The 115,343-nt window shown below is 72.1% G+C and carries 105 protein-coding genes, 1 tRNA gene, 3 pseudogenes and 1 riboswitch; of the genes and pseudogenes, 37 read left to right on the forward strand and 72 right to left on the reverse strand.

Annotated elements, in window-relative coordinates; genetic code table 11:
* Positions 1–470: 470 nt before the first annotated feature.
* Positions 471–1,229 carry a hypothetical protein gene (locus tag BLW47_RS21105; RefSeq protein ID WP_139307390.1) on the forward strand — a complete coding sequence of 253 codons (759 nt, stop codon included), beginning with the start codon at positions 471–473 and terminating at the stop codon, positions 1,227–1,229.
* A 40-nt stretch (positions 1,230–1,269) separates the two neighbouring features.
* On the opposite strand, the gene BLW47_RS21110 is transcribed toward BLW47_RS21105, so the two are convergent.
* The gene (locus tag BLW47_RS21110; protein ID WP_091560965.1) at positions 1,270–1,761 is read right to left on the reverse strand and encodes a hemerythrin domain-containing protein; all 492 of its coding nucleotides are present in this window, start codon (positions 1,759–1,761) and stop codon (positions 1,270–1,272) included.
* Positions 1,762–2,414: 653 nt separating this feature from the next.
* Between BLW47_RS21110 and BLW47_RS21115 the strand changes: the two genes are divergently transcribed.
* The 4 genes and pseudogenes from BLW47_RS21115 to BLW47_RS21130 form a co-directional block, all read left to right on the forward strand.
* A complete protein-coding gene (locus tag BLW47_RS21115; RefSeq protein ID WP_091560968.1) occupies positions 2,415–2,759 on the forward strand; it encodes a hypothetical protein in 345 nt (114 codons plus the stop codon).
* Between the two features lie 164 nt (positions 2,760–2,923).
* Positions 2,924–3,268, forward strand: coding sequence for an RNA-binding protein (locus BLW47_RS21120; protein WP_091561337.1), 345 nt, complete (start codon positions 2,924–2,926; stop codon positions 3,266–3,268).
* Between the two features lie 163 nt (positions 3,269–3,431).
* On the forward strand, positions 3,432–3,857 hold the full coding sequence (locus BLW47_RS21125) for a hypothetical protein (RefSeq protein WP_139307391.1): 426 nt from the start codon (positions 3,432–3,434) through the stop codon (positions 3,855–3,857).
* Positions 3,858–4,075: 218 nt separating this feature from the next.
* Positions 4,076–4,393 (forward strand): annotated as a pseudogene (locus BLW47_RS21130) (VOC family protein); the annotation flags it as partial.
* A gap of 657 nt (positions 4,394–5,050) precedes the next feature.
* On the opposite strand, the gene BLW47_RS21140 reads toward BLW47_RS21130, so the two are convergent.
* From BLW47_RS21140 to BLW47_RS21150, 3 genes are all read right to left on the reverse strand, one after another.
* Positions 5,051–5,494: a DUF1707 SHOCT-like domain-containing protein gene (locus BLW47_RS21140; protein WP_245736873.1), complete on the reverse strand. Its 444-nt coding sequence runs from the start codon at positions 5,492–5,494 to the stop codon at positions 5,051–5,053.
* Between the two features lie 551 nt (positions 5,495–6,045).
* A complete protein-coding gene (locus tag BLW47_RS21145; protein ID WP_139307392.1) occupies positions 6,046–7,056 on the reverse strand; it encodes a hypothetical protein in 1,011 nt (336 codons plus the stop codon).
* Positions 7,053–7,568, reverse strand: coding sequence for a SigE family RNA polymerase sigma factor (locus BLW47_RS21150; protein ID WP_245736874.1), 516 nt, complete (start codon positions 7,566–7,568; stop codon positions 7,053–7,055). Before BLW47_RS21150 ends, BLW47_RS21145 begins: the two co-directional genes overlap by 4 nt.
* Before the next feature lie 65 nt (positions 7,569–7,633).
* On the opposite strand from BLW47_RS21150, the gene BLW47_RS25425 reads away from it, so the two are divergent.
* The gene (locus BLW47_RS25425; RefSeq protein ID WP_217634916.1) at positions 7,634–7,855 is read left to right on the forward strand and encodes a hypothetical protein; all 222 of its coding nucleotides are present in this window, start codon (positions 7,634–7,636) and stop codon (positions 7,853–7,855) included.
* Between the two features lie 14 nt (positions 7,856–7,869).
* Here the strand turns inward: BLW47_RS25425 and BLW47_RS21160 are convergent.
* A tRNA-Thr gene (locus tag BLW47_RS21160) sits at positions 7,870–7,946 on the reverse strand.
* Positions 7,947–8,172: 226 nt separating this feature from the next.
* On the opposite strand from BLW47_RS21160, the gene BLW47_RS21165 reads away from it, so the two are divergent.
* On the forward strand, positions 8,173–9,882 hold the full coding sequence (locus BLW47_RS21165) for a metallophosphoesterase family protein (protein ID WP_175543743.1): 1,710 nt from the start codon (positions 8,173–8,175) through the stop codon (positions 9,880–9,882).
* Between the two features lie 15 nt (positions 9,883–9,897).
* Here BLW47_RS21165 and BLW47_RS21170 read toward each other — a convergent pair whose 3' ends face one another.
* Positions 9,898–10,740, reverse strand: a complete 843-nt coding sequence (locus BLW47_RS21170) for a PSP1 domain-containing protein (protein ID WP_091560986.1) — start codon at positions 10,738–10,740, stop codon at positions 9,898–9,900.
* Positions 10,741–10,950: 210 nt separating this feature from the next.
* On the opposite strand from BLW47_RS21170, the gene BLW47_RS21175 reads away from it, so the two are divergent.
* Entirely contained in the window at positions 10,951–12,429 is a 1,479-nt protein-coding gene (locus BLW47_RS21175) for an LPXTG cell wall anchor domain-containing protein (RefSeq protein ID WP_139307393.1), read from the forward strand.
* Positions 12,430–12,668: 239 nt separating this feature from the next.
* On the opposite strand, the gene BLW47_RS21180 is transcribed toward BLW47_RS21175, so the two are convergent.
* From BLW47_RS21180 to tmk, 5 genes are all read right to left on the reverse strand, one after another.
* Positions 12,669–13,331 carry a hypothetical protein gene (locus BLW47_RS21180; protein ID WP_091560994.1) on the reverse strand — a complete coding sequence of 221 codons (663 nt, stop codon included), beginning with the start codon at positions 13,329–13,331 and terminating at the stop codon, positions 12,669–12,671.
* On the reverse strand, positions 13,331–13,636 hold the full coding sequence (locus tag BLW47_RS21185; RefSeq protein ID WP_091560998.1) for a hypothetical protein: 306 nt from the start codon (positions 13,634–13,636) through the stop codon (positions 13,331–13,333). The genes BLW47_RS21180 and BLW47_RS21185 overlap by 1 nt, the downstream gene beginning before the upstream one ends.
* Positions 13,637–13,963 carry a YbaB/EbfC family nucleoid-associated protein gene (locus BLW47_RS21190; protein WP_091561001.1) on the reverse strand — a complete coding sequence of 109 codons (327 nt, stop codon included), beginning with the start codon at positions 13,961–13,963 and terminating at the stop codon, positions 13,637–13,639. It lies immediately after the preceding gene.
* Between the two features lie 133 nt (positions 13,964–14,096).
* Complete coding sequence (locus BLW47_RS21195) at positions 14,097–15,320, reverse strand: DNA polymerase III subunit delta' (RefSeq protein ID WP_091561005.1); 1,224 nt, start codon at positions 15,318–15,320, stop codon at positions 14,097–14,099.
* On the reverse strand, positions 15,320–17,371 hold the full coding sequence (gene tmk, locus BLW47_RS21200; protein ID WP_091561341.1) for a dTMP kinase: 2,052 nt from the start codon (positions 17,369–17,371) through the stop codon (positions 15,320–15,322). Before tmk ends, BLW47_RS21195 begins: the two co-directional genes overlap by 1 nt.
* Before the next feature lie 291 nt (positions 17,372–17,662).
* Between tmk and BLW47_RS21205 the strand changes: the two genes are divergently transcribed.
* Positions 17,663–18,871, forward strand: coding sequence for an amino acid deaminase/aldolase (locus BLW47_RS21205; protein ID WP_091561008.1), 1,209 nt, complete (start codon positions 17,663–17,665; stop codon positions 18,869–18,871).
* A 7-nt stretch (positions 18,872–18,878) separates the two neighbouring features.
* Here the strand turns inward: BLW47_RS21205 and BLW47_RS21210 are convergent, their stop codons facing one another.
* A complete protein-coding gene (locus tag BLW47_RS21210) occupies positions 18,879–19,430 on the reverse strand; it encodes a TetR/AcrR family transcriptional regulator (protein ID WP_425435430.1) in 552 nt (183 codons plus the stop codon).
* Positions 19,431–19,696: 266 nt separating this feature from the next.
* Between BLW47_RS21210 and BLW47_RS21215 the strand changes: the two genes are divergently transcribed.
* Positions 19,697–21,025 (forward strand): D-arabinono-1,4-lactone oxidase, encoded by a 1,329-nt coding sequence (locus BLW47_RS21215; protein ID WP_091561016.1) that lies wholly within the window; start codon positions 19,697–19,699, stop codon positions 21,023–21,025.
* 21 nt (positions 21,026–21,046) lie between these two features.
* Here the strand turns inward: BLW47_RS21215 and topA are convergent, their stop codons facing one another.
* From topA to BLW47_RS21245, 6 genes are all read right to left on the reverse strand, one after another.
* On the reverse strand, positions 21,047–23,860 hold the full coding sequence (topA, locus tag BLW47_RS21220; RefSeq protein ID WP_091561019.1) for a type I DNA topoisomerase: 2,814 nt from the start codon (positions 23,858–23,860) through the stop codon (positions 21,047–21,049).
* 338 nt (positions 23,861–24,198) lie between these two features.
* Positions 24,199–24,831 carry a hypothetical protein gene (locus BLW47_RS21225; RefSeq protein WP_425435426.1) on the reverse strand — a complete coding sequence of 211 codons (633 nt, stop codon included), beginning with the start codon at positions 24,829–24,831 and terminating at the stop codon, positions 24,199–24,201.
* Positions 24,822–25,364: a hypothetical protein gene (locus BLW47_RS21230; protein ID WP_091561022.1), complete on the reverse strand. Its 543-nt coding sequence runs from the start codon at positions 25,362–25,364 to the stop codon at positions 24,822–24,824. Before BLW47_RS21230 ends, BLW47_RS21225 begins: the two co-directional genes overlap by 10 nt.
* A gap of 115 nt (positions 25,365–25,479) precedes the next feature.
* Entirely contained in the window at positions 25,480–27,852 is a 2,373-nt protein-coding gene (locus BLW47_RS21235) for a sodium-translocating pyrophosphatase (protein WP_091561026.1), read from the reverse strand.
* 223 nt (positions 27,853–28,075) lie between these two features.
* Positions 28,076–28,513 (reverse strand): ATP-binding protein, encoded by a 438-nt coding sequence (locus tag BLW47_RS21240; RefSeq protein WP_091561029.1) that lies wholly within the window; start codon positions 28,511–28,513, stop codon positions 28,076–28,078.
* On the reverse strand, positions 28,510–28,866 hold the full coding sequence (locus tag BLW47_RS21245; RefSeq protein WP_091561033.1) for an STAS domain-containing protein: 357 nt from the start codon (positions 28,864–28,866) through the stop codon (positions 28,510–28,512). Before BLW47_RS21245 ends, BLW47_RS21240 begins: the two co-directional genes overlap by 4 nt.
* A gap of 139 nt (positions 28,867–29,005) precedes the next feature.
* Between BLW47_RS21245 and BLW47_RS21250 the strand changes: the two genes are divergently transcribed.
* The 4 genes from BLW47_RS21250 (at position 29,006) to BLW47_RS21270 (ending at position 33,322) form a co-directional block, all read left to right on the forward strand.
* On the forward strand, positions 29,006–31,420 hold the full coding sequence (locus BLW47_RS21250) for a DEAD/DEAH box helicase (protein WP_091561345.1): 2,415 nt from the start codon (positions 29,006–29,008) through the stop codon (positions 31,418–31,420).
* Between the two features lie 65 nt (positions 31,421–31,485).
* Positions 31,486–31,689 (forward strand): hypothetical protein, encoded by a 204-nt coding sequence (locus BLW47_RS21255; RefSeq protein WP_091561036.1) that lies wholly within the window; start codon positions 31,486–31,488, stop codon positions 31,687–31,689.
* A gap of 671 nt (positions 31,690–32,360) precedes the next feature.
* A complete protein-coding gene (locus BLW47_RS21265) occupies positions 32,361–32,576 on the forward strand; it encodes a helix-turn-helix transcriptional regulator (RefSeq protein ID WP_245736875.1) in 216 nt (71 codons plus the stop codon).
* A gap of 173 nt (positions 32,577–32,749) precedes the next feature.
* Positions 32,750–33,322: a GNAT family N-acetyltransferase gene (locus BLW47_RS21270; RefSeq protein WP_175543744.1), complete on the forward strand. Its 573-nt coding sequence runs from the start codon at positions 32,750–32,752 to the stop codon at positions 33,320–33,322.
* Between the two features lie 122 nt (positions 33,323–33,444).
* Here the strand turns inward: BLW47_RS21270 and BLW47_RS21275 are convergent, their stop codons facing one another.
* The 7 genes from BLW47_RS21275 to ssd form a co-directional block, all read right to left on the reverse strand.
* Positions 33,445–33,861 carry an Rv3654c family TadE-like protein gene (locus BLW47_RS21275; RefSeq protein ID WP_091561046.1) on the reverse strand — a complete coding sequence of 139 codons (417 nt, stop codon included), beginning with the start codon at positions 33,859–33,861 and terminating at the stop codon, positions 33,445–33,447.
* Entirely contained in the window at positions 33,858–34,226 is a 369-nt protein-coding gene (locus BLW47_RS21280) for a TadE family type IV pilus minor pilin (protein WP_091561049.1), read from the reverse strand. The genes BLW47_RS21275 and BLW47_RS21280 overlap by 4 nt, the downstream gene beginning before the upstream one ends.
* Complete coding sequence (locus BLW47_RS21285) at positions 34,223–34,390, reverse strand: DUF4244 domain-containing protein (RefSeq protein ID WP_081883916.1); 168 nt, start codon at positions 34,388–34,390, stop codon at positions 34,223–34,225. Before BLW47_RS21285 ends, BLW47_RS21280 begins: the two co-directional genes overlap by 4 nt.
* A gap of 24 nt (positions 34,391–34,414) precedes the next feature.
* On the reverse strand, positions 34,415–35,068 hold the full coding sequence (locus BLW47_RS21290) for a type II secretion system F family protein (RefSeq protein ID WP_425435431.1): 654 nt from the start codon (positions 35,066–35,068) through the stop codon (positions 34,415–34,417).
* 68 nt (positions 35,069–35,136) lie between these two features.
* The gene (locus BLW47_RS21295) at positions 35,137–35,898 is read right to left on the reverse strand and encodes a type II secretion system F family protein (protein ID WP_425435427.1); all 762 of its coding nucleotides are present in this window, start codon (positions 35,896–35,898) and stop codon (positions 35,137–35,139) included.
* Entirely contained in the window at positions 35,895–37,082 is a 1,188-nt protein-coding gene (locus tag BLW47_RS25430) for a TadA family conjugal transfer-associated ATPase (protein WP_091561057.1), read from the reverse strand. The genes BLW47_RS21295 and BLW47_RS25430 overlap by 4 nt, the downstream gene beginning before the upstream one ends.
* Entirely contained in the window at positions 37,079–38,182 is a 1,104-nt protein-coding gene (gene ssd, locus BLW47_RS25435) for a septum site-determining protein Ssd (protein WP_091561355.1), read from the reverse strand. Before ssd ends, BLW47_RS25430 begins: the two co-directional genes overlap by 4 nt.
* 209 nt (positions 38,183–38,391) lie before the next feature.
* On the opposite strand from ssd, the gene BLW47_RS21310 reads away from it, so the two are divergent.
* Positions 38,392–39,576, forward strand: coding sequence for a GNAT family N-acetyltransferase (locus BLW47_RS21310; protein WP_091561059.1), 1,185 nt, complete (start codon positions 38,392–38,394; stop codon positions 39,574–39,576).
* A gap of 113 nt (positions 39,577–39,689) precedes the next feature.
* On the opposite strand, the gene BLW47_RS24875 is transcribed toward BLW47_RS21310, so the two are convergent.
* Positions 39,690–39,872, reverse strand: a complete 183-nt coding sequence (locus BLW47_RS24875) for a hypothetical protein (protein WP_139307396.1) — start codon at positions 39,870–39,872, stop codon at positions 39,690–39,692.
* A gap of 410 nt (positions 39,873–40,282) precedes the next feature.
* On the opposite strand from BLW47_RS24875, the gene BLW47_RS21315 reads away from it, so the two are divergent.
* Positions 40,283–40,777: a hypothetical protein gene (locus BLW47_RS21315; protein ID WP_139307397.1), complete on the forward strand. Its 495-nt coding sequence runs from the start codon at positions 40,283–40,285 to the stop codon at positions 40,775–40,777.
* Between the two features lie 622 nt (positions 40,778–41,399).
* Complete coding sequence (locus BLW47_RS21320) at positions 41,400–42,200, forward strand: HAD family hydrolase (protein ID WP_091561066.1); 801 nt, start codon at positions 41,400–41,402, stop codon at positions 42,198–42,200.
* Positions 42,201–42,561: 361 nt separating this feature from the next.
* Here the strand turns inward: BLW47_RS21320 and BLW47_RS21325 are convergent, their stop codons facing one another.
* On the reverse strand, positions 42,562–43,308 hold the full coding sequence (locus BLW47_RS21325; protein WP_091561070.1) for a Fic family protein: 747 nt from the start codon (positions 43,306–43,308) through the stop codon (positions 42,562–42,564).
* A gap of 287 nt (positions 43,309–43,595) precedes the next feature.
* On the opposite strand from BLW47_RS21325, the gene acs reads away from it, so the two are divergent.
* From acs to BLW47_RS21345, 5 genes are all read left to right on the forward strand, one after another.
* Complete coding sequence (acs, locus tag BLW47_RS21330; RefSeq protein WP_091561073.1) at positions 43,596–45,560, forward strand: acetate--CoA ligase; 1,965 nt, start codon at positions 43,596–43,598, stop codon at positions 45,558–45,560.
* 231 nt (positions 45,561–45,791) lie between these two features.
* A complete protein-coding gene (locus tag BLW47_RS21335; protein ID WP_091561077.1) occupies positions 45,792–48,584 on the forward strand; it encodes an immune inhibitor A domain-containing protein in 2,793 nt (930 codons plus the stop codon).
* A gap of 284 nt (positions 48,585–48,868) precedes the next feature.
* Entirely contained in the window at positions 48,869–49,324 is a 456-nt protein-coding gene (locus BLW47_RS25700) for a hypothetical protein (protein ID WP_245736908.1), read from the forward strand.
* Positions 49,240–51,129: an immune inhibitor A domain-containing protein gene (locus BLW47_RS21340; protein ID WP_245736886.1), complete on the forward strand. Its 1,890-nt coding sequence runs from the start codon at positions 49,240–49,242 to the stop codon at positions 51,127–51,129. Before BLW47_RS25700 ends, BLW47_RS21340 begins: the two co-directional genes overlap by 85 nt.
* Before the next feature lie 175 nt (positions 51,130–51,304).
* Positions 51,305–52,252 carry an alpha/beta fold hydrolase gene (locus tag BLW47_RS21345; RefSeq protein ID WP_091561080.1) on the forward strand — a complete coding sequence of 316 codons (948 nt, stop codon included), beginning with the start codon at positions 51,305–51,307 and terminating at the stop codon, positions 52,250–52,252.
* Positions 52,253–52,262: 10 nt separating this feature from the next.
* Here BLW47_RS21345 and BLW47_RS21350 read toward each other — a convergent pair whose 3' ends face one another.
* Both BLW47_RS21350 and BLW47_RS21355 read right to left on the reverse strand, forming a co-directional pair.
* Complete coding sequence (locus BLW47_RS21350) at positions 52,263–52,628, reverse strand: hypothetical protein (RefSeq protein ID WP_091561357.1); 366 nt, start codon at positions 52,626–52,628, stop codon at positions 52,263–52,265.
* Complete coding sequence (locus BLW47_RS21355; RefSeq protein WP_091561084.1) at positions 52,625–54,997, reverse strand: SseB family protein; 2,373 nt, start codon at positions 54,995–54,997, stop codon at positions 52,625–52,627. The genes BLW47_RS21350 and BLW47_RS21355 overlap by 4 nt, the downstream gene beginning before the upstream one ends.
* A gap of 314 nt (positions 54,998–55,311) precedes the next feature.
* Here BLW47_RS21355 and mycP point away from each other — a divergent pair, with 314 nt between their 5' ends.
* Entirely contained in the window at positions 55,312–56,469 is a 1,158-nt protein-coding gene (gene mycP, locus BLW47_RS21360) for a type VII secretion-associated serine protease mycosin (protein ID WP_091561361.1), read from the forward strand.
* A 148-nt stretch (positions 56,470–56,617) separates the two neighbouring features.
* Here mycP and BLW47_RS21365 read toward each other — a convergent pair whose 3' ends face one another.
* From BLW47_RS21365 to eccB, 3 genes are all read right to left on the reverse strand, one after another.
* Positions 56,618–56,911 carry a WXG100 family type VII secretion target gene (locus tag BLW47_RS21365; protein ID WP_091561086.1) on the reverse strand — a complete coding sequence of 98 codons (294 nt, stop codon included), beginning with the start codon at positions 56,909–56,911 and terminating at the stop codon, positions 56,618–56,620.
* 23 nt (positions 56,912–56,934) lie between these two features.
* Positions 56,935–57,252, reverse strand: coding sequence for a WXG100 family type VII secretion target (locus BLW47_RS21370; protein WP_091561088.1), 318 nt, complete (start codon positions 57,250–57,252; stop codon positions 56,935–56,937).
* Between the two features lie 205 nt (positions 57,253–57,457).
* The gene (eccB, locus tag BLW47_RS21375) at positions 57,458–58,855 is read right to left on the reverse strand and encodes a type VII secretion protein EccB (RefSeq protein ID WP_091561092.1); all 1,398 of its coding nucleotides are present in this window, start codon (positions 58,853–58,855) and stop codon (positions 57,458–57,460) included.
* An 86-nt stretch (positions 58,856–58,941) separates the two neighbouring features.
* Here eccB and eccE point away from each other — a divergent pair, with 86 nt between their 5' ends.
* The 4 genes from eccE to rarD all read left to right on the forward strand — a co-directional run bounded on the left by eccE (position 58,942) and on the right by rarD (position 62,733).
* On the forward strand, positions 58,942–60,807 hold the full coding sequence (eccE, locus tag BLW47_RS21380; RefSeq protein ID WP_091561096.1) for a type VII secretion protein EccE: 1,866 nt from the start codon (positions 58,942–58,944) through the stop codon (positions 60,805–60,807).
* 54 nt (positions 60,808–60,861) lie between these two features.
* Positions 60,862–61,248: a phage holin family protein gene (locus BLW47_RS21385; protein WP_091561100.1), complete on the forward strand. Its 387-nt coding sequence runs from the start codon at positions 60,862–60,864 to the stop codon at positions 61,246–61,248.
* Between the two features lie 70 nt (positions 61,249–61,318).
* Positions 61,319–61,804 (forward strand): GNAT family N-acetyltransferase, encoded by a 486-nt coding sequence (locus BLW47_RS21390; protein ID WP_091561364.1) that lies wholly within the window; start codon positions 61,319–61,321, stop codon positions 61,802–61,804.
* The gene (rarD, locus tag BLW47_RS21395) at positions 61,801–62,733 is read left to right on the forward strand and encodes an EamA family transporter RarD (protein ID WP_091561103.1); all 933 of its coding nucleotides are present in this window, start codon (positions 61,801–61,803) and stop codon (positions 62,731–62,733) included. Before BLW47_RS21390 ends, rarD begins: the two co-directional genes overlap by 4 nt.
* Positions 62,734–62,743: 10 nt before the next feature.
* Here the strand turns inward: rarD and BLW47_RS21400 are convergent, their stop codons facing one another.
* Both BLW47_RS21400 and BLW47_RS21405 read right to left on the reverse strand, forming a co-directional pair.
* On the reverse strand, positions 62,744–63,439 hold the full coding sequence (locus BLW47_RS21400) for an anti-sigma factor family protein (RefSeq protein ID WP_091561106.1): 696 nt from the start codon (positions 63,437–63,439) through the stop codon (positions 62,744–62,746).
* Entirely contained in the window at positions 63,436–63,930 is a 495-nt protein-coding gene (locus BLW47_RS21405) for a sigma-70 family RNA polymerase sigma factor (RefSeq protein WP_245736894.1), read from the reverse strand. Before BLW47_RS21405 ends, BLW47_RS21400 begins: the two co-directional genes overlap by 4 nt.
* A gap of 233 nt (positions 63,931–64,163) precedes the next feature.
* On the opposite strand from BLW47_RS21405, the gene BLW47_RS21410 reads away from it, so the two are divergent.
* Entirely contained in the window at positions 64,164–66,296 is a 2,133-nt protein-coding gene (locus BLW47_RS21410) for a PhoX family protein (protein ID WP_091561114.1), read from the forward strand.
* A gap of 48 nt (positions 66,297–66,344) precedes the next feature.
* On the opposite strand, the gene BLW47_RS21415 is transcribed toward BLW47_RS21410, so the two are convergent.
* Positions 66,345–67,136, reverse strand: a complete 792-nt coding sequence (locus BLW47_RS21415) for an IclR family transcriptional regulator (protein WP_091561367.1) — start codon at positions 67,134–67,136, stop codon at positions 66,345–66,347.
* Positions 67,137–67,289: 153 nt separating this feature from the next.
* Here BLW47_RS21415 and BLW47_RS21420 point away from each other — a divergent pair, with 153 nt between their 5' ends.
* Positions 67,290–68,471: an MFS transporter gene (locus tag BLW47_RS21420; RefSeq protein WP_091561117.1), complete on the forward strand. Its 1,182-nt coding sequence runs from the start codon at positions 67,290–67,292 to the stop codon at positions 68,469–68,471.
* 28 nt (positions 68,472–68,499) lie between these two features.
* Here BLW47_RS21420 and BLW47_RS21425 read toward each other — a convergent pair whose 3' ends face one another.
* The 25 genes and pseudogenes from BLW47_RS21425 to paaA form a co-directional block, all read right to left on the reverse strand.
* On the reverse strand, positions 68,500–69,558 hold the full coding sequence (locus BLW47_RS21425) for a polyprenyl synthetase family protein (RefSeq protein WP_425435432.1): 1,059 nt from the start codon (positions 69,556–69,558) through the stop codon (positions 68,500–68,502).
* Positions 69,559–69,604: 46 nt separating this feature from the next.
* On the reverse strand, positions 69,605–71,170 hold the full coding sequence (gene nuoN / locus BLW47_RS21430) for an NADH-quinone oxidoreductase subunit NuoN (RefSeq protein WP_091561120.1): 1,566 nt from the start codon (positions 71,168–71,170) through the stop codon (positions 69,605–69,607).
* Positions 71,167–72,696 carry an NADH-quinone oxidoreductase subunit M gene (locus BLW47_RS21435; protein WP_091561123.1) on the reverse strand — a complete coding sequence of 510 codons (1,530 nt, stop codon included), beginning with the start codon at positions 72,694–72,696 and terminating at the stop codon, positions 71,167–71,169. The genes nuoN and BLW47_RS21435 overlap by 4 nt, the downstream gene beginning before the upstream one ends.
* Entirely contained in the window at positions 72,693–74,561 is a 1,869-nt protein-coding gene (gene nuoL, locus BLW47_RS21440; protein ID WP_091561370.1) for an NADH-quinone oxidoreductase subunit L, read from the reverse strand. Before nuoL ends, BLW47_RS21435 begins: the two co-directional genes overlap by 4 nt.
* A gap of 60 nt (positions 74,562–74,621) precedes the next feature.
* Entirely contained in the window at positions 74,622–74,921 is a 300-nt protein-coding gene (gene nuoK / locus BLW47_RS21445) for an NADH-quinone oxidoreductase subunit NuoK (RefSeq protein WP_091561127.1), read from the reverse strand.
* Entirely contained in the window at positions 74,918–75,691 is a 774-nt protein-coding gene (locus BLW47_RS21450; RefSeq protein ID WP_091561130.1) for an NADH-quinone oxidoreductase subunit J, read from the reverse strand. Before BLW47_RS21450 ends, nuoK begins: the two co-directional genes overlap by 4 nt.
* Positions 75,688–76,272 (reverse strand): NADH-quinone oxidoreductase subunit NuoI, encoded by a 585-nt coding sequence (gene nuoI, locus BLW47_RS21455; RefSeq protein ID WP_091561134.1) that lies wholly within the window; start codon positions 76,270–76,272, stop codon positions 75,688–75,690. Before nuoI ends, BLW47_RS21450 begins: the two co-directional genes overlap by 4 nt.
* Position 76,273: 1 nt before the next feature.
* Entirely contained in the window at positions 76,274–77,662 is a 1,389-nt protein-coding gene (nuoH, locus tag BLW47_RS21460; RefSeq protein WP_091561138.1) for an NADH-quinone oxidoreductase subunit NuoH, read from the reverse strand.
* A complete protein-coding gene (locus BLW47_RS21465) occupies positions 77,659–80,142 on the reverse strand; it encodes an NADH-quinone oxidoreductase subunit G (RefSeq protein WP_091561141.1) in 2,484 nt (827 codons plus the stop codon). The genes nuoH and BLW47_RS21465 overlap by 4 nt, the downstream gene beginning before the upstream one ends.
* Entirely contained in the window at positions 80,142–81,458 is a 1,317-nt protein-coding gene (gene nuoF, locus BLW47_RS21470; RefSeq protein WP_091561144.1) for an NADH-quinone oxidoreductase subunit NuoF, read from the reverse strand. Before nuoF ends, BLW47_RS21465 begins: the two co-directional genes overlap by 1 nt.
* Positions 81,455–82,276: an NADH-quinone oxidoreductase subunit NuoE gene (gene nuoE, locus BLW47_RS21475; RefSeq protein ID WP_091561148.1), complete on the reverse strand. Its 822-nt coding sequence runs from the start codon at positions 82,274–82,276 to the stop codon at positions 81,455–81,457. The genes nuoF and nuoE overlap by 4 nt, the downstream gene beginning before the upstream one ends.
* Positions 82,273–83,604, reverse strand: a complete 1,332-nt coding sequence (locus tag BLW47_RS21480; protein ID WP_091561151.1) for an NADH-quinone oxidoreductase subunit D — start codon at positions 83,602–83,604, stop codon at positions 82,273–82,275. Before BLW47_RS21480 ends, nuoE begins: the two co-directional genes overlap by 4 nt.
* Positions 83,601–84,329, reverse strand: a complete 729-nt coding sequence (locus BLW47_RS21485; protein WP_091561373.1) for an NADH-quinone oxidoreductase subunit C — start codon at positions 84,327–84,329, stop codon at positions 83,601–83,603. The genes BLW47_RS21480 and BLW47_RS21485 overlap by 4 nt, the downstream gene beginning before the upstream one ends.
* 35 nt (positions 84,330–84,364) lie before the next feature.
* Positions 84,365–85,036, reverse strand: coding sequence for a NuoB/complex I 20 kDa subunit family protein (locus BLW47_RS21490; RefSeq protein WP_091561155.1), 672 nt, complete (start codon positions 85,034–85,036; stop codon positions 84,365–84,367).
* A gap of 9 nt (positions 85,037–85,045) precedes the next feature.
* A complete protein-coding gene (locus BLW47_RS21495) occupies positions 85,046–85,411 on the reverse strand; it encodes an NADH-quinone oxidoreductase subunit A (RefSeq protein ID WP_091561161.1) in 366 nt (121 codons plus the stop codon).
* 77 nt (positions 85,412–85,488) lie between these two features.
* Positions 85,489–86,760, reverse strand: a complete 1,272-nt coding sequence (locus BLW47_RS21500) for a geranylgeranyl reductase family protein (RefSeq protein ID WP_425435429.1) — start codon at positions 86,758–86,760, stop codon at positions 85,489–85,491.
* A gap of 103 nt (positions 86,761–86,863) precedes the next feature.
* A complete protein-coding gene (locus BLW47_RS21505) occupies positions 86,864–87,124 on the reverse strand; it encodes a hypothetical protein (RefSeq protein WP_245736876.1) in 261 nt (86 codons plus the stop codon).
* Between the two features lie 45 nt (positions 87,125–87,169).
* Positions 87,170–87,880 carry a demethylmenaquinone methyltransferase gene (locus BLW47_RS21510; protein WP_091561165.1) on the reverse strand — a complete coding sequence of 237 codons (711 nt, stop codon included), beginning with the start codon at positions 87,878–87,880 and terminating at the stop codon, positions 87,170–87,172.
* A gap of 163 nt (positions 87,881–88,043) precedes the next feature.
* Positions 88,044–88,172, reverse strand: a pseudogene (locus tag BLW47_RS25705) (cell wall anchor protein); the annotation flags it as partial.
* Positions 88,173–88,189: 17 nt separating this feature from the next.
* Positions 88,190–89,380, reverse strand: a complete 1,191-nt coding sequence (mqnC, locus tag BLW47_RS21515; RefSeq protein WP_091561169.1) for a cyclic dehypoxanthinyl futalosine synthase — start codon at positions 89,378–89,380, stop codon at positions 88,190–88,192.
* Positions 89,381–89,567: 187 nt separating this feature from the next.
* Positions 89,568–90,677 carry a 1,2-phenylacetyl-CoA epoxidase subunit PaaE gene (paaE, locus tag BLW47_RS21520; RefSeq protein WP_091561172.1) on the reverse strand — a complete coding sequence of 370 codons (1,110 nt, stop codon included), beginning with the start codon at positions 90,675–90,677 and terminating at the stop codon, positions 89,568–89,570.
* On the reverse strand, positions 90,674–91,150 hold the full coding sequence (paaD, locus tag BLW47_RS21525; protein WP_245736906.1) for a 1,2-phenylacetyl-CoA epoxidase subunit PaaD: 477 nt from the start codon (positions 91,148–91,150) through the stop codon (positions 90,674–90,676). Before paaD ends, paaE begins: the two co-directional genes overlap by 4 nt.
* Positions 91,144–91,869, reverse strand: a complete 726-nt coding sequence (gene paaC, locus BLW47_RS25710) for a 1,2-phenylacetyl-CoA epoxidase subunit PaaC (RefSeq protein ID WP_091561178.1) — start codon at positions 91,867–91,869, stop codon at positions 91,144–91,146. Before paaC ends, paaD begins: the two co-directional genes overlap by 7 nt.
* Positions 91,866–92,153 carry a 1,2-phenylacetyl-CoA epoxidase subunit PaaB gene (gene paaB / locus BLW47_RS21535; RefSeq protein ID WP_091561181.1) on the reverse strand — a complete coding sequence of 96 codons (288 nt, stop codon included), beginning with the start codon at positions 92,151–92,153 and terminating at the stop codon, positions 91,866–91,868. Before paaB ends, paaC begins: the two co-directional genes overlap by 4 nt.
* Complete coding sequence (gene paaA, locus BLW47_RS21540) at positions 92,150–93,214, reverse strand: 1,2-phenylacetyl-CoA epoxidase subunit PaaA (protein ID WP_091561183.1); 1,065 nt, start codon at positions 93,212–93,214, stop codon at positions 92,150–92,152. The genes paaB and paaA overlap by 4 nt, the downstream gene beginning before the upstream one ends.
* Before the next feature lie 426 nt (positions 93,215–93,640).
* Between paaA and BLW47_RS21545 the strand changes: the two genes are divergently transcribed.
* Entirely contained in the window at positions 93,641–94,225 is a 585-nt protein-coding gene (locus BLW47_RS21545) for a hypothetical protein (protein WP_245736877.1), read from the forward strand.
* A gap of 245 nt (positions 94,226–94,470) precedes the next feature.
* Here the strand turns inward: BLW47_RS21545 and BLW47_RS21550 are convergent, their stop codons facing one another.
* On the reverse strand, positions 94,471–95,325 hold the full coding sequence (locus BLW47_RS21550) for a menaquinone biosynthetic enzyme MqnA/MqnD family protein (RefSeq protein WP_091561381.1): 855 nt from the start codon (positions 95,323–95,325) through the stop codon (positions 94,471–94,473).
* A gap of 233 nt (positions 95,326–95,558) precedes the next feature.
* On the opposite strand from BLW47_RS21550, the gene BLW47_RS21555 reads away from it, so the two are divergent.
* Entirely contained in the window at positions 95,559–97,667 is a 2,109-nt protein-coding gene (locus BLW47_RS21555) for a HelD family protein (protein WP_091561185.1), read from the forward strand.
* Positions 97,668–97,680: 13 nt separating this feature from the next.
* Here the strand turns inward: BLW47_RS21555 and BLW47_RS21560 are convergent, their stop codons facing one another.
* A complete protein-coding gene (locus tag BLW47_RS21560; RefSeq protein ID WP_091561188.1) occupies positions 97,681–99,264 on the reverse strand; it encodes an alpha/beta hydrolase fold domain-containing protein in 1,584 nt (527 codons plus the stop codon).
* A 156-nt stretch (positions 99,265–99,420) separates the two neighbouring features.
* On the opposite strand from BLW47_RS21560, the gene BLW47_RS21565 reads away from it, so the two are divergent.
* Entirely contained in the window at positions 99,421–100,191 is a 771-nt protein-coding gene (locus BLW47_RS21565) for a VOC family protein (protein WP_091561190.1), read from the forward strand.
* Here the strand turns inward: BLW47_RS21565 and BLW47_RS21570 are convergent.
* From BLW47_RS21570 to BLW47_RS21585, 4 genes and pseudogenes are all read right to left on the reverse strand, one after another.
* Positions 100,172–100,963, reverse strand: coding sequence for an ABC transporter ATP-binding protein (locus BLW47_RS21570; RefSeq protein ID WP_091561194.1), 792 nt, complete (start codon positions 100,961–100,963; stop codon positions 100,172–100,174). The two genes, BLW47_RS21565 and BLW47_RS21570, sit on opposite strands and share 20 nt — an antisense overlap.
* A 23-nt stretch (positions 100,964–100,986) precedes the next feature.
* Entirely contained in the window at positions 100,987–102,105 is a 1,119-nt protein-coding gene (locus tag BLW47_RS21575; RefSeq protein WP_091561384.1) for a FecCD family ABC transporter permease, read from the reverse strand.
* Complete coding sequence (locus BLW47_RS21580) at positions 102,105–103,037, reverse strand: ABC transporter substrate-binding protein (RefSeq protein ID WP_091561197.1); 933 nt, start codon at positions 103,035–103,037, stop codon at positions 102,105–102,107. The genes BLW47_RS21575 and BLW47_RS21580 overlap by 1 nt, the downstream gene beginning before the upstream one ends.
* 116 nt (positions 103,038–103,153) lie before the next feature.
* Positions 103,154–103,250: riboswitch (cobalamin riboswitch) on the reverse strand.
* A 143-nt stretch (positions 103,251–103,393) separates the two neighbouring features.
* Positions 103,394–104,719, reverse strand: a pseudogene (locus tag BLW47_RS21585) (M14 family metallopeptidase); the annotation flags it as partial.
* A 211-nt stretch (positions 104,720–104,930) separates the two neighbouring features.
* On the opposite strand from BLW47_RS21585, the gene BLW47_RS21590 reads away from it, so the two are divergent.
* Complete coding sequence (locus BLW47_RS21590; protein WP_091561204.1) at positions 104,931–106,292, forward strand: C39 family peptidase; 1,362 nt, start codon at positions 104,931–104,933, stop codon at positions 106,290–106,292.
* 59 nt (positions 106,293–106,351) lie between these two features.
* Here BLW47_RS21590 and BLW47_RS21595 read toward each other — a convergent pair whose 3' ends face one another.
* The 3 genes from BLW47_RS21595 to BLW47_RS21605 are packed head-to-tail and all read right to left on the reverse strand — an operon-like array spanning position 106,352 to position 108,044.
* A complete protein-coding gene (locus BLW47_RS21595; protein ID WP_091561208.1) occupies positions 106,352–107,143 on the reverse strand; it encodes a WXG100 family type VII secretion target in 792 nt (263 codons plus the stop codon).
* Positions 107,140–107,451, reverse strand: a complete 312-nt coding sequence (locus BLW47_RS21600) for a hypothetical protein (RefSeq protein WP_091561212.1) — start codon at positions 107,449–107,451, stop codon at positions 107,140–107,142. Before BLW47_RS21600 ends, BLW47_RS21595 begins: the two co-directional genes overlap by 4 nt.
* A complete protein-coding gene (locus tag BLW47_RS21605; RefSeq protein WP_091561216.1) occupies positions 107,448–108,044 on the reverse strand; it encodes a hypothetical protein in 597 nt (198 codons plus the stop codon). The genes BLW47_RS21600 and BLW47_RS21605 overlap by 4 nt, the downstream gene beginning before the upstream one ends.
* A gap of 77 nt (positions 108,045–108,121) precedes the next feature.
* On the opposite strand from BLW47_RS21605, the gene BLW47_RS21610 reads away from it, so the two are divergent.
* Entirely contained in the window at positions 108,122–108,523 is a 402-nt protein-coding gene (locus BLW47_RS21610) for a YbaB/EbfC family nucleoid-associated protein (RefSeq protein WP_091561219.1), read from the forward strand.
* Positions 108,524–108,530: 7 nt separating this feature from the next.
* On the opposite strand, the gene BLW47_RS21615 is transcribed toward BLW47_RS21610, so the two are convergent.
* The 3 genes from BLW47_RS21615 to mqnE all read right to left on the reverse strand — a co-directional run bounded on the left by BLW47_RS21615 (position 108,531) and on the right by mqnE (position 110,554).
* Positions 108,531–108,824: a DUF4229 domain-containing protein gene (locus tag BLW47_RS21615; RefSeq protein ID WP_091561223.1), complete on the reverse strand. Its 294-nt coding sequence runs from the start codon at positions 108,822–108,824 to the stop codon at positions 108,531–108,533.
* Between the two features lie 54 nt (positions 108,825–108,878).
* The gene (locus BLW47_RS21620) at positions 108,879–109,301 is read right to left on the reverse strand and encodes a hypothetical protein (protein ID WP_091561226.1); all 423 of its coding nucleotides are present in this window, start codon (positions 109,299–109,301) and stop codon (positions 108,879–108,881) included.
* Between the two features lie 83 nt (positions 109,302–109,384).
* Positions 109,385–110,554: an aminofutalosine synthase MqnE gene (mqnE, locus tag BLW47_RS21625; protein ID WP_091561230.1), complete on the reverse strand. Its 1,170-nt coding sequence runs from the start codon at positions 110,552–110,554 to the stop codon at positions 109,385–109,387.
* Between the two features lie 309 nt (positions 110,555–110,863).
* Between mqnE and BLW47_RS21630 the strand changes: the two genes are divergently transcribed.
* The 3 genes from BLW47_RS21630 (at position 110,864) to BLW47_RS21640 (ending at position 115,343) form a co-directional block, all read left to right on the forward strand.
* On the forward strand, positions 110,864–112,312 hold the full coding sequence (locus tag BLW47_RS21630) for a C40 family peptidase (protein ID WP_245736878.1): 1,449 nt from the start codon (positions 110,864–110,866) through the stop codon (positions 112,310–112,312).
* A 148-nt stretch (positions 112,313–112,460) separates the two neighbouring features.
* Positions 112,461–113,348, forward strand: a complete 888-nt coding sequence (locus BLW47_RS25715) for a hypothetical protein (protein WP_091561237.1) — start codon at positions 112,461–112,463, stop codon at positions 113,346–113,348.
* A gap of 216 nt (positions 113,349–113,564) precedes the next feature.
* A complete protein-coding gene (locus tag BLW47_RS21640; protein ID WP_091561387.1) occupies positions 113,565–115,343 on the forward strand; it encodes a DEAD/DEAH box helicase in 1,779 nt (592 codons plus the stop codon).

The raw sequence follows: 115,343 nt of genomic DNA on the forward strand, positions 1-115,343 counted from the left end.
AGCCACGAGCCCAGATCGAGATCAAGCAGATGATGCCGGTGTGGGTGCCCGGCCGGCCTCGACGCGCCAAGGATGCTGCCGACATCGCCCGCCTTGCAGCCGCTTTGGATTGCATGGAGTGATCGTGTGCGGCTACCTGGAGCGCTAGCGGATCTCTGAGGAGGGTCGGGGTTCGGGGCGGAACCCCGAGGTCTTCAAGGTTCTGGTTGTCCCCAAGCGTGGCCGGCCGGCCCGGCCGATACCGGCCGGAGGTCGCCAGCAGGCCGAAGCCGGGCCGGCGCGGCCCGCTTGCGGGCCGCCTTGATCTGATGGAGCAATTCGGCAGTCGTCCGAGATGCAGATTTGTGATGTCCCGGCTGATGCTTTACACCTGCGTCCCACCAGATGCTTGACATGATCGACGCTTCGTTGTTCAGCGTCGACCGATCGGCTAACCGGTCCTGCAACCGCTGGCTCGTATGGTTGCGGGCATGATCGGCAAGGTTTCCGATGCCGTGGTGCAGCATCGGCGCGTCGTCTTGATGCTTGGTCTACTGGTGGCGGGCGTGAACTTCGCGGCCGTCGGGTTCGCGCCGGCCTTGGGTCAGCGCCTGTTCTTCCCGCTGCTCTTCCTTATCGTGGCGGTCCTGGTCCTGGCGCTCATCACCATAGGGATCCGTCCGGCCTACTTCGTGGTGCAGCCGCAGATTCCGGCCTTCGCCACACCCGCGCCAGCGTGGAAGGTGTTCCTTGCCCTGGGCTTCCTCGCGCCTGCATCGTCCAGCATCGGCGCAGTGGTGCGTTCGACCAGGGCAGGCATTGTCTCGACGTTCGACGTGGTTGCCAATATCCCCTATTTTGTGCTGATCGCGCTGTTGCTGGTTGAGGCCTGGCGGGGTTACGGGATACAGCTTCATCCCTACGGGATACGGCAGCGTTCGGCTCTCGGCTCACTCACTGTGCCGTGGGAGGCCCTACCGGCCGCTCAGATCCCCCCAGGTGTCGACCGCCCCTCGCGCCTCCGGATGGCGATCGCGAAACCCCAGTTGGTGCGGCAACGCGGTATTCCGTGGAGTCGGAAGGACCTGCGCACCGACAACATCGACGCCGGGTTTCTGACCGCTGCAATCCGGCACTACGTCTGTCACCCGGAACACCGGGTCGCGATCGGCAGCCAGGCCGAGTACCAACGGCTTCTCGCCGACTTGCCCGACCGGGGCGGCCGGAAGGACGCGGGCGACGATTCCTAGGCCAACGTCAAGCACGTCCTGGGACGGATTCGTCTTCTTGTTAGTGCGCGCCGTCGCGGAACCTGAACACCAGTTCGGACCAGCCCGTGGCAGGTATCCCCCCGTCGAGCGCCGCGCTAATTGTTCGTTCCTCGTAGTTGAAATGCGATTCCATGATCGCCGCCAGTCCGTCAAGCTCACGGCCGATGGCTTCCAACGCCGGACCGCGGGATCTGGCGGCGTGGTCAGCGAGTTCGGCTACTCGCGACAGGATCGATGCGATCATCTCGTGGTCCTGGACGAGTTTGGCGACGGTCCCCGCGAGGTCGGGGTGTTCCCGCAGCAGTTCGGCGAACATCCCCGTGTCCTCGCCCTGGTGATGCGATGTCAACGCGGCACAGAACGCCAGGCAATGGGTTACGAGTACGTGGTCGTCCGGTCGGTGCTGACCCAGGTCAGACTTGAGTTGGTTGATCTGGCGACGCAGTTCTTGATGCGCCTGCGCGAGCTCCAGGCTGAGCGCGGCTGCACGGTCGCGGTCATGGGAAGCCACTGATGGCGGCCCTTCGATTCCGCACCTCCATGCCTGACGCAGTCCGCCACCGGCACGCGATGCTGCCACTATCCGATCATCGGCATGGCGGAGCCGCAAGCCCGACCGGCCGCCGCAGGGCAGCCCGCCGACACGCGCCCCGTTCCGCGCCTGATGTCCCGGCTGGCTCCCAACGTGGCTCCCACGATCAGCCCGGCCGATTCGCCGCGTACGCGGAAAAGCCCCCGACCTCGCCGTTGTGGCTGGCCCGGGGCCTTCCCCTGTTGCGCGCCCGAAGGGACTCGAACCCCTAACCTTCTGATCCGTAGCCTCGGCGGTGCTGTCCCAATCGGTCGGACCGGCCCTTGGCCCCTGGCACAGAGCCTGCTGGCGCCCATGCCCGTGCGTCACTGTCTGAGGCCGTTGCTGTCAATCGCTGCTGGCAAGCCGCCCGGCCTTGCCTCGACCTGGTTGCTGACCAGGTTCCCTGGGTAGAAACAGATCTATGGACCCCCGGGACTTGTTCCAAGTGCTGTTGGGCGTCGGCGGTCACGGTAACGTGCCCCTGCTCAAGCCGTCTGTCACTGTCGATCACGTCGGCATTGGCCGGCGGCCTTGGCTGTACGAATGGCTGTATGGCGGCGGGATGCTGGCCACGGCACGGCGGGAGACGGGTGGCGGTCAACAAGCGGGGCAGTAAGCCGATCGTTGTCGACGGGATCGGCTACCGCTGGCTCGTCCGCAGGAAGCCGACGTACAGCCAGGGCTTGACCTGGTCGCCACTGAGCTTTGCCGTTGAGCGGATGGACCCGCCTGACTGCGCCACCCTCATCGTCCGGCTGGCGTCCCCTCATCCGGGCAACTGGATGAACGTTCCGGCCTCTCCGGTGCTGCCTTCGGCGGTCGCCAGCGCCATACGGCAAGCGCTTGACCGTGGCTGGCAGCCGGATCATCCCGGATCGCCGTTCATGCTGAACCTCGGTGATGAGGACCAACTTTCGCAGCCGACGACGGGCTAGACGTCCGCACCGACTGTCAGCTTGGGAATCAAACAAGATGCGCTCGGATCGCCGCTCTTCGTCGGCTCGACGCGCTCCCCGGTGGCCTGGTTGGCCCCCGGTGCCATCACCTTGTGGCCCATGGATGGCCCGTCGCGCCAGTCCTCATGGGCGAAGATGGCTCCGTGCCAGACACCGTCGTGGAGATTCACGTCCCGCTCGTGGCAACTCCGGGGCTCACAGAGGATCAGTACGCGTTCCCATGGACTGAGGACGTCGAAGACTTCCTCGCCGGCCTGGACGAGCAGGGCGACGTCCAGCAGTACGACGATGGCGAAGAGTGCGGAGAGGCTTACGTCTTCTTCATCACCGGCAGCCGCGAAGAGGCCCTGCTTGCGGTTGCCACTCGGGTGGCAACTCTGGACGGGGTGCCCGCCGGCGCCTTCGCAGTGGTCACCGACGACGAGGCGGAAGAGTTCGGGATGGGACGGCGCGTGGACCTTCCCTTGCCCGCGGGGCAGGACGGCTAGCAGTCTGACGGGCGCTGGCGGGGACCTCTGCGTTGCAAAGATCGAGAACGCTGTCGGTCAGCGTCGGCCGTTGCCGCTGACCTGCTCGACTTGTCGGCTACGGTCGTTTGCTACCTGTGCCCGTCCGCTGGCCTGGCTGTACGGATGGCTGTACAGCCACGTAGTGGAACGCCTGGATGATGACCTGATGGCGGACGACAACCGCGCGGTGATCGCGATCGGCAAGCACGGGCTGACGCTGGGCGTTGACCCCGACGGGCACTGGATAGTCTCGGCAAACGACGGCCGGCACTGGAGACCAGCGGAGAACCCCGTCTCGCTGCTACCACTCTTGGAACGGCGTCACGAGGACGTCACAACCCTCGGCATCGACCAGGCCTTCGATCCGCCTCCTTGGGATGACCTTGTCCGTTTCGCCATGTCCAGCTGGTCCGACTACTGGGCGGGCCTCGCGCTCGGCTGGCTTGAGGACGGCTATCCGGCCGCTCCGTTCCGCGACACGTTGCAGTCCCTGAAAAGTGCGCCTCAACGTACCCAGCCCATTCGGCACCGGGCGCTGCGGCTCTGGCGCGAGTTGCCCACGCCCTGAGCGGAACTATGCCCTACGGCATCGCACCGTCAGTTTTGAAGAAGAACGAAGATCACGGCGCCGAGATGCCTGAAACGCCTGCAGCTGGCGGCCGCTCCGGTTGCGACTCGTGCCCCTTGTGCGCCCCGGCTACTGGCCCACGGATCGCCCGCGCCGCGCCTTTCGGGGTAAAAGAACACCATGGGGATACGTCTCGGTAGTGTCGTGACAATTGTGCCGATCTTGAGACCATGACGAAGTTCTGGGCCGCTGCGCTGGATCTCACTCCCGGTCCCGGCAGCGACGATGGCCGCTTCCGGGTATTGCGTGGGCCTCGGGTCAACGTCTCGTTACAGGTCGCGGCCAGCCCGGTCAGCGCCCGCGATCAAATGCACTTCGATCTCTACAGCGACGACCAAGAGGGTGAGGTGCAACGCCTCGTCGGACTCGGTGCCAGTTACGTACGGCACAACGACGATCCGAGGGACGACTACGTCGTGCTTGCCGACCCCGAAGGCAACGAATTCTGCGTGTGCGCCAGAACAACGCTCGATTGAGGTGGCTTCGCCGTAGGCGGGCAGCGCCTGATCCGATGAGCGGATCTCCTCGTCGGGCAGTCGCCAGACCGTCCAGCCTCCCGGGACGGGCAGCGGATGCTCGGGCACGCCTCGGCGTCGATGACGTTGGACGTGTACGCGGGGCTGTTCGGTGACGACCTGGACGCGGTGGCCGACCGACTGGACGAGGCGTTCACAGCACGGGACAAGGATCATCTAGGGACTGGCACGGCCCACGGCAGTGTGATCGACCTGGGGAAAAGGAGAAGCCCAGGCCGGTGACCTGGGCTTTCCTGTGGAGCCGCCTATCGGAATCGAACCGATGACCTACGCATTACGAGATCAAACTGCCCGTCCCGCCGGCCTGGGACGATGAGGGTCTAGCAGCGGAAATGCCTCGCGACATCTCACACCACTCCCCCGCTGTCGGTCGACCTCTTGCGGACTAGATGCGGACTGCAGGTCAGGCGGCACGGAGCGTCAGTTTGGAAGGGCGTGATCCGCCGTCCGTGATGCCCGGAACGCCTGCTCGTGGTGGCCGTCGAGCTGACCGCTCGTGCCCGCTGGTGACCGCTGGACCTCGCGGCTACTCGTGGAAGGCCCATGAGTCAGGAGACAACTCGCCAGCATGACGATCCCACCGGGATCGCGGGAAGCTCAGCCCTCCACCAGCTGGAAGATGATCCAGACGACTTGCAGAGCAACGCCTACGGAGCCGCCGACAAGTCCCAGGAGTGCCAGCACACGGCAGAGAAGATGCGCGTTTGCACGTAACCCGAGCAAGCCGAACACGACACCAGCGGCTCCCGGAAGGGCACCGAAGTCCAGGTACGGGAACAACGGCATCCAGACCACGCCGCCGGCCAGCGCCAAGAGCGACAGGACCATGCGCCTGTGATCGAGAACCATCGCCTTGTGATCGTGCGCCACCGACGGCAGGTCAGCGACCAAGGCGTCCAGTTCACCGTAGGTCTTCGCCACGTAGGCCTGTCCTGACCGGTCCTCGAACTCCACCAGGGTCAATCGCCCCTCGCCGGCAGCGGCACCGAGCCGAACCACGACTGCCTCTCGGTCACGATCACACACCCGCATGTCGTTCATGGGCAGAGGGTAGCGATAGGCCGTGGTCACGTCGATGGAAAGACATCGAATCTACCAAGCTCGGTATGCGGCGAGGGGCGCCTTGCCGTCTCAGTACAGGCGGGCTGGCGGAGCTGTGAGCGGATCTCCTCGTCGGGCAGTCGTAGACCGTCCAGCCTCCCCGGACGGCCCGGCCGATGCCGGCCGGAGGTCGCCAGCAGGCCGGGGCCGGGCCGGCGCGGCCCGCTTTGCGGGCCGCCTTGATCCTAAAGAGGGGAATTCGGCAGTGCGCGGGCCTCAGCGGTTGTCCTCCGTCGGCTGATGTGCGACACACGTCTGCCAACTGACCTGCGGCATGCGCGCGGATCGCGGCTACCTATTGACTGGTGGTACGACCAGAAGAGGACGTTCAACGCAACGACGGCAAACCCCATCGAGGCCAAGGCGGGGACGTGCCGTCAAGACGTCATGGACGAGCTGCTCGGTGCGAGTCGACCCCTGACCAGCGGAATTAACCTACGGGTCAGGGGCCGATCTTCGAGGTCTCGCGCCGACGGGCGGGAATAGTTCGGTCAATCCTTGGTGGCACGCTCGGTCGCGGCGCGGTCGCTCGCCACGATGAGGTCGAGCAGTTCCTTGCCCAGCCCGGCCGGGACCCGGACGCGACCGCCGCCGGTCGAGATTGCCTGCGGACACGTCGCGTCACCCAGCACCACCGTGACTTCGCCGAGGCTGATTCCGACCGGACCGGGCGTCTGCAGTGTGCATTCCTCACCTGCGGGCACGGGGTCGCGCAGCTCGGCGAGGGTTGTCCGGATCTGGTTCAGCGTCTTGGCGTCCGTCGCGACGACCATGCCGTTGGTGGGCGGCACGTTGGTGGTGGCGTTGGCGATGCGGTCGGGCAACACCAGGCCGCCGGAGGCCGGGGCCGCCGGGCCGGCGGGCCAGGTGACGCGCTTGATCAGCTGCTCGCGGCCCTTCTCGTCCCCGGAGATGAAGGCCGTCGTCGCCTGAATCTCGTCGCTGAAAGCGCGGTAGGTCCACATGGACGGGATCATGTACGGGTCAGGCTGCTCGACTTGGAGCAGCTGCCCGTCCTTGACCACCAGCCGGTCCGGGCCGACGGACGGGGCGACGCCCTTCTGCACGACAGCTATCCACGCCTGCCCTTCAGACTTGCACTTGACGAGTGTGCTCCCTGGCGGGCGCGACCTCGGCCGCGTGGGATACCACCGCGCGGCGAGGTAGACGGTGTGCGGCTCGGCGATGCAGGGGTCGAAGGTCGTGACCTCGCTCGTCCGCCAGCCCTCCGGGACGGCGACCGACAGGCCACCCAAGCTCACCGTGGTCCCGGGCTCCCCGGCGGCCTCGGACCGGTCCGGGGCCGCCATTCGGAGGGGCAGGGCCACGACGGCCGCGAGCACGGCCGCGACGGCGACGGAGCCGGCTGTTTTCCAGGCGCGGCGGCGGCGCTGCACGCTGCGCCGCCCGAGGCTGACCAGCCGGGAGGTGGGATCGCTCTCGGTCGGCGTCACGGAGGCGGCTGCGCGTTCGAGTAGTTCTCTGGCGTGGGTGGGATTCACGGCGTCTCCTTGGAAGATTCGACGAACAGGCCGCTGTCGCGCAACGCTGCCAGGGCTCGGGACGTGCGGCTCTTGACCGTTCCCACCGCGACGCCGAGGGTCTGCGCCACCTCGGCCTCGGAGGCGTCGGCCCAGAACCGCAACACGAGCACCACCCGCTGGTCGGCGGGCAGCCGGCGCAGACTGGCGAGCACCTGCACGCTGAGATCCGACTGATCCGCGAAGCCACGACGGGACGCGTCCGGCAGCTCCTCGGTCGGCACCTCGTCGCGCCAGCGCCGGCGCCTGGCCCGCATCGCGGTACGGACCATCACCTGCCGGACGTATGCCTCCGGTCGCCCGTCCGGCATGCCCAACCGATGCCACGACCGATAGGCAGCGATCAGACCCTCCTGGGCGAGGTCCTCGCCCAGCCGGCCGTCACCGGCCAGCAGCGCGCCGAAGCGAACGATCTCGCGGTACCGGCTGGCGACGAAGTCCTCGTAGCCGGCGGGTTCCGCTCTGCGAAGCAAGCCCATACCTAATTAAGGGACCTGGACCTGGCCGATGGTTCCCCGGTCTGGCCGCCAGTCACCACGTGTCGGCAGGTGCCGACGTCAAGGCCATCCAACGAATGCTCGGGCACGCCTCGGCGTCGATGACGTTGGACGTGTACGCGGGGCTGTTCGGTGACGACCTGGACGCGGTGGCCGACCGCCTGGACGAGGCGTTCACGGCGCGTGATGCGGACTATTTGCGGACCGGGACCGGCGACGGCGCGGTGATCGACCTGGGGAAAAGGAGAAGCCCAGGCCGGTGACCTGGGCTTTCCCGTGGAGCCGCCTATCGGAATCGAACCGATGACCTACGCATTACGAGTGCGTCGCTCTGGCCGACTGAGCTAAGGCGGCAACGTCGGTCAAGTGTACACACTCCCTGAACGATGTCGGCAGGCGCTCCGGTGAACTGCGCCACCGGGGGTGATCCGCGTGATCAGGCAGATCCCCGCACGCCACGCCGGCGACACGCCGGACGTACTCCCTGATCACGCGGATCATGGGGGGCGGGATGGGCGGCGGGGAGGGGGACGATCCGCTAGGGTGCCGGGGCGTGTCGTATGAGGAGTCGGGGGCGTCGATGCCTCCCGTTGAGGCCGAACCGTCGCAGCGGCCCCGCCCCCGCAGCCTCGATCCGCAGGAGCTCGGCTTCACGCCGCGCCCGCCGGTCCCCTGGTTGGCGCCGTTGCTGCTGCTCAGCACCGGTCTGCGCACGCTGCTGGCGATGCTGTTCGGGGCGTACCTCGACAAGCGCGAGCTGCAGAACTCGCTGCCGCGGGAGGTGCACCGGCACGACGGCGCGGACGGCGAGCTGTGGCTGGACTACATCGCCGATCTCGGGGACGGCTTCCCGGCGACGTACTCGATGGCGTACCTCATGGTCCAACCGGAGCTCGAGCTCGACGGGCATCGGCTGCCGCGCGGCCACCTGGTGCTGATGGGCGGCGACCAGGTCTATCCGACGGCGAGCAAGGAGGCGTACGAGGACCGCTGCAAGGGGCCGTACCGGGCCGCACAGCCGGAGGCGCCCGCGGACGGCCCGCAGCCGACGCTCTACGCGGTCCCGGGAAACCACGACTGGTACGACGGCCTGACGGCGTTCCTGCGGCTGTTCGCGCGGCGCCGGGACGCCACGATCGGCGGCTGGCGCACCGAGCAGGCGCGCTCCTACTTCGCCGTGGAGCTGCCGTCGCACTGGTGGCTGTTCGGGCTGGACGCGCAGTTCACGACGTATCTCGACGATCCGCAGCTCAGCTACTTCGAGGAGGCGGCGAAGCGGCTGGGGCCGCAGGACCGGGTGATCATCGCGGTGCCGGAGCCGTCGTGGGTCAAGGCCGCGCACGACCCCCGGGCGTACGACTCGCTCGACTACTTCATCCGGACGATCATCGCACCGACGGGGGCGCAGGTGCGGCTGCTGGTCGCCGGGGACCTGCACCACTACGCGCGCTACGCGGGGCCGGACCGACAGTTGATCACGTGTGGCGGCGGGGGCGCGTACCTGTACCCCACCCACAAGCTGCCGCCCCGGATCACCGTGCCACCCCGGGACACCCTGGTCCGGCGGGCCAGCCGCAGCCGCGACTACGAGCTGGCCGGCCGCTATCCGGAGCCGGCCCGGTCGCGGCGCTATTCGTGGGGGATCTTCGGGCGGCTGCCGCTGCGCAACCCCGGCTTCGCCAGTCTGCTCGGCGGGCTGCACACGCTGCTGCTGATTACGATGGCCGGGGTCGCCACGCAGCGGACGGGCGGCACGGAGCAACGGCTGTTCAGCATCCCGCTCGCGGTGGTCCTGCTGGCGACGGTCGCCGCCGCGGTGCTGTTCGCGAAGCCGCCGAGCGCGAGCGGCAAACGTCATTCGCGGCACTGGCTGCTCGGCCTGACGCACGGGCTGGCCCACATCGGGCTCGCCGCCGCGGGCACGTGGCTGTGGCTGCGGCTGGACTTCGTCGACTGGCCGTACCCGCTGCCGATCGTCGCCGCGCTGGTGATCTACGGTCCGGTGATCGGCCTGCTCGCCAGCCAGGTCACGGCGGCCTATCTGCTGCTGGCCGGCGCGTTCGACGTCAACCTCAACGAGCTCTTCGCCGGGCAGGGCATCGACGACGCGAAGATCTTCCTGCGGATGCACATCGCGGCGGACGGCGCGCTGACCGTCTACCCGGTGGCGCTCGACCGGATCGGCCGCAAGTGGCGGGCCAACCCGGACGGGGCGCCGGACGCGCCGTGGATCGAGCCGCTCACGCCGCTGCGGCCGCGGCTCGCGGAGCCCCCCTTCACCCTGCGCTGACGGCGCGCGGCGGGGTCAGTTGTAGCGGTCGTCGTGGGCCTTGCGGGGGCCGCAGACGGACGCCCGGCTGCACGAGCAGCGGGAACCGTCGGCGTCCATCCGCACCACGACCGAGTCGCTCGGCACGTTGTGCCCGACCACCCGCCCGTTCCCCTCCGGGGTGGAGACGCGGGCGCCGACCGCCGGCGCCGACGCCTGGAACTGCTGGTACAGCGGATGCTCGTACTTCAGGCAGCACATCAAGCGCCCGCACGCGCCCGAGATGCGCAGCGGGTTGAGCGGCAGGTCCTGGTCCTTCGCCATCCGGATCGTGACCGGCTCGAAGTCGGTCAGGAACGTCGCGCAGCACAGGTCGCGGCCGCACGAGCCGATCCCGCCCTGCACGCGCGCCGAGTCCCGCGCGGAGAGCTGCCGCAGCTCGACTCGGCAGTGCAGGGTCGCGCCCAGGTCGCGGACCAGCGACCGGAAGTCGACCCGCTGCGGGGCGGTGAAGTAGATCGTCGTCCGTCCGTTGCCGGACGATCCCTGCGACGTCTCCGGCACGTGGTCGACGGCGACGACCTTCATCGGCAGGCCGTGTTCCCGGATCAGCCGCTTGGCGGCGACCTTCGCCTCGGCCTTTCGCTTGCGCAGCGTCTCGTCCCGCCGCAGGTCGGTATCGGTGGCGAGCCCCGCGAGCCGGGGAAAGCCCGAGGTGTCCTCGTCGACCCACTGCGCGGCCCACACGCACTCGGCGACCTCCGCACCCTCGTCCGTCGGCACCAGCACCCGGTCGCCGACCGCGGGCCGCAACTCGCCGGGGTCGAGGTAGTACAGGCGCCCGTACCGGTTGAAGCTGACGGCGCAGAGCATCCCCATGCGGCCACCCTACGACGCAACGGGTCGGCAGCGAACACCACCCGAAAGGATGATATCGCCTACTTGCGGACAGATTGGCCGCCACCTCACCCCGCAACCGCCGCAGGACCGCTTCGTTGTGCCACGTCGTAGACACCGCTCAATGCGGTGCCGGCGGCGTTCTTCCCGAACGCCGTTTCCCCTGGATTTTGGTCCCACCGGAGGATGTCGATGACGGACGTTCAGTCCGCACGTACCGCCCCGTCGCGCAAGGGTCGCCTGCTGGCCGGCCTCAGCACCGCCGGCCTGGTCGGCACGCTGATCACGCCCACCCTGGGCGTCGGCCCGGCCGCGGCGGCCCCCTGTGCCACAACCGCCCCGTACGGCGCGACGGCCACCGCCGACCTCGTGAAGCTCGGCCTGCTCGACCTGCACCCGCTCGGTCTCGACCTCGGCCCGGTGGCCGACGTCCGGATCGCCTCCACGAGCTCCGGCATGAACGGCACCGGCCCGGTCAACAGCCAGGCCGGCGCCCGCCAGATCGACGCCAAGCTGCTCGGCGTCGACGTGCCGCTCGGCCCGCTCTCCCAGGCGCTCTACCAGCAGGCGCCGCCGGCGAACGCCGAGCCCGCGACCGCCACCACCCTGGCCGAGGACCTGGGCGTGCTCCGCCTCGGCGTCGGAAACCTCAAGGCGCACGCCACCTGGATCGACGGGATGGAGTGCGGCGCCGAGACCGGCGACGCCTCCGCCTCGTCGTCGACGATCGTCGACGTCGACGTGCTGCCCGGCTCGGACGACGAGGCGCTCGTCCGGCTCCCCGGCAACCTGACCAGCTCGACCGAGACCGGCCTCACCGTCAGCGGCGGAGCGGTGCGCTCGACCGCCACGGCCAGGATCGGCGTCGCCGACGTCCGGCTCTTCGCCGGATCGGAGTCGGAGGTGACCGTCAAGGTCCTCAAGCCGCCGACGCTGACGGTCGGCACGGCCGGCACCGCGGCCAGCGGCACCGTCGACTACACGAACCCGATCCTGGAGATCTCCGGCCCGAACATCCCCACCCAGCGGATCGAGGCGCCCGGCCAGAACATCGACATCGCGCTGCCGAGCTCGCTCGCCGGCGCCGCCAAGGCGCGCTCCCTGGCGGAGTCCGAGAAGCTGCCGCTGCTCGGCGGCACGCCGCTGGACAGCCTCCTCAAGGGACTCGACATCGACAACATCGCGGGCGCCCGTACCGCGAAGACCACCGACGCGCCGCTGCCGCTGCCGAAGCTCGCGAAGCTGCCGAACGTGCCCGGCATGCCCGTGGTCGGCGACGAGATCGGCGACACCGAGGCCGCCCCGATCGAGGCGACCGCGCTCTCCGTGCTCCGGCTCTCCATCGGCGACCTCGTCCAGGAGATCACCGAGCAGTCCGTGCGCGCTCAGGCCGCGTCGCTGCGGCTGCAGCTGCTCGCCACCGACGGCACGAACAGCGCCAGCGTGGTCGACCTCGGGATCGGTCTGCTCGACGCCACCGCCGTGGCGCCGGCCGGCCAGGGCGGCGGCGTCAGCCCCGACGAGGAGCCGGACCCCTCCGATGACGGTGGGGCCGGCGGTGGCCTGCCGGTGACCGGCGCCAGCGTCGGTGCGTTCGCGGGTGCCGGCGCGCTGCTGGTGGTCGGCGGCGCGGCCCTGCTCTTCTTCACCCGGCGTCGGCGCCTGAGCTGACGCGGATCCCCTAATACTGGGGGGCATCGGGGGTCGGGACGCGTGGTGTGTCCCGGCCCCCGATTCGTGCCGATCGTGCTCGTCCGTACGGCTGAATCGCGGGCCCGGACCGCGACAAACGGCGAGCATCGGCGTTGTCTGATACATCCAAGCCTGCGGGGGGTGCAGGGTAAGGCCACGGCGCCGCGACCGGAGCGTGATCGCTCCAGGTGCGGCGCCGTCGGCATTTCCAGCGCCGGTCAGTACGCCAGCCGCGTCGTCCGGTGCGCTGCCCCCGGCTCCGGCGCGGGGCTCCGGTAGGGCGGCGCGTCCCCGAGAAGCGGCCCCCACCGGCCCAGTAGCGCGTCCGCGCGGTCCACAGTGTCCGCCACCGCGACGAGCACCACGGCGCCGATCTCGGCGGCGGCCCGCGCCGGCCCGGCGCCCGACGGGTCGCCCGTCACGACCTCCACCGCCTGCGCCGACCCGATCACCGCGGCGAGAGCGCGGGCCACATCCGTCCGGCTCTGCGCCGCCCAGCCGGCCAACTCGTCCAGATAGGACCCCGTCGCGGCCAACCGCGTCCCGGCGCCGTCCGCGCCGTCGTCCAGATCCGCCGCCAGCGCCCCACGGTGCGCGTCGAACGCGTCGGCGCCGGGCCCGTCCCAGGGCGGGCGGTCGGCGAGCGTTGCCCGCGCGTGCGCGTACCCGGGCAGCAGGACCCGCAGACCGGACCCGGCGGCGGCCAGCGGTGCCGGCCGGAGCGCGATGATCGCGCCGACCGCGTCCCCGGGGAGCGCCCGGACCCGGCGCAGCAGCGGCCAGATCGGATGCGCGGTCGGCGCCCCCGCGCGGACGAGCAGGTCGTCGACGCGGCCGAGAAGCTCCGTCGCGGGCGGGGCCAGCTGGTCGAGGGCGTCCATCAGGCCTGCCCCGACAACCGCCGCCGCGCCGCCGCGTCCGTTTCGGCGTAGCCGTCGGCCACCGCGCGCAGCCCGGTCGCCGCGTCGGCGAGCCGCGCCGCCAGCACCTCGGCCTCGCGCCCCCGTGCGGTCGCCGCGGTCACCGCGGTCGCATGGAGCGCGCGGCCGACCTCGCCGAGCCGGCCCGGGGCGTTGCACCCGACCGCCGAGGCCGGCGGCGCGAGGTCGACGATGGCGCGGGCGGCGCCCGCCAGGGTCGCCGCGGCGTCGTCGAGCCGGCCGGCGTACTGCCGCAGACTCTCCACTCAGACCTCCGCCAACGACCGGTAGTCGCCGAACGTCTCCGCGTGCAGCTTCTCCCGCGCCCAGCGCGCCGCGTCCGCCGCCGCGGCCACCGCGGCCCGCACGGACCGGGAAAGCTCCACATTGGTACGCCCGTGCAGCGCGCCGAGGATCCGCACGTCGGTGATCGCGCCGGCCGCGGTGACCACGACCTCGACCAGGCCGTCCGGGGAGCGGACCGTCACCTCGACGCCGTGCACCGCCTCGTCGAACTCGGCCCGCAGCGACTCGATGCGGCGGTAGCGCTCCACCGCCTCCTCGATCCAGGCGTCGTCGATCTCCCGCGCCATCCGCAGGCCCCCTACCCGGTGTGCGGCCCTCGTTGCACTACGGCACCGAACCGTACCGGTGATTCGGGTCGGCGGGAACCCCTCTGCATCGATCGGCGCGAATTGGTCCGGCGGCAGTCCCTGACCGCCGGGTTCAGCCGCGCCAGAGGGCGAGCATCATCGACTCGACGGCGATGCGGGGCTTGACGTTGGCCTGGATCGCCTGACGGCAGGCGAGCACCGCCTCCAGCCGGCGCAGCGTCGCCTCCGGGCTCCACTTCTCGGCGGCCGCCGACGCCAGCGCGGCGGTGTCGGTGTGCACCGGTGCGACCGGTGCCCGCATCGACAGGGTCAGCACGTCCCGGTAGAAGCCCGCCAGGTCGACCAGTGCCCGGTCCAGGGCGTCGCGCTGCGCGCGGGTGGCCCGCGACTTCTGCCGGCGCTCCAGGTCCTTGATCTGGCCGGCGGCGCCCCGCATCGCGCTGGCCGCGCCCCGGCCCGTGCCGCCGGCACCCAGCGCGGTCTGCAGCGCCGCGCGCTCGCTGGCGTCGAGCTCGGCGACGGCCGCCTCCGCCTCCGCCTCGGCCGCCTCGATCAGCGCGGACGCGGCGTCGAAGGCGGCCCCGACCCCGGTCAGCCGCCGGGGAACGGCGAGCACGGCGTCGCGCCGCTTGCGCGCCTCGGGGTCGCCGGCCAGCCGCTTCGCCCGCCCGACATGCCCCTGGGCGGCGGCCGCGGCCCAGCCCGCCACGTCGGCCGGCACCCCGTCCCGCGACGTGAGCACGCTCGCCACCGCGTCGGCCGACGGCTGCCGCAGCGCGACCACGCGGCACCGCGAGCGGATCGTCACGGAGATGTCGTCGGGGTGCGTCGACGGGGTGCAGAGCAGGAACACCGTACGCGGCGGCGGCTCCTCGATCGCCTTGAGCAGCGCGTTGCCGGCGCCTTCGGTGAGCCGGTCGGCGTCCTCGATCACCACGACCTGCCACCGGCCGCCGGAGGGGGTGCTGGCGGCGCGCAGCACGAGCGCGCGCATGTCGGCGACCCCGATGGAGAGCCCCTCGGGCACGACGAGCCGGACGTCGGCGTGGGTGCCGGCGAGCGTCGTGTGGCAGCCGGGGCACTCCCCGCAGCCGGTGCCCCGGTGGCACTGCAGCGCGGCGGCGAACGCACGCGCCGCGACGGAGCGGCCGGATCCGGGCGGCCCGGTGAAGATCCAGGCGTGCGTCATGGCGCCGCCGACGGCCGCGTCCCCCGGCGCCCCGACGCCGTCACCGGAGTCGGCCGCGGCCACCAGCGCCGCCGCCGCGCGGGCCGCGCGGCGCAGCGTCTCGACCGCGTCGTCCTGCCCCACCAGTTCCGCGAAGACGTCCGGCATCAGCGCCGCCGCTCCAGTTCGCCATCCACGATCGAAGTCAAGTTCTCATCCGATAACTCACGCTGCGCGGGCGGCTCGGGTCGCTCACCGTCGACCGTCACGTCCGACTCCGCGATCAGCTGCGCCATCCGGTCCGCGATCGCCACCCGCAGCGCCTCGAGGGGCTGGGCGGCGTCGAGCACAAGGTAGCGCTTCGGGTCGCCGGCGGCCAGGTCGAGGAAGGCGTACCGGACGCGCTCGTGGAACGCCACGGACTCGCTCTCCAACCGGTCCGCCGCGCCGCTGCGGGCCATCGCGCGGGTCAGGCCGACCGCCGGATCGACGTCGAGCAGCACGACCAGGTCGGGCTTGAGACCACCGGTCGCCCAGGAGGAGAGCCAGGACACCTCGTCGACCGGGAGCGTACGACCGGCGCCCTGGTACGCCAGGGACGAGTCGACGTAGCGGTCGCTGATCACCACGGCCCCCCGCGCCAACGCCGGCCGGACCACGGTCGCCACGTGGTGCGCGCGGTCGGCCGCGTACAGCAGCGCCTCGGCGCGCGGCGACGGGCCGGAGCCGCCCGCGGAGCCGCCCAGCACGAGGCTGCGGATCCGCGCCCCCACCTCGGTCGCGCCGGGCTCGCGGGTGACCACCACCTCGTACCCCTGCTCGCGCAGCGTCTCGGCGAGCGCCGTGACCTGGGTCGACTTGCCGGCGCCCTCGCCGCCCTCGAAGACCACGAAGACGCCGTCGCGGGTGAACGGCTCGGCCGGCGAGAGCGGGCGGCCCCGCAGCGAGCCCCAGAGATCCGGCAGGACCGGCACGCCGGGCTTGTCGTCCATCTGCCGGAACGCGCTGATCCCGGCGAGAATGCCGCACAGCCCGGCGACGAACAGCAGGATCCGGGTGGAGGAGACGGAGATCCCGAGGTCGGCGATGCGCAGCTCCCGCGAGCCGCCGACACCGACGAGCAGGCTGCTCAGCGAGATGGCGAGCATCAGCACCACCCGGGTGCCGGTCTGCACGACGGCGAAGACCCGCCCGCGCACGTCGTCGGCGATCTCCCGCCCGAGCAGCGTGGTGCCGGCGAGGAACGCCATGCCGGCGCCGGCGCCGACCAGCACCGCGCCGAGGATCGCCATGGACAGGTGGATGGAGGCAGCGAGCACCAGCACGGAGGCTCCGGCGAGCACGATGCTCATGCCGAACCAGCGCCGCCGGGACAACTCGCGAACGATCATCGGACCGAGCCCGATGCCCACGCCCAACCCGATGAAGATCGAGGCGAACAGCAGCGAGAACGCCGCCTGGCCGGCACCGAGGGAGACGGTGAAGAACGGCGCCGTGCCGATGACGATGCCGCCGGCCGCGAAGGCGCCGAAGATGCCCAGAACGAGCCCGCGCACCAGCGCGGTCTTGCCGATGAACCGCCAGCCCTCGACGAACTGCCGCAGCATGCCCTGCTCCGAGCGGTGCTCGTCGGCGGTGCGCCCGCTGATCTCCTTGATCCCGTAGAAGACGACGATCGCGGTGGCGAGGCGGGAGAACGCGTTGAAGTAGAGCGCCAGCTCGGCGGGCTCCGCCCCGCTCAGCCTGCGGACGATCGCGTCGAGCGCGGACTGGACGAGCGCCGCCAGCACCGGGGTCAGCCCGTACGTGGTGATCAGCGTGAGCTGGTTGGCCAGCTCCAGCCGGGCGCGCGGGATGAGGTTGGGGACCGCGGCCTCCTTGGCCGGCAGCCAGATCAGCGTGATCGCCTCGATCAGGAAGACGGCGATCGCCGCCCAACCCGCCGCGACGCCGCCGCGGGCCCCGAAGAGCGCCACCAGCGGAATCGAGGCGAAGAGCACGAAGCGGAGCAGGTCACAGATGACCATCGTGTAGCGCCGGTCGAACCGGTCGGCCAGCACACCGGCGACCGGACCGAGCACGAGCGCGGGGAGGAGCCGGACGGCGATCACGCCACCGAAGACCGCCCCCTTGGCGGCGCTGCTCTCGACCTGGTTGGCGGCGAAGAGCGAGGTGGCGAGCAGCCCGAACCAGTCGCCGAAGGAGGCCACCCCGAGCACGATCCAGAGCCGGCGGAACGGGCGGATGCGCAGGACTGAGCGGAGCGCGGTGAAGCCCGAGAGGTCGGGTTGGCTGGAGGCCGGGCCGGCCTGGCCGTCTCCCGCGCTGGCTTTGGTATCGATGGCCGTACCTCCTCGCCGGCCCATCGCTGGGCTCCCCCGTTGACACTCTAATCGCGCGGTCGACCCGCCCGACCCCGACATTCCCCTGATCCCGCCCGTGCCGGACGGCCGCTCGGTAGGGTGAGCGAGGGTGTTTCGCATCTACCGGCCGGCGGCTAGCGTACTGGCGTGGGCACGGACCGCGACGACGTGCGCGAGCGCCTGGACGGCGCGACCGCGCAGTTCGACCCGCCCTTCGCCGTCGTCGACCTCGGCGCCTTCGACGCCAACACCGCCGCGCTCGCCGCGCTCGCGGCCGGCAAGCCGCTGCGGATAGCCAGCAAATCAGTCCGCTGCCGCGAACTGCTCACCCGGGCGCTGGGCCGACCCGGCTGGCGCGGCGTCATGGCGTACACGCTGCGCGAAGCGCTCTGGCTGGTCCGCGGCGGCGTCGCCCGCGACGTGCTGGTGGCCTACCCCACCGCCGACCGGGCGGCCCTGGCCGAGCTCTGCCGTGATCCCGATCTCGCCGCCGCCGTCACGATCATGGTGGACGGCGCGGCGCAGCTCGACGCGGTCGACGCGGTGGCGGCGCCCGGACGCCGGACGCCGATCCGGGTCTGCCTGGACCTCGACGCGTCGTGGCGGCCGCTCGGCGGGCGGCTCCACCTCGGGGTCCGCCGGTCACCGGTGCACTCCCCCGACGCGGCCGGCCGACTCGCCGCCCAGATCGGCGCGAGGCCGGGCTTCCGGCTGGTCGGACTCATGGCGTACGAGGCGCAGATCGCCGGGCTCGGCGACGCCCCGCCCGGGCGGGCGCTGCGGGCCGCGGCGATCCGGGCGGTGCAGCGGCGGTCGTACCGGGAGCTGCTGCGGCGGCGCGGCGCGGCGGTGGCCGCGGTGCGCGCGCACGCCGACCTCGAGTTCGTCAACGGTGGGGGCACCGGCAGCGTCGCCGCGACCGCTGCCGACGCGGCCGTGACCGAGGTGACCGCCGGCTCCGGGCTGTTCGGTCCGACCCTCTTCGACGGCTACCGTGCCTGGCGACCCGCGCCGGCGGCCGTCTTCGCGCTCCCGGTCGTACGCCGGCCGGCCCCGGGGATCGTGACCGTGCTCGGCGGCGGATGGACCGCCTCCGGGCCGGCCGGGCCCAGCCGCCTGCCGGCACCGTGGCTGCCGGCCGGGCTGCGGCTGACCGGCGCCGAGGGCGCCGGCGAGGTGCAGACGCCGCTGACCGGCGCGGCCGCCGACCGGCTGCAGCCCGGCGACCGGGTGTGGTTCCGGCACGCGAAAGCCGGCGAGCTCTGCGAACACGTCAACGAGCTGCACCTGGTCGACGGCGACCGGGTGGTGGCGACCGTGCCCACCTACCGCGGCGAGGGACACGCCTTCCTGTGACCCGAGGTCAGCCGTCGACGTGGCTGTGCAGGTACTCCCGCACCAGCGTCCGGGCCTCGCGCAGCACCCGCTCGTCGCCGTCGGTGTCGCGCCGGAACGCGAGCTTGATCAGCGAGTCCGCCGCCTCCACCGCGATCTCCAGCGCGAAGCGCAGCTTTACCGGGTCGAGCTCGGTGAACCGCTCCACCAGCACCCGGGTCAGCTGCTCGGCGATCACCGAGTTGTTGTCGCGGGTCTCGTCCAGCAGCCGCAGGTCCACCACGTCGCCGAAGTGCAGCGTGCGGAAGCCCGGCACCGTTCGGTGCATCGAGATGTACTCGTCGATCCCGGCATCCACGGCGTCCGACCAGTGCGCGAACTCTTCCCGCTCGAACCGGCGGGACAGCCGCTGCAGGTACGCCTCCATGTTGCGCAGCGTCACGGCCTGCACGATGGCCCGCTTGTCCGGGAAGAACTGATAGACCGAGCCGATCGCGACCTCGGCACGCTCGGCGAGCAGAGTTGTCGTCAGGCCGTCGTAGCCGACCTCGTCGACCAGATCGGCACACGCGTCCAGCATCCGTTGAACCCGCGCCACGCTGCGCCCCTGCACCGGCACCCGACGCAGTGGGCCGGTGGCGACGGACGATGTCGACACTCGTCCCCACTCCCCTTTCGACAGATCGCATTTTTCGCGATCAATCCCTTTTGCGATCAATCCCTTACGGCGTCACGAGATTCGCGACGTTACTCGGAACAACGAGCGAGGCCACCCAGAGTGTTTACCGAACGCGACGAATCCTGATATGAAGGCGTCTCACTCGAGTCGCGACGCCGGGAGGCGGCATGGGCGGGATCGCGTCGCCGGGCCGAAACGCCGGGACACGCTGGTCGAACTGGGCCGGCAACCAGCGCGCCGCCGCGCGGGAGGCGCTCGCCCCCGGCAGCACCGACGCGGTCGCCGCCGCCGTCCGCGCCGCCCGCGACGGCGGCCGGCGGATCAAACCGGTCGGCAGCGGACACTCGTTCACCGACATCGCCCGCTCCGACGACCAGCGTCTCGAACTGACCCGGCTGGCCGGCCCCGTCGCGGTCGACCGGGCGCGGCGGCGGGTCACCGTACAGGCCGGGATGCCGCTGCACGCCCTCAACGAACTGCTCGCCGCGCACGGGCTCGCGCTGCCCAACCTCGGGGACATCGACGCCCAGACCGTCGCCGGCGCGATCTCCACCGGCACCCACGGCACCGGCGCCGCGTACGGCTGCCTGGCCACCTTCGTCGAGGCGCTGACGCTGGTCACCGGGGCCGGCGACGTGCTGCGCTGCTCCGCCGACTCCCACCCCGAGGTCTTCGCCGCCGCCCGGGTCGGCCTCGGCGCGCTCGGCGTGATCGTCGAGGTGACGCTGCGCTGCGTGGACGCCTTCTGGCTGCGCGCCGACGAGCGCCCCGCCCCGCTGGCCGCGGTCCTCGCCGATCTGCCGGCCACCGTCGAAGCGAACGACCACCTGGAGTTCTACTGGTTTCCGTACACCGACCGCACGCAGGTCAAGGTAAACAACCGCGTGCCCGCGGACGACCGGCCGCTGCCCCGGCTACGCCGCTGGCTCGACGACGAGTTCCTCGCCAACACCGTCTTCGCCGGCGCCTGCCGGATCGGTCGGGCCCTGCCCCGGGCCGTCCCGACAATCAGCGCGGTATCGGCCCGGGCGCTGACCGCCCGCACCTACACCGCCCGCTCGGACAAGGTCTTCTGCACCCCACGCCGCGTCCGCTTCATCGAGATGGAGTACGGGCTGCCGCGCGCGGTTCTGCCCGAGGCGCTGACCGGGCTGCGCCGGATCGTCGAGCGCCTGCCGTGCAAGGTGCTCTTCCCGGTCGAGGTGCGCTTCACCGCCCCGGACGACATCTGGCTGTCGCACGGGTACGGCCGCGAGTCGGCCTACATCGCGATCCACCAGTACGTCGGCGCCCCGTACGAGCCGTACTTCCGCGCGTTCGAACAGGTGGCCGCGGCGCTGGGCGGGCGGCCACACTGGGGCAAGCTGCACTACCGGGACGCCGGGTCGCTGCGGGCCGCGTACCCCCGCTTCGACGACTTCCTGGCGGTGCGCGACCGGCTCGATCCGGCGCGGGTCTTCGCGAACGCCTACACCGAGCGCGTCCTCGGCCCGTGACCGTCCCGATCCACCCGGAGGCTACTCGCTCTGCCGGGCGGCCTTGCTGGTCGCGGCCTTCTTGACCGCCTTCTTGACCGCCTTCTTCGCCGCCTTTTTCGCCGGCGCCGCGTCCTCGGCGGTCGCCTTGGCCGCCTTCTTCGCCGGCGTCGCCTTCTTCGCCGCCGCCTTGGTCGCCTTCTTCCGGGGCGCCGGACCCTTGGCCCGCTTCTCGGCGAGCATCTCGGACGCCTCTTGGAGGGTGAGCTCCTCCGGCGTCTGACCGCGCCGCAGCGACGCGTTCGTCTCACCGTCGGTCACGTACGGGCCGAAGCGCCCGTCCTTGATGACCAGCGGCTTCTCGGTGAGTGGGTCGGCGCCCATCTCACGCAGCGGCGGGGCGGCGGCCCGGCGCTGCCGGGTCTTCGGGGCGGCGAGCAGCGCGAGCGCCTCGTCGAGGGTGACGGTGAAGAGCTTCTCCTCGGAGTCGAGCGACCGGAACTCGTCGCCCTTCTTCACGTACGGGCCGTAGCGGCCGGCCGCGGCCGTCACCTCCGCGCCGTCGGGCCCGACGCCGACCACGCGGGGCAGCGTCAGCAGCCGCAGCGCTTCCTCGAGCGAGACCGTCTCCGGCGACTGGGTGCGCAGCAGCGAGGACTTGCGCTCGCCGCTGGCGACATACGGGCCGTAGCGGCCGGACTTGAGCAGGATCGGCTCGCCGGTCTCGGGGTGTTCGCCGAGCTTGCGTTCACCGCCACCGCCGAGGAACAGCTCGTTGACCTTCTCCGGGTTCAGCTCGTCCGGGGCGATCCCCTCCGGGATCGACACCCGGTCGCCGCTGGGCTCACCGTCGGCGGGCGGGGCCGGCTCCTGGCCGGGCACGGTCCGCTGCAGGTACGGCCCGTACCGGCCGACCCGGACCACCACGTCGCGACCCTCGTCGTCCCGGAACAGCGGGATCGAGTTGACGCTACGGGCGTCGATCTCGCTGAGGTTCTCCGTGACGAGCTTCTTGAGCCCGCCCTCCCGGGCGATCGTGGCGTCGCCCGCCCCGTTGCCGCCACCGAAGTAGAACGCGGTGAGGAAGTCGATCGCCGCGTGGTCGCCGCCGGCGACCGCGTCGAGCTCGTTCTCCATCGACGCGGTGAAGTCGTAGTCGACCAGCCGCGGGTAGTGCCGCTCCAGCAGCCCGACGACCGCGAACGCCAGGAACGACGGGATGAGCGCCTGACCGCGCCGGAAGACGTAGCCGCGGTCCTGGATGGTCTGCATGATCGAGGCGTACGTGGAGGGCCGGCCGATGCCCAGCTCCTCCAGCGCCTTGACCAGCGACGCCTCGGTGTAACGCGCGGGCGGCTGGGTGCTGTGCCCGACCGCCGCCAGCTCGTCGGCGGTCAGCGGCTGGTCCTTGGTCAGGTTCGGCAGCCGGCGCTCGGCGTCCTCGGCCTCGGCGTTCTCGTCGTCCGACGATTCCACGTACGCGCGCAGGAAGCCCGGGTCCGTGATGGTCTTGCCGGTCGCGCCGAAGTCCGCCTCCTCGCCGGCGGTGGAGACCGCGCGGATCCGCACGGAGACGCTGGAGCCGACCGCGTCGGTCATCTGGGAGGCGATGGTGCGCCGCCAGATCAGCTCGTAGAGCTTGAACTCCTCGGTGGACAGCTCGTTGGCCAGCTCACCGGGGGTGCGGAACGTGTCACCGGCCGGCCGGATCGCCTCGTGCGCCTCCTGCGCGTTCTTCACCTTGCCGGTGTAGCGGCGCGGCTGCGGCGGGACGAACCGGTCGCCGTAGAGCTCCGCCACCTGCGCCCGGGCCGCGGCGATCGCGGACTCCGAGAGGTTGACGGAGTCGGTACGCATATAGGTGATGTAGCCGTTCTCGTAGAGGCGCTGCGCGGTGCGCATCGTCTGCTGCGACGACAACCGCAGCTTCCGGGACGCCTCCTGCTGCAGCGTCGACGTGATGAACGGGGCGTACGGGCGACGCCGGTAGGGCTTCTCCTCGACCCGGGTGACCGTGAACGGCCGGCCCTCGAGGCGGGCGGCCAGACCACGGGCGCCGTCGCCGTCGAGGTGGATGACGCCGGCCTCGGGGCGGACCCGGCCGGTGGTCGGCTCGAAGTCGCGGCCGGTGGCGATGCGGTCGCCGCCGAGCGCCACCAGGGTGGCGTTGAAGGTACGGGGGCCCTCGCCGACGGCGTTCGCCGCGACCGCGAGCGTCGCCTGGATGTCCCAGTACTCCGCGGTGCGGAACGCCATCCGCTGCCGTTCCCGCTCCACCACGATGCGGGTCGCGACCGACTGCACCCGGCCCGCCGACAGCCGCGGCATGACCTTCTTCCACAGCACGGGCGAGACCTCGTAGCCGTAGAGCCGGTCGAGGATGCGCCGCGCCTCCTGGGCGTCCACCAGGTCCCGGTCGATCTCGCGCGGATTGGCCACCGCGGCCTGGATGGCCGGCTTGGTGATCTCGTGGAAGACCATGCGCCGGACCGGCACCTTGGGCTTGATCGTCTCGAGCAGGTGCCAGGCGATCGCCTCGCCCTCGCGGTCCTCATCGGTGGCGAGGAAGATCTCGTCGACCTCCTTCGCCAGCTTGGTCAGCTTGGCGATCTGCTGCTTGCGGTCCGAGGAGACCACGTAGAGCGCGGCGAACCCGTTGTCGACGTCCACGCCGAGCCGCGCCCACGGCTCCTTCTTGTATTTGGCGGGCACGTCCGCGGCGTTGCGCGGCAGGTCACGCACGTGACCCAGGCTCGCCTCGACGACGTACCCCGGGCCGAGATAGCCCGAGATCGTCTTGGCCTTCGCCGGGGACTCGACGATGACCAGACGCGTGCTCCTGGCGTTGCTCGGCACTTCTCTCCTGACCTCGGCTGGCTGCAGCGCCGCCCGGCGTGACGAACCGGGCCGCACCCCGTCACCGACCTACGACATACGGTCGGCGCCGTTCGGATGTCCAACGTAACGCGCGGCCCCGGCCCGCGGGTGGCGCATGCGCCCCCGCCATGCCGGTGACGGATGCCGGGGTGCTGTGCCTGCCGTGACGCGCCGGACGGCGACACCGTACACCGCCGCCGAGCGTGACGTGGCTCACCGCACCGAACAGGTGACCGCCGTCGGCGAACGGCCGCTGTCGATACCGCCTCTGCGCCGGCGTCCCGGCTCACGCCGGCCAGGCGGCCGGCAACGACGATTCAGCCCGGCCACGCGGCCGGCGGCGCGGCGGCCGGCCGCTCGCCGACCAGCTCCGCCAGCCGGGCCAGTCGCCGCCGCCCCGTGATCCGGTACGCCGGCCCGCCGGAGCCCGCGTCGAGCAGCGCGGCCGGCAGCCCGACCGCGGCCAGCGCCCCGCCCACCTGCTCCCGGCATTCCTCGTCGGCCGGGCCGAGCCGCAGCACGTAGCCGAGCCGCTCCAGGCCGCCGGCGGCGGCCGCCCAGAGCCGCAGTCGCGGACCGGTCAGATGGAACCGGGCGGGCGGGCGCTTCACCGGACCCCGCAGCCAGCCGGTCGCCAGCGCGGCCAGGGACGTCGCGTACGCGGTCCGCACGGCCAGGCGCCGGTCGGCGGTCGCCTCCCAGGTCGCGGCGAGCCCGCGCGCCGCGAACTCCGCGACCAGCACGTGCACCCGCCAGGCCGCGTCGACGACCACGGAGACCCGGGCCGTGCCGCCCATCCGGACCACCTCGCCGGGGCCGGCGAGCAGACCGGCAAGGTCGTTCGGGGAGGGCTCGGTCGCCTCCACGCCGAAGAGCGACAGCTGCCGGACCGGGTCCGGCGCCGACGCGTCGGGCGTCGGCGGGACGCCGTCGGGCGCGGTCAGCGACACTCCGGGACCTCGTCGAAGGCCCTCTGCAGCTCCGGTGAGTTGAGCGAGTCGGTGTCGAGGGCGCTGCGGTTGTACTCGGTGGTGAGGGTCTTCAGCACGGACTCGACGCCGTCATAGAAGGAACCGGCCCGGCTGGCGTCCAGCTGCTCGATCCCCCGCTTCGCGTTGCCGTACGCGTCCCGGACCGCGCTGAGGGAGGCGACGAAGCCGCTGGCGATCCGGTCGCCGCTCGTCACGTCCGGGACCCCGGCCTTCTCGACCTCGCGGCGGGCCTTCTCGCTCGCCGCCTCCGCCCCGGCCAGCAGGCGCATCAGGTTCTCCTTGGCCTGCGCAGGCGTGGTCTTCGCGGTCATCTGCTGCTGCGTGCTGCTGGTGAGCTTGCCGATCTCGGCGCGCCACGGGGTCAGCGCCGTGCAGACCGAGGCCGCCCAGGCGTTGGGCGAGGGCGCCCCACCGCAGCCCCCGAGGGCGAGAACGATCACGCTCAGGACAGCCGTGATCGGTCCGGCGGAGACCGGGCGGGGGGTGCGCATGCGTTGCAGCGTACGACGTTGCGCCACCGGCAGGACAGACGGTTGCCACGCGGACACGGGCGTGGCAACGACGACGGGGCCCCTCGGACGATCTCCGAGGGGCCCCGTGATCACATCAGGCGTTCACTTTTTCCGCCCTGGACGCGGCGGCGCCGCTTCCGTCACCCGCTTTTCCCGAGTCGTCCAGGTCCTCCCCCATCGCGACCGGCTTGCGCTTGGTGAAGGTGACCGCAACCACCACGATCGCGGCCGCGACGACGGCGATCGTGACCCGCAGGGCGTTGTTCTGGTCGGCGCCGACGCTCCAGGTGACCACCGCGGGGGCGATCAGCAGCGCGACCAGGTTCATGACCTTGATCAGCGGGTTGATGGCCGGGCCGGCGGTGTCCTTGAACGGGTCGCCGACGGTGTCGCCGATGACCGTCGCGGCGTGCGCCTCCGAGCCCTTCCCGCCGTGCGCGCCGTCCTCGACGAGCTTCTTCGCGTTGTCCCAGGCGCCACCGGAGTTGGCCAGGAAGACCGCCATCAGCACGCCGGTGCCGATCGCGCCCGCCAGGTACGCGGCGAGCGCGCCCGCGCCGAGGCCGAACCCGACCGCGATCGGGGCGAAGATCGCCAGCAGACCCGGCGTCATCAGCTCCCGCTGGGCGTCGCGGGTGCAGATGTCGACCACCCGCCCGTACTCCGGACGCTGGGTGCGGTCCATGATCCCGGGGAACTCCCGGAACTGCCGGCGCACCTCCATCACGACGGCGCCCGCGGAACGGGAGACCGCGTTGATGGCCAGCCCGGAGAAGAGGAAGACCACCGCGGCGCCGATGATCAGGCCCACGAGGTTCTTCGGGTTGGAGACGTTGAGCGCGTTGGCGAGGTAGGTGCCGACGTTGGCGATTCCGGCGTCGTTGAGCGCCGTGGTCACGGTGTCGGTGTACGAGCCGAACAGCGCCGTCGCGGCGAGCACCGCCGTCGCGATCGCGATGCCCTTGGTGATGGCCTTCGTGGTGTTGCCGACCGCGTCGAGCTCGGTGAGGGTCCGCGCACCCTGCTCGTCGATGTCGCCGGACATCTCGGCGATGCCCTGCGCGTTGTCCGAGATCGGGCCGAAGGTGTCCATCGCGACGATCACGCCGACGGTGGTGAGCAGGCCGGTGCCGGCGAGCGCGACCGCGAACAGCGACAGGGTGATCGAGCCGCCGCCGAGCAGGAACGCGCCGAACACGCCGGCGCCGATCAGCAGCGCCGAGTAGACGGCCGACTCGAGCCCGACGCTGATGCCGGCGAGCACCACGGTCGCCGCGCCGGTCAGCGAGCTCTTGCCGATGTCCTGGACCGGCCGGCGGTGCGTCTCGGTGAAGTAGCCGGTCAGCGCCTGGATCGCGGCGGCGAGCACGATGCCGATCACGACCGCGCCGATGGCGATCAGCCGCGGGTTGCCCTCGGTGCCGGCGAACCGCTCGCCGAACTCCGCGAACGTGGCCGGCAGGTAGGCCCAGCTGACGATCGCGACGAGCACCGCCGCGAGCAGGGCGGAGGCGTAGAAGGCCCGGTTGATCGCGACCATGCCGGTGCGGTCGGTGACCCGCAGCCGCGTGATGAACACGCCGATGATCGCGACGATCGCGCCGATCCCCGAGACGATGAGCGGGAAGACCAGACCGTCCTCGCCGAACGCCGCCCGGCCGAGGATGAGCGCGGCGACCAGCGTCACCGCGTACGACTCGAAGAGATCGGCCGCCATGCCCGCGCAGTCGCCGACGTTGTCGCCGACGTTGTCCGCGATCGTCGCGGGATTGCGCGCGTCGTCCTCCGGGATACCCTGCTCGACCTTGCCGACCAGGTCCGCCCCGACGTCGGCCGCCTTCGTGAAGATGCCGCCGCCGACCCGCATGAACATGGCCAGCAGCGCCGCGCCGAAGCCGAAGCCCTCCAGCACGGTGGGGGCGTCGCCCCGGAAGATCAGCACGACGAGCGCCGCGCCGAACAGGCCGAGGCCGACGGTGAGGAAGCCGACCACGCCGCCGGTGCGGAACGCGATCTGCATCGCGGTCTCACGTCCGCCCTCCGCGGCGCCCGCGGCCGCCGCGACCCGCAGGTTGGCACGGGTCGCGAGCGCCATTCCGGCGCCGCCGATGAACGCGCTGAACACCGCGCCCACCACGAAGAAGGCCGATCGGCCGAGCTTCACCAGCGTTTCGCTGCCTTCGACGCCGTGCACCGGGAGCACGAAGAGCAGCACCACGGCAAGCACGACGAACACGCCGAGGGTTTTGAACTGGCGGAACAGGTATGCCGAGGCGCCCTCCTGGACGGCTCCGGCGATCTCCTGCATGTTCTCGGTGCCCTTACCGGTAGCCAGTACCGCCCTGACCAGGGCGAAGGCAAACCCGAGCGCCACCAACGCGATGACCGCGGCGACGATGACGTACGTCAGGTTTGGGCCGGTAAGGGACATCCCGCCGCCCTCGGCGGCAAAGGTAGTCCCGGACATCTATGTCCTCCTGTACCGAACGCTTCACCCCGTACCGGTGGACGATCCGGCGGGGCGTCTCCCTCACAGGGAGTGGTGTGCCCTGCCCCCGCACGGCGCGGGCGCAGGGGGCTGCCTGATGACCCGCGTACTGTAGCCGTACAGCGTGTGCGAGGTCACACCGTCTACCCACATGGCGCGGTGATATTCCTCGTTGTGTTAGCGCGTTCGGTTGTGTTACCGGTCAGCGTCCGACCGGCCACACCATCCGGACCTCGGTGCCGATGCCCACGTCCACCGGGCGCACCTGCAGGTCCTCCACGAAACCGGCGAGCAGCGCGAACCCGACGCCCACCGTCAGGGCCTCATCCGTCAGCGACTCGTCGGCCAGCTCGTCGGGCGGCAGCGCGGCGAGCCCCAGGCCCGCCTCGATCGGCGCCCGGTCGATCACCCGAACGGTGTAGCTCTCCTCGTCGGACATCTCCACCAGCACCAGGTCCGGCAGTCCGTACTGGCGGTGCAGCGCGACCGCGCGGGTGCACGCCTCGCCGATCGCGAGCCGCACCTCGTCGAGGCGCTCCTCGGTGACGCCGGCCCGCCGGGCCACCGCCACTCCGACAAGGCGCGCGGTGCGGACGTGCACCGGCGCCGGCGAGAAGGAGAGCCGGACCGTCGACATCACTCCGCGGGACCCGCCTGGTCCACCGTCGTCGCCGCCTCGACCGTCGGGAAGATCGGGAAGACCTGGTCGAGCGCGGTGATCCGGAAAATCTTGAGCAGCGGTTCCCGGTCGCAGACCAGCCCGAAGGTGCCGCCCGCGGCGCGCAGCCGCTTGAGCGCCCCGACGAGCACACCCAGCCCGGTGGAGTCGAGGAAATCGACGCGCCCGAGATCCACGACGACCCTGCGGGCGCCCCCCTCGACCACCTCGATGAGCCGCTCGCGCAGCCGCGGGGCGGTGTAGACGTCGACCTCGCCGCCGACCTCCAGCACCGTGTGCTCGCCCACGGTGCGGGTCGCGAGCGACAGCTCCATCAGTCCCCTCCTCCGTTCACCAGGAACGCTTCTGGCATCTAACCACCGCGCGCCCACCCCCGCATCGCGGCTCTCCCCCGGCCGGCGGTGGCGTGGCGCACGTTGGCCATGTCCGTACATCAGTGCGACAGTGCAGGACGTGACTTCAGCAGCCACCGTGACCGCGGCGCCCGGCCCCGAGCCGGCCGAGCTGCTGCGCCGGCTGCGCGCCCGCACCGGCGGCGGCGCCGCCGGCGGGCCGGTGACGCACGTCGAGCGGGTGCCCGCCCGCGCCGGGACGACCGCGCCGTGGCCGCGGTGGGCGCCCGAGGAGCTGCGGGCGGCGTTCGCCCGCCGCGGCGTGATCGCCCCCTGGCAGCACCAGGTGGCCGCGGCCGACCTGGCGTACGCCGGCCGGCACGTGGTGCTCGCCACCGGCACCGCCTCCGGCAAGTCGCTCGGCTACCAGCTGCCCGCGCTGGCCACGCTGCTCGCCGACCCGCGCGCCACCGTCCTCTACCTGGCGCCGACCAAGGCGCTCGCCGCCGACCAGTTGCGCGCCGTCGCCGAGCTGGGCGTCGAGGGGGTACGCCCGGCGAGCTACGACGGCGACACCCCGCGCGCCGAGCGGGAGTGGATCCGACAGCATTCCCGCTTCGTGCTGACCAACCCCGACATGCTGCACCACGGCATCCTGCCCGGCCACGCCGGCTGGTCGACGTTCCTGCGGCGACTGGCCTACGTGATCGTCGACGAGTGCCACACCTACCGCGGGGTGTTCGGCTCACACGTGGCGCACGTGCTGCGCCGGCTCCGGCGCCAGGCCGCGCGGCACCGGCGTACCCCCGTCTTCGTCCTGGCCTCGGCGACCTCCGGCGACCCGGCGGAGGCGGCCGCGCGCCTGACCGGCCTGCCGGTCGAGGCCGTCGTGGAGGACACCTCGCCGCGCGGTGGGCTGACGTTCGCGCTCTGGGAGCCGCCGCTGCTGCCCCCGTCGCCGGAGGCCACCGCGATCGACTTCCCCGACGACCCCGGCGGGACCGAGCCGGCCGCCGGCGACCACGGCGCAGTTGAGCTGGCCACCGTCCGGCGGTCCGCGCTGCGCGAGACCGCGGACCTGCTCAGCGACGCGGTCGCCGCCGGCACCCGGACGCTGGCGTTCGTGCGGTCGCGGCGCGGCGCCGAGGTGGTCGCGACGATGGCCCGCCGCTCGCTCGACGAGGCCGTGCCGGGGCTCGGCGCGCGGGTGGCCGCCTACCGCGCCGGCTACCTGCGGGAGGAGCGGCGGACGCTGGAGCGGTCGCTGCTCTCCGGCGAGCTGCTCGGCCTGGCCTCGACCAACGCGCTGGAACTCGGCGTCGACCTGGCCGGCCTCGACGCGGTGCTGATGTGCGGTTATCCGGGCACCCGGGCGTCGCTGTGGCAGCAGGCCGGCCGGGCCGGTCGGTCGGGGCGGGAGGCGCTGGCCGTGCTGGTGGCCCGCGACGACCCGCTCGACACCTACCTCGTGCACCACCCGGAGGCGCTGTTCGGGCGGCCGGTCGAGGCGACCGTGCTCGACCCCACCAACCCGTACGTGCTGGGGCCGCAGCTCTGCTGCGCCGCCGCCGAGGCGCCGCTGACCCCGGCGGATCTCGACCTGTTCGGCGGGCCGGCCGCGGTCGCGGCGGTCGAGGCGCTGGTCACCTCCGGGGCGCTGCGCCGCCGGCCGACCGGCTGGTACTGGACGCACAGCGGGCGGCCCGAGGTCGATCTGCGCGGGACCGGCGGCGCCCCCGTCTGCGTCGTGGAGTCGTCGACCGGCCGACTGCTCGGCACCGTCGACCCCGAGTCGTCGCACTTCCAGGTGCATCCGGGCGCGGTCTACCTGCACCAGGGCGTCTCGTACGTCGTCGACGAGCTCGACCTGGAGGACGCCTGCGCGCTGGTGCACGCCGAGGAGCCGGACTGGACGACCCACGCCCGCGACGTCACGTCCCTCTCCGTGGCCTCGGTCCGCTCCTACGTGGACGCCGGCCCGGTCGGGCTCTTCCTCGGCGAGGTCGACGTCACCAACCAGGTGGTCTCGTACCAGCGGCGGCGCATCGGCTCCGGCGAGGTGCTCGACACCCGCCCGCTCGACCTGCCCACCCGCGAGCTGCGCACCGTCGCGGTCTGGTTCACGGTGTCGCCGCAGGCGCTGGCCGCGGCCGGGGTCGAGCCGGCCGACGTGCCGGGCGCGCTGCACGCCGCCGAGCACGCCGCGATCGGCCTGCTGCCGCTGGTCGCCACGTGCGACCGGTGGGACATCGGCGGGCTCTCCACCGCCGCGCACGCCGACACCGAGGCACCGACGGTCTTCGTCTACGACGGACACCCGGGCGGGGCCGGCTTCGCCGAGCGGGCGTACGGGATCGCGGCGTCGTGGTTGCAGGCCACCCGCGACGCGATCGCCGAGTGCGGCTGCGAGACGGGCTGCCCGTCCTGCGTGCAGTCCCCGAAGTGCGGCAACGGCAACAATCCGCTGGGCAAGAACGACGCCGTCAAGGTGCTGGACGTCGTGCTCGCGGCACTCCGCGAGAAGACTGGTTCGTAGACGGGCGTGAATGGGTAAGGCGGCTGTGGGAGCGCTTCCACATCCGCTATCCAGGGAGTCCAGACGTGGCCGACACCCTCGCCGACGCCGTCGAACTGCTCTACACGGTCAACCCCGAGCAGCTCACCGCCGAACAGCAGATCGCGCTCGCCCAGGCGTACGCCGCGCTCGCCCAGGCCGAGCGGCTCGACCAGATCAGCCAGCAACTGCACACCGTCCACCAGCTCATCCAGAGCATGCTCGCCAGATGGGCCGAGGCCCGCCCCTGACACCAGACGCTTCCGCCGGCGCGCCCCGCAGAGCGCGTCACCGGCCGCGCGTCGTGCGACGCCCCACGGCGCATGAGAGGCGGACCGCGACATGTAGCGAGGGTGCCGCCGGGCACGTCCCGACAGCGCGAACAAGCCTCCGCCTAGTCCCGCTTCGTGGTTACCGGACCCGCACGCGCGATGAATTCGCGACGCGAGCAAGCCCGGGCATCGGTTCAACGGTGACCGACACTGTCAGGACGACGTCCAGCTCTTCGACCACACACTCCGCGACCTGCCCGCCGTCGGTCGGGTCAGATCGAACGGCGCGCGATGCGGCGCGGCGGTTGCACCCACCCGAGGAACCGACGATGGAGGGGTCCGGCGGGAGCCCATTTCATGTCCTCCATCGCAGTCAGCAGGTGTGTGCCCATGTAGATAGCCAACGACATCGGAGCCCCCTCAAACTCCGCGGCCAGTTGCCGTCGGCGTGTGGGGCAGGGCCAGGGGACACCGCAGCCGCCACATAGCCAGATCGGGCGCATTGGTCCGTGTGCGGTCATGGATCCTCCCGGCGTAGATGCTCTTGGCGTAGGGGGTCTCGTGGCACACCGTCACGGTCCTCATACGCCATGGCGTTAGTCAACTGGCAATAGCCATTAGACTAGAGCTTGCCTCCCTACCGTCAAGGCATGGACCGAGGGCCGGGGCAGCTCATGGGGCCCTACGAGATCGCCCAGCGCATGGGTGTCTCGCGGCAGCGGTTCCAGCAGCTCGCCCGGTATCCCACCTTCCCGAAGCCGTATCAGGAACTGCGTGGCATGAAGGTGTGGCTGGCTGAGGACATCGAGGCGTGGATCAAGGAGTACCGCCAGCCCCGCCCGACCGAGGACGATCGTCCGGGCTGAGCAGCCCAAAAACAGACCACCCCCGGCACGAGAAGCCTCGTGGCCCTCGTCATCAAGGCTCGGGAGCTGTTCTCGCAGCGAGCAGCGAGCGCACGGTCGGTGCGGCCGTCTCTGTTGGTCGACGGGCGGCCAATCTGTTGCCTCCACCTGGAGTGCCGTACACGATGAGGCGCGTGACTGCCGAGCGCCCCCCTGTCGAGATGGTTGGGAATTGCGTCGTGGTCCGGCACTTCTCACCGGCCGATGCGACTCGGTTGCACGAGGCCATCCTCGAGAGCGTCGAACACCTCGCCCCGTGGATGCCGTGGGCAGGTCTGGAGCCGGTGGACCTGGCCGACCGAGAGAAGCTCGTCGCCGACTGGTGTGAGCTCTGGCAGGCAGGCAAGGACTTCAACTTCGGCGTGTTCGAGAACGGACGACTGGTCGGGGGTTGCGGGCTGCACCGGCGCATCGGGCCGGGCGGATTGGAGATCGGCTACTGGACGCGGGCGGGAGACACCGGGCGTGGGATCGCCCGGGAGGCCGTCCGCTGTCTCGTCACGGGGGCCTTCTCCATGTCGAACATCGCCATCCTCGAGGTGCATCACGATGTGGCCAACATCGCCAGCGGTCGCATCCCCGAGCGGCTCGGCTTCACCTTCGTCGAGGAGCGAGAAGACGGTGCTGTCGCTCCAGCGGAGATAGGGGTCGAGAGAGTGTGGCGACTCCACCGCCGCGATTGGGACGCGGTCGGGCCCCGGAGCTGATCCGCCACCCCTGCACTCCCGTCGTCCAAGAGCGCGTCCTGCTGCCGGCATCTTCGGCGGCGCTGTCGCCACCGAGCGCACACCGAACGTCCGGTGCGGCGCTCGCTTTCGTGCACAGGGCCTTAGTCCCTCTTCGTTGCTACCGGACCCGCACGCGCCGATGACGTCGCGACGCGAGGAAGCCCGGGCATCGGTTCGACGGTGACCGACACTGTCAGGACGACGTCCAACTCTTCGACCGCGCATTCGGCGACCTGCCCGCCGTTGGCCGCCACGATCTGGGCCGCCCGGTCGCACGCGACCTGTTCGCCTTCGACCGCCAGGGCAGCACCGGCGAGCGCCCCGAGATCGGCGGCGACCCGCGCCTCGTGCCGGGCGACCCGGGCCGCGCCGACCGCCGCGCCGGCGACGCCGACCGCGACCACGACGAGCCCGACGGCGAGCAGCCACAGCGACGCGGCTCCCCGATCGGTCGCCGCACGCCGGACGCTGCCTGCTCTGGCCCGACGCGGCGCGCGGACGTCGCCGGCCGTCGTCACGGCGCGGGCTCCGGGGTGCCCGGCTCGACGGCGGCCACCGCGACCGCCTCGACGGTGAGCCGGGGCAGCCGGGCGCCGAGCGCCCGCACCGGCGCCCGTACGGTCGCCCGCACGACGTCACCGTCCACGGTGACCGAGACCGACGCCCCCGGCGGCGCGGCCCGCTGGCCGGCGGCCGAACCGGGGGCGCCGCGGGAGGCGGCCAGGGCCGCCTCCCGCGCCGCGTCCACGCACTGCGCCTTCGTGGTCACCGCGTTGACGGCGGTGAGCCCGGCCAGCAACAGCAGGACGAGCGCCGGCAGCCCGGCCGCCAGCTCGGCGGTGAAAGAGCCCCGGTCGCGACCGGCCAGCCGGCGCCCGGTCACTTCAGCGCCCGGTCGATCACGGCGGTGAGCGCGGACTGAACGTTTCCGCTGGTCAACACCTTCAGCAGGATCCCGGCGAAGGCGACGGCGGCCAGCGTGCCGACGGCGTACTCCGCGGTGTTCATCCCGGCGTCGCCCCGCAACCGGGCGATCAGCTTGCGCATGGCGTGCTCCTTTCTCGGTGGGTGTCACAGGACGTCGCCGAGCACGGCGACGATCACCGGCACCAGGCCGGCGAGGATGAAGGCGGGCAGGAAGCACAGCCCGAGCGGCAGCACGATCAGCACACCGGCGCGGCGGGCCGCGGCCTCGGTGGCGGCGGCGCGGTCCGCGCGCAGATCGTCGGCGAGCCGGGTCAGCGCGCCCGCGAGCGCGGCACCGCTCGCCGCCGAGCGGACCGCGGCCCGGCCGAACCGCTCCCCACCGGCGACCGGGGCGAGCTGCGCCCACGCCTCCTGCGGCTCCGCGCCGAGCCGCAGTGCGCGGGCCGCCGTCGCGAGGCGCTCGCCGAGCGGGCCGCCGAGCGCCTCGGCGACCGCCGCTGCCGCCCGGTCGACGGGGGCCCCGGAGCGCAGCGCCGCGGCGAGCAGGTCGGCCGCGAGCGGCAGGTCGGCGCTCTCCCGTTGCCGGATCCGGCGGGCGGCGGCGGGTTCGAGTCGCCGCAGCAGGCGCGGCAGCGCGAACGCGGTGGCCACCCCGACGGCCACTCCCCACGCACCGCCGACCAGCAGCGCCACGGCGACGCCGGCGAGCCCCCCGACCGGCCGGGTCAGGTCACGGGCGCCGGCCGGAGCGGATCCGACGACCCGCCGCAGCCGGCGTCGGGCGGCCGCCTCGCGCATCGCCGCGGGCACGGTCAGCACGCCGGCGGCGGCCAGGAAGCAGCCGGCCGCGACCACGTGCGCCGACATCAGAAGGTTCCCGGGGCGCGGCCGAGCCGGTTCGCCCAGGCGAGTCCGGCCAGTTGCAGACCGATCGCGCCGATCGCACACGCCGCGCCGACCGGTGTGTGCAGGAGCACCCGCAGCGGGTCCGCGCCGATGCCGTAGCCGAGGGCGATCCCGCCCACCGGCAGGGCGGCCAGCAGCCACGCCGTCGCTCGCGCCCCGGCCGCCTGCGCCGCCGCCGTGGCGACGGCCCGGTCCATCGCGCGCGCGTCCGCCTCGATCCGGTCGAGCAGGTCGGCGAGGGGCGCCCCGGTCTGCTCGGCGAGGGTGGCGGCCGCGCGCGTCAACCGGGTGAGCCGGTCGGGTCGTCCGGCGTGGATCAGCCCGGCGGGTGACGGCGCGACCGGTAGCCCGGCGCGCAGGTCGGCGGCGCGCGCGCAGAGCGCGTCGAGGCTGAGCGCGCGCCGCTGCGCGGCCGCCCGCGTCGCCCGCCGGCGCAGCAACGTCCACAGGCCCAACCCGCCGTACGCGCCGGTCGCGACCGCGGCGACCGGTCCGGCGAGCGCCGCCCCCGCCACGGCCCCGGCGAACACCGCGAGCGGAACCCCGCCCGGGACGTTGTCGTTGCGGCCGCGAAAGAGGACGTGGCGCGAACTGCGCGATCGGCGCAGGTGGGCGGCGCGCAGGACGCCGCGGTGACGGGCCCGCGCGGTGGTGGACGGCCAGGCCGCGACGAGCGCCGCGCCGAGCAGACCGGCCACGGCGAGCCAGAGCTGACCCGTCACGGCCGCGCCCGCAGGTCGGCGAGGATCGGCGGCAGCGGCACACCCCGCTGGCTGAGCACCTGGGCCAGCGCGGGGGCCGCCGGGCCGGGTCCGGCGTCGCGCCGCCACGCCGGAACCACCGTGACGATGCGCTCGGGTCCCGCCGGCAGCAACAGGCAGACCGCCTCCAGCAGCCGGCCGGCCGCGGTACGACGGACGTGCAGCAGCACCTGGAGCGCCGCGGCCACCTGCGCGTGCAGCGCCGCCCGGGGCAGGCCGCCGAGCAGGCCGAGCGCTTCGAGCCGGGCCGGTACGTCGGCGGGGGTGTTCGCGTGCAGCGTCCCGGCGCCGCCGTCATGGCCGGTGTTCAGCGCTCCCAGCAGATCGACGACCTCGGCGCCCCGGCACTCCCCCACGACCAGCCGATCCGGGCGCATCCGCAACGCCTGCCGGACCAGGTCGCTGAGCCCGACCGATCCGGCCCCCTCCACGTTGGCGGTGCGGGCCTGCAGGCCCACGACATGCGGATGGGCCGGACGCAGCTCGGCCGCGTCCTCAACGAGCACGATCCGCTCGGTCGGCGGCACCAGGCCCAGCAGGGTGTTGAGCAGCGTCGTCTTGCCGGAGCCGGTGCCACCGGTGACGAGATGGGCGAGCCGGGCGGCGACGACCGCCTCGAGCAGCGGGGCGACGGCCGGTGGCACCGTGCCGTGCTCGACGAGCTCGGCGAGCGTGAAGGGGCGCTGCCGGAACGTCCGCAGCGACAGGTACGGGCCGGTGGTGGCCACCGGCGGCAGCACGGCGTGCAGCCGGGTGCCGTCCGGCAGCCGCGCGTCGGCGTACGGGCAGCCGTCGTCGAGCCGGCGGCCGCAGGCGGCGGCGAGCCGCTGCGCGAGCCGCCGCACCTGGTCGGGACCGCCGAGCGACACCGGCTCGCGGTGCAGGCCGTGCCCCCGATCGACCCAGACCTGCCCACCGTTGACGAGCAGATCGGTGACTTCGGGGTCGGCGAGCAGCGGCGAGAGCGGGCCGGCGCCGACGAGGTCGTCGTGCACCCGGCCGGCCAGACGCAGGACAGTGGTGTCGCCGAGGAGCGCGGCCGACGGTTCGGCGCGGAGCGCCGACACGACCGTCGCGGGGGTGACGTCGGCGCCGTCGGCGGCGAAACGCTGCCGTACCCGGGTGGCCAGTTGTCGGTCGCTCACGCCACGGCCCTCGGCGTCACGCCGGCGATGTCGGCCACGATGCGCTGACACAGCGCCGCCAACGGTCCCCGCCCGCCGGCCGTCGGCGCCTCGCCGCGCTCCATGCCCCGCGACAGCCCCGGCTCCGGACGCAGCGTTCCCACCAGCGGCAGGTCCAGCGCCCGCGCCACCTCCCGCGCCTTGAGCCGTCCCGGCGCCGGGCCGCGCACGACCACCGAGAGCTCGGCGCAGTGCGGCGCGACCGCGGCGATGACCCGGGCCGCGGCGGCGGTGGCGCGCAGCTCGGCGGGGACCACGACGAAGACGTGATCCGTCGCCTGCAACGCGACCACCGCCGCGTCGTCGAGGTGCCGCGGCAGATCGACCACGACCAGGTCGCGGCCGCGTCGGCCGGCGTCCATCGTCGCCGCCATCGCCTCGACCGGGACCTCCAGCAGATCGCCCCGGTCCCACGACAACACCACGAGATCCCCGCGGCTCGGCAGCGCCCGCACCAGCGCGGGCGGGTCCACCCGGCCGTCGGTCTCGGTCAGCCCCGGCCAGCGCAGCCCGTCGAGCTGCTCCCAGCCGAGCACGAGGTCGAGCCCGCCGCCGAGCGGGTCGGCGTCGACGAGCAGGGTGCGCAGGCCGGCCCGCGTACCGGTGACCGCGAGCGCACCGGCGAGCACGCTGGCGCCCGCGCCGCCGCGCCCGCCGACCACCCCGATGACCCGGGCGGCGGTCGCGGTGGTGGAGCCGGGCGCCCGCTCCGCGAAGCGGTCCACCAGCCACGGCTCGGCGGCGGGCAGCAACGCGACGTGTTCGGCGCCGAGCAGCTCGGCCTGGTGCCACGGCTTGTCGTCGCCGTCCGATCGGCCGACCAGGACGACGCGTGGGCGGCGCGGCAGCCGCGCCCGCAGGCATGCCTGCGCCTGGTCGACACCGACGAAGACGAGCGGCGCGGCCGCGTAGCGGGACCGCGCGGCCGCCGGGTCGGGCGCCACGTCGAGCTCGGTGCCGCCGGCGGCGGCCAGCCGGAGCAGGTCGTCGAGCAACTCGGCGTCGCCGGTCACCACGAGTGGCAGTCGGGCGCCGGCACGGAGGGAGGTACGGGGTGGCATCGCGGCCTCCAGCGGTGGGTGCGAGGGGTACCCGCACACCGTGGCGGAGCGGATGCGGCGCGCCAATGCCCTGTGGGCACACCTGTGGATAACTGATCCGCCTGTGGATAACTCCCGCCGACGCTGTGGATCTGCTATCCCGCACTGGCGTGACGCGCATCGCCGGAAAGTGATTTGAAATCGCCCCGACCACCCGCTGGGATGACGTCATGACCATCCGTCGCATCAGCTCCGAGGAACGTCTCACCGCCAGCTTCCCGCTCCTGGGCTACGCCTTCGAACACTCGCCCGGGACGGCGGACCGGGTCGAGGAGCTGCGCGGCTACCTGCCGTACAACGAGGGGAACGTGACGCTGGCCGCGGAGGAGAACGGCACCGCCGTCGCCGTCGCCTCGGCGATCCCGATGCGGCAGAACATCCGCGGCGCCGTCGTCCCGATGGCGGGGATCGCCGGCGTCGCCACCCACCCGCTCGCCCGTCGGCAGGGACACGTCCGTCGGGTGCTGACCCGGTTGCTCGGGGAGATGCGCGACGAGGGCTTCGTCGCCACCGCGCTCTACCCGTTCCGGCCGTCGTTCTACGAACGCTTCGGCTACGTGGGGTTCCCGATGCCGCGCACCGTCACGGTCGCGCCCGCCGACCTGGCATCCTTTCTCCGGCTCGACCTGCCCGGTGAGATCACGTGGCAGCGGATCAAGGACGGGTACGACTCCTACCGCGCTTTCACCCAGCGGTTCCTGGCCGAGCGGCACGGCTTCGCGGTCTTTCCCGACTTCCGGGCCGCGCGGCAGCGCGACAGGAACGAGGAATGGCTGATCACGGCGGTGGTCGACGGCGAGACGGTCGCCGCCGTCCCGTACCGGATCAGCGGACACGCGCAGGACCTGGTCGCGGGCGACCTGCTGGCGACCGACCCGGTCGCGCGGGCGCTGGTGCTGCAGTTCTTCGCCCGCCACGTCGACCAGGTCGAACGGATCACCATGACCGTCGCCGCCGACGAGAACCCCGAGCTGTGGGGAACGGACCTGGCTGCGCACACGGAAGCGAAAATCCACTTCCCCGGCTCGTCCGCGCCGATGGCCCGGATCCTGTCGATGCCGGCGCTGACCGGCATCGATGCCGGGCCCGGACGGCTGACCGTCGAGGTCGTCGACGACCCGTTCATCGCCGGGTCGTACCTGCTGGACGGTGAGAGCGGGCGGCTGGAGGTGACGCCGACCGATTCGCCGGCGACGGCGACGCTGACGGCGGCCGGGATCTCCGCCCTGGTCTACGGCGTGCTCGACCCGGTCGAGGTGGTGCTCCGCGGCTTCGGCGCGATCCCCGACGCCGCCGCCGCAACGCTGCGGAGCCTCTTCCCCCGGCGGACGCCGAACCTGTTCGCGGCGTTCTGACCCCCAACCGCGGCCCTGCGCAGCGCGTCAAACGTTCGCCGAGCCGGCCTTGGGTGCTCCCCGCGAGTGCCGGCTAAACGATCTAGAGTCACTGACGCATGAGCATTGGTCGATCACGAGTTGACCGTGCCGGGGAGATCCTCACCAGGTCGGTGGATCGTCCACTCCCCGTACGCGCGGCCCTCCGCGCACGACCTCTCCAGCTCGGCGCGGGCGCTCCGCTCGTCGGGCTGCTCGGCCCGCTGTGTCGGCGAGGCTGCCGGGCTGTTGACCAGCACATTCCGGACGCCCGACAAGATCCACCCCCCGGCCGACCGCCGTCGCCCGTTCGTTGACCGGGTCAGACTGATTGACCCACGGCAACCACCAGGCTGGCTGATCTACGGAGTTCGCCCGGCTTCGGCATCCTCTGGCAGGGTTGGGCTCTCGTCACGGAGGAGCGTCACCGCGACCTGGAGAGACGAGAGCACCATGACCACCGCCGCATACACCGGCCGCCAGCGACACGACCTATCTCGCTGCCGCTGGCCAGACAGCCTGCCGACGTCGGCGAGTTGAGCCACGGGCTCGCTCCATCCGGGACCACTGTCCACCGCCACCACCCTTAAACGACACGAGCGGCACCGGTGTCGGTGGTCAAAGAAAAATGCCTCCGGCCTGGAAAGGTTCCCGGAGTAACACCCGCATCAATTGAGAGGCACAACGAATGTCGCAGCAGACCCCGACCCCTCCGCCGGGGATCCCGACCCCTCCGCCGGGGTACGCTCCCGCGCCCCCGCCGAAGAAGGGCATGTCGAAGGGGTTGAAGATCTTCCTGATCCTCGCCATCACGTCGCTCGTCCTGTGTGGTGGCGGGTTCGTTGCCTGCACCGCGCTGGTTGGCAAGGCCGCCAGCGACATCAGCAAGGAGCAGGAAGCGAAGGTGGGCCACGTCAAGCTGACCTCGTGCAAGGCCGAATCGGCGGGCAACGAGATCTTCCCGACGGTGAAGTTCGATCTGGAAGTGAACAACTCCAGCAAGAGCCAGAACACCTACCTCATCGATGTGTTCATCCTGAACGAGAAGGGTGACCGGATCGCCAACACGACGGAGATCATTTCCGACGTTCGGCCGGGGCAGAAGGCGACCGAGCAAGGCATGGCACCGCTGAGCCAGAAGGTGTCCGGCAAGATCGAGTGCAAGATCGACAAGGTTTCCTGACAAAGACGAGAGCCCCGGCGGGACCTTGGAGTGGTCACCCGCCGGGGCTTTCTCATTTTCTTTGGCGTTGAGGAGCCGGAACGAACCACGTCGCCAAGTGCTACCAGCTACTGTCGATGATCCTCCGCACGGCCGTTCAGGCGCGGTTGATCGGCAGCAACCCGGCTGACGGTGTGAAGCTGCCACGGGACCGATCGCGGGACGTCAAGCCGGTCACAATCGTCGCCGGAAAGCGTCCTCGATAGGACGAGGTGCGCTCTGACCTGCGTGGGAGCGCTTGCCCGGAAATAGCGACGACCCCCGCCGGGGGGAGGCGGGGGCCGTCTGGGGTTCGGCTCCGGGGGGGTCGAGCCGAACCCACTCAGCGGTCACGGGGGGTGCAACCGCCGAGAGCGTGCAAACCTACCGGGCACGGAGATGAAACCGTGTCGCAACCAAGCATGCCTGAGTCGACCCGTGCGCGTCGAGTGGCGTTTGCCCCAACTCGCATGTCGCGTCGATGCGGCGGCGGTCCGACAAGCCGTTTCGTTGGCCGGCGGAGCGGGATCCGGCGGCGCGCCGGAGGGGCGCCGTGGGCCCACGTAGCCGCCGACGATAGACCATCCGGCTAGACTGGCCCGCCGTGGGCCGAAGCGCCGCGTTTTTCGATCTCGACAAGACCGTCATCGCCAAGTCGAGCGCCTTGGCGTTCGGCCGGCCGTTCTACCGGGACGGCCTGATCACGCGACGGGACGTGGTCAAGTCGGCGTACGCCCAGTTGATGTTCCGGCTCGGCGGCACCGATGAGCAGACCATGGCCCGCACCCGGGACTACCTGGCGGCGCTCTGCAAGGGCTGGCCGGTGGAGCAGGTCCGTCAGATCGTCGCGGAGACGTTGCACGAGCTGATCAACCCCTACGTGTACGCCGAGGCGGCCGCGCTGATCGAGGAGCACCAGGCGGCCGGGCGGGACGTCGTGCTCGTCTCGGCCTCCGGCGACGAGATGGTGCGGCCGATCGGCGAGCTGCTCGGCGTCAGCGACGTGATCGCCACCCGGATGGCGATCGAGGATGGGCGCTACAGCGGCGAGGTCGAGTTCTACGCGGCGGGGCCGAGCAAGGTCGACGCGGTGGGCGAGCTGGCCAAGGAGCGCGGCTACGACCTGGCCGACTGCTACGCGTACTCCGATTCGGTCACGGATGTGCCGCTGCTGGAGTGCGTGGGTCATCCCACCGCGGTCAATCCCGACCGGGCGCTGCGGAAGCTGGCCACCGAGAACGCCTGGCCCGTGCTGGAGTTCCGGCACCCGGTGCCGCTCGGCCGCCGCCTGCGCGATCGCCCGGCGGTGCCGGTGGCCGCGGCGGCGCTCGGCGTCGGGGTGGGCGTGGCGATCGGCATCGCCTGGTACGGGCGGCACCGTCGCGCCCGCACCGCCCCGGCGTGACCCTCCCCCGGCATGACCCACCCCCGGCCGGGTGACCTCAAAAGCCACATGTGGCCGCAGTAGCCACAAAGTCCGCGAACCCTCTGGTGCTCCAGATCACACCGGCGTAGAAAGAGTGGTGCGGACCCCGGCAAAACGGGCTCCGTGCACGGCCACCGGGCACCCACGCGCGACCAGCCACGGCAGGCACGTTGCGGCGGCACCGCAAGGGCCGTTGACAACGACATCAGGTGCACGCCTGGTAACCCGGACGGACGTGCGACGACGGCGCCCCCTTCGTGGGGCGCCGTCCATCTGCGCGCACCGCTCCCCGCGCTCACACCGCGCCGCCTAGCGCCACGGCGGCGCGTGAACGCGGGCGTCAGGCGTTGGCGAGGATCTCGTCGCCGACGGCGGTGAGCTGCTCGGCCCCCACCTCGACCGCCGCCATGTAGTGCCGCAGCCACGACCGCACGCCGTCGGGCGTGCCGGTGGCGTAGGCGCCGGCGGCGCCGAGGTACTCCGGTTCGCGTTCCCGGTGCCCCACGTCGGCGGCGACCAGACCACGCGGGTCGAAGCCGGTCGAGAGCAGCGTGAGCCGCGCTGCCGCCCTGGCCACCAGGCCGGAGGGCCCGGCGAACGGACGCAGCGCGAGCAGCTCGCCGTGCACCACGGCGGCCAGCACCAGCGGGGTGACCGCGGTGCCGCCGGCGATCAGCGTCGCCAGCCCGTCGATCCGCGCGGTGACCCCGACGTCCGAGCTCGGGCGGCCCAGCGCGCTGTCCGGCACGACGCCCCGGGCGGCGAGCACGTGCAGCTTGGCCAGCACCTGGCGCGGCGCCCGCGGCCACAGCTCGACGAAGTTGGGCAGCGCGCCGGCGATCCGCAGCGCGCCCTGCATGACCGGGTCGGTGACGGTCCCGGCGCGGACCTCCTCGCGCTCGTGGGCGTACCCCTCCAGCGCGGCACTGGCCACCGCGGACCGCAGGCTCAACTCGGCCGCGACCTGGCCGCCGTGCCGGCGCAGCGCGCGGTGCCGCAGCGCCTGGTCGACCCGTTCGCGCGCGCGGTCCACCGCCGGCGCGATGTCGGTGAGGGCCAGCAGCGGGGCGAGCGGATCGGTGGTCACGCTGCCACGCTAATGCCCGCCCGCCCGGCCGTCGGCGCAGCCCCGGACACCCCGCAACCCCGCCGCGGGGATGCGCGAATGGGTTCGGAAGTGGCAGGATCCGAGCAGGAGCGTACGTTCGCCGCGCAGCTCTCGAACACGCGCTGCCGCCGGACCGACCGGCCGGCGCGCCGCGACGGCCACTGAGCGCGTCCCGGCGCGCCCGGCCCGGCCATGCCTCGCACCTGCCGCCCAACCGCCACTAACCTGCTACCCGAGACGCCCGTCACACGCGAGGAGTTCCACCCATGAGCGAAACGTTGGAGAACCTGCTGCGAGAGACGCGGCAGTTCGAGCCGCCGGCCGAGCTCGCCGCCGCCGCCAACGTCACCGCGGCGGCCTACGAGGAGGCCACGGCCGACCGGCTCGCGTTCTGGGAACAGCAGGCGCGGCGCCTCGACTGGGCACGCGAATGGGAGCAGGTGCTCGACTGGTCGAACCCGCCGTTCGCCAAGTGGTTCGTGGGCGGCCAGCTCAACGTCGCCTACAACTGCGTCGACCGGCACGTCGCGGCCGGACGCGGGGACAAGGTCGCCATCCACTGGGAGGGCGAGCCGGGTGACACCCGCACCATCACGTACGCCGACCTGCAGCGGCTGGTCGCCCAGGCGGCGAACGCGCTGACCGACCTCGGCGTGGTCGCCGGCGACCGGGTCGCGATCTACCTGCCGATGATCCCCGAGGCCGCGGTGGCGATGCTCGCCTGCGCCCGGATCGGCGCCACCCACAGCGTCGTCTTCGGCGGGTTCTCCGTCGACGCGCTCTCCAACCGGATCCAGGACGCCAGCGCCAAGGTGGTCATCACCGCCGACGGCGGCTACCGGCGCGGCAAGCCGTCGGCGCTGAAGCCGACCGTGGACGAGGCCGTGGCGATCTCCCCCTCGGTGGAGCACGTGCTGGTGGTGCGCCGCACCGGGCAGGACGTCGCGTGGGGCAGCAAGGACCTGTGGTGGCACGAGACGGTGGAGACGGCGAGCCCGGAGCACGAGGCGCAGCCGTTCGACGCCGAGCAGCCGCTGTTCATCCTCTACACCAGCGGCACCACCGCGAAGCCGAAGGGCATCCTGCACACCACCGGCGGCTACCTGACCCAGACGTCCTACACCCACCACGCGGTCTTCGACCTCAAGCCGGAGACCGACGTGTACTGGTGCACCGCCGACATCGGCTGGGTGACCGGGCACTCGTACATCGTCTACGGCCCGCTCTCCAACGGCGCCACCCAGGTCATGTACGAGGGGACGCCCGACACCCCGCACAAGGGGCGGTTCTGGGAGATCGTCGACAAGTACAAGGTCACCATCCTCTACACCGCGCCCACGCTGATCCGCACGATGATGAAGTGGGGCGAGGACATCCCGGCGGGCTACGACCTGTCGTCGCTGCGCATCCTGGGCAGCGTCGGCGAGCCGATCAACCCCGAGGCGTGGATGTGGTACCGCAAGCACGTCGGCCGTGACCGCTGCCCGATCGTGGACACGTGGTGGCAGACCGAGACCGGCGCGATCATGATCTCGCCGCTGCCGGGGGTCACCGCGACCAAGCCGGGCAGCGCGATGACGCCGCTGCCGGGGATCAGCGCGGACGTGGTCGACGACCAGGCCAACCCGGTGCCGAACGGGGGCGGCGGCTACCTGGTGCTGCGCGAGCCGTGGCCGTCGATGCTGCGCACGATCTGGGGCGACGACCAGCGCTTCATCGACACCTACTGGTCGCGTTTCGACTCCATGTACTTCGCGGGTGACGGAGCGAAGAAGGACACCGACGGGCACCTGTGGCTGCTCGGCCGGGTCGACGACGTGATGCTGGTGTCCGGGCACAACATCTCGACCACCGAGGTCGAGTCGGCGCTCGTGTCGCACCCGTCCGTCGCGGAGGCGGCGGTGGTGGGCGCGACCGACCCGACCACGGGCCAGGCGATCGTCGCGTTCGCGATCCCGCGCGGGACCGTCGAGACCGACGGTGAGGCCGGCGAGGCGCTCATCCAGGAGCTGCGCAACCACGTCGCCAAGACGCTCGGCCCGATCGCCAAGCCCCGCCAGATCATGCTCGTGCCCGAGCTGCCGAAGACCCGCTCGGGCAAGATCATGCGCCGGCTGCTGCGGGACGTCGCCGAGAACCGGTCGCTCGGGGACGTGACCACGCTGCAGGACTCCGCGGTGATGGATCTGATTTCGGGCGGGATGAAGTCCGGCAAGTCCGACGAGGACTGATCGAAAACCCAGATAGGAACCGATGGGTGGCGGTCCGGTGCGGACCGCCACCCATCGCGTTTTTCCGTACATCGATGCTCGTGGGTTTCATCCGGACGATAGATCTCCGCCGTTCAGCCCTTGCCCAGTGACAAGTTCCTGAATTAAGTTCCGGTCGATGGCTGAGGACTTACCGAACAACGCCGAGATCAGCCGCAATTCTCTTTCCCCCATGCCCAGGAACGGAGTGGGATGAAATCTGCCATCCCCCGAAGCGGGCCGCGCCGACGTCTCCTCGTCGCCGTCCCCGCGCTCGCGCTCGTGGCCTCGACGCTGACCGTGTCGGGCAGCGCGACCGCCGAGCAACGTGACCCGGTCCTCGCCTCGATCGGCGCGGACGAGCACTACATCAACTACGCCGAGCCCGCCGTGCAGCCCGACACGTACGGCAAGGAAATCAAGGGCAAGGGCGGCGTCTACGGTTCGGCGATCGAACGGACCAAGGCGTACGACCGGAAGTTCGCCACGGGCAACCCCCTGACGGCGCGGCAGCTCGCAAAGCTCGAGGCCAAGTCGATCAAGACCGGCAAGAGCCCTCGGAACATCAAGCAGGCGAAGACCACGCAGGTGGCCAAGCTGTTGACCATCCTCGTGGAGTTCAACGACAAGGCCAACGACGACTTCACCGGCACCATGGTGCCGTCGACCGTCTTCGAGGACCGCACCTGCGTGCCGGGCACCGTCCAGAACGGCCCGCTGCACAACAACATCCCGAACCCCGCGACCCTGCCGCACGCGGACAACAACACGATGTGGGTGCCGGACTTCTCCTCCGAGCACTTCAACAAGATGCTCTACACGAAGCAGGGCATCACCGAGCGCGTCCGCACCGACCTGACCGGGCCGGACGGGAAGCCGGGCATCAGCCTGGCCCGCAAGACCATGCACAACATGTACCTGGAGATGTCCAAGGGCGCGTACACCGTCGACGGCGAGGCGACGCCCTGGGTGAAGGTGCCGCGCTCCGAGGGCTGGTACGCCGCCTCGCGCTGCTTCCAGGACGCGAACGGCAACTGGGAAGCCCCGGCCCCGCAGGCCATGAACGGGCACCCGGACAACCCGCTCGGCGCCGGCAAGCTGGCCACCGACGCCGTGGACACGCTCGCCGCGTCGGACCCGGACTTCCCGTGGGCCGACTACGACATCGAGGACCAGGGCGACCGCGACGGCGACGGGAACTTCTTCGAGCCGGACGGCGTCATCGACCACCTCGTGCTGGTGCACGCCGGTGAGGACAAGTCCGGCGGCGGCGGCAAGGAGGGCGTCTACTCGATCTGGGCGCACTCGTCGGCCGTTGCCGGCGGCTACACAATCCCGGGCACCAGCCTGAAGGTCTCCAACTACATCGTCCAGCCGGAGGACTCCGGCGTCGGCGTCTTCGCCCACGAGTACGGGCACGACCTCGGCCTGCCGGACCTCTACGACACCTCCGGCAGCGGCGCCGACAGCGACGTCGACTTCTGGGACCTCATGTCGTCCGGCTCGCACGCCGGGCCGATCTTCCAGTCGCTGCCGACCCACATGGGGCTCTGGGACAAGTGGGTGCTCGGCTGGGCGGAACCGCTCACGCTGGCCCCGGACACCGCCGCGCGGACGGTGAAGCTCGGGCAGACGTCCCGGACGCCGAAGGGCACGCAGGACGGCATCAAGGTGGACCTGCCCGACAAGGTCATCACGCTGGCGGAGCCGCACAGCGGCGCCAACATGTGGTACAGCGGGGCCGACCAGGACTGGGCCGACGTGAAGCTCGCCCGCCAGGTGGCGGTGCCGGCCGCCGATGACGCCAGGTTCTGGATGTGGAACAACTACGTCATCGAGCAGGACTGGGACTTCGGCTTCGTGGAGGTCTCGACCGACGGCGGGGCCAACTGGACCGAGCTGAAGGTCTACGACGAGGCCGGCAACCTGGTCTCCACGGATGACGGCTACGCCGACCCGAACGGGCGCCTGGCCGACTTCGGCGACAAGAAGTACGGCCTGACCGGTGACAGCCACGGCTGGCGGCACGACTACGTCGACCTCAGCGCGTACGCCGGCACCACCGTGCAGGTGCGGCTGCGGTACGCCACCGACGCCGGCTTCCGGGAGCGCGGCTGGTTCGCCGACGACTTCTCGGTCACCGGCGGCGGCGCCACGGCGTGGAGCGACGACGTGGAGGGCGGCGCCAGCGGCTGGACCGCGACCGGCGGCACCTGGACCGACACCAGCGGCGCCGGCTGGCACACCGACTCCGGCACCCAGATCCGCGCGCACTACTACCTGGCCGAGTGGCGCAACTTCGACGGCTTCGACGAGGGCCTGAAGTACGCCTACGACACCACCTACTCGCGGGACGCGTGGAAGGTGGAGAAGGTCAAGTACAACGCGCCCGGCATGCTCGTCTGGTACCGGGACACCGCGTACGGCGACGTCAACCACGTCACGGCGAACAGCACGGCGCTGCCGAGCTACGGCGCCAAGGGCGGGTTGCTCATCGTGGACTCGCACTTCGACCCGTTCCGCCGCCAGGGCGAGGCCGCGGCGAAGGACCCCTCCACGCTGGACAACCTGCCGAGCCGTCCGCAGTCGTCCAACGCCGCGTTCACCCTGCACCCGAGCTACGGGTTCCGCGAGTGCTTCGAGGCGCCGGACGAGCCGTACAGCGAGTACTGCACGAAGTTCGGCCCGCAGTCGGCGGTGTACACGTTCACCGACGCCAAGGGCTGGACGCCGGGCATCGAGGTCCGCGGTGAGGACCTGTTCGGCCGGGACAGCGACGCCTCGGTGGTCGTCCCGTCGCGGGACAACGCGCCGTACAGCACCCGGGTCGTCAACCCGGACGGCACCCCGGCGCGTGACCTGTACGGGGCCGACCTCGGGTTCACCGTTCTCGGCTCCGGCAACCCCGGGGACGCGGGCGTGAGCTACGGCGTCACGATCCGGATCGTGAGCGCCGCGGACGACAACTCGTACGCCACGGTGCGGGTCGTCCCGGCCAAGCGCTAACGTATCGCAAGTAGCGGGTGGGCGGCTCCGGACGGGGCCGCCCACCCTTTTGCATTCGATTCCCCGGGCGTCCTCTCATCGCGTCCGTGGTATGACCCGATTAGAAGGGCGCCCTCTCACTCTTTCGACCAATTTCTCCCCGTGACATTCCTGTTCCCTTCTGCGAAGGTGAGTGGCGATCTCTGACGGTGCGCGCCCATCGCGGCGCCCGTCTGTAACAGGTCCACACCCAGGGAGGACCCTTGAGGAGACGAGTCACAGCCGGTCTCGCGACTGCCGCGACCGTGCTGCTGGCGGCCGGAGCCGCCGCCGCGCCCGCGTCCGCGGCGCCCGCGGCGAACCCCGCTCCCGGCATCGAGAAGACGAAGCACCGGGCGGACAACCTGCCCGACCCGCTCGCCGAGCAGGAACAGGAGGCGCGCAAGGAGGCCATCGCCGCGCTGCTGTCCGGCAAGGCCAAGCTGCAGAAGCGCAACGGGTCCGAGGTCATCCAGATCAAGGCGGACCGCTTCGTCGAATACCGGCAGAAGCCGAAGGTCGACCCGATCTTCACGATTCTCGTCGAGTTCGGCGACAAGACCGATCCGCGCGCCGGGGCGAGATCCCCGAGCCCGACCGCGTCTACGACGGCAGCGCCACGGACAACAACAGCACCATCTGGAACGCCGACTACAGCCGACAGCACTACATGGACCTGTTCTACGGCACGGGCAAGGAGTCGATGCGCGACTTCTACCTGAAGCAGTCGGGCGGGCGCTACACGGTCGGCGGCGACGTCAGCGAATGGGTCCAGGTGCCGTACAACGAGGCCCGGTACGGCAGCAACGCCATCCCGGACAACGACGGCTCCTGGAACTTCGTCAAGGACACCGCCAACTCCTGGTACGACTCGCAGATCGCGGCCGGCAAGACCCCGGAGCAGATCAAGCAGTACCTGGCGCAGTTCGACGTCTGGGACCGGTTCGACTACGACAACGACGGCGACTTCAACGAGCCGGACGGCTACGTCGACCACTTCCAGGCGGTGCACTCCGGCGAGGGCGAGGAGGCCGGCGGCGGCGCCCAGGGCGAGGACGCCATCTGGTCGCACCGCTGGAGTGCCTTCAACAACCTCAAGGGCAGCGCGGGACCGTCGTTCAACCTGAACGGTGGCACGCAGATCGGCGACTCGGGCCTCTGGATCCGGGACTACACCACCGAGCCCGAGAACGGCGGCCTGGGCGTGTTCGCCCACGAGTACGGCCACGACCTCGGCCTGCCGGACCTCTACGACACGCAGGGCGGCGACAACGGCGTCGGTTTCTGGAGCCTGATGGCGTCCGGCTCGTGGCTCAACCACGGCAAGGACGACATCGGCTCGACCCCGGGCTACATGGACCCGTGGTCCAAGCTCTACCGCGGCTGGCTGAACTACTCGACGGTCGAGCACGACAGCGGCACCACGTACGTGACGCTCGGCGCCGCCGGTGACAGCGACGGGCCGACTGCCCAGGCCGTCGTGGTCAACCTGCCCTCGGTCACCGCGACCCACGACTACAACAAGCCGTTCGCGGGGACGTACGAGTGGTGGGGCGGCAAGGGAGAGGACCTCGAGAACACCCTGACCCGCACGCTGGACCTCACCGGCGCGACGACCGCGGCGATCAGCGCCAAGGCGTGGTACGAGACCGAGGAGGACTACGACTTCTTCTTCGGCGAGGTGTCGACCGACGGCGGCGTGCGGTGGACGTCGCTGCCGCACCCGCTGATCGACCCGGCGCCGCCGGGCGGGGACCAGGAAACCGGCATCGACGGCTCCAGCAACGGCGAGTGGGTCGACCTGACCTACGACCTGTCGGCGTACGCCGGCAAGACCGTGCAGTTCCGCTACCGCAACTCGACCGACGGCGGTATCACCTTCGCCGGCCTGTTCCTGGACAACATCTCGCTGGTGAAGGACGGCGCCGCGGTCTGGACCGACGACGCGGAGACCGCCCGGGCGGAGTGGAAGACGCGCGGGTTCAGCCGGATCACCGGCTCGGTCACCGACGTCTACCCGCGGTTCTACATCGCGGAGAACCGGACCTACACCGGGTACGACAAGACGCTGCAGACCGGCCCGTACAACTTCGGGTTCGCCAACACCCGGCCGGACTTCGTGGAGCGCTTCGCCAACCAGGAGGGCATGCTCGTCTGGTTCGTGAACTACGTGTACGCCGACAACAACACCGCGCAGCACCCGGGCTACGGCCTGAACCTGCCGGTCGACGTGCGGCCGCAGCGGATCACTGTGCCGGGTCAGGGCAGCCTCACCAACCGGCGCAGCGGGTACGACGGCACGTTCAGCCGCTACGCCAAGCCGGCCCAGACGTTCCACCTGAACGGGGTGCCGACGACGGTCCCGAAGCTCGGCCCTGTGCCGGTCTTCGACGACTCGAACCCCGACCGCTACTGGTCGGCCGACAACCCGCAGAACTCGGTGAAGGTGGCCGGCGAGGGCACCAGGATCGAGGTCGCGCTGGAGAGCCGCGCGTTCGACATGATGATCGTCAAGGTCACCAACTGATCGCCTGACTCACCGGGGGGTCGTGGCCGCAGGGCCACGGCCCCCTTTCCGTCGGGCCAACCCGTGGGGAAAAGTCGGCAATCGGCCGGGATGCCCCCGTGACGTCCCTGACTATCCCCCGATCTGTCCCGCCGTACGGGACGTGGTTGCGGCTTCAGCCCCTAGGCTGTGCGCCATGAGTGGTGGACGCGGGCCGACGGCGACGAGCGCGGTGGTTGACGAGTCCTGCGTGCTCGTCGACGGTCCCTGGCAGCACCGCTTCGTCGGCGCCAACGGCAGCCGGTTCCACGTCGTCGAGGCGGGCACCGGTCCGCTCGTGCTCTTCCTGCACGGGTTCCCGGAGTTCTGGTGGGCCTGGCACCACATCCTGCCCGCGGTCGCGGACGCCGGGTTCCGCGCCGTCGCCGTCGACCTGCGCGGCTACGGCGCGAGCGACAAGCCGCCGCGCGGCTACGACGGCTACACCCAGGCCGCCGACGTCACCGGGCTGATCCGGGCCCTCGGCGAGCGCTCCGCGATCATCGTCGGCTCCGGGATGGGCGGCATGATCGGCTGGACCGCCGCCGCCTTCCACCCCCGGATGGTCAGCCGCCTCGTCGTGGTCGGCGCCGCGCATCCGCTGCGACTGCGGGCCGCCATCTTCGCCGACCCCCGCGGCCAGTTCGCCGCCTCCACCCCCTCGCTGAAGTTCCAGCTACCCCGGTTCGAGCACGTCCTGACCCGCGACGACGCGGCGATGGTCGGCGACTTCCTGCGGCGGTGGGGCGGGCCGACCTGGACAGGCGGCCACGACTTCGACGAGTACGAGGCACGGTGCCGGCAGGCGATGCGGATCCCGCAGGCGGCGTTCTGCGCGATGGAGGGCTACCGGTGGGCGTTCCGCTCGCTGCTGCGGCTGCACGGCTACCGGTTCGTCAAGCTGCTACAGGAGCCGCTGGTCACGCCGACCCTGCAGCTGCACGGCGCACTCGACACCGCGATCCTGCCGCGCACCGCCCAGGGCTCCGGGCGGTACGTGACCGCGCCGTACGAGTGGCGGCTGCTCGACGGGGTGGGGCATTTCGCGCACCTCGAATCCCCCGACGTCGTCCTCGGCGAGATCCTCCGCTGGGCCAAGTCCTGACCCCGGGGGGTCAGACGCGGTGTTCGCGGATGTCGCTGACCTCGTTGGCGGGCGCCCAGCCCTGGTAGACGCCGAAATCGAAGGCCTCCAGGCCCAACTGCTCCGCGACCGGCCACCGCCCGCCGGTGTACTCCACCCGCAGCCAGCCGTCGTGCCGGGCCAGCACGATGAACGGCTGCCCCTGCCACGAGCACGTCGTCCGGATGTACGCCAGATCATCGAGCTCCGCGACCGGCAGCACCCGGACGAAGCGCCCGGGCCGCACCTCCTCGAACCCGTCGGCCGGCTCGTGGTGGTAGAGGCGGACGGTGTCGCCCTCCGGGCTCGCCTCGTACTCGCTTCCCTGCCACCGGGCGACGTACCCGTCGCGCATCAGTCCTCCCCGACCCGTCGCCACAGCGGGATGTCGCAGTCGAGCACGGCGACCAGCGTCTGCGAGCCGTCGGCCGCGATGCGCCACAGCTGCGAACCGTGCGGCAGCCGGATGCTGTCCACCTTGAACTCGGCGATGACGTCGCCGTTCTCGGCGGGGGCGTAGCCGGTGCCGCGGAAGGGCGGACGTTCGATCACCCACCCCTCCATGGCCCGCATGGCGGCCTCGTTCTGTCCGCCGTACGGGATGCGGTAGAGGCTGGGCCGGTAGGCCGGCCAGCGCAGCACGTACGTCTCCTCCGCGGTCCGCCCGAACGGCGAGCCGGGATAGCCGAGGCCGAGCGCGGCATGCAGCATCGCGGGCGTGCTCAGGTGGGCGACCTCGTTGGCGCGGTGGACGAAGCCGGAGACGCGGTCGTAGCCGCGGTCGAGGTAGTAGCCGAGCTGACTCGGCGCGACGGGCTTCTGCATCATCGTCGGCCGCTCGGGGTCCTCGTTCGCCGGCTCGTACGCCGAACGCGGCGCCGGCTCCTGGGCCGCCGCCGGCGGTTCCGCCTCCGCGTCGTCGCGCAGCCCCACCTCCGCGGCCCAGCTCGCGAGCGCGACGATCTGTGCGCCCGGCAGCTTCGCTCCGACGGGGGTGCCCGGGTTGACGGCGAACGACCACGCGGGATCGGGCCACTTGCTGATCAACTGCACGAACTTCACCGTGACCGTCTCCACGGGCCCGGTGAGGTGGTCGACGACGCGCTCGGGCGACGTGAAGACCACAACGTACGGCTCGCCGTCCAGCGTCTCGGTCCGCCAGGCGAAACCCTCGTCGCCCGGAAGGGCGCCGGGCGCCGCGGACTCGGCGACGGGTAGCAGCACCTTGGCCAGCAGCAGCGTGGAGAGGAACGAGTCGGTGCTGCCGTCCCCGGCAGCGGCCAGCAGCTCCTCCTCCACGTCGTTCGCGGGCTCGAAGGCGCCCGCGAGCCGCTCCGGCGGCTCGGTCCACGCCGCAGCCGCGGCGCCCGACCGACCCGACGCGGCGGCGGCATCGCCCGACTGAACCGGCGTGGCGTCCCCGGCGTTCGATGCGGCCCACGCGCCGGTTGCGACGTCCGAAACGGCCGACTCGGCGTCGAACGGGACCGATGCGGCGTCTGTGGCGTCCGGCGGGGGCGTCGGCGGTTGGGTCCGGTCGTCGACGGCCGGAGGAGCCGGTGGCGCATCGTCGCGGTCGCTCACCGGCGACGGTTCGGCCGTCCCGGCGGGCGCGGCGTCCGTGGCGTCCGACCGGGGCGTCGGTGGTTCGGTCCGGTCGTCGACGGCCGGAGCGTCGGTCTCCACCGGGTCGCGCCCGTCTTCCGGGGTGGGCAGCGGTGCGGGTTTGCGACGCGGCAACGCGTCGTCCGCCGGCAGCGGTCGCCCGGGAGGCGGCGCCGATTCGCCGGGCACGGCCCGCGTCGGCAACGGCGCGGAATCGCCGGCCACAGCTTGCGCCGGCAGCGGCATCGTCTCGTCGGTCGCGGGCCGCGCCAGCTCAGCGGGCGCGGGCCGGGTCGTCTCGTCGGTCGCGGGCCGGGCGGGCATCGCCGCCGGGGCGCTGGACACGGGCCGGGCGGGCAACGTGCCAGCGTCACCCGCCCCCGGCCGGGCCGAACCGTTCGTATCGGTGGCATCCGCGCCGAGGCCCGAGACGGGCGACCCGGCGGAAGCGGGCGACCCGACCGGGGCCGACTGCGGCAGCCGGGTCGGCAGCGCGGCGGCGGACCGGGCGGGCGGCGACGACGGCGGCGGCGGCGGCGGGGAAACAGCTGACGCGGGGACCGTCGGGAGCGCGGCGGCGGGGACCGTCGGGAGCGCGGCGGCCGGGACGGCCGGGCGCTCCGGCGGTCCCTGTTCGGGCGGGATGGCCCGGCCGGGCACGGACGCGGTGGCGCGCGCCGGCGCGACCGGTTCGGCGCGCTCGACGCGGGCCCGCGAGCCGACGGTGCGCCCGGGCAGGCGTACGTCCCCACGGGACAGCTGCGAGATGAACCAGGCCGGCAGGTAGCCCTCGATGGGCAGTCCGGGGTTGACCGCGAGCCACCAGTCCAGGTTGGGCCAGGTGGCGGCGAGTTCGTGGTACGGCAACCGGCGGACGCCGCCCGCGTTCTCGCCCAGACAGGCGCGGAGCGTGTCGGCGGAGGTGAATGCGAGCACGTGGGTGCGGCCACCCGTCGTCCAGGTGCCCCAGCCGATCGGGGTCCGACCGTTCATTGCTTCGGCGGAGACCGGCAGCAGGAGTTCGGTGCGGGCGAGGATCCGGAAATACTGCTCCTGATCGTTCGCGCGCAGCGCATCCCGCATCGCGGCCTCGGCCTCGGTGGCCGGCTGCCACTCGGTCACCGCCGCCCCCCTTCCGCCGTACAGGCCACACGCGTCGCGTACAACCTACAAGGTCGTAGCACGATCACAATGGCTGGCGGATGGCGGATGCGTCCATCCGCTCTCCGCCGATAGCATCCGGTGCCAGACCCGACACGATTCGGAGGCATACGATGCCCGGCGGGACAGCGCGGTTGGCGTTCGTGGGTGCGCTCATCGCGGTCTTCGCCGCCCCCGGCGCGCTCGCCGTGCCCGGAGCCTACGCCGCCGGCCCGCCGCTGACGGCGTCCGCGCGGCTGGGCGTCGCCGCGCGGCCGTACGGGATCGCCCACGGAATGACTCTGCGCTACGCGGCACCCGCGTGCAGTAGTCGCCCTGCTCCCGTCCCGCCGTCCACTGAGGTGCCGTGGGCGCAACAGCGGTACGCGCCTGAGCGGCTGACGCCGCTGGCGACGGGGCGCGGCATCACGGTCGCGGTGATCGACTCCGGTGTCGACGACGAGCACCCGCAGTTGCGGGGGCGGGTCCTTCCGGGCAACGACTTCCTCGACGGCGGCGACGGCACCCTGGACTGCGACGGGCACGGCACCGCGGTAGCGAGCATCATCGCCGCGGGCCCGGCGCGGGTGCCGTTCCGCGGTCTGGCCCCCGGCGCGAGGATCCTGCCGGTCCGGGTGAGCGAGCAACAGATCATCGGCGGCAGGGAGTCGGGACGGACGGTCACCGCGACGCAGTTCGCCGAGGCGATCCGGTGGGCGGTCGACCACGACGCGGACGTGCTGAACCTGTCGGTCGTGCTCTACGAGGACCATCCGGCCGTGCGGAGCGCCGTCGAGTACGCGGTGGCGGAGGACGTGGTCGTCGTGGCCGCCGCCGGCAACCTGCACGAGAACGGCGACCCCCGCCCGTACCCGGCGGCGTACGACAGCGTGCTGGGCGTGGGGGCGATCGGCGCGGACGGCAGCCGGCAGCAGTACTCGCAGGTCGGGTCCTACGTGGACGTGGTCGCCCCGGGCGGGGGCGTGCTGGCCGCAGCCCCCGGACGCGGACACGCGGCGCAGGACGGGACGAGCTACGCGGCACCCTTCGTCTCGGCGACGGCGGCACTGATCCGCGACTACCGGCCGGAGCTGCGCGCCGGCGAGGTCGTGCAGCGGATCGTCTCGACCACCGATCCGGCGCCCGGCGGCCGGCGCAGCCCGGCGTACGGCACCGGCGTGCTGAACCCCTACCGGGCGGTGACGGAGACGCGCCCTGTCGGCCGTCCCGAGCCACCCGCACCGCTCGCGCCGGAACGGATGGATCCGGCGGCGGTGGCGCAGCAGGAGCGGCGGGCCCAGTCACGGGATCGTTCGCTGCTGCTGGCCGCGCTCGGCGGCGGCGTCGCCGGGCTGGCGGTGCTGCTCGCTCTCGTGCTGCCCCGGGGCGTCCGACGGCGCTGGCGTCCGGCCGGGCCCGCGGACCCGCAGCCGGCGGCCGGCCGCACCGGCTGAGCCGGCCGGCGTCCGCCCGCCGCCCCACCGGGCCCCGCCGGACGGGTCGCGCCGACGCACCCGCGCCCGGCGGCACGGCGGCACGGCGGGGAGCCACACGACAAGGGCGCGCGGGCCGGTCGGCCCACGCGCCCCGGTCGAGGTGCGGCTACTGGAACAGCGCCGTGTTCTTCTTCTCGGTGTTGAGGTAGTCGGCGGCGGACTCGTCCACCGCGACCTTGATCTCGCGCAGCATGTTCTGCAGGTCCTGCGAGGCGGAACGCCACCGGCTCTGCCGCACCTGGTAGGCCTCCCTGGCCTCACCGGTCCAGCTCGCCACCAGCGGCGCGGCGTCGCGCTCGAGCTGGCCGAGCTGGGAGTCGAGCGTGTTCAACGCCTTCTGGATGTCCGCGCTGGCCTGCTGGAGCGCGGAGAAGCTGACGACAAGGACGCCGTCTGACATCGGTGATCCCTCCCCGGAACCGGTTACAGCGGCAGCTGGATGCCGCGGTTGGTGGCGGCGACCCGGCTGGCCGCCTCGCTGTCGGACGCGTCGTACTGCTGGCCGGCGGTGCGGATCGCGGCCGCCGTTTCGCGCAGCGCCCGCTGGATGGCCGCCTGGTCCTGCGACCACTGCTGCTTGACCTGCTCGAACGAACGACCACCGGCACCGCGCCACGCGGTCTGCAGCGCCTCCAGCTGGCCCATCAGGCTGCTCAGCATGCTCTGCAGCGACTGGTCGACCTGCTCGAACTTCGCGGCGGACTGCCGCATCACCGCTGCTTCTGCCTGCGTCTGGGACACCCCGGACGTCACCCCGCTCCCTCACTCGTGGTCCACTCGCCAGCGCGTCCACGCTGGACCCGTCGGTGGGGCCCCGCACCGGAAGGACAGTGCGGGCGACCCCGGTGTCGCTGGAGAATCTCCGTCGCTGACGGTAGCCGCCGAGGTCCAGCCCCGGAAGCCCCCGTCACCGACCTGTGGACAACCACCCTCGGTCCACGATGCGTCACGACTGCGGCGCGGGGGCCCGCGCCGCCGCGGGGTCGAGCGCCCTGCCGGCCGGCACGAGAGCGACGAGACTGGCGGGCAGCCGCAGCGGCTTCACCCCGCCATACCCGAGGGTGGCCAGCACGTCACCGCCCGCGACCGCGTACCGCCGGCCCAGGTCGGTGACCACGGAGATCGCGCCTCCGGTCGCGCCCGGCGCCGCCGCGGCCTCGACCACCGCGCCCCGGCCCGGCGCCACGACGACGTGGTCGGCGAGCGCGCCCCCCTCGGCCGACCGCGCTCCCGTGCGCGGCGCGTTGGTCACGTCCGGCGCCGCGGCGCCCACCCTGAGCTCGAACACCCCCCCGTCGTCGCGCACCTGCCCGCAGACCGCGCCGGCGCTGGTCTCGGCGAGCTTTGGCGTGCTGGCCGGCGGCGCCGCGGCGCCCGACGGCACGAGCTCGGGGAGCTTCTCGATCGTGTTGAACCGCCCCTGCGACAGCGGCGTCGGCCTGCTCTGCCCGCCGAGCGCCGTGATCAGCAGGTCGGCCTGGACCTGGGTGATCCCGGCGAGCCCGTCGCGCTGCGCGACCGCGAACTGCCGCCCCCCGCCCTGGCTCTCCACGACGAACACCTCGCCGATGGTGGCGTCCGGCACGGCGGCCGAGGGCTGGCCCTCGTCGACGATCGGGATCCGGGCCAGGTCGGCGCCGGCCGGCAACGCGTTGAGCAGGGCCGGCGCGACCGGCAACGCGCGGGCGTTCGTCCACGCCAGCGCGTCCAGCACGATGTCGCGATCGCGCAGCAGGTGCCGCCGGTTGTGCCAGATCAGGTAGAGGCTGCCGTCCGGGTGCCGCGCCAGCACCCCGTCGTCGCCGAGGGGTTCGCCGCCGGTGGGCGCGGCCCCGACCAGCAGCGCCGAGCGCACCGTGGCCCGGCCCCCGTCGCCCGCCGGCAGCGAGCAGATCGTCCACGGGCCGGCGGCGAGCCGGTCGGCCGCGGGCAACGCGTCCGGGGCGTCCACGATGCCCAGCGGGGTCCCGCGGGTGACCCCCTCGATCGACTTGGCCGAGACCCGGACCGTACGCGGCTCCGGCGAGCCGACGATGAGCAGCGCGGAGGCGTAGTTGAGGACGGGGTGCAGCTTCTCGTCGCGGTAGACGTAGCGCGCGCCGGACTCCTCCTCGACGATCACCGCGTTGGGGTCGCGCCAGTTCGTCGCGCCACCGCCGACGAGCGCACCGTAGACGGCCACCCCGCCGATCGCGATCGCCGCGATCAGCACGCTCGCCAGCGTCGCACCGGCGGCCCGCTGGAACGGCGACTGTGGAGGGTCGGTTTCGCGCATCACCAGCGCGGCGACCACACGCTGGACCATGAACTGGTACGAGTGCAACTGATCCTGCCGCGACGGCATCCGGCCCCCTCCCCGGTCGGCCCGGCCAATACGATAGGCGGCCCACGGCCTGTGTCGACCGCGACTACGCAGGGGAGGCTACCGCGATGTCCGTCAGTGTGCTGGACCGCCAGCCGGGGCCCGGGGCCCACACCGGACCGTCCCCGGACGGGTCGCGTACGACGTGGTCGCAGCCACGGCGTCCGCGGCGGTTCGGAGTGCGCGCCGGGCAGGTCGTCGCCACCCAGGCCGCCGTCGCGCTGATCGTCGCGGCGCTGGGTCACGGCCCGCTGGCGGTGACCGGCGCGGCGCTGGCCGCCGCGCTGCTCGGCGTTGCCGCCTGGGGACGGCTACGGCAGCGCTGGCTCTTCGAATGGCTCGCCGTGGCCGTCCGCTATGTCGGGCGGCGGCACGCGCTGGCCCCGACCACCGCACCGGCCGCCCTGCTCGAGCTGGTCGCTCCGCACGCCCAGTTGCACCCCGCCGACCTCGGCGGCGACGCCGCCGCCGTCATCTCCGACGGTGACGGGCTGACCGCGCTGCTGGAGCTCGGCGATCCCGCCACCCTGCTCGCCGACACCGGCGAGACCCTGCCGTCGGCCGCCGCCCTGCTGCCGGCCGCCGGCGGCGACCTGCCACCGGTCCGCATCCAGCTGGTGCTCTCCGGCACGCCCGCGCCGGCGCCACGGGCCGGCGGCGGCACGCCCGCCACCTCGTACCGGCAGCTGACCGACGGGCGGCTGCTCGCGCAGGCGCGCGCCGTGCTCGCCGTCCGGGTGCTCCGGGCCGAGGGCTGGACCGAGGAGGAGCTGCGTCGGGCGCTGTCCAGCGTGGTCCGCAAGGTCCGCCGGCGGCTCGGCGCGACGCCCGCGCGTCCGCTGGGCGAGGGGGCCGCGCTGCGCGTACTCGGCGAGTTGGCGCACCACGACGGCGCGCAGCCGGCACGGGAGAGCTGGCCGACGGTGCAGCTCGGCGGCCTGCTGCAGGCGACGTTCCGGCTGCGCCGCTGGCCCGACCTGCGTTCGGAGACCGGGCGCCGGCTGGTGCCGCGGCTGCTCGCCCTGCCGGCGGCGGCGACCACCGTCTCGATCAGCGCGGGCCCGCGCGGCGCCGGCGCCGACGCGCTCGCCGCGGAGCTGACCGTACGGATCGCCGCCACCGACCCGGCCGGCCTCGCCCTCGCGACGCAGGCGCTGCGCCGGCTGCTCGCCGCGGAGCGCGCCGAGACGCGGCGACTCGACGGTGAGCAGCTGGAGGGCTTCGCGGCCACGCTTCCGCTCGCCGCCGGGGGCGGCGGGCTGCTGCCCGCCCCGCGCCCCGTGTCCGCGCTGTCCGCCGGCGCGCTGGACGCCCTCGACCTCACCGTGCCCGGCGCCGGGCTGATGATCGGCGCCAACCGGCACGGCTCCCCGGTGACCGTCCGACTGTTCCGGGCCGAGACCACCCGGGCCGTGCTGATCGGCGGGGTACGCGGGGCGCAGCTGCTCGCCCTGCGCGCGATGGCGCTCGGGGCCCGTGTCGTCGTGCAGACCGCCCGGCCGCGCGCCTGGGAGCCCTTCGTCCGGGGCGTCAGCGCGCCCGGCGAGACGATCGCGGTGATCCCGCCCGGGCGTCCGGTCGGCGGGCCGCCGGCGACGCCGTTGCATCCGCTGCTGGTCGTCGTCGACGTGGGTCCGGTCGCGGCGGACACCCAGCCGGGGCCCGGCTGGCAGGCCAGTCTGGTGGTCCGCGACGAGCTGACGGCGGTCGACCTGGACGCGGTGTCCCGCGCCGACCTGGTCGTGCTGCAGCCGTTGCGGCCGGACGAGGCGGCGTTGGCCGCTCCGACGCTGGGGCTCGGCGAGGCGGCCGACTGGCTGACCCGGATCCGGGACGACATGGTCGGTGTGATCAACCGCCGTACCGTCCGCTGGGCGCTGCTCTCCGCCACCCCGATCGAGTCACAGTTGATCGGCGCCCCGACCCGCCACTAGCGCCAGACGATCAGGGGACGGCGGCGTGGGGCCCGCCATGGCACGATCCCCGACATGGGTTTCGTGAAGGGACTTCTCGTCCGGATCGCCAGCACGGCGGTGGCGTTCTGGCTCGCCACGCTGCTGATCCCGGGGATCACGCTCGACACCGGGTCGGCCGGCGAGGCGGTGACCACGCTGGTGCTCGTCGCCGTCATCTTCGGCGTCGTCAACGCGGTGCTGCAACCGATCATCAAGACGGTCGGCTGCGGGCTCTACCTGTTGACGCTCGGCCTGATCGCGCTGGTCGTCAACGGGCTGCTCTTCCTGCTCACGAGCTTCATCGCCGGCGAGCTCGACCTGCCCTTCCACGTCGACGGCTTCTGGCCGGCGGCCGTGCTCGGCGCGCTCCTCGTCGGCGTCGTGACCTGGCTGCTCGGGTTGATCATGGATCGCGACTAGGGCATGGCCACAATCCGGAAACTGGGTTGAGACGGCCGGGGGGCCGACCGCTAGCGTCGGCCTCGTGCTGATCAGGCGTGACGACGGCTACGAGCTCTCCACCGATCCGACGCGGATCGACGTGGACCGGGTGCACCACTGGCTCTCCACCGACGCCTACTGGGCGATCGGCCGACCGCGCGACGTCCTCGCGCGCGCGATCGCCGGCTCGACCGCCTTCGGCGTCTACCGCCCGACCGACGGCGCGCAGGTCGCGTTCGCCCGGGCCGTGACCGACGGCGCGACCTTCGCGTGGCTCTGCGACGTGTACGTCGACCGGGCCGAACGGGGGCACGGGCTCGGCGCCTGGATGGTCGGCTCCGTCCGCGACGAGCTGGCCACCCGGGGCGTACGCCGGATCCTGCTCGCGACGCTCGACGCGCACGGCGTGTACGCGGGGCTCGGCTTCACGGCCCTGTCCGACCCGGTCCGGTGGATGGAGTACGACCGGCGCGGGGTGAATCCGGTCACCGGCAACGATCGGGAGCCGTCCGCCCCCCTTACGGTGACGGAATGAGCGAGCTGCGCCGCGGTTATCTGTTCGGTCTCGGCGCGTACGTCCTGTGGGGTTTCTTCCCGCTCTACATCAAGCTCCTGCGGCCCGCCGGACCCATCGAGATCCTCGCCCACCGGGTGGTCTGGTCGGTGGTCTTCGTCGCGCTGGTGCTCGCCGTGCAGCGCAACTGGGGCTTCCTGCGCGCGCTGGCCCGTCGGCCGAAGGCGCTGGGCGCGATCACGGTCGCCGCCGCGTTGATCGGCGTGAACTGGGGCACGTACATCTACGGCGTCAACTCCGACCGCGTGGTGGAAACGGCGCTCGGCTACTTCATCAACCCGCTGGTCGTCATCCTGCTCGGCGTCACGGTGCTGCGCGAGCGGCTGCGTCGCGCCCAGTGGCTGGCGCTCGGGATCGGCGGCCTCGCGGTCGCCGTGCTGACCGTCGACTACGGTCGGCTGCCGTACATCGCGCTCACCCTGGCGCTGACCTTCGGGTCGTACAGCCTGGTGAAGAAGCGGCTCGGGTTCCCCGCCGCGCAGGGGCTGTTCGTGGAGTCGGCGGTGCTCGCGCTGCCCGCGCTGGCGTACCTCGGCTGGCTCGGCTGGCGCGCGGACTCCACCTTCGGGCACGTCTCGACCGGCCACACCGCGCTGCTGGTCTTCGCCGGCGCGGCCACCGCGATCCCGCTGCTGCTCTTCGCCGGCGCCGCGAACCGGCTGCCGCTGACCGGGCTCGGCATCCTGCAGTACTCCGCGCCGATCATCCAGCTCGGCTGCGGACTGCTGATCTTCCACGAGCCGATGCCGCCGGCGCGGCTCGCCGGCTTCGCGCTGGTCTGGGTGGCGCTGATCGTCTTCACCGTGGACGGCGTCCGGCACGCCCGCCGCAGCTCGAAGGCCGCGCTGCTCGGCGCGACCCCCGAGCCGGCGGCGGTGACCGGACGCTGAGCCCGCGACGTCAGGGCACGTCGTAGCTGAGCAGCGGCGTGCCGTCGTACCGGGTGAGCTCCAGCCGCACCAGGTCGGCGCCGGAGAACCGGGTCGTGCCGGAGAGCCTGACGTCCTTGCCGGGCGCGGCGACCCAGGATCCGACCTGCTCGGTCGCCCCGTCCGGGCCGTGGGCCACCAGCCGGAACGTGTACGCGTTCCCGCCCCAGCTGGCGTTCTTCGCGTAGAAGCAGTGCATCGTCACCTCGGTCCCCCAGCTGGTGCCGCGCAGCCCGATCTGCGCGCTGACCGGGGCGCCGGTCTGCACCGGCGCCATTGACGCCAGGGCGACGGCCGGCGGAGTCTGCGGGGCCGGGGCGGGCGGGCGCAGCAGACCCACGCCGAGCCCCACGACCACGGCCAGACCGGCCGCGGCGAGTCCCCCACCGGTGGCGCGCCACCGGCGCGCCCGACGGCTGCGACGCCGCTCGAGTTGGGCCGCGGCGACGACCGTGGCGAGCCGCGGCTCGGCCGAGGGCGGGTCGACGAGCTGCTCGAAACCGGCCGGGTCGAGCCGGCCCAGCAGGCCCGGCAGCACCGCGACCTCGGCGACGGCCTGCCGGCATGCGGCGCAGCCCCGGAGGTGGTGCTCGTACGCGGCGCGCTCGGCCGGCGACAGGGCACCCAGCACGTACGCGCCGTCGTCGTGCGCGTGTTCACATCTCACTGGGTCACCCCCATCTCCTCCAGCACGAGCCGCAACGACCGCAACGCGTAGTGCGTGCGTGACTTCACCGTTCCCGCGGGTACCCCCAGCCGTGCGGCGGCCTCGGCCACCGACCGGCCCTGGTAGAAGCACTCCACGAGCACCTCGCGGTGCGGCTGCGACAGCCGCGCGAGCGCCTCGGCGACCGTCCATGCCTCGACCGCCCGGTCGGCCTCGTCCACCGCGGGGGGCGGCTCGGGAAGCTCGTCGGTGACGATCTCGCCTACCCGCGCGCTGCGCCGCCGCCACGCGTCGATCGCGAGATTACGCGCCGTGGTGAACAGCCAGGCACGGACGGAGCCGCGTTGCGGGTCCAGCGATTCCGGATGCCGCCAGGCCCGCAGCAGGGTCTCCTGGACCAGGTCCTCGGCGCGCTGTCGGTCGCCGCCGGCCAGCCGCAGCGCGTGCGCGAAGAGCGCGTCGCCGTGCTCGGCGTGCAGCGCGCGCAGCAGTTGTGCGTCCTGGTCCGTCAAGAGGTGCCCTTCCTTCCGACCAGGAACACGGGGCGCGCGCGGGCGCGGTTCAATAAATAAGCTTGTTCATCTCTCGTTCATTACGCGGCCGGATCCCGATCACAGCGGGCTCCTAGCGTCCGCGAGCGTGTGCGTCTGCGCCATCCGCGCCCGATGCGCACCTGACCAGCGAGGAGGCGTCTGCCCCGATGAGCGATCCCACGAGAGAATCCATGAACGACAGTCGTCGTTCCCTTCCCCTGCTGCGGACCCCCGGCCACGGCGGTCGCAGCCCGATGACCTGTCTCTACCGCTGCGGCAACGCCTGCGACCACCCGGTGCCGAACCAGTCCGCCAACCCGTACTTCGGCGACCTCGTGAACGCGGCCGCGCCGGTTTCGGACGCCGCCGTCTCCCGCCGCGGCTTGATCCGGGCGGGCGCGGTCGGCGCGCTCGTGCTGGGCTTCGGCGGCGCAGCGGCCCCGGCGAGGGCCGGCACGCCGGCGCCGACCGCGCCCGGCGCCGGACCCGCCCGGGGCGCCGCGCCGCGGGGTGGGCGCCCGGCCGGCGCGCTGAGCTTCAAGCCGATCCCGCCGAACACGCTCGACACCGTGATCGTCCCGAACGGGTACGACCACTGCGTCGTCGTCCGCTGGGGCGAGCCGATCCTGCCCGGCGCCGCGCAGCTGGACGTGCGCAACCAGACCGGCGAGCGGCAGTCGCGGCAGTTCGGCTACAACAACGACTTCCTGGCGGTACTGCCGCTGGACAAGCGGGGCCGCTCCGCGCTGCTCGTGGCCAACCACGAGTACACGAACGAGGAGCTGATGTTCCCCGGCTTCACCGGTCACGACGCGCTCACCGTCGACCAGGTGCGGGCCGCGATGGCCGCGCACGGTATGTCCGTGGTGGAGCTGGAGCGGGTCGACGACACGGGTCAGTGGGTGGTCGTGCGCAAGGGGCCGCGCCGCTACAACCGGCGGATCACGACGCTGGCGACCAGGTTCGCGCTCACCGGGCCGGTGGCCGGGTCGACGTGGGTGCGGACGGCGGCCGACCCGCGGGGACGTACGGTGATCGGCACCCTCAACAACTGCGCCGGCGGCGTCACCCCCTGGGGCACCGTGCTCTCGGGCGAGGAGAACTTCAACCAGTACTTCGTCGGCGGCGACGCGGTGCCGGCCGAGCTCAAGCCGAAGTTCGAGCGGTACGGCATCACCACGAAGGCGCGCTACCCGAGCGGCAGCCGCAAGTGGGAGCGGGCCGACGAACGGTTCGACCTGGCGAAGCACCCGAACGAGGCGCACCGCTTCGGCTGGATCGTCGAGGTCGACCCGTACGAACCGGACTCGCGTCCCCGCAAGCACACCGCGCTCGGCCGGTTCAAGCACGAGGGCGCGAACGTCATCGTGGCGAAGAGCGGGCATGTCGTGGCGTACATGGGCGACGACGAGCGCTTCGACTACCTCTACAAGTTCGTCTCCGACAAGAAGATGATGAAGGGCGACTCGGCGGCCGCCCGCCGCCACAACCTGACCCTGCTGGAGTCGGGCACGCTCTACGTCGCCAAGCTCGGATTCACCAGTGCCGGCGAGATCGACGGGTCGGGCAGGCTGCCCAGCGACGGCGCCTTCAACGGCACCGGCCGCTGGATCAAGCTGGTCAGCGGCGACCGCTCGTATGTGCCGGGGATGACCGCCGTCGAGGTGTTGACCTTCACCCGGCTCGCGGGTGACGCGGTGGGCGCGACCAAGATGGACCGGCCGGAGGACGTCGAGCCGAACCCGGTCACCGGCAAGATCTACGTCGCGCTGACCAACAACTCCAACCGGGGCGTGGGCAGCAACGCCCCGGCCGACGAGGCGAACCCGCGCAACGCCAACAAGCACGGGCAGATCGTCGAGCTCACCGAGGACGGCGGGGACCACACCGCCGAGTCGTTCTCCTGGTCGCTGCCGATCGTCTGCGGCGACCCGGCCGACCCCGCGACGTACTTCGCGGGGTACGACAAGAGCAGGGTCTCCCCGATCTCCTGCCCGGACAACGTCGCCTTCGACAGCTCCGGCAACCTGTGGATCTCGACCGACGGCAACGCCCTGGGCAGCAACGACGGGCTCTTCGCCACCGCCGTCGAGGGACCCGAGCGCGGTCACCTCAAGCAGTTCCTGACGGTGCCGCCCGGCGCCGAGACCTGCGGCCCGTTCATCACCGCCGACGACCGGTCGGTCTTCGTGGCGGTGCAGCATCCCGGCGAGGTCAGCGGCGCCTCCATCGAGAAGCCGGCCTCCACCTGGCCGGACGGAGACTTCGCCAAGCCGGCGGTGGTCTGCACCTGGCGTCTCGACGGCGGCCACATCGGCAGCTGACGTACGGCGGCGCCGGCGAGGGGGTCGTCGGCGCCGCCGGAACCGGCGCTAGACCGAGTGGTCGACGGCGACCATCGCCTCGGAGAGGGCGCGCGCGGCGGCCAGCAGCTTCGACCGCACCATCCGGGCCGACGTCATCATCTCGGCCGCCGGCAGCGCGCAGGCCAACGCGACCCGACGCTCCATGTCCTTGTCCGGCGCGACCAGCACCGCGGCGCAGGCGACGCCCTGCCGGTACTGCCCGATCTCCAGGTGCATCCCGCGGCGGTCGCCCGCGGCGAGGTCCGCTTCGAACGCTTCGACGGTGCTCAGGGTGGCCGCGGTGAACGGCCGCATCCCGTACTCCTTCAGGTAGCGGTAGCGCTGTTCCGGGGTCAGCGTGGCCAGCAGCGCCTTGCCCAACGCGGTGGCGTGGGCGCCCTCGTCGAAGCCGGGGACCAGGTCCTCCAGGAACGGCGACCGCGGACCCTCCGCCGACGCCGTGATGGCGACCTGGCCGCCGATGAACCGCCCGAGGAAGTGGCTGTAGCCGGTGTCCAACGCCGCTCGGCGCAGCGTCTCCCCCACCGCCGGCGGCCCTCGGAACGCCGAGACCAGCTCGCGGTAACGGTCGGCCACCTCCAGCCCGACGATGTAGGTGCCGTCCTCCCTGCGGATGACGTAGCCCTCGTAGGCGAGGGTGCGCACCAGGTGGTACGTCGTCGCCACGGTCAGCTCGCACCGCCGGGCGATCTGCTTGACCGTGAGGCCGCGCGGGGCACGACCGACCGCTTCGAGCACCCGCAGCGCCCGGGACACGCTGCGGATCAGATCCGAGGGTTCTGCCAAGGGGTCGCGCACAACCACCTCCCACACCGGGGACTTACACCATATGAAAAACGACGGGCGAGCGGAATGCCCGCAGGAATCGAAGGCACCAGATATGACGCGACGGTGCGTGCAGTGACCGACACGCGTAGTTCGTCCCGCGGGTTCGCGTAGGGTCGGACGGTAATGGAAAAGATCATCACGGGTCCGACCGCCCCCACGGGTGCTCCGCGTCCGGCACGCGCCGTCCTCGGCGCGACCACCACGACGATCGCCTCGGTGTTGCCGGTCTTCCTCATCGGCGGCCTCGCCGTGCAGCTCGGCGCGGAGCTGCGGTTCTCCCCCGCCGGGCTCGGCCTGGCGGTCTCCGTCTACTTCGGGGTGAGCGCGCTCGCCTCCGTACCCTCCGGGCGGCTCGTGGACCGATGGGGGCCGGTGGCGGTGGCGCGCGCCGGCATCGTGCTCTCCGCGGCCTCGCTGCTCGCCATCGGACTGTTCGCGCGCTCGTTCCCGCTGCTGGTCACGCTGCTCGCGATCAGCGCCGGCGCGAACGCCCTCGGCCAGCTCGCCAGCAACGCCGCGCTGGCCCGTCAGGTCCCGCCCGGCCACCAGGGCCTGTCGTTCGGCGTCAAGCAGGCCGCCATCCCGGCCTCGACACTGCTCGCCGGGGCGGCCGTGCCGGCCATCGCCCTGACCGTCGGCTGGCGGTGGGCCTTCATCGCCGCCGCGGCGGCGGCGCTCACCGCGCTGGCCCTGGTGCCGACCGGCGTGGGCGCCGAACGCGCCCGGACGGTACCCGACGGCGCGCGGGCCACCTCCGCGCTCGTCACGATCGGCGTCGCCGCGACGCTGGCGTCCGGGGCGGCCAACGCGCTCGGAACGTTCCTGGTCGACTCGGCGGTCGTCCGCGGCATCAACCCCGCGCTCGCCGGGCTGACGCTGACGTTGGGCAGCGCGATCTGCGTCGCCGGCCGGGTCCTCGCCGGCTGGCTCGCCGACCGGCGCAGCGCCGGACATCTGGCCACGATCGCCGGCATGCTGGTCGTCGGCGCGGTCGGGCTGGCGCTGCTCGCGACGGGCGGCCCGGTCGCGCTCACCCTGGGCGTCACGCTCGGCTTCGGGCTCGGCTGGGCCTGGCCCGGGCTGATGAACTTCGCCGTGGTCCGGCTGCATCCGCAGGCGCCGGCCACGGCCACCTCGATCACTCAGACCGGGGTGTACGCCGGCGGCGCGCTCGGCCCGCTGGTGCTCGGCGCGGTCGCGACCCACGCGGACTATCCGCGCATGTGGCTCACCGCCGCGGTGGCGATGGTCGTCGCCGCCGCGCTGATGCTGACCGGCGGCCGGATGCTCCGCGCGACGACGTAGTCGCCGCGCCAGCGGCGGCGCGGCGCGGTCAGCTGGTGCGGTCGGCGATGAAGTCGCAGAGCGACTCGAGCGCGCGCCGGGCCGGGCCGTCGGGCAGCGGCGACAGCTGCTGCCGGGCCTCCTCCGCGTAGCTGCGCACCGTCTCGCGGGCCCGCTTCATCGCCGGCGACTCGCGCAGCAGGCCGAGCGCCTCGGCGTGCAGCGCGTCGTCGGTCACCGGACCCGCCGCGAGGATCTCGCGCAGCCGTACGGACGCCGCGTCGGCGTCGTCGGAGCCGAGCGCGTAGAGCACCGGCAGCGTCGGCACCCCCTCGCGGAGGTCGGTGCCGGGCGTCTTGCCCGACTGCACCGACTCGGAAGCGATGTCGAGCAGGTCGTCGGAGAGCTGGAACGCCACCCCGATCGTCTCGCCGTAGCCGGCGAGCGCCTCGATCTGCTCCGGTCCGGCGCCGCCGAACATCCCGCCGAACCGCGCCGACGTCGCGATCAGCGACCCGGTCTTCCCGCTGATCACCTGGAGGTAGTGGGCGACCGGCTCGTCACCCGCGCGCGGGCCGACGGTCTCGGCGATCTGGCCCTCGACGAGCCGGGCGAAGGTGCGGGCCTGCAGCCGCACGGCCTCGACCCCGAGGTCGGCGGCGATGTCCGCCGCCCGGGCGAAGAGGTAGTCACCGACCAGGATCGCGACGGAGTTCGTCCAGCGCGAGTTCGCGCTGGGCGCGCCGCGGCGGACGGGCGCCTCGTCCATCACGTCGTCGTGGTAGAGCGTCGCCAGGTGGGTGAGCTCCATGACCACCGCGGCCGGCACCACCAGCGGCGCCCGCGGGTCGCCGAAGTGGGCACCCAGCGACACCAGCAGCGGACGGAACCGCTTGCCGCCCGCGTCGACCAGGTGCCGCGCGGCCTCGGTCACGAACGGGTCCGCGCTCGCCACGCAGCTGCGCAGCTCGCCCTCCACCCGCTGCAGCGTGTCGAGCACCGAGGCCTCGAGGGCGGGGTCGACAAAATCGAGCCCGATCGAGGTCAGCGCCGCCGTGCTCACCGCGCTGCTCCGATCGTCCGCCGTCCTCACCACGTCCCCCACGATGCCACACCGATCCCACCGCCCCCGGTCGGGGGCGGTGGGCACCACGTCACGGGACGAATTCCGCGGCGCGGTTCGTCAGGTCGAGCAGCGACTCGGGCGCCACGCCGAGCACCAGGGTGGCCGCCACGCCGATCGTCAGCGCCGCGGCGGTCAGCCCGCCCGGTACCAGCACCGACGGCGTGGACTCGCCCGGCTCGCTGAGCCACATCATGACCACGACCCGCAGGTACGGGAAGGCGAGGATCATGCTGCTCAGCACGCCGACCACGACCAGCCAGGTGTGCCCGGCGCCGGAGGCGGCCCCGAAGACCGCGAACTTGCTGGTGAAGCCGCTGGTCACCGGGATGCCCGCGAAGGCCAGCAGGATGAACGTGAAGACCCCGGCGAACAGCGGCGAACGCCGCCCCAGCCCGGCCCAGCGGGACAGGTGCGTCGCCTCCCCGTCCGCGTCCCGGACCAGCGTGACGACCGCGAACCCGGCGAGCACCGTGAAGCCGTACGCCACGAGGTAGAACATCGTGCTGGCCAGGCCCTGCTTGTTGACGGCCAGCGCGCCGACCAGGAGGTAGCCGGCGTTCGCCACCGACGAGTACGCGAGCAGCCGCTTGATGTCGGTCTGGGTGACCGCGAGGACCGCCCCGACGAGCATCGTGAGGGCCGCGACGGCGCCGAGCACCGGCGTGTACGCCCAGCTCGCCCCGCCGAACGCCACATGCAGCACCCGCAGCAGCGCGCCGAACGCCGCGACCTTGGTGCACGCGGCCATGAAACCGGTGACCGGGGTCGGCGCGCCCTGGTAGACGTCGGGGGTCCAGACGTGGAACGGCGCGGCGGCGGCCTTGAAGAGCAGGCCGACCGCGATCAGCGCGATGCCGGCGTAGAGCAGCGCGGGGCTGACCTCCGAATTGCGGACCGCCGCGGCGATGGTGGCGAAGTCGACGCCGCCGCCGTTGTCGCCGGAGCCGCTCGGGGTGCCGGCGGTGAAGCCGTACACCAACGCGAGTCCGAAGAGGAAGAACGCCGAGGCGTACGCGCCCAGCATGAAGTACTTGAGCGCCGCCTCCTGGCTCAGCAGCCGCCGGCGGCGGGCCAGCGCGCACATCAGGTAGAGCGGCAGCGAGAGGACCTCGAGCCCGATGAACATCGTCAGCAGGTCGTTCGCCGCGACGAAGAGCAGCATGCCGGTGAGCGCGAAGAGCGACAGCGGGTAGATGTCGGTGGCGCCGGGCTGACGGACCGTCTGGTTGCGGTCGGCGTCCGAGCCGACCACGATCGCGGCCTGCGCGACGAACGGGCCGCCCCGCTCCAGCGAGCGCTCGCCGATCAGCAGGATCGACACCACGCCGAGCACCAGGATCGCGCCCTGCAGGAAGAGCGTCGGGCCGTCGATGGCGATGGCCCCGCCGGCCGTGACCGTCCGGGTGTCCGCCTGCCACACGACGGTGACCAGCGCGGCCGTGATCGCGCCGAGCGACAGCACCAGTTGGACGAGGTGCCGCTGGGCCTTCGGCACGAACGCCTCGACGAAGACCCCGACGCAGGACGCGCCGAACAGGATCAGCATCGGGGTGATCGCCCCGTAGTTGATGGGCGGCAGCCCAATTTCCGTCATTTCGCTGCCTCCGTGGTGACCGCCGTGGGCGCGGGGTCGGTCTTGCCGACGTCCTGCATCGTGGCCTGGACGGCGGGGTTGATGACGTCGGTGACCGGCTTCGGGTAGAAACCGAGCAGCAGGATCAGGGCGATCAGCGGAGCGACCACGACCTTCTCCCGGAGCGTGATGTCGCGTCGCATGCCCTCGTGCTCGGCGAGCGCCGGGTTGAGCGTCCCCTGCGTGGTGCGCTGCACCATCCAGAGCACGTACGCGGCGGCGAGGATGACGCCGAGCGTGGCGATGACGGCGACCGGCTTGTTGACCGGGTAGGTGCCGAGCAGCACCAGGAACTCGGAGACGAACGGCGCCGTGCCGGGCAGCGCCAGCGAGGCGAGACCGGCGAAGAAGAACACGCCGGCCAGGATCGGCATCAGCTTGCCGACGCCCCCGAAGTCGCTGACCAGCGCGGACCCGCGCCGGGCGACCAGCATGCCGACCACCAGGAAGAGCAGGCCGGTCGCCAGGCCGTGGTTGAGCATGTAGAGCACCGCGCCGGTGCCGGCCTGGGTGGTGAAGGCGAAGATGCCGACCCCGATGAAGCCGAAGTGCGCGATCGACGTGTACGACACCAGCCGCTTGAGGTCGTTCTGGCCGACCGCCAGCAGCGCCGCGTAGATGATGCCGATCAGCGCGAGCGCCAGCGCGTACGGGGCGAACCACTTCGACGCCTCGGGGAAGAGCGGCAGGCAGTACCGCAGGATGCCGAAGGTGCCGACCTTGTCCATCACGCCGACCAGCAGCGCCGCCGAGCCGGCCGGGGCGGCCGCACCGGAGTCCGGCAGCCAGGTGTGGAACGGGAAGAACGGCGCCTTGATCGCGAAGGCGATGAAGAAGCCGAGGAAGAGCCAGCGCTCCGTCCCGGTCGACATGTCGATCTGGGTCAGCGCCTGCCAGTCGAAGGTCTGACCGCCGACGACCCAGAGCCCGATCACCGCGGCGAGCATGAACAGGCCGCCGACCAGCGAGTAGAGGAAGAACTTCACCGCGGCGTACTGGCGCTGGTGTCCGCCGTAGCTGCCGATGAGGAAGTACATCGGCACCAGCATGACCTCGAAGAACACGTAGAACAGGAAGATGTCGGCGGCGGCGAAGACGCCGATCATCGTGCCCTCGAGGGCGAGCAGCAGGGCGAAGTAGACCGGCACCGACCGCTTCAGCGCGTCGGCGTCCTTCCAGGACGCGAGGATCACCACCGGCACGAGCACGGCGATCAGCATCAGCATCACCAGCGCGATGCCGTCGGCGGCGAAGGTGAAGCTGACGCCCCAGGAGGGGATCCACGGGTAGGACTCGCGGAACTGGAACCGCTCACCGCCGGTCTGGAACGCCACCCACATGGCGACCGACAGCGCCAGCACCGCCAGTGACCAGCCGAAGGCGACGCGCTTGGCCAGCTCCGGGTTCGTGCGCGGCAGGAACGCCACCACGAGCGCGCCGACCAGCGGCGCCAGGGTCAGCACCGACAAGAACGGAAACTCTGTCACGCCAGCCATCCCATCTGCAGGGCGAGGAACGCCGCGACCACCAGCAGGGCGCCGGCGAGCACCGACATCGCGTACGACCGGACGAACCCGGTCTGCAGCCGGCGCAGCCGGCCCGAGCCGCCGCCCACGGCGGCCGCGAGCAGGTTGACGCCACCGTCGACGACCTTGCCGTCGAGGAACACCAGGGCGCGGGTCAGGTAGATGCCGGGCTTCTCGAAGACCGCCTCGTTGAAGGCGTCGGTGTAGAGGTTCTTCCGGGCCGCGGTGACCACCGGGCCGGCCGGCAGCTCCTGCGGGGCGGTGCCCTTGCGGAACAGCGCCCACGCCAGCCCGGCGCCGATCACCGTGACCGCGGTGGCGAGCACCGTCAGCACGGTGTGCGACAGGACCCCGTGCGCCTCCTCCTGCGGGCCCAGCACCGGCGTCAGCCACTCGGGCACGCTGGTGGCCATCAGCCCGCCTGCGGCGACCGAGCCGATCGCGAGCAGGATCAGCGGGATCGTCATCACCGGCGGCGACTCGTGCGGGTGCTCGATCTCGTCGGTCCAGCGCTTCGGGCCGTGGAAGGTGAGCACGAAGAGCCGGGTCATGTAGAAGGCGGTGAGCCCGGCGCCGAGCAGCGCCGCGCCGCCGTACAGCCACGCGGTCCAGCCGTGGCGCGCGAACGCGGCCACGATGATCGGCTCCTTGGAGAAGAAGCCGGAGAACGGGAAGAGACCGAGGATCGCCAGCCAGCCGGTGGCGAACGTGAGCCAGGTGATCTTCATGTACTTCGACAGCCCGCCGAAGCGCCGGATGTCGGTCTGGTCGTGCATCCCGTGCATGACCGAGCCGGCCCCGAGGAACATGTTGGCCTTGAAGAAGCCGTGCGCGAGCAGGTGGACGATCGCCAGCGCGTACGCGCCGCCGCCCAGCCCGACGCCGAGGAACATGTAGCCGATCTGGCTCACCGTGGACCAGGCCAGCACCCGCTTGATGTCGTCCTTGGCGCAGCCGATGATGCAGCCCATCAGCAGCGTGAGCGCGCCGACGCTGACCACGACGGTCTGCAGCGTGGGGTTCGCCGAGTAGATCGGGTTCGACCGGGCGATCAGGTAGACGCCGGCGGTGACCATCGTGGCGGCGTGGATCAGAGCGGAGACCGGGGTCGGGCCCTCCATCGCGTCCGGCAGCCACGCCTGCAGCGGGAACTGGCCGGACTTGCCGGCCGCGCCGAGCAGGAGCAGCAGCCCCATCATCAGCACGATGCCGCCGGTGAGCGCGCCGACGTGGGTGAAGACCTCGTCGAACTGCGTGGTGCCGAGCGTCGCGAACATGATGAAGATCGCGATGAGCAGGCCGGCGTCGCCGACCCGGTTCATCAGGAACGCCTTCTTACCGGCGGTCGCCGCCGATGGCAGGTGGTTCCAGAAGGAGATCAGCAGGTACGACGCGAGACCCACACCCTCCCAGCCGAAGAAGAGCATCACGTAGTTGTTGCCGAGCACCAGCAGCAACATCGCCGCGACGAAGAGGTTGAAGTACGCGAAGAAGCGGCGCCGACCGGGGTCGTGCTCCATGTAACCGACGGCGTAGAGGTGGATCAGGGATCCGACGCCGGTGATGAGCAGGACGAAGACCCCCGACAGCGGGTCGAAGAGCAGACCGAAGTCGACCTTGAGGGAACCGACCTCGATGAACTGCCACATGCTCAGCTCGACCGAGCGGTTGGTCAGCCCGCGCAGCTGGAAGAAGTAGGTCAGGCCCAGCACGAAGCTCGCGGCGACGCTGGCCACGCCGAGCCAGTGACCCCACCGGTCGGCCCGGCGGCCGAGCAGCAGCAGGACGGCCGCGCTGGCCAGCGGGATGGCCACCAGCAGCCACATGGTGCTCAGCAGCCCGGTTGCCGGCGCGTACTGCACAGTCGCTTCCACTTGGAGGCCCCTTTAGTACTTGAGCAGGTTCGCGTCGTCGACGCTCGCGGAGCGCCGAGTCCGGAAGATCGACATGATGATGGCGAGGCCGACCACGACCTCGGCCGCCGCGACCACCATGACGAAGAACGCCATGATCTGACCGTTCAGGTTGCCGTTGATCCGGCTGAACGTGACGAGGGCGAGGTTGGCCGAGTTCAGCATCAGCTCGACGCACATGAAGAGCACGATCGCGTTGCGCCGGATCAGCACGCCCACCGCGCCGATGGTGAAGAGCACCGCCGCGAGGATGACGTAGTAGTCGGGAGTCACTTTTCCGTCCCCTTCGGTGCGGCCTCGGACGAGGTCAGCTCACGCGTGGGCAGGATCTGGGAGTGGACGCCGTCGGTCAGCGTGCCGTCGGGCAGCCGGCCCGGGGTTGCGACCGAGCTGGAGGTGGCGAAGACACCGGGGCCGGGCTTCGGGCCGGGGTAGTTACCGGGCGCGAAACGGGCCTTCATCTGCTCGACCTGCGACAGCCGCTCGCCCTTGCGCCGCTCCACGTGCGCCAGCACCATCGCGCCCACGGCCGCGGTGATCAGCAGCGCCGAGGTGACCTCGAAGGCGAAGACGTACTTGGTGAAGAGCAGCTTGGCGATGCCCTGGACGTTGCCGTTGGCGTTGGCCGCGTCCAGCCCGACCGCAGAGGTGCCCTCCAGCGCCCGGAACAGCCCGGTGCCGATGAGCGCCGCGAAGCCGAGCCCCAGCGCGACCGCGGCGACCCGCTGCCCGCGCAGGGTCTCGATCAGCGAGTCCGACGAGTCCCGGCCGACCAGCATCAGCACGAACAGGAAGAGCATCATGATCGCGCCGGTGTAGACGATGATCTGCACCATCCCGATGAACGGGCCGGCCTGCAGGACGTAGAACACGCCCAGGCAGAGCATGGTCAGCACCAGCCAGAGCGCCGAGTGGACGGCGTTGCGCGCCCACACCATGCCGATCGCGCCCAGCAGCGCCAGCGGGGCGAGGATCCAGAAGGTCACCGCCTCGCCGGTGGAGACCGCGCCGCCCGCGGCGAGCACCGTCTGCGCCGTCGTCATTTCCCGTCTCCCGTCGCGCCGGAGCCGTCCACCGTGGCGGTCTCGGACCAGGGCGCCCGCTCGGCGCCGGCCGACGTGCCCGGGTTGATCAGCGCACCGACGTAGTAGTCCTTCTCCGTGTCACCGAGCCGCATCGGGTGCGGCGGCTGCTCCATGCCGGGCAGCAGCGGCGCGAGCAGCTGCTCCTTCGTGAAGATCAGATCCTGCCGGGAGTCGCGCGCCAGCTCGTACTCGTTGCTCATCGTGAGCGACCGCGTCGGGCACGCCTCGATGCAGAGGCCGCAGAAGATGCAACGGGCGTAGTTGATCTGGTACACGCTGGCGTACCGCTCGCCCGGCGAGAAGCGCTGCTCCTCGGTGTTGTCGCCACCCTCGACGTAGATGGCGTCGGCCGGGCACGCCCACGCGCACAGCTCGCAGCCGATGCACTTCTCCAGCCCGTCGGGGTGCCGGTTGAGGATGTGCCGGCCGTGGTAGCGGGGGGCCGACACCGGCGGCTTGAACGGGTAGTCGGTGGTGATGACCTTCCGGAACATGTGGGAGAAGGTCACGCCGAAGCCCTTGACGGATCCGAACGCCATCTCACACCTCCTTCTCGTCCGAGTTGGCCGGACCGGTCTCGTCGGTCGCGGCGCCGCCGCCCGCCATCGCGGGCTGCCGCTCGGCCACGTCCCGGCGCGTCCGGGGGCTCGGCGGCACCTGCAGGTCCAGCGGCGGGACCGGGTAGCTCCCCTTCGGCCGCCGCGCGAGCTGCTCCTCGAGGTTCGGCGCCGGCGCCGGCGTCCGGGACGGCCAGAGCAGGGTGATCAGCAGTACGGCGAGGATCAGCGCACCGATGATCGTGTAGCGGGTGCCGTCGTCGGTGGCCTTGTTCTGGAGGGTCTTGATGCCGGCGAGCGCCAGGATCCACACCAGGTTGACCGGGATCAGCACCTTCCAGCCGAAGCGCATGAACTGGTCGTAGCGCAGTCGGGGCAGCGTGGCCCGCAGCCAGATGAAGCCGAAGAGCAGCACCAGCACCTTGGCGAAGAACCAGAGCATCGGCCACCAGCCCTGGTTGAACATCCCGTCGTTGATCGCCGAGATCGGCCATGGCGCCCGCCAGCCGCCGAGGAACAGCGTCGTGCAGACCGCCGAAACCGTGATCATGTTGATGTACTCGGCGAGGAAGAACATCGCGAACTTGAACGACGAGTACTCGGTGTGGAAGCCACCGACCAGCTCGGACTCGGCCTCGGGAAGGTCGAAGGGGGCCCGGTTGGTCTCACCCACCGCCGAGATCGCGTAGATGATGAAGCTCGGCAGCAGCAGCACGGCGTACCAGCCCGGCGCGGTGAACTCCAGGCCGAGGAGGTTCACCGGGTTGCCGTTCGCCTGCGCGCGCACGATCTCGGAGGTCGACATCGTGCCGGCGGTCATGAAGACCGCGACGAAGGAGAGGCCCATCGCGACCTCGTACGAGATCATCTGGGCGCTGGAGCGCAGACCGCCGAGCAGCGGGTAGGTCGAGCCGGAGGCCCAGCCGGCGAGCACGATGCCGTAGATCGCCATGCCGCCGCACGCCAGCACCAGCAGCACGGCCACCGAGGTGTCGGTGAGCTGCAGCGGGGTGCGCTCCCCGAAGATCGACACCATCGGGCCGAACGGGATCACCGAGAACGCGGTGAACGCGCAGACCGCCGAGATGACCGGGGCCAGGAAGTAGACCACCTTGTCCGCGGTCAGCGGGATGATCTCCTCCTTGAACGGCAGCTTCAGACCGTCCGTGAGCGACTGCAGCCAGCCGTTCGGCCCGACCTGGTTGGGGCCGGGCCGCTGCGCCATCCGCGCGACGACCTTGCGCTCGTAGTTGATCGTGAAGAGCGTCAGCAGGAGCAGCATCGCGAAGACGCCGACGACCTTCAGCAGAACCAGCCACCAGACGTCGTGGCCGAAGTCCTGCAGAGTCGGGCTCTGCGCCAGGAATGTCATCGCGCACCTTCCGCGTTCAGCAGCGGGCCGGGCTCGCCGGCGGCGTCGGCCGTGACCGGGGTGCCCGCGGAGATCCGGACGACCGCGCCGGACGTCACGCCGAGGCTGCGCCGGACCGTCGAACCGGGAGAGTTGGTCGGCAGCCACACCACGCCCTCGGGCATGTCGGTGATCGCCGCCGGCAGGGTCAGCCCACCGCGCCCGGTGGCGACGGTGACGGCCTCGCCGTCCGCGACCCCGAGCGCGTCCGCCGTACCCTTCGCCAGCCGAACCACCGGCAGCCGCGCGGTGCCGGCGAGGTGTTCGTCCCCGTCGGTCAGGGTGCCGAGGTCGATGAGGTGGTGCCAGGTCGCCAGCACCGCCTCGCCGTCGCCGGCCGCCGCGACGGCGACCGGCGCGACCGCCGGCGCGGCCGGGCGCTCGGCGCGGGTCGCCGGCAGGGTGCCCAGCTCGCGGCGGACACCGTTGACGTCGGCGGTGCCGAGCGCCACACCCAGCTGCGCGGCGAGCGCGTCGAGGATCCGGCCGTCGTTCATCGCCGTCGTCGTGAGCACCGCCTCGAAGGTCCGCAGCCGGCCCTCCCAGTCGACGAAGCTGCCGGCCTTCTCCACCACCGGCGCGACCGGCAGCACCACGTCGGCCCGGCGGCTCACGGCGCTGTGCCGGAGCTCCAGGCTGACCAGGAACGGCACCGCGTCGAGCGCCTCCTCGGCGCGACGCGGGTCGGCCAGGTCGGCCGGGTCCACGCCGGCGACGACCAGCGCGCCCAGCCGCCCCTCGGCGGCCGCCGCGATGATCCCGTCGGTGTCCCGACCGGGACGGCTCGGGATGACCCCGGCCTCGAGGTCCCAGGCGCCGGCCAGCTCCGCGCGGGCCACCGCGTCGCCGACCGGCCGGGCGCCGGGCAGCAGGTTGGGCAGGCAGCCGGCGTCGACCGCGCCCCGGTCGCCCGCGCGCCGCGGCACCCAGGCCAGCTTCGCGCCGGTGCGGTCGGCCAGCGCGGCGGCCGCCGAGAGTCCACCGGGGACACTCGCGAGCCGCTCACCGACCAGCAGGACGGCGCCCTCGGCGCGCAGCGCCTCGGCCACCGCCGCGTCGTCGGCGAGCACCCGGGCCTCGTCGCCGGGGACCGCGGTCACCAGCGTCGCGCCGAGCTTCTCCAGGCCGCGGGTCACGAACGGCGCGACCGCGAGGACCGGGCGGCGCTTCTTCGTGTACGCCTTGCGCAGCCGCAGGAAGAGGATCGGGACCTCCTCCTCCGGCTCCAGCCCCACGATCACCACCGCCGGGGCGTTCTCGACGTCGGCGTACGTGACGTCGATGTTGCCGGCAACGCGGGCCGCCAGGAACTCGGTCTCCTCGGCGGAGACCGGCCGGGCGCGGAAGTCGATGTCGTTGGTGCCGAGCGCGACCCGGGCGAACTTCGCGTACGCGTACGCGTCCTCGACGGTGAGCCGGCCGCCGGTGAGCACCCCGACGCCCTGGCCGTCGCGCGCGGCGCGCAGCCCCTCGGCGGCCACCGCGAGCGCCTCGCTCCAGGACGCCTCGCGCAGCTCACCGGTCTGCGCGTCCCGGACCAGCGGGTTCGTCATCCGGTCGAACGCCGTGGCGTACCGGAAACCCCACCGCCCCTTGTCGCAGTTCCACTCCTCGTTGACCTGCGGGTCGTCGCCGGCGAGCCGCCGCAGCACCTTGCCCCGCCGGTGGTCGGTGCGCATGTCGCAGCCGGCCGAGCAGTGCTCGCAGACGCTCGGCGTGGAGACCAGGTCGAACGGGCGGGCCCGGAAGCGGTACTGCGCGCCGGTGAGCGCGCCCACCGGGCAGATCTGCACGGTGTTGCCGGAGAAGTACGAGTTGAACGGGACGTCACCCGGCCCGTCGGACTCGCCGCCGTAGAACTCGTCGCGGTAGACGTTGATCTGCTCGCCGGACGAGCGGTCCATCAGGTCGATGAACTTGTCACCGGCGATCTCCTCCGAGAACCGGGTGCACCGCTGGCAGAGCACGCAGCGCTCGCGGTCCAGCAGGACCTGCGAGGAGATGGCGACCGGCTTCTCGTACTCCCGCTTGTGCTCGTGGAACCGCGAGTCGGTCCGGCCGGTCGACATCGCCTGGTTCTGCAGCGGGCACTCACCGCCCTTGTCGCACATCGGGCAGTCGAGCGGGTGGTTGATCAGGAGGAGCTCCATCACCCCCTCCTGGGCCTTCTTGGCCACCGGGGAGGTGAGCTGGGTCCGGACCACCATGCCGTCGGCGACGGTCTGGGTGCACGACGCGACCGGCTTGCGCTGGCCCTCGACCTCGACGAGGCACTGCCGGCACGCGCCGGCCGGAGCGAGCAGCGGATGGTCGCAGAAGCGCGGGATCTCGGTCCCCATCTGCTCGGCGACCCGGATGAGCAGCGCACCCTTCGGCGCGGTCACCTCGACGCCGTCGATGGTCAGCGTGACGGTCTCGGCCGCCTTCACTACGTCGGTCATCAGTGCGCTCCCACCAGGGACTTCTCCGACAGCCTCGGCGCGGTCCGACCCTCGATGTAGTCCAGGTAGTCCTGCTTGAAGAACTTCAGCGAGGACGTCACCGAGCTGGTCGCGCCGTCACCGAGGCCGCAGAACGAGCGGCCCAGGATGTTGTCGCAGGTGTCCAGCAGGGTGTCCAGGTCCTCGTGCGTGCCCTGGCCGGAGAGGATCCGGCGGTAGACCCGCACCATCCAGTAGTTGCCCTCGCGGCACGGGGTGCACTTGCCGCAGGACTCGTGGTGGTAGAACTCCAGCCACCGGTAGGTGGCGTAGACCGGGCAGTCCTGGTCGGAGAAGATCTGCGTCGCGGTGGTGCCGAGGATCGAGCCGGCCGCCGCGACGCCCTCGAAGTCCAGCGGCACGTCCAGGTGGTCCGCGGTGAGCAGCGGCGTCGACGACCCGCCCGGCGTCCAGAACCGCAGGTTGTGCCCCGGCTGCATGCCGCCGGCGAGCTCGAGCAGCTCGCGCAGTGTCACGCCCATCGAGCACTCGTACTGGCCCGGGTTGGCCACCCGACCGGAGAGCGAGTAGATCATCGGGCCGGACGACTTCTCCGTGCCCATCGTCTTCCACCAGGCGGCGCCGCCGAGCACGATGTACGGCACGCTCGCGATCGTCCCGACGTTGTTGACCACGGTCGGGCTCGCGTACAGGCCGTGGGTGGCCGGGAACGGCGGTCGCAGCCGCGGCTGGCCGCGGAAGCCCTCCAGCGAGTCGAGCAGCGCGGTCTCCTCGCCGCAGATGTACGCGCCGGCGCCGCTGTGCACCACCAGGTCCAGGTCGAAGCCGGATCCCAGGATGTTGCGCCCCAGGTAGCCCTTGGCGTACGCCTCCTGCACCGCGTTGCGCAGCCGGCGTGCGGCGTGCACCGCCTCACCCCGGATGTAGATGAACGCGCGGTTGGCCCGGATCGCGTACGACGCGATGATGACGCCCTCGACCAGCGAGTGCGGGTCGTGCGTCATCAGCGGCAGGTCCTTGCAGGTGCCCGGCTCGCCCTCGTCGGCGTTGACCACCAGGTAGTGCGGCTTCCCGTCGTTCTGCGGGATGAAGCCCCACTTCAGACCGGTCGGGAAGCCCGCGCCGCCGCGGCCGCGCAGCCCCGAGTCCTTCACCAGCTGGATCAGGTCGTCGGGGTGCACGGCGAGCGCCTTGCGCAGCGCGGCGTACCCGTCGAGCTGCTCGTAGACGTCCATGCGCCAGGCGTCCGGCGACAGCCAGCGCTTCGTGAGAACCGGGGTCAGCTTCTCCAGCGTCTCCCGTCGAGGCTGTGTCACTTCTCTGCCTCCTTCAGCGAGCGCTCCCGCTGCCCCGCGTTGTCACCGGCGGGCTTGGCGTCGCTCGCCGGCTTGTTGGCGGCCACGCCGGCCGCCTCCGCGGACTTCGCCGACCCGGCCGGCGCGGTGCCACCGTCCTTGGTCGCGATCGGCGTGTTCGGGTCGAAGCCCGCCACCGTGATCCCGTTTTGCTGCGCGAGCCGCAGGCCGCGCAGCGTCGAGTCGCCCGCCGGCCCGTCGGCGACCGCGCCCTCGCGGGGGTCGGCGAAGCCGGCGAGCTGCAGCGACATCTCCTTGAGCGTGCAGAGCCGGGCGCCGCGGGTCGGCATCGGCCGGCCGCCGGCGCGCAGCTCGTCGACGACCCCGACGGCGCTGTCCGGGTCGACCTTGTCGAAGAAGTCGTAGTTGACCGTCATCACCGGGCCGTAGTCGCACGCGGCCAGGCACTCGGCGTGCTCCAGCGTGATCGTGCCGTCCGCGGTGGTCTCGTCGTGCCCCACCCCGAGGTGCTCGGAGAGGGTGTCGTAGACCTGCTGGCCGCCGAGCACGTTGCACATGGTGTTGGTGCAGACGCTCACCAGGTAGTCGCCGGTCGGTCGGCGCTTGTACATCGTGTAGAACGTGGCGACCGCGCCGACCTGCGCCTTGTTCAGGCCGAGCATGTCCGCGCAGAACTCGACGCCCGCCGGGGAGACATAGCCCTCCTCGGACTGCACGAGGTGCAGCAGCGGCAGCAGCGCCGAGCGCGAGCGGTCGGCCGGGTAGCGCGCGATGACCTCGCGCGCCCGCTGCCGTGTCTCTTCAGAGAAGCCCATCAGCGATCACACCCACCCATCACGGGGTCCAGCGAGGCGCCACCGGCGATCACGTCGGCCAGCAGGGCGCCCTCGGCCATCGCGGGGATGGCCTGCAGGTTGACGAAGCTCGGCTCGCGGTAGTGCACGCGGTACGGGCGGGTGCCGCCGTCGGAGACCGCGTGCACGCCCAGCTCGCCGCGGGGCGCCTCGATCGCGACGTACACCTGGCCCGGCGGGACCCGGAAGCCCTCGGTGACGAGCTTGAAGTGGTGGATCAGCGACTCCATCGACTGACCCATGATCTTCGCGACGTGCTCGAGCGAGTTGCCCATGCCGTCGACGCCGATCGCGAGCTGCGCCGGCCAGGCGACCTTCTTGTCGGCCACCATGATCGGACCGGGCTTCAGCCGGTCGAGCGCCTGCTCCACCAGCTTCATCGACTCGCGGATCTCGGCGAGCCGGACCAGGTAGCGGCCCCACACGTCGGCGGTGGTCGCGGTCGGCACGTCGAACTCGTAGGTCTCGTAGCCGCAGTACGGCATCGTCTTGCGCAGGTCCCAGGCGAGACCCGCCGAGCGCAGCACCGGCCCGGTGATGCCGAGCGCCATGCAGCCGGTCACGTCGAGCACCGCGACGTTCTGCGTGCGGTCCTTCCAGATGATCTGGCCGCTGAGCATGTCCTCGTACTCTTTGAGGCGCTTCGGCAGGTAGACGAGGAACTCGCGGATCTTCTTGACCGCCTCGTCCGGCACGTCCTGCGCGACGCCGCCCGGCCGCACGTACGCCATGTTCATCCGCAGACCCGAGCAGAGCTCGAAGATCTCCAGAATGTACTCACGCTCGCGGAAGCCGTAGAGCATCATCGAGATCGCGCCGAGCTCCATGCCGGTCGTGGCGAGCCAGACCAGGTGCGAGGAGATCCGGTTGAGCTCCATCATGAGCACCCGGATCGTCGTCGCCCGCTCGGTGATCTGGTCCTCGATGCCGAGCAGCTTCTCCACGGCCAGCGCGTACGCGGTCTCGTTGAAGATCGGCGCGAGGTAGTCCATCCGGGTCACGAACGTCGTGCCCTGCACCCAGTTGCGGTACTCGAGATTCTTCTCGATGCCGGTGTGCAGGTAGCCGACGACCGGCCGCGCCTCGCGGACCGTCTCGCCCTCCAACTCCAGCACCAGCCGCAGCACGCCGTGCGTCGACGGGTGCTGCGGGCCCATGTTGACGACGATGCGCTCGTCCATCGGGTCGGTGCCGCTCACCACCGAGTCCCAGTCACCGCCGGTGACCGTGAAGACCTTGCCCTCGGTGGTCTCGCGCTCCTGCGCGTAGCCCGGGTTGGTGGAAGTGCTCACTGGTAGCTCCTCCGCTGATCTGGCGGCGGGATCTCCGCGCCCTTGTACTCGACCGGCACGCCGCCGAGCGGGTAGTCCTTGCGCTGCGGGTGGCCCTCCCAGTCGTCCGGCATGAGGATCCGGGTCAGGGCGGGGTGACCGTCGAAGATGACGCCGAACATGTCGTACGTCTCCCGCTCCTGCCAGTCGGCGGTCGGGTAGACGCTGGTCACGCTCGGCACGTGCGGGTCGTCGGCGGTGACCGCGACCTCCAGCCGCACCCGACGCCGATAGGTCATCGAGGCGAGGTGGTACGTCACGTGCAGCCGGCGCTCGTCGGAGCCGAGGTAGTCGACGCCCGAGACCGAGGAGCAGAGTTCGAAGCGGAGCGACTCGTCGTCCCGCATCACCTGGCACACCTCGGCGATCTTCTCCCGACGGATGTGCAGGGTGAGCTCGCCGCGGTCCACCACGACCCGCTCGACCGCGTCCGCGAAGCCCGGGTACGCCTCCTCGAGCGCGTCGTGGACCTCGTCGAAGTAGCTGCCGAACGGCCGCGGGCTGTCGGCCACCGCCGGGCGGCGGCGCACCAGCCCGCCGAAGCCGGAGGTGTCGCCGGAGCCCTGGATGCCGAACATGCCGCGCCCGGCCGGGCTGGCCGGCGGGTACTCGGCGGGGGCGCCGCTGGTGGCGCCGACGGGCGGCGCCGAGGCCGGCACGCCGGCGCCCGGCTTCTCGCTGGGCACCGCGTTCTGCGGCGACAGAGTGCTGTCGCGATCACTCACCGCTGGCTCCCCTGAAGGTGGTTCTGCGCCTTCATCCAGTTCTCGATCCGCAGCTGCTCCTCGCGTCCCTCGCGGACCGCCTGCTCCCACTCGGCCCGGCGCTTCTTGTCCGAGCGGTAGGAGGAGGGCATCGCGCCGGGCGCGACGACCGGCACGTCGCCGCGGGCGACGCGGGCCTCGAGCATCTTGCGGCCGTTGGGGCCGAGCGGCTGCACCATGACCTTCTCGCGCAGCTTGAGGATCGCGTCGATCAGCATCTCCGGCCGCGGCGGGCAGCCCGGCAGGTACATGTCGACCGGGACAATGTGGTCGACGCCCTGCACGATCGCGTAGTTGTTGAACATGCCGCCGGAGGAGGCGCAGACGCCCATCGAGATGACCGAGCGCGGCTCCGGCATCTGGTCGTAGATCTGGCGCACGACCGGCGCCATCTTCTGGCTCACCCGGCCGGCCACGATCATCAGGTCCGCCTGCCGCGGCGAGGCCCGGAACACCTCCATGCCCCAGCGGCCGAGGTCGTAGTGGGGCGTGCCCGCGGCCATCATCTCGATCGCGCAGCAGGCCAGGCCGAAGGTGGCACCCCAGAACGACGACTTACGCGCCCAGTTGGAGAGCTTCTCGACCGAAGTGAGCAGGATGCCGCTCGGCAGTTTCTCCTCGATACCCATGGCGAACCCTCAGTCCCAGTCCAGACCGCCGCGTCGCCATACGTAGGCGTACGCGATGAATACGGTGCCGATGAAGAGGAGCATCTCGACGAACCCGAACAGGCCCAGCGCGTTGAACGACACCGCCCACGGGTAGAGGAAGATGACCTCGATGTCGAAGATGATGAAGAGCATCGCGGTGAGATAGAACTTGATCGGGAAACGCCCGCCACCAATCGGCTGCGGCGTAGGCTCAATCCCACACTCGTACGCCTCGAGCTTCGCCCGGTTGTAGCGCTTCGGCCCCACGATCGGCGCGATCGCCACGGAGAAGAGCGAGAAGAGCGCACCCAGGACCAGCAGTCCCACGATGGGCACCCACGCGGAGAGTGACACCGTCTCCTCCTGCCGTTCTACCAGTTGATCAGAATCACACTATTCGCATTGAGAACCGCTGCGCCCACCGGGGTGGCTCACACGGCGGGCGTCACCTTGGTCATCGCGTTGATGACCCGATCCATGGCGTCGCCGCCGCGCGGGTCGGTGAGGTTGGCGAGCAATTTGAGCACGAATCGCATCAGGGTGGGGTGCGGCATGCCGTGCTTCGTCGCAATCCGCATGATCTGCGGGTTGCCGATGAGCTTCACGAAGATCCCGCCGAGTCGGTAGTACCCGCCGTAGCGGGCCTTCAGCTCGGTCGGATACTGCTGCAGCGCCCGCTCCCGGTCCGGGCCGGCCGGACGGGCAAGCGCCTGCACCGCGATCTCGGCGGCCAGTTCGCCGGACTCCATCGCGTACGGGATGCCCTCGCCGTTGAACGGGTTGACCATGCCCCCGGAGTCCCCGACGAGCAGCACGCCCCGGGTGTAGTGCGGAACCCGGTTGAAGCCCATCGGCAGCGCCGCGCCGAGGATCGGGCCCTCCGCGTTCGCCTCGTCGTTCAGTCCCCACTCGGGCGGGGTGTTGGCGAGCCAGTCGGTGAGCATCCGGCGGTAGTTGGTCTTGCCGTACGCGGCGGACGAGTTGAGCACCCCGAGGCCGACGTTGACGCGGCCGTCGCCGAGCCCGAAGAGCCAGCCGTAGCCGGGCAGCAGGTTGTCGCCGGCCTCCCGGCTGCGCAGCTCCAACCACGACTCGAGGTAGTTGTCGTCGTGCCGCGCCGGCGACTTGTAGTAGCGCCGGACCGCGACACCCATCGGCCGGTCCTCGCGCTTGGCCAGGCCGAGCGCGAGCGGGAACCGGCCGGAGACACCGTCGGCGGCGACGACGAGCGGCGCGTGGAAGGTGACGGGTTCCTTCTCCGGGCCGACCTCGGCCGACACCCCGACGACCCGGCCGTCGTCGCCGAGCACCGGGCCGACGACGGTGGTGTTGGTGTGCAGCACGGCCCCGGCCTCGACCGCGCGCCGGGCGAGCAGGTCGTCGAAGTCGAGTCGGGTGCGGACGAGTCCGTAGTTGGGGAAGCTCGCCAGCTCCGGCCAGTCCAATTCGAGCCGTACGCCGCCGCCGATCACCCGCAGGCCACGGTTGGGCAGCCACCCCGCCTCGGGCGACGTGTCCACACCCATCTTGATGAGCTGCTTGACGGCGCGCGGGGTCAGGCCGTCGCCGCAGACCTTCTCGCGCGGAAACTGCGTCTTCTCCAGCAGCAGCACGCGCACGCCGTGCCGGGCCAGGTGGTAGGCGGCGGCCGAACCGCCGGGACCGGCGCCGACGACGATGACGTCGGCTTCGTGGTCGCTCACGGCCACCTCCACTTCCCGTCCTCAAGGCTCGTGAAATGCTTCACAAGCAAGGTCCGGGGAGGAGTCTAAATCCGCGACCGCCCAACGGCCCGGTTAGGTGGACCTAACTGGACGAGGTGGGGGCCATCTGGCCCGGGATCGTCGGCCGCTGCAACGGCGCGGACTCCGGCATCCGGTCCCGGTAGGCACCGCCGGTCACCCGGTCCAACTCCGCCAGCACGTCGGTCACGACCTGCCGTACGGCCGGATCGTGCGCGGCGAGCGCGCGAATCCGCGCGATCAGCTCGGCGGTGTCCTCCGCGTCGCGCGTCGCGTCCCTGGTCTGGTTCTCGTCGCCGTCGAACGGCGCCTGCTCCCCCGTCATGCGGGCAGCTTACGCGCGCAAAGTGGACTAATAACCCACAATCGCTTACTTGCGTACGGCCCGGTGCAGCGCCACGATCCCGCCGGTCAGGTTCCGCCACGCCACCGAACCCCAACCGGACGCGCCGACGCGCTCGGCCAGCGCCGCCTGGTCCGGCCACTCCCGGATGGACTCTGCAAGGTAGACGTACGCGTCCGGGTTGCTCGACACCGCACGGGCCACCGCGGGCAGCGAACGCATCAGGTACGACAGGTAGACCGTGCGGAACGCGGGGTTGGTCGGACGGCTGAACTCGCAGACCACCAGGCGCCCGCCGGGCCGCGTCACCCGCGCCAGCTCACGCAGCGCCGCCTCGGTGTCCACCACGTTGCGCAGCGCGAACGAGATGGTCACGGCGTCGAAGGTGGCGTCCGGGAACGGCAGCGCCAGGGCGTCGCCGGCGAGCAGCGGGACGTGCGGGCGCGCCCGTCGCCCGGCCTGCAGCATGCCGATCGACAGGTCGAGCCCGACCGCGCGGGCCCCCGAGTGGCCCAGTTCGGCCGTGGAGACCCCCGTGCCGGCGCCGACGTCGAGCACCCGGTCGCCGGGGTTCAGGGCGAGCGCCTGCCGCGTCGCCCGTCGCCATCCGCGGTCCTGCCCGAACGACAGCACGGTGTTCGTCAGGTCGTAGCGGTCCGCCACGCCGTCGAACATCGCGGCGACCTCGTGCGGCTGCTTCTCCAGGCTGGCGCGGTGCCCGCGCGATCTCCCGCTCACCCCGAATACTCTGCCAGCCGCCCACCAACCAGGTCGGCGCGGGTCCGACGACAAGATCGCCCTCTTCCCCGGCCCGGACACGGCGAGGGCGGAGTGGTGAGCCACCCCGCCCTCGCCGCCGTGCGTTATGTGTACGGCCCACTCGGACCGCTGGAGGACAACCTCAGTTAAACGTCTTCTCGTCGCCGGGGGTCACCAGGACGACCCGACGCCGACGGGCGAGCATAAGCAGCACGCCGCCGATGGCCAGGGCCGCCACGCCGATGCCACCGATCAGCCCGGCCTGGACGCCGGCCGACTAACGGGTGATCACTTCGCGTCGACGAGCGGCAACTGCCGGCCCGCGCCGCCGCCCGGCAACGCGATCGACGAGAAGTGCGAGACGATCCGCTCGTCGCTCGGGTCCTCGTCGGGCGTCCGGTGCACGGCCAGGTGGCGGTAGAGGGTGTCGCGCTGCGCGGGGATGCGATCCGCGCTGCGGATCATCCAGATCAGCTCCTGCAGGTTGGAGCGGTGCCGGGCGCCCGCCGAGGAGATGACGTTCTCCTCCAGCATGATCGAGCCGAGGTCGTCCACACCCATGTGCAGCGCCAGCTGGCCGACGTCCTTGCCGGTGGTCAGCCACGACGCCTGCAGGTGATCAATCTTGTCGAAGAAGAGCCGGGCCACCGCGATCAGCCGCAGATACTCCAGCGTCGTCGCCTGGGTGCGGCCCTTCAGGTGGTTGTTCTCCGGCTGGTACGTCCACGGGATGAAGGCGCGGAAGCCGCCGGTGCGGTCCTGCACGTCGCGGATCATCCGCATGTGCTCGATCCGCTCGGCGTTCGTCTCCCCCGTACCCATCATCATGGTCGCGGTGGATTCCACGCCGAGCCGGTGCGCGAGCTCCATGACCTCCAGCCACCGCGCGCCCGACTCCTTCAGCGGGGCGATCGCCTTGCGCGGCCGGTCCGGCAGCATCTCCGCGCCGGCGCCGGCGATCGAGTCCAGGCCGGCGGCCTTGATCCGGGTGATCGCGTCCTCCAGGCTGACGCCGGAGACCTTCGCCATGTGCAGGATCTCGCTCGGCCCGATGGAGTGGATCACCAGGTCCGGGTAGGCGGCCTTGACCGACGAGAACAGCTCCTCGTAGTACTCCACGCCGTAGTCCGGGTGGTGCCCGCCCTGCAACATCACCTGCGTCGCGCCGAGCTCGACCGCCTCGCCGCACCGCCGCAGGATCTCCTCCATCGGGTGCGTCCAGCCCTCGGCGTGCTTCGGCGCCCGGTAGAAGGCGCAGAACTTGCAGGCCGTCACGCAGACATTCGTGTAGTTGATGTTGCGGTCGATCAGGTACGTGACGATGTTGTCGGGGTAGCGCCGGCGGCGCACCGCGTCCGCCGCCTCGGCGAGGGCGTGGAACGGCGCGTCGGTGTAGAGCAGCAGCGCCTCCTCGGGCGTGATCCGCCCGCCGTCCGCGCCGCGCTGCAGGATGCTGTCGATCTCCCGGCTCTCAGTCACGCCCTTGAGCGTACGTCCCGTTCCCGACGACCCGACGCTCGTGTCCGTTCCTTGTGACGAGACCGGCTGGTCGCGCCCCTTCCCGCGATCAAGGACTCGGCAGCGCGTCCGACGCCCTCCCACGCCGCCAATCCCTTGATCGACCGTGCGCCGGCCACCCGTGACCGATACGCCCGTCGAAGCAGGGTCAGGCGTCGTAGTCGATGACCACGCGGTCCGTCGTCGGGGTGGCCTGGCAGGTGAGGACGTAGCCGGCGGCCAGCTCGTCCGGTTCCAGGGCGTAGTTGCGGGCCATCGAGACCTCGCCCTCGACGACCTTGGCCTTGCAGGTCGAGCAGACGCCGCCCTTGCAGGCGTACGGCAGCTCGGGCCGGACCCGCAGCGCGGCGTCGAGCACCCGCTCGTCCGGGCCCATCCGCAGCCCCGACGCCCGCCCGTCCAGCATGATCGTGACGTCGGCGCCGGCCGCCGGGGCGGTCGCGGGCCGGGGCGGGGGCGGCGTGGCGTCGACGTGGAACAGCTCGGTGTGCACCGCCTGCTCGGGGACGCCGCGGGCGGCGAGCACCTCGCGGGCGTCGGTGACCATGCCGTACGGGCCGCAGAGGAACCACTCGTCGATCTGCGCGCCGGGCACGACGCTGTCCAGCAGCCGGCCGAGCCGGTCGGCGTCGATCCGGCCGGAGAGCAGCCACGACTCGCCGGGCTCCCGGGAGAGCACGTGCAGCAGGTGCAGCCGCTCCCGGTACCGGTCCTTCAGGTCGGCGAGCTCCTCGGCGAACATCACGCTGCGGGCCGTGCGGTTGCCGTACACCAGGGTGAAGGTGCTGTCGGGCTCCACGGCCAGGGCCGTCGCGACCAGCGCGAGCACCGGCGTGATGCCGGATCCGGCGACGACCGCGCCGTAGTGCCGCGTGCGGGCGGGGTCGAAGTCGGTGGTGAAGTGCCCCAGCGGCGGCATGACCTCGACGGTCTCGCCGGCCGCGAGCGCCGCGCAGGCGAAGCTCGAGAACGCGCCCCCCGGCACCTCCCGCACGCCGATGCGCAGCCGGCCCCGCTCGGCCAGCTCCGTCGGCGTGGAGCAGATCGAGTACGAGCGCCGCACGTCCTCCCCGCTGTCCGGGTCGACCCGGCGCACGGTCAGGTGCTGGCCGGCCTTGAAGGCGAAGACCGCGCGCAGCTCGGCCGGCACGGCGAAGGTGATCGCGACCGCGTCGTCGGTCAACCGGTCCACGGCGTCCACAGGCAGCGCGTGGAAGCTCGGCCGCCGCCGCGCGGGGCGGGTGATGGTGACTGTCACAGTGCCTTCACATGGTCGAAGGGTTCACGGCAGGACCGGCAGCGCCACAGGGACTTGCAGGCGGTCGAGCCGAAGCGGCTGAGCTGCTCGGTCTCGGCGGACCCGCAGCGCGGGCAGCGCACGCCCAGCGCGAGCGGCACCGCGCCGCGGCGCGCGGACGGCCCGGGCGGGGCGATGCCGGCGGCCGCCAGCTTCGCCCGCCCCGACTCGGAGATCCAGTCGGTGCTCCAGGCCGGCGCGTAGACGGTGACCACCTCGGCGTCGGGGTGGCCGGCGGCGTACAGCGCGCGGCGGATGTCGGCGCGGATCACGTCCATCGCCGGGCAGCCGGTGTAGGTCGGCGTGATCGTCACGGTCACCCGGCCGGTGGTCGAGTCTACGTCGACGTCGCGCAGGACGCCGAGCTCGTCGATGGTGATCACCCGGATCTCCGGATCCACCACCGCGGCCACGGCCTCCCTCGCATTCACCAGGTCGCTCCCGGGTGGGCGCGGTGCAGCACCTGCATCTCGGCCAGCAGGTAGGACAGGTGCTCCGTGTGGACCCCGTCCCGGCCGCCGGTTGGGCCCCACGCGTCGGCCGGCCGGGTCAGCGTCGCCTCGGCGAGCACCCGTTCCACCGTCGCCAGCCATGGTCCGCGCAGCGTGGCCGGATCGACGGGCGCGCGCTCATCGGCGGCGAAGAGCTCATCGGTGTACGGCCACAGCTCGTCGACCGCCGCCTGCATCCGCCGGTGCGACTCGGCGGTGCCGTCGCCGAGCCGAATCGTCCAGAGCGAGCTGTGATCGACGTGGTACGCGGTCTCGTTGCGGGCCTTGCCGGCGATCGCCGCAAGCCGCTCGTCGCCGCACTCGGAGAGCGCGGCGTAGAGCGGCAGTTGGTACGCGGAGAGGAAGAGCAGCTTCGCGATCGTGACGGCGAAGTCGCCGTTGGGCAGCTCGACGAGGAGCGCGTTGCGGAACTCCCGGTCGCCCCGCAGGTACGCCAGTGCGTCCTCGTCCCGGCCGGCCCCCTCCAACTCCCCCGCGTACGACAGCAGCAGCCGGGCCGCGCCGAGTTGGTCGAGGGCGATGTTGGCCAGCGCCACGTCCTCTTCCATCTCCGGCGCGGCGGCGTACCACTCGGCGAGCCGCTGCGAGGAGATCAACGCGTCGTCGGCGAGCCCGAGGACGTACTCGAACGTCGCGGTCACAGGTGCGCCACCCCGTCCGGGACCTGGTAGAAGGTCGGGTGCCGGTACACCTTGTCCGCCGCCGGCTCGAAGAAGGCGTCCTTCTCGTCCGGGCTGGACGCGGTGATCCCGGCGGCCGGCACGACCCAGATCGAGACACCCTCCTGACGGCGGGTGTAGAGGTCGCGGGCGTTGCGCAGCGCCATCGCCGCGTCCGGGGCGCGCAGGCTGCCGACGTGGGTGTGCGACAGCCCGCGCCGGGCCCGCACGAAGACCTCCCACAGCGGCCAACTGACGTCACTCATGCGGCGGCCTCCTGCCGTACCCGGTCTTTCGCCGCGTAGGCCGCGGCCGCCTCCCGCACCCAGGCGCCCTCGCGGTGCGCGCGGCGGCGGTGTTCGATCCGCTGCCGGTTGCACGGGCCGTCGCCCTTGATCACCCGCATCAGCTCGTCGTAGTCGGGCTGGGTGTAGTCGTACGCCTGGCGCTGCTCGTTCCAGCGCAGGTCCGGGTCGGGCAGCGTCAGGCCCAGGATCTCGGCCTGCTGCACGCACATGTCGACGAAGCGCTGCCGCAGCTCGTCATTGGAGAACCGCTTGATCTTCCACGCCATCGACTGCTCGGAGTGCGTGGAGGCGGTGTCCGGCGGGCCGAACATGGCCAGCGACGGATACCACCAGCGGTCGATCGCGTCCTGGGCCATCGCCTTCTGCGCCGGGGTGCCGTGCGACAGCGTGTGCAGGATCTCGTAGCCCTGCCGCTGGTGGAACGACTCCTCCTTGCAGATCCGGATCATCGCCCGCGCGTAGGGGCCGTACGAGCAGCGGCAGAGCGGGACCTGATTCACGATCGCCGCGCCGTCCACCAGCCAGCCGATCGCGCCGACGTCCGCCCAGGTCAGGGTCGGGTAGTTGAAGATCGAGCTGTACTTCTGCCGCCCTTCGAGCAGCATCTGGACGAGCTCGTCCCGGCTCACGCCGAGGGTTTCCGCGGCGGCGTACAGGTAGAGGCCGTGCCCCGCCTCGTCCTGGACCTTCGCGAGCAGGATCGCCTTGCGCTTCAGCGACGGCGCCCGCGTGATCCAGTTGCCCTCCGGCTGCATCCCGATGATCTCGGAGTGGGCGTGCTGGGCGATCTGACGGATCAGCGTCTTCCGGTACGCCTCGGGCATCCAGTCCCGCGGCTCGATCTTCTGGTCCGCCTCGATCACGGCGGTGAAGTAGTCCCGCAGGGTCGCCTCGTCGGCGCCCTGCCGGCCGGCGGCGCCCGCCAGCCCGCGCTCAGCGGCGTCCCGCAGCGCCGCCTCGGCCGCCTCGACCTCACCGAGAAGGCCACCGTCCGGGCCCGGGAAATCATTGCCGTACACGAGATAAGTGTTACAGCCACACCACCCCCAAGCCAAGACCTGTAACACAACTCCCCGAAATACCTGCACCCCCTCAACCCCGTCGATCTTGCAGTTGTGGCCCATCTTCCGTACGTATTTGCCCCCTTTTGTCGGGGCCCAATGTGCAAGATCGACGAGGAGAGGCGGCGCGGTGCCGGCACGGGGTCGTTATCCACAGGTGGGGGCTTGTCCACAGGTTGGCCTGGTGCGGGTGGCGTGGGGACGGGGCGGCGGTGATGCTGCGGCGGCATGGAGAGGGAGCTGCTACGGGGGCGGGACGCGCCCAGTCGCCGGAGGTTGCGCGGCGGGGTGGAGCGCGCCGAACTCCACCGTCTCACCCGCGGTGTCTACGCCGACGGACCGACCGGGTCAGGGTGGTGCGCCGAGGACGAGACGCTACGTGCGATGTTCTTACGGCTGCCGCCGCAGGCGCTGCTCGGTCGGCAGAGCGCGGCGCGGCGCCTGGGCTTCGGGGTGCTGCGTCCGGCCGGGATCCACGTCGTGTTGCCGCCGGAGGTCGCGCGTCCGCGTATCCCGGGAGTCGTGGTGCATCACGAGGTCCTGCCCGTGACCGCGCCCGTGCTCGTACGCGGCGTCCCGTGTGTGCCGCCGGCCCACTGCGCGATAGATCTCGCGCGGACGGTGCGGCGCGCCGACGCGCTGCCGGTGCTGGATGCGGTGCTCCGAGCCGGGCTGTGTGACATGGACGAGTTGCTCGCCGAGGTGGCACGACATCAGGCGCTCCGTGGGGTGCGGCAGGCGCGCGAGCTGGTTCCGCTGGCGGACGCCCGCGCCGAATGCCGGCAGGAGAGCCAGCTTCGGCTGGTGCTCATCGACGGCAAGTTGCCCCCGCCGGAGCCGCAGATCTGGGTGACCGACAGTACGGCGTCAAGCGTTACCGGATCGACCTCGGCTATCGCGAGCGGCGGGTCGGTGTGGAGTACGACGGCGTTTCGCACCTCGATCGCGACCGGCTACGCACGATCGTGATCGCTCCAACTGGTTGGCCTGCAACGGCTGGACGATGCGCCACTTCACGGACCGCGACCTGTACCACCGCCCCGCCCACATCGTCGCCACGATCCGCACCCTCCTCCGCCCCTAACGCCCGCCGATCTTGCAGTTACGGCCGGGATATTCACCGTGAATCAGGACATATCCAGGGCCATAACTGCAAGATCGCGGGAGAGTGGGGGGGGGGGGGGGGGGGGGGGGGGGGGGGGGGGTGGGGGGGGTTAGGCGGCGAAGAAGGTGGGGCCGGGTGGGGGGAGGGCGGGGGCGGCGTTGAGGGCGGCGGCGCGGCGCGCGAACTCGCGGAGGCCGGCGATCTGGCGCTCGCCGAGGGAGAAGTCCAGCTTCCGGAAGTACGTCGCCAGCGTCTCGGCGTCGAAGGGTTCCCACCGGGCGGCGGCGGCCGCCACCTCGTCCAGCTCCGACAGGCACAGGTCACGGGAGCGCAGGAACGCCTCGTGCACCTCCTTGACCTGACCCGGGTGGGCGGCCGCGAAGTCGCGCCGCACCGCCCAGACCGCGAAGACCATCGGCAGCCCGGTCCACTCCCGCCAGGCCTGCCCGAGGTCGGTGACCGTCAGGCCCCGGCGCGGCGCCTCGTAGAGGGCGCGCAGCGCCACGTCGCCGATCAGCACCCCGGCGTCGGCCTCCAACAGCATCTGCGTCAGGTCCGGCGGGCAGCGGAAGTAGTCGGGGCGGGCCCCGTACCGCTCGGCGAGCAGCATCTGGGCGAGCAGCACGCCCGTCCGCGAGGTGGAGCCGAGCGCGACGCGCTTGCCGTCCAGTTCCGGCAGCGGGAGCGTCGAGACCACGTTCACCGACAGCACCGGCCCGTCGCTGCCGACGGCCAGGTCCGGCAGGAGCAGCAGCTCGTCGGCGTGCCGCAGGTATTCGACGTGGGAGATCGGACCGATGTCGAGGTCACCGGCGACCAGCGCGGCGCCGAGCCGTTCCGGTGAGTCCTTGTGCAGGTCCACGTCGATCAGGGCGCCGGAGCGCATCAGGCCCCAGTAGATCGGCAGGCAGTTGAGGAACTGGATGTGCCCGACCCGGGGTCGCCGGAGTGCACTCTCGGTCATGATCCCCACCGTAACCACCGCCCGCGGCGGCCGCGCGGCGGGTCACCGAACAGTGGTCGATCCCGCACCCGCCGCCGAAAACTCCGTCGCCGCCGGGGTCGCCGGCACGTAGCATCGAACGTTCGCGCTGCACGCGCGTCCCTCTCCCGAACCGGGCACAGCCGGCACCGCGCTGACGGAGCGCCGGGCGGCCCTGGTCATCGATCACGCACACGCGCCGGAAGGTACGTCGGATGACCCTGCCCGCCCACCAGACGATCACCGAAGACGATCTCGACGCCCAGCTCGCCGCCGAGCGGGCCCACCTGGACGCCTCCCGGGCGGCGCTGCGCCGGATGCGCGAGCACGCGGAGGCGCTCTTCTCGACCGGTCACACAGTGGCCGGCGACGCGTACACCGCGGAGGCGCTGGGCCGCCAGATGGCCCGCCGGATCGCCGAGCTCGCCGACGATCCGGACACCCCGCTGTTCTTCGGCCGCCTCGACCTTCGCCCCGAGCAAGATCTGCGTGATCAGGGGGCGGGGAGCACGACACGCCGCCACGACACGAATCCACTCCCTGATCACGCGGATCATGCGGAACGGGCGCGGTTTCATATTGGGCGGCGGCATGTGGGGGACGCGGCGGGGGAACCGATGGTGTTGGACTGGCGGGCGCCGCTGTCCCGGGCGTTCTACCGGGCCAGCGTGCGGGATCCGCAGGGGGTGGTCTCGCGGCGGCGGTTCGGGTTCAGCGGTGGGACGCTGACCAGCTTCGAGGACGAACACCTGGATCGGGGCGAGGAGCTGGGGACCGGGTCACGGATCCTGACCGCGGAGATCGAACGCCCCCGCGTCGGCCCGATGCGTGACATCGTCGCGACCATCCAGCCCGAGCAGGACGAACTGGTCCGCGCCGAGCTGGACACCTCGATCTGCGTGCAGGGCGCGCCGGGGACCGGCAAGACCGCGGTCGGCCTGCACCGCGCCGCGTACCTGCTCTATCAGCATCGGGAGCGGCTGCGCCGCGCCGGCGTGCTGATCGTCGGCCCCAACCGGGCGTTCCTGTCGTACATCGCCGCGGTGCTGCCGGCGCTCGGCGAGGTCGAGGTCGCGCAGACGACCGTGGAGGACCTGATCGCGCGGGTGCCGGTGCGCGCCACCGACGACCCGGCGACGGCGAGCGTCAAACACGATCCGCGGATGGCGGAGGTGCTGCGGCGGGCGCTCGACGCCCGCATCGGACGCCCGGCCGAGTCGATCGTGCTCCCGGACGGGTCGTTCCGGTGGCGCGTCGGCGCCGAGGCGCTGGCCCGGGTGGTCGACGAGGTACGGCGCGAGGGGCTGCCCCACGCCACCGGCCGGGAGCGGGTGCGGGCGCGCGTGCTGGCGCTGCTGCAGCGGCAGGCGGAGGCGCGGCGGGCGGAATCCCCCAGCGACGCCTGGCTGCGCCGGGTGGCGCGGTCGAAGCCGGTCACCGCGTTCCTCGACGAGGTCTGGCCCGCCGTCACGCCCGAGGCGCTGGTCTTCGGGGTGCTCTGCGATCCCGAACCGGCCGCCGGCGACCTGTTCAGCCCTCAGGAGCGTGCGCTGCTGCGCTGGCCGAAGCCGCCGCGCTCGCCGAAGACGGCCCGGTGGACCGCGGCCGACGCCGTGCTGATCGACGAGGCCGCCGGGCTGATCGAACGCCCGCCGGGCTTCGGGCACGTGATCGTCGACGAGGCGCAGGACCTGTCGCCGATGCAGTGCCGGGCGATCGCCCGGCGCAGCGAGCACGGGTCGATCACGCTCCTCGGCGACCTGGCGCAGGGCACCGCGCCGTGGGCCGCCACCGACTGGCGCGACTCGCTCGCGCACCTCGGCAAGCCGGACGCCGCCGTGGTCCCGCTGACCGTCGGGTTCCGGGTGCCCGGCGCGGTGATGGCGCTCGCCAACCGGCTGCTGCCGGCGCTCGCCGTCGACGTGCCGCCGGGCGTGTCGCTGCGGGCCGACGGGACGCTCGAGCTGCGTACCGTGACCGACACCGACGCCGCGACGGTCACCGAGGTCCGCGCGGCGCTCGGCCACGACGGCTCGGTGGCGGTGATCGCCGCGGACGCGGCGATCGAGCGGCTGCGCGCGGCGCTGCGCGCAGCCGGGATCGAGACCGCGACCGCCGAGCAGGTCGGTGCCGCGGGGCGGGTCACGGTGGTCCCGGCGACCCTGGTCAAGGGCCTCGAGTACGACCACGTGGTGGTCGTCGAGCCGGCCGAGATCGTGGCCGCGGAGCCCCGCGGGCTGCACCGGCTCTACGTGGTGCTCACCCGGGCCGTCTCCCGGCTCTCCGTGCTGCACGCCACCCCGCTGCCGGCGCCGCTGGGCTGACCTGCCCCGTCGCTCATCCGGCACGGCCGCCGGTCGCGTGCGACTCGGTGAACACCGCGTGCAGCGCGTTCGCGGCGTGCTGCTGGGCGTCGCGGGCGGCGTCCAGCACCGGCGCCATCCCGAAGAACTCGTGTGGCACTCCCTCGTAGTGCCGGCACTCCACCTCGACCCCGGCCTGGATCAGCCGGTCGGCGTAGCGCTGCCCCTGCGTGCGCAGCGGGTCGCGCTCGGCGGTGATGACGAGCGTCGGCGGCAGCCCGCGCAGCCGGTCGGCCGGGGCGTTGAGCACGTCGAACCGGGGGTCCTTCGCCGCCTCGGGCGTCGAAAAGGTGTGCTTGGCGTACCAGCTCAGCGCGGCCCGGCTGAGCGGTCGGGCGTCGGCGGAGTCCGCGCACGACTCGTTGTCGATCGTCCCGGTGACCATCGGGTAGACCAGCAGCTGGAACGCGGGGAGCCAACCCCCCTCGGCCCGCAGTTGCAGGCAGGTCGAGGCCGCCAGGTTGCCGCCCGCCGACTCCCCGGCGATCGCGATCCGGTCGGGGTCGCCGCCGAGGTCCGCGGCGTGGTCGTAGATCCACCGCGTCGCCTCCAGCGCGTCGTCGTGCGCGGCCGGGAACGGGTGCTCCGGGGCGTGCCGGTACTCCACCGACACCACGATGCACTGCTCGCGGTTGGCCAGCCCGCGCGGCGTCGAGTCGTACGAGTCCAGGTCGCCGATCACGAAGCCGCCGCCGTGGAAGTAGATCACGATCGGCATGTTGCGGGCCGACACCGGCGGGGTCGGGCGGTAGACGCGCAACGCGATGTCGCCGCTGGGCCGCGGGATCGTGATGTCCTCGACCGACCCGACCGGCTCCGGATCGGTGGGACGACCGGTGTCGGCCAGCACCCGCGAGACCGCGTCCGCCGGGGTGGGCTGCTTGCGGGCCCGCTGCGGCTCCAGCGTCTCGATCGGCTTCGGGTTCAGCGACGAGTACGCGTCGAGCACCTGCTGTGCCTGCGGTTCGAGCAGCCCGGAGGCGTCCGTGGCGAGCTTGTTCTGCCGCCCGCTGGTGCGGTCCCGCACCTTGTCGACCATCGCGGCGGGTGCCCCGAACGCCCGGGTGACCGGCGGGGCGCCGGTCGCGGACGGGTGCGGGCGGGTCGGCGCGCGCCGCTTGGCGTCCGCGAACGCGGCGCCGAGCTCGGCCATCCGGCGCGGCCCGACCGCGTCGCGCAGCGCCGGCAGCGACTCCCGCTCCTCCTCCGGGACGTGCTTGCGCATCTCGGCGATCAGCCGGTCGAGCGCCTCCTCGAAGTCGGGGCTGCCCGGGTTGTTGCGGTCGATGCTCGCCAGGCACTCCTGGATCCGCTGGTGTTCGGCGCGGATCCGGTCGGTCAGGCCGCGCCCGTCGGCGGCCGCGCCGGCCAGGTCCGGGTAGACGGCCAGCTCCGCGGCGGTCGTGTGCAGCGACAGCTGGTAGATGAGCTGGTCGGCGAGGGTACGGCGATCGCCCCGCTTGGCTTCCAGGTGCTGGAAGATGCGCTCGATGGCGGCGTGATCGTCACTGATCGCCCGGTCGACGTCGCCGGGCAGCGTCTCGTACGGCAGCGCCATGGCGTCCCCTCCTCCAGCGTCGGCTGCCCGGAGCGCATACCCGGGAAAAGCCCGCTGATGCCGGCCGTCGGCGTTGCCGCGAAGCCGGTGCGGGGCGCCTTCGGCGGTGTCAGGATCGCAAAGGGGAGCCGGCCGGAGGCTCCCGGTGGGAGAGCCATGGCAGACAGTTCCGCCCCGAACGTGCCCAGCTGGGTCGACGTCGGCACCCCCGACCTCGCCGACGCCACCCGCTTCTACACGACGCTGTTCGGCTGGGCGGCGCGCGTGTCACCGCAGCCGGAGGCGGGCGGCTACACGATCTTCACGAAGGACGAGAAGGTGGTGGCCGGGGCCGGCCCGCCTTTCTCCGAGGCTCAGCGGCCGGCGTGGGCGACGTACGTGACGACGGACAACGCCCACGACGCGGCGCGCCGGGTCGAGGCGGCCGGCGGGACGGTGCTGATGCCCCCGTTCGACGTGCTCGACCAGGGCCGGATGGCGGTCTTCACCGATCCGGCGGGTGCGCCGATCTCCGTGTGGCAGCCGATCGAGATGGGCGGGGCGGAGCTGTTCAACGTGCCCGGCGCGCTGTGCTGGAACGAGCTGACCACCCGCGACCCGGAGGGGGCCAAGGCGTTCTACGGCGCGGTCTTCGGCTGGGGCGTCAAGGACAACGCGTTCGGGCCGGTGACGTACACGGAATGGCTGCTCAACGGGCGGTCGGTGGCGGGCATGATGCCGATGGCCGGCGAGCAGTGGCCGCCCGACATGCCGCCACACTGGATGGTCTACTTCGCGGTCAACGACTGCGACGCCACCGCCGCGCGCGCGGCCGAGCTGGGCGGCACGGTCTCCGTGGCGCCCACCGACATCCCGCAGGGCCGGATCGCGGTGCTCACCGATCCGCAGGGGGCGGTCTTCTCCGTGATCAGGATGGCGCAGACCTGACCCGGGTGCCCGCCGCGCGCACGGGCACCACCAACGGTCCGTGCTCGCCGTCGACCACCCGCACCCGTGCCCGGTAGTACCTGGCCAGCAGCTGCTCGGTGAGCACCTCGCGCGGGTGTCCGGCCGCGGCCACCCGCCCGTCGGCGAGCAGCACCATCCGGTCGGCGTACTCCCCCGCGATCGACAGGTCGTGCATCGTCGCGAGCACGGTCAGCCCGTGGTCGTGCCGCAGCTGGTCAACCAGCTCGAGCACCTCCTGCTGGTGACCGATGTCCAGGGCGCTGGTCGGCTCGTCGAGCAGCAGCACCGTCGCGCCCTGCGCGAGCGCGCGGGCGAGGAAGACCCGCTGCCGCTCGCCGCCGGAGAGGGTGGCCAGCTCCCGGTCGGCGAAGCCGCTCAGGTCCAGCCGGTCCAGCACCTCGCGGACCGCGGCCAGGTCCGCGTCCGACTCCCGCCCCAGCGGCGGGATGTAGGGGGTGCGCCCGAGCAGCACATAGTCGACGACGGCCATCCCGGGTGGCACGACCGGGGACTGCGTCACGGTGGCGACCATCCGGGCGCGGTCGCGGCGACGCAGCTTCGCGGCCGGCGTGCCGAGCAGACAGATCGAGCCGATCCCGGTCACCAGGCCACCGATGGCGCGCAGCAGGGTCGACTTGCCGGCGCCGTTCGGCCCGATGACGGTGACCCACTCGCCGGGCGCGACAGTGAGATCGACGCCGTCGAGGATGGGCGCGCCGCCCAGCTCGACCCGCAGGTCCCGCACCTCCACAGCGCTCACAACACTCACAGCACTCACAGCACCACCCGCTTCGCGGTGCGCAGGACGAGCACGAAGAACGGCGCGCCGAAGAACGCGGTGACCACGCCGATCGGGATCTCCGCGGGCGCGGCGACGGTCCGCGCGGCCAGGTCGGTCAGCGCCAGGAACGCGCCGCCGAAGAGCATGGAGAGCGGCAGGATCGCCCGGTAGCTCGCGCCGACGAGCAGCCGCACGGTGTGCGGCACGATGATGCCGACGAACCCGATCAGGCCGGTCGCGGAGACCGCGGCCGCGGTGCCGAGCGACGCGGCGGCGATCAGGAGGTAGCGGGATCGCCGCGGGTGCAGCCCGAGGCTGGTGGCCTCGGCGTCGCCGACCGAGAGCACGTCGAGCTCGCGCCGGTGCAGCAGCACCACCACGGCGGTGACCGCGGCGTACGGCAGGACCAGCAGCACGTCGTGCCAGCCGGCGGTGGCCAGGCGTCCGAGCAGCCAGGCGTAGACCTCGCGGATGCTGTCGGCGTTGCGCTGCAGCAGGTAGGTCTCGCCGGCCGCGAGGAAGGCGGAGACGGCCACGCCGGCGAGGATCAGCGTCGCGGGCGTGCGGTCGCGACCACCGGCGGCCCCCAGCAGGTACGTGAGCACGACCGCGCCGAGCGCGCCGACGAAGGCGGCGAGCGGGATGGTCAGCGGCAGCCCCGTGGTGACGTCGCCGCTGCCCGCCCCGCCACCGACGCCCAGCGTGATCATGGCGGTGACGCCGAGCCCCGCGCCCGCCGCGACGCCGAGCAGGTGCGGGTCGGCCAGCGGATTGCGGAAGACGCCCTGGTAGCAGCCGCCGGCCAGCGCCAGCATTCCGCCGACGAGCAGCGCGAGCACGACCCGGGGCAGCCGCAGCTGGGTGAGGATCGCGATCTCCCGCTCGGTGAGCCCGCTGTCGATCCGCACGCCGGGGATGAGGTTGAGCAGTTCGGCCGCGACGCTGCCGGGCGGCAGGCCGACCGGGCCGAAGGCGAGCCCGGCGAGGGCGGCCACGACGACGGCGACGACGCCGGCGGCGAGCCAGGCGGGACGCAGCGGGCGACGCCGCGTACCGCGCGGCTCCCCGACCGCCGCGCGGGCGGCGGCCGGGGGGCCGGGACGGGCTTCGATCACGCCGCGGGGACCTTGGCGACCGCGTCGACGATCGCCCGGACCAGGTCGACCACGCGCGGCCCCCAGCGGGAGGCGATGTCGTCGTCCAGGGTGACGATCTGGTTGTTCTTGACGGCGTTCATCGCGGCCCAGCCGCTGCGCGCCTTGACCGTCTCCGGCGACTGCTGGCAGCACTTCACGTCGGCCAGGAAGATGAGGTCGGGATTCGCCTTGACCAGCACCTCCTGGGACAGCTGCGGGTAGCCGCCCTTGGCGCCGTCCGGGTCGGCCGCGTCGGCGACGTTCTCCATGCCGACCAGCGCGAAGAGCGAGCCGACGAGGGTCTTGCTGGTCACGGAGTAGAAGGTCGGGTCGAGCTCGTAGTAGTAGCGCAGCTTGGTCGCGCGCTGCGGCACGTCCTTGACGAGCTTGTCGATCTCGTTCTTCATCCGCGTGGTCAGGTCGGCCGCCTCGTCCGGGTGGCCGGTGAGCGCGCCCAGGTCGGCGATCTGCTGGTACGTGTCGTCCAGCGTCTTCGCGGCGGGCGCGACGTAGACCGGGACCTTCAGCTTGGTGAGCTGGTCGACAACCTTGTTCGTGTCGTTGGAGAGCACCACGAGGTCTGGATTCTTCGCGGCGATCGCCTCGGCGTTCGGGTTGAAGCCCGACAGGTCGCTCTTCGGCGCCTCGGCCGGATAGTTGGAGTTGTCGTCGACCGCGGTGACCTGCTTGCCGGCGCCGATGGCGAAGAGCATCTCGGTGGCGCTCGGCGAGAGCGCGACGATCTTCTCGGGCCGCTTCTCCAGCGTGACGGTGCCGACGGTCACGGGGAACGTGGCGGCGCTGCTCGGGGCGGCCGCCGGCGTGTCGTCCGAGCCGTTGGCGCAGCCGGTCACGATCAGGGCCGCCGCGGCGAGCACGGCGGTGGCGACGGTGCGGATGGGTCTCATCGGTCCTCCTGTCGGTCGAGGAGCTGGTGCTTCGCCGACAGGGGCCGAGTTGGTGGGCGCCCCGCCTGCGAGGCGCCCTTCCTCGAGAGCGCTTGTCGCGACCGCGCCGCAGGCGGCCTGGCTCATCCTCCGCGCGGCCAACGGCGCCCGGTTACGGGCGGCCGTGCGGAACGGGGCATCACAGTTGCGGGACAGCGCCGGGTTCACACCGGCTTCGCTGCGGAGCAGTCGATAGAAAGGTAGCGCAATGACCAGGGACGATGCGCCGACGGATGGCCGATCACACACACAGACCGTCGGCCGGGGACGACGTCCCCGGCCGACGGCCCGGCGTCCTGCTCGTGGCGGTGGGGTCAGCAGTACTGGCTCTGCTTGCCGATGGCCCGGTAGGGGCAGTCGGCGAACTCGCTGAGGATCAGCACGGCGTCGCGGTTGCGCGCGGTCTCCCGCGGGATCACCTCGTCGGGCGGGTAGAAGCCGCCGCCGGAGGCGGAGCCGGGATACATCTCGAAGGTGTACGCCCAGATCTTGTGCACACCCCACATCCAGTCGAGGCTGTCGCCGTCCGTGATGTAGAGGTCCGACGACTGCTGCGGCGTGTAGCCGTTGGTGTTGGCCATCTGCCGACCGATGGTCGCGAAGGTGTTGTACTGGTCGGCGTTCATGCCGGTGGCGGTGTTGTTGTACGTGTAGCCGTACGGCCAGAGCACCAGCTGCGAGTAGGTGTGGAAGTCGATGTTCGCCTTGATCTGCTGCACGCCGCCGACGACCCGGCTGTTGACGAAGTCGCGCAGCGCCCGCGTCTCCACCGCGGAGAACGCCGACGGGCCGCGGTAGGTCTCGGACGACGTGCTGCCGGAGGAGCCGCCGCAGCAGCCCCAGTTGTAGCCCCAGTTGCGGTTCAGGTCGGTGCCGACGTACGACGATCCGCTGTTGGGCTGGCGGTTCTTGCGCCACGACCGGTACGAGCCGGTGGCGATGTCGTACTCGCTGCCGTCCGGGTTGACCGTCGGCACGATCCAGAGCTCGCGGGTGTTGACGATGTTGGTCACCCGGGAGTCGGAGCCGTAGCTGTCGGTGAAGAGGTTGAGCAGGTAGATCGCCATTTCGACGGTCAGGTGCTCACGGGCGTGCTGCTGCGAGTTGAACAGGATCTCCGGCTCGTTCTCGTCGGTGTTGACGTTGTCGGAGATCTTGACCGCCATCAGGTCGCGACCCTCGTACGACCGCCCGATGCTGGTCTTGCGGGCGATGGTCGGGTGGTCGGCGACGACCCGGTTCACCACGGCGGTCAGCTCCGCGTAGTCGTGGTAGTTCGAGTCGGCCGGCGGGAACGCCATGGTGGACGGCCCGGCGCTGGGGTCGGAGCGGTCCGGCGGGGCGGGGACGGCCTCGATCCGGAAGCCCAGCCGCTGGACGGCCTTCGCCTCGGACGCGGTCGCGGTGATGGTGAGGATGCCGTGTTCGACGTCGTCGATCGCGGCACCGGTGCCGGCGACCGCGGTGCGGTCGGCGGGCGTGCGCGGGCCGAGCACCCGGTATTCGCGGGCGATCTCCCGCGGCGCCGGGTCGGGCTGCGCCTGCGCGGCGACCGGGGCGCTCACCGCGGCGAACAGCCCGACGGCCGCGGTTGCGGCCAGGGCCGTCGCCCGGCGTAGCGAGACGGATGGGCGGAATCGCATAGCTGACCTCCTGGGGGTGGGGAGGATCCCGCTGGATCGGGCCCTAACTGCACCACCCGCCCCATGGTCATATCAATATTTGTCACCTTCGTTTCCATGCCAAGGTGATCATCATTCTGGCAAAGACTTTCCGTGTGGTTACATCTAGCGAAAGTTCCTTGCGGACGGGATAGTGGCGGCAGGAGTCCCCCGTACCCCCGTGGGAGCAACCATGGACAGATCCCGGGCCCGCGCGGTCGCCGTCGCCGGTGTCACCGCCCTCGCCCTGCTCGGCGCCGCCGTCCCGGCCGCCGCGGCGACCCCCACCGCGGCCGCCACCCGGCCCGCGACGCCGATCACCCACGACGAGCAGATCACCTACCACGAGTGGTCGAACCACCGGCAATGGCGCGGCGGCACCCACCAGGGAACGATGGCCCTCCCCGGCTTCCGCACCGGCATCACGCTGCGCGCCCCCGCCGGCACCACCGAGTACGCCGACCCGCACACCGGCGTCACCCGCCGCTGGCAGTACGCCACCTGGACCTCGCCGCTGACCGAGGTCGGCTTCGACGCCACCGAGCTGGTCGCGTCGTGGAACGCCGACACCCCCGCCGGCACCTGGATCCAGATCGAGCTGCAGGGCACGTACAACACCGGGGACCGGACCCCGTGGTACGTCATGGGCCGCTGGGCCTCCGGCGACCAGGACATCCGGCGCACCACCGTCAACCGCCAGGGCGACCCGTGGTCGAGCATCTGGACCGACACCTTCGCGATCGACGACGCGTCCGCCGGCGTGCTGCTGCGGGCGTACCAGCTCCGGCTCACCCTGTACCGCGCGCCGGAGCAGCGGCGCGCGCCGCGGGTCTGGATGCTGGGCGCGATGAGCTCGGCGGTGCCGGACCGGTTCTCGGTCACGCCGAGCGCCGGAGGCATCGCCTGGGGCCGGGAGCTGGCCGTCCCGCGCTACTCGCAGAACGTCCACGCCGGCCACTACCCGGAGTACGACGGCGGCGGTCAGGCCTGGTGCTCCCCCACCTCGACCGAGATGGTCGTGGAGTACTGGGGGCGTGGGCCGTCCGAGGAGGAGACCGCCTGGGTCGACCCGACCTACCCGGACCCCAGCGTCAACCACGCCGCCCGGATGACCTACGACTACGCGTACGAGGGTGCGGGGAACTGGCCGTTCAATACCGCGTACGCGGCGTCGCGGCGGGGACTGGACGCGAGGGTGACCCGGCTGCACTCGCTCGACGAGGTGGAGCGCTTCATCGCCGCCGGCATCCCCGTGGTGACCAGTCAGTCCTTCCTGGCCAGCGAGCTCGACGGCGCCAACTACGGCACCTCCGGGCACCTGTTCGTCATCGTCGGGTTCACCGACGACGGCGACGTGATCGTGAATGATCCGGCCTCGTCGTCGAACGAGGTCGTCCGCAACGTCTACCAGCGGGAGCAGTTCGAGCAGATCTGGCTGCGCACCAAGCGCCACACCGCGGCCGGCACGGTCGCCGGCGGCTCCGGCGGCATCGTCTACCTGATCAAGCCCTGGTGGAAGCCCTGGCCGGCGGTGCCCGGCTCCACCAACTGGTAGGCGCACGGGGATCGGCGGGTCCGGCACGGTCAACGACGCCCGTGCCGGGCCCGTCGCCGTCACAGCAGCTGCGGCAGCTCCCAGCTCTTGTCCGCGCCCGTGACCTTGTCGATCGTCGGCCCGAGGGTCGGCTTGACGATCGCCTGTTTGATCACCCAGTTCGTCGCGATCAGCTGGTATCCGCTCGCCGAGGCGTAGCGCGCGGTCGCCCAGTTCTGCACTCCGACGCTGCGGATCGATGTCAGCTTGTACGCCTTGGCGAACGTGCTCATCTTGCCGAGGAACTCGGCGACCTTGCGGAGCAGGTTCGCGAGCCGCAGCGCCACCGCGGCGGCCCGGGTGCCGGCCAACCCCGCCTCCACGGCGCCCGCTGCCGCGCCCACCGCGACCGACGCGCCGGCGGTGATCCAGGCCGACGCGAGCGCGACGATGATCGTCACGATCAGCCAGGCGATCAGCTCACGCACGATCTGCTCGACCAGCTCCTGCGCCTGCTGCGCGCCCTCGGCCGACCCCTCCAGCAGCTCCGCGGTGGCCACGAAATGCTCGCCGATCTCGGTCAGGGACCGGTTGAGCTCCGCCATCTCCGCGTTGAACGAGGTCGCCGCCGCACCCTCCCAGTAGGAGAGCAGGTCGGTCCGGGCGTCCAGCTCCGACCGGGCGAACTCCTCCAGCCGGCCCGCCGCGTCCCGCCACGCCACGGCCTTCGCCCGCAGCTGGTCCGGGTCGCCGGTGACCTCGTCGAGGGGGTTCGCCAGGAACTCCACGATGGGCTTGATCACGGAGTACGCGGCACCGGCCGGCCCGAGCCACATCTCGATCCGCTCGGCCCCGCTGGGCGCCCGGGTCACCGCCCGCCCCCGAACCGCTGCGCGCTGGCCTGGTCGGCGCCCTGGTAGTTGTCGCGCATCTGCCGGAACGCCACGGCCAGCTCGCCGAAGACGTCCTCCCCGGCGCGCAGCACCTCGAGGCCCTCGGTGGTGCGCTGCTCGTACCCGGCGGCCGTCTCCCGCGACTCCGGCAGCAGACCGAAGCTGTCCGCGGTCACGTCCGCGTCGAGCAACGTGGACCGCGTCCGGCCGAACCCGTCGGCCAGCTCCGCCATCGCCTCGGCGTACCGGGTCATCGCGTCCAGGTGGACCCGCAGCGGTTGGCTCATCGTCTCTCCTCCCCTTCGACCCCGGCCGCCGGCTGCGGCGGACCGATCGCGGCCGCGGCCCGCTCGCCGAGCTTCGGCAGCGCGCACACCAGCGCGCAGGCCGACCCGTCGGCGAAGACGACCAGGATCCGCCCGCGGCGCAGCGCGCCGGCCGGCGCGTGGACGGCACCCACCACGCGCGGCCGGTCCACCTCGTACAGCGCGGACGCGACCTGTCCGGCCGGGCCGAACCAGCGCCGCCAGAAGCCACCGCCGGGCGCGTCGACCAGCTCAGCGCGGTAGAGCAACAGCCGGCGGTCGGTGACGGCCAGGGCGGCGCTGCCGGTCACGGCGTCGTGGACCGACCGGGCGATGCTGTCGTCGCCGCCGACCACGGCCCGGCCGAACGTCGCCCGTTGCAGCAGTTGTCCGGGGTGCGCGCCCAGTCCGAGCAGGATCGTCGGGTCCAGCAGGTTCTTCAGCTCGTCGGCGACGGAGACGTCCTCGGTGGTCCCCGGGTCTCGCACCAGCGGCGACGCGACGAGCAGCGATTCGGCGTCGTGCAGCAGCGGGCGGAGCACCGGCGCCATGTTGGCGGTGTAGTCCCTGGCCACCCGGCAAGAATGCCATCAGATCAACACGAGCACTATTCTTCGGTCGGCGGACACCGCGCCGGACCGGGAGGAGCCCCATGTCTGAACTCCGCGACCTCTCCGACCTCGCCGATTACGCGCACCGGCAGATCGAACGGATCCAGCGGATGCAGCAGGACATCGCGGCGGAGTACGGCGAGGGCCGGTCGCCGCGCGGGCTGGTCCGGGCGCGTACCGGCCCCGGCGGCGCGCTGCTCCAGCTGCGGATCGACCCGGCCGGGCTGCGGCTGACCGCGGACGAGCTGGAGGCCGAGGTGACCGCGGCAGTGACCGCCGCCCAGCAGCAGTTCGCCGCCCGCGCGGACGAGATCATGGCGCCGGTGCTCGGCCTGCGCCCGAGCGAGCAGGCCGTCAACGAGCTGGAGGCCGGGATGAACCGGCTGGACGCGCTCGGCGACGACCTCGAACGGCTGGCGCGGCGGCGGGGGCTCGCCGACTGAGCGGGGCTCAGCTCTTCGCGCCGCCCTCTTCCGACTCGGCCGGGGTGGCGGGCGGCTGGTCGTCGCCGGCCAGCGCGGAGCGCAGCCGTTCCTTCTCGGCCCGCCGCCGCTCGGCCGCCTCCGCCAACTGCTGGGCCATCTGGTCCCGCAGGCCGCGCAGGAAGAAGAACGAGACCGCCGCGGAGAACACCACCGCCAGCATCAGCTTGATGAGCAGGTCGAGGGGGGTCGGCCAGAGCGCCACCAGGACCACGACGAACAGCCCGATGCGGGCCAACGTGTACTTCACGGCGGGACTCATGTTTGATCTCCGATCACAGTTCGCCGACCCGGCCACCGGGGCCGCGCCATCCGCTCAGCTTCGCTGCGCCAGCCACCGCACGCCGTGGAACCAGACCAGCGCGTAGACCAGCGAGAAGACCGTGGCGCCGACACCGCCAGCCGCGAGCGGCGGAAGCCCGTTCGTCAGGCCGGCGCCGAGCAGCCCGGCCGCGATCGCGACCGCGGCCGCGACCAGCGCGACGGCGATCCGGGCCGGGCCGATCCGCCAGGCCCGGAACTCCTCGGCGAAGAGCCACACCGGCAGGATCACCGCGAGCCAGCCGTTGGCGTCGCCGAACCGGCCCGCGCCGACAACCGACAGCCCCGCGTCGAAGACCGCGAGCACCGCGAGCCCGATGACCAGGCCGGCGAGGGTCACACCGAGCAGGTCGGGCAGCGCGACGACCCGCCCGTCGGCGTCGCGCCGCGGGAAGCTGTCGCTCTTCGCTTCCGTCATGACCCTCACGAGGGTACGCGAGCCGCCGAGCGGCACCGCCGACGAGCCGGCGATGCCGTTGCGCTCGGCGCCTGACGCCGGCGCTAGGCCCAGACCTGCTGCGGCTCGGCGCGTCGCTCGGCCAGCGGCACCGGCGCGTCGTACTCGCGGACCACCTCGTACCGGGTGTTGCGCTCCACCGGGCGGAACCCGGCGTCCCAGATCAGGTTCAGCAGGTCCTCGCGGTGCATGGTGTTGGGCGTGCCGTACGAGTCGGCGTCGTGGGTGATCTTGTATTCGACGACCGAGCCGTCCAGGTCGTCGACGCCGAAGTTGAGCGACAGCTGCGCCACCGACAGCCCGTGCATCACCCAGAAGCACTTGACGTGCGGGACGTTGTCGAAGAGCAGCCGGGAGACCGCGAAGGTCTTGAGCGACTCCGCGGGCGACGCCATCGTGGTGCGCGCCTGGATCCGGTTACGGATCTTGCCGTCGGCCGAGTCGACGAAGTCGTGCTGGTAGCGCAGCGGGATGAAGACGGCGAAACCGCCGGTCTCGTCCTGCAGCTCGCGCAGCCGGAGTACGTGGTCGACGCGGTGCCGTGGCTCCTCGATGTGCCCGTACAGCATTGTGGACGGCGTGCGCAGCCCCTTCGAGTGCGCCAGCCGGTGAATGCGCGACCAGTCCTCCCAGTGACAGGCGTGGTCCACGATGTGCTGGCGGACCTCCCAGTCGAAGATCTCGGCGCCGCCGCCGGTCAGCGACTCCAGCCCCGCGTCGATCAGCTCGTCGAGGATCTCGTCCGCGGGCAGTCCGCTGATCTTCTCGAACCACTGCACCTCGGTCGCGGTGAACGCCTTCAGCTTGACGTTGGGCAGCGCGGCCTTGAGCTCGCGCAGCACCTTCGGGTAGTAGCGCCAGGGCAGGGTCGGGTGCAGGCCGTTCACGATGTGCAGCTCGGTGAGCTGCTCATCCTCCATCTCCTTGGCCTTGCGGACGGCCTCCTCGATGCGCATCGTGTAGGCGTCCTTCTCGCCCGGCTTGCGCTGGAACGAGCAGTACGCGCAGGAGGCGCTGCAGACGTTCGTCAGGTTGAGGTGCCGGTTGACGTTGAACATCACCCGGTCGCCGTTCATCTCGGTGCGCTTGTGGTGCGCGAGCCGCCCCAGCCAGGCGAGGTCGTCGCTCTCGTAGAGCGCGACACCGTCCTCACGGGTCAACCGCTCCCCGGCGTACACCTTTTCTTCCAGCTCACGCTTGAGTCCGGCATCCATGCCCGCCACGCCCCTTCCAGCAGCGATCCACCGTCGAGCGTACGTCTACGGCCGGCGGCCGCCTCCGACGGCCGGGCCGCAGCGACACACTTCACCCTCCTCACAGCGTCTCGTTACCCACGACGGCATCGACACGGCCGGCGTTCTGCGGTAGTACAGAGTGGGACAGGGCACACCACACGACGCGAGAACTCCGCCGCGCCCCCGGCGCGGCGTCTTGGCGCCGGACGGAGAGTAAACGGCATGACGATGAGCAGGCGGAAACGACAGGCTCGCTACGGTCGGCCGATCAATCCGGTACTACGTCCGATGGCCTGGTCGGCGCTGCTCGGCGCGGTGGTCGCGGGCATCCTCGCGGCTCCGGCCTACGCCGACCCGCCGCTGCCCAACGCGATCCCCGACACCGGCTCCCGGCCGCAGGTCGCCGGCGCGCTCCCGCTTCCGGGCGCCCCCGCGCCGCCGACGGTGACCCCGCCCGTGGCTCCCTCGACCACCAACCCGCTGGCTGCGAAGCTCGTCGCGAAGCAGACGGAGGTCGCGACGCAGGGTCAGCAGCTGCTGAAGCTGCAAGAGGAGCTCGATACGGCAAAGGCGGCCGTGACCGCCGCCGAGGCCGAGCACCGCGCGGCGGCGGCGGCGATCACGGAGGCCCGGCACAAGGCCGAGGCGGCGGCCGCGGACGCGCTGAAGAACGCCGCGGCGCTGCCGCCGGGCGCCTTCGGCAGCGATCTGCACGACCTCGGCTCGCTCTCCCGCATCCAGAAGGGCTCCGAGGAGCGCGACACGACGGACGCCGCGGCGGGGGAGGCCGCCCGCACCCGCGCCGCGGAGCAGGCCGCGCAACAGGCGTACGCGACCGCGCAGGCGCGCGTCGCGCAGCTCCAGCAGCAGTACACGGAGTTCGACGCGACCTTCAAGCGGTCGCAGAGCGAGCTGGCGAAGCTGGAGAAGGACAACGCCGACCAGATGGTGGCGGTGGCGCGCCAGCAGGAGGCCGCCGAGCAGCGGCTCGGCGCGGACATCATCCGCGACACGAGCATCGCGGGGAAGGGGGCGCATCCGAAGGCGGTCGCGGCGCTGCGGTTCGCGCTGAGCCAGCGCGGCAAGCCGTACGTGTGGGCGGCGGAGGGACCGGACGCCTACGACTGCTCCGGGTTGATGTGGGCGGCCTACCGCACCGTCGGCTACACGTTGCCGCGCGTCGCCAACGACCAGTACTTCGCCACCCGCGGCAAGTCCGTCGACCGCTCCGCGTTGCTCCCCGGCGACCTGGTCTTCTTCGCGTCCGGCCCGAGCTGGCAGAGCATCCACCACGTCGGCATGTACGTCGGCGGCGGCAAGATGGTGCACGCGCCGAACAGCAACGAGGTCGTGAAGGTGTCGGAGGTGTGGTGGTCGCGCCTCTACGCCGCCACCCGGGTGTTCGACGCGGTCAACGCCCCGACCATCCCGGCGCCCAAGCCGCCGGCCCCCAGCAAGCCGCCGGCGACGCCGAAGCCCACGCCACCCGGCCAGCCCACGCCGATCACGCCGAAGCCGAAGCCCCCGACGACGAAGCCGCCCACGAAGCCGCCGACGCTCCCGCCACCCGAGCCGGACCCGACCACCCCGGAGCCGGAACCGACCACGCAACCGCCCGGGAACACGGCCCCGCCCGCGAACACGGCCCCGCCGTCGGAGTCGAGCGCCGCCACCCCGTCCATCGGCGCGACGAACGGCAGCGCGCCGTCGGCCGTCGCCGGGAGCGGCGGTCAGTGACGCGTCGCCCGCGTCCGCTCGGCCCGCGCGGACGCGGGAGCGGCCGGACTCGGAGTGCGCCCGCGCGGCCGGATATGGCACGGTGAGACGGACACTCTCCTCGCCCCGGACGTGACACCGGGCGGGGCGCGGGGCGCGGGAGGCAGCCATGGACGAAGAGCAGGTTCGGCCGCAGGTGGGGACAGCGTCGGAGCCCGCCCCCGCCGAGCGCACGGCCGACGCCGCCGGGGACGCGCCGGTCCCCAGTCAGCGTGCGGGGACCGCGGTCGAGTCCACGTCGCAACATTCCGCGATCTCCGGCCGCGCGCGGGTCTCGCTGCCCGGGCCCTCCCCGCAGGTCACTGCCGAGGAGGCCGCCGCCGCGATCCCGGCCGGCGGGTCCCGGGCCCGCGTCTACAACACCGGCGAATGGCAGGCGCTGCGGCGCCCGGCGCCGACGCCGCAGCCCGCCGAGCCGCCCCGACCCGCCGAACCACCGCGACCGGCGACGCCACCGCCGCCGGGGCCGGGTCCCGCACCGACGCCACCCCCGCTGCCGCAGCCGGGTCCCGAACCCTCGCCCCTGCCCGCGCCGCCGTTGCCGGAGCCGCCCGGGCCGAGGCCGCAGCCGACGCCGCCGGCGCCCGGACCACAGCCCGTGCCGGCGCGACCCCCCGCGCCGCCCGCGCCGCCGCAACCGCAGCCGGCGCCGCCGCCGTTCCCGCCGCCACCAGCGACAGCTCCGGAAGGCGGCCGGCCGGAGCGGCGCTTCGGCGGCACGGTCTACGGCGCGACGCCGAGCGAAGCGCTGGGCCGCCCCGACCTCGATCCGACGATCATGACGGTGCCGGTGAGCAGCCCGCTGGAGAACTCGGGGTCGCTGACGGGCCACATCCTGGCGCAGGGCTGGCCGGACCCCCCGGCCGAGCATGGCAGCACCGGCAGGGTCCTGCTGATGCTCGTGATCGGTCTCGGGTTGCTCGTCGGGGTCGGCGTCCTCGTGGTGCTCATCGTCGGCGACGCGTTCACCGGCATCTTCGGCGGGCTGCTCGGCTGAGCGCCGGGGCCCACGGCCCGTCCCGAGGGCGGGTGAGCCGGCCCACTGGCAACCGCTGCGGTGTGGCACTTCGATCGAATGGCCGTACACTGGTAGGGATCATTGACCCGGCATGCCCATGTGCGTGCCCATGGGCGATCTTGCGGGCGATTCAACGGCGCAGACGAAGCCGTGGCGGGCCATTCGCGAGGATACGCCCCGCCTTGAGAGGTTTTGTTGACGATTTTCGCTGACGCCAGCACCTTCCCGTCCGTCCTGGACACCCCGATCGACACCGACACCGCCGACGCCGACACCGTCGACGCCGGCACCGCCGACACCGTCGGCTCCGACACCGACCGCACCGAGCCGGCCGGTCCGGACTTCGCGGCCCTCGGTCTGCCGCAGCCGCTGGTCCGGGCGCTGGCCCGGGAGGGCATCACCACCCCGTTCGAGATCCAGCGCGCGACCCTGCCGGACGCCCTGGCCGGGCGCGACGTGCTCGGTCGCGGCCAGACCGGCTCCGGCAAGACGCTCGCCTTCGGGCTCCCCGTGCTCACCCGCGTCTCGGCCGGCGACCGGGCGCGCCCGCTGCACCCGAAGGCGCTCATCCTGGTCCCCACCCGTGAGCTGGCCATGCAGGTCAACGACGCGCTCATGCCACTGGGCCGGTCCGTCGGCGTGTTCCTCAAGACCGCCGTGGGCGGCGTCCCCTACGACCGGCAGATCGACTCGCTGCGCCGCGGCGTCGAGATCATCGTGGCGACCCCCGGCCGCCTCGGCGACCTGATCGACCGGGGCGTCTGCGTGCTCGACGACATCGAAATCACGGTCCTCGACGAGGCCGACCAGATGGCGGACATGGGCTTCCTGCCGGAGGTCACCGAGCTGCTCGCCAAGACGCCGGCCGACGCGCAGCGACTGCTCTTCTCCGCCACGTTGGACGGTGACGTGGACGCGCTGGTCAAGCGCTTCATGACCGACCCGGTGACCCACTCGACCGCGCCGGCCACCGCCGCGGTCTCCACGATGGACCACCACCTGCTGCTGATCCCGCCGCACGACAAGTTCCCGGTCGCCGCGTCGATCGCCGCCCGTCAGGGGCGGACGATGATGTTCGCCCGCACGCAGATGGGCGTCGACCGACTCGTCGAGCAGCTCGCCGCCGTCGGGGTCCGGGCGGGCGCGCTGCACGGCGGCAAGACGCAGCGGGTGCGTACCCGCACGCTGGCGGAGTTCAAGGAAGGCCGGATGAACGTGCTGGTCGCCACCGACGTGGCGGCCCGCGGCATTCACGTCGACGGGGTGTCGCTCGTGGTGCACGTCGACCCGCCGAAGGACCCGAAGGACTACCTGCACCGGGCCGGGCGTACGGCGCGGGCGGGCGAGTCCGGCGCGGTCGTCACGCTGGTGCTGCCGAAGCAGCGCCGCACGACGCTCGGGATGCTGGAGAAGGCCGGCGTCGAGCCGGCCCAGACGCGGGTCCGGGCCGGGGACGCGGCGCTGGCCGAGATCACCGGTGCCGCGGAGCCGAGCGGGGTGCCGGTGGTCGACGAGCCACCCGCGCCGCGCCGCCCGGAGCGCCCGCGCGGGGAACGACGCTACGGCGACCGTCCGCAGGGCCAGCGCCGCTACGGCGACCGGAGCTACGGCGACCGCCCGCAGGGTGACCGCGGCGAGCGGGGCTACGGCAGTCGGAGCTACGGCGACCGGCCGCAAGGTGACCGCGGCGGTCGGAGCTTCGGCGACCGCCCGCAAGGTGACCGCGGCGACCGGAGCTACGGCGACCGGCCGCAGGGTGACCGCGGCGAGCGGCCCTACGGCGACCGGGGCTACGGCGACCGGCCCGGTTACGGCGAGCGGCGCTTCGGCGAGCGCGCCGGGCACGGCGAACGCGGCGGCTCGCGCCCCGGCGCGGAGCGGCGCACCCCGTACCGCCAGGACGGCCGTCCGCGCGACGACCGCTGGCAGGGCGAGCGCCGGTTCGGCGAGCGCCGGCCCACCCGTACCCACTGA

This window comes from Micromonospora pattaloongensis (assembly GCF_900107255.1).
In the GTDB taxonomy this organism is placed as follows: domain Bacteria; phylum Actinomycetota; class Actinomycetes; order Mycobacteriales; family Micromonosporaceae; genus Micromonospora_I; species Micromonospora_I pattaloongensis.

Bases quoted from the DNA above. Each gene is read 5' to 3' on its own strand.
- BLW47_RS21105 (WP_139307390.1), top strand. From the start codon at position 471: ATGATCGGCAAGGTTTCCGATGCCGTGGTGCAGCATCGGCGCGTCGTC.
- BLW47_RS21140 (WP_245736873.1), bottom strand. From the start codon at position 5,494: ATGAACGACATGCGGGTGTGTGATCGTGACCGAGAGGCAGTCGTGGTT.
- BLW47_RS21165 (WP_175543743.1), top strand. From the start codon at position 8,173: ATGCCTCCCGTTGAGGCCGAACCGTCGCAGCGGCCCCGCCCCCGCAGC.
- BLW47_RS21170 (WP_091560986.1), bottom strand. From the start codon at position 10,740: ATGGGGATGCTCTGCGCCGTCAGCTTCAACCGGTACGGGCGCCTGTAC.
- BLW47_RS21175 (WP_139307393.1), top strand. From the start codon at position 10,951: ATGACGGACGTTCAGTCCGCACGTACCGCCCCGTCGCGCAAGGGTCGC.
- BLW47_RS21180 (WP_091560994.1), bottom strand. From the start codon at position 13,331: ATGGACGCCCTCGACCAGCTGGCCCCGCCCGCGACGGAGCTTCTCGGC.
- BLW47_RS21190 (WP_091561001.1), bottom strand. From the start codon at position 13,963: ATGGCGCGGGAGATCGACGACGCCTGGATCGAGGAGGCGGTGGAGCGC.
- BLW47_RS21195 (WP_091561005.1), bottom strand. From the start codon at position 15,320: ATGCCGGACGTCTTCGCGGAACTGGTGGGGCAGGACGACGCGGTCGAG.
- BLW47_RS21210 (WP_425435430.1), bottom strand. From the start codon at position 19,430: ATGCTGGACGCGTGTGCCGATCTGGTCGACGAGGTCGGCTACGACGGC.
- BLW47_RS21215 (WP_091561016.1), top strand. From the start codon at position 19,697: ATGGGCGGGATCGCGTCGCCGGGCCGAAACGCCGGGACACGCTGGTCG.
- BLW47_RS21230 (WP_091561022.1), bottom strand. From the start codon at position 25,364: ATGCGCACCCCCCGCCCGGTCTCCGCCGGACCGATCACGGCTGTCCTG.
- BLW47_RS21235 (WP_091561026.1), bottom strand. From the start codon at position 27,852: ATGTCCGGGACTACCTTTGCCGCCGAGGGCGGCGGGATGTCCCTTACC.
- BLW47_RS21245 (WP_091561033.1), bottom strand. From the start codon at position 28,866: ATGGAGCTGTCGCTCGCGACCCGCACCGTGGGCGAGCACACGGTGCTG.
- BLW47_RS21265 (WP_245736875.1), top strand. From the start codon at position 32,361: ATGGACCGAGGGCCGGGGCAGCTCATGGGGCCCTACGAGATCGCCCAG.
- BLW47_RS21285 (WP_081883916.1), bottom strand. From the start codon at position 34,390: ATGCGCAAGCTGATCGCCCGGTTGCGGGGCGACGCCGGGATGAACACC.
- BLW47_RS21290 (WP_425435431.1), bottom strand. From the start codon at position 35,068: ATGCGCGAGGCGGCCGCCCGACGCCGGCTGCGGCGGGTCGTCGGATCC.
- ssd (WP_091561355.1), bottom strand. From the start codon at position 38,182: ATGCCACCCCGTACCTCCCTCCGTGCCGGCGCCCGACTGCCACTCGTG.
- BLW47_RS21310 (WP_091561059.1), top strand. From the start codon at position 38,392: ATGACCATCCGTCGCATCAGCTCCGAGGAACGTCTCACCGCCAGCTTC.
- BLW47_RS21315 (WP_139307397.1), top strand. From the start codon at position 40,283: ATGTCGCAGCAGACCCCGACCCCTCCGCCGGGGATCCCGACCCCTCCG.
- acs (WP_091561073.1), top strand. From the start codon at position 43,596: ATGAGCGAAACGTTGGAGAACCTGCTGCGAGAGACGCGGCAGTTCGAG.
- BLW47_RS21335 (WP_091561077.1), top strand. From the start codon at position 45,792: ATGAAATCTGCCATCCCCCGAAGCGGGCCGCGCCGACGTCTCCTCGTC.
- BLW47_RS21345 (WP_091561080.1), top strand. From the start codon at position 51,305: ATGAGTGGTGGACGCGGGCCGACGGCGACGAGCGCGGTGGTTGACGAG.
- mycP (WP_091561361.1), top strand. From the start codon at position 55,312: ATGACTCTGCGCTACGCGGCACCCGCGTGCAGTAGTCGCCCTGCTCCC.
- BLW47_RS21365 (WP_091561086.1), bottom strand. From the start codon at position 56,911: ATGTCAGACGGCGTCCTTGTCGTCAGCTTCTCCGCGCTCCAGCAGGCC.
- eccB (WP_091561092.1), bottom strand. From the start codon at position 58,855: ATGCCGTCGCGGCAGGATCAGTTGCACTCGTACCAGTTCATGGTCCAG.
- eccE (WP_091561096.1), top strand. From the start codon at position 58,942: ATGTCCGTCAGTGTGCTGGACCGCCAGCCGGGGCCCGGGGCCCACACC.
- BLW47_RS21385 (WP_091561100.1), top strand. From the start codon at position 60,862: ATGGGTTTCGTGAAGGGACTTCTCGTCCGGATCGCCAGCACGGCGGTG.
- rarD (WP_091561103.1), top strand. From the start codon at position 61,801: ATGAGCGAGCTGCGCCGCGGTTATCTGTTCGGTCTCGGCGCGTACGTC.
- BLW47_RS21410 (WP_091561114.1), top strand. From the start codon at position 64,164: ATGAACGACAGTCGTCGTTCCCTTCCCCTGCTGCGGACCCCCGGCCAC.
- BLW47_RS21420 (WP_091561117.1), top strand. From the start codon at position 67,290: ATGGAAAAGATCATCACGGGTCCGACCGCCCCCACGGGTGCTCCGCGT.
- nuoN (WP_091561120.1), bottom strand. From the start codon at position 71,170: ATGACGGAAATTGGGCTGCCGCCCATCAACTACGGGGCGATCACCCCG.
- nuoL (WP_091561370.1), bottom strand. From the start codon at position 74,561: ATGTGGCTGCTGGTGGCCATCCCGCTGGCCAGCGCGGCCGTCCTGCTG.
- BLW47_RS21450 (WP_091561130.1), bottom strand. From the start codon at position 75,691: ATGACGACGGCGCAGACGGTGCTCGCCGCGGGCGGCGCGGTCTCCACC.
- nuoI (WP_091561134.1), bottom strand. From the start codon at position 76,272: ATGGCGTTCGGATCCGTCAAGGGCTTCGGCGTGACCTTCTCCCACATG.
- nuoH (WP_091561138.1), bottom strand. From the start codon at position 77,662: ATGACATTCCTGGCGCAGAGCCCGACTCTGCAGGACTTCGGCCACGAC.
- BLW47_RS21465 (WP_091561141.1), bottom strand. From the start codon at position 80,142: ATGACCGACGTAGTGAAGGCGGCCGAGACCGTCACGCTGACCATCGAC.
- BLW47_RS21490 (WP_091561155.1), bottom strand. From the start codon at position 85,036: ATGGGTATCGAGGAGAAACTGCCGAGCGGCATCCTGCTCACTTCGGTC.
- BLW47_RS21505 (WP_245736876.1), bottom strand. From the start codon at position 87,124: ATGACGGGGGAGCAGGCGCCGTTCGACGGCGACGAGAACCAGACCAGG.
- paaB (WP_091561181.1), bottom strand. From the start codon at position 92,153: ATGAGTGACGTCAGTTGGCCGCTGTGGGAGGTCTTCGTGCGGGCCCGG.
- BLW47_RS21545 (WP_245736877.1), top strand. From the start codon at position 93,641: ATGTTCTTACGGCTGCCGCCGCAGGCGCTGCTCGGTCGGCAGAGCGCG.
- BLW47_RS21550 (WP_091561381.1), bottom strand. From the start codon at position 95,325: ATGACCGAGAGTGCACTCCGGCGACCCCGGGTCGGGCACATCCAGTTC.
- BLW47_RS21555 (WP_091561185.1), top strand. From the start codon at position 95,559: ATGACCCTGCCCGCCCACCAGACGATCACCGAAGACGATCTCGACGCC.
- BLW47_RS21560 (WP_091561188.1), bottom strand. From the start codon at position 99,264: ATGGCGCTGCCGTACGAGACGCTGCCCGGCGACGTCGACCGGGCGATC.
- BLW47_RS21565 (WP_091561190.1), top strand. From the start codon at position 99,421: ATGGCAGACAGTTCCGCCCCGAACGTGCCCAGCTGGGTCGACGTCGGC.
- BLW47_RS21580 (WP_091561197.1), bottom strand. From the start codon at position 103,037: ATGAGACCCATCCGCACCGTCGCCACCGCCGTGCTCGCCGCGGCGGCC.
- BLW47_RS21590 (WP_091561204.1), top strand. From the start codon at position 104,931: ATGGACAGATCCCGGGCCCGCGCGGTCGCCGTCGCCGGTGTCACCGCC.
- BLW47_RS21600 (WP_091561212.1), bottom strand. From the start codon at position 107,451: ATGAGCCAACCGCTGCGGGTCCACCTGGACGCGATGACCCGGTACGCC.
- BLW47_RS21610 (WP_091561219.1), top strand. From the start codon at position 108,122: ATGTCTGAACTCCGCGACCTCTCCGACCTCGCCGATTACGCGCACCGG.
- BLW47_RS21615 (WP_091561223.1), bottom strand. From the start codon at position 108,824: ATGAGTCCCGCCGTGAAGTACACGTTGGCCCGCATCGGGCTGTTCGTC.
- BLW47_RS21620 (WP_091561226.1), bottom strand. From the start codon at position 109,301: ATGACGGAAGCGAAGAGCGACAGCTTCCCGCGGCGCGACGCCGACGGG.
- mqnE (WP_091561230.1), bottom strand. From the start codon at position 110,554: ATGGATGCCGGACTCAAGCGTGAGCTGGAAGAAAAGGTGTACGCCGGG.
- BLW47_RS21630 (WP_245736878.1), top strand. From the start codon at position 110,864: ATGGCCTGGTCGGCGCTGCTCGGCGCGGTGGTCGCGGGCATCCTCGCG.
- BLW47_RS25715 (WP_091561237.1), top strand. From the start codon at position 112,461: ATGGACGAAGAGCAGGTTCGGCCGCAGGTGGGGACAGCGTCGGAGCCC.